We start from the raw sequence: 115343 nt of genomic DNA, 5'->3' as shown, positions 1-115343 counted from the left end.
GTAGAGATCCGTATTTTGCTTGGGACGATAGGAGAAATAAAAATAAATAATCGATCCCGGCTCAGTGGAGGGCAGGCAGAAAGATTTTTGAGCGGTCTTAAAGCGGGCAGCATTATCAAAAATGGACCTTTGGAAACAGTGCTGAATAATCTGAATGACTTGCCGGGAATCGCTGCGGCCGGTATTCTCAGTGCTGGGACAGAAGGAGGCAGCAGCGATTTAACAGTGACGCTGGCCGATAAAAAGCAGGCAGATACTATTTTATATACAGATAATCATGGCGGTAAGTATAGCGGCCGCTACCGTTATGGTTTTCAGACAACGTTCAACGATCCTGGACATATCGGTGATAAATTGTTTTTGGGCGGGATGCTGACTAACAGCGATCTGCATAACTACAACCTGGGGTATGAAATGCCTTTGGGCAGCAGCGGCAGCCGGTTAGGAATAAGCTACAGTCTGATGGATTATAGTCTGAGCGGTTTTTATAATATTCTGGACGCTGTCGGCAGGGCCAAGACCTTCAGTATCTACGGCAGTACGCCTTTTATCAATACCAGCCGTAACTATTTGGCAGCGGCTTATGGTTACGATAACCGGCAACTGCAAGATGAATTGCGGACGTTTGGCAGCAGTACTGAAAAACACAGTAACGCCCTGCACTTGGGCATTGTTGGCAACAGCAGAGGTATGGGCAGTTATACTGGTTACAGCGCGCTGTATTATACCGGCAGATTGACTTACGACGATATCAATGTTGGCAACGAAGGTACTTATCATAAATTCAATACAGATATTAATCATATCCAAAGTTTGGGACACACAGTGAACCTGCATATCAATTTGCACAGTCAGTTAGCCAGCAAAGATCTGGATGGCAGTGAACAGTTCAGTTTAGGCGGCGCTGACGGCATACGCGCCTATCCGCAGGGCGAAGCCAGCGGCAGCAGCGGTTATCAGGCAACTGCAGAGCTGCGCTACGCTACGCCTATAGCTAATCTCAGTCTGGCAACTTTTATCGACTGGGGCGAGGTAGAGTTAAATAAAAATATAGGCGATCATCGGAACTTGGCAGGCTGGGGAGTTGGCGTGCAATATGCCAGACCAAATGACTATTATTTGAGAGTTGATTATGCCCGCAAGCTTAATGGCGAAGTTTATCAAAGCGAAGAAAACGATAAAAACGGTCGGGTATGGTTTTTAGCCTATAAACTGTTCTAAAAAACAGCAGAAGGAGATAGGGAAGCATGAAGAAAAATAAATTATTATTACATAAACAGATATTGGCAGCGGTGTTGAGCGGTGGAATACTGCTGCTGCCTAATTGGGGTTATGCTTTACCGCAGGGTGGGCAGGTCGTGGCCGGAACTGGCAGTATAGGCACGCCTGGCGGTGATCAGATGAATATCACTGGCAGTGGTAATGTGGCGATCGACTGGAACAGTTTTAACGTGGCTCAGGGCGAATCGGTTAAGTTTAGTGGGATGCAGGCCGTGTTGAATTACGTTACAGGCAATACTAAAAGCGAGATTTTTGGTAACATCAGCGGCAGCGGCGTACATGTATTTTTAGTTAACCCCAACGGTATCCTGTTTGGTGCAACAGCCAGTGTCAATGTAGGCGAGCTGACGGCATCGACCCGGACGATAGATAACAGAAAAAGTTTTGACGGGACTGCTTTTAGCACATTGAGTCCTGAAGCTGCGCAAAAAGTTCGTGGCGATATTATTAATCTGGGTGAGCTGACTGCTGATAAAATCCTTCTTGAAGGAGATAATATTTCGCTGCTCAATGCCCATATGCTGAAATCAAGCGGTAATGGCAATATTACTCTGCGTGCTGATAATAAAGTGACAGTAGGCTATGAAGTTACGGATAAGACTACAATAAATGTTGGTGACGATGCGCCTGGCGGACATACGGTCAGCGATTATACGACTGGCACCGGTACTAAAGGCAGTACTGTTTTGGCTGGAGCTGCTGTGCAGGATCTGCGCGGTAACAGTAAAAATATAACCGATGCTATGCTGGTACATGATATTTATGAACTGCAGGCGATCGATAAGAATATAAACGGCGATTACATTCAGGGTGATTATATGCTTGCTGGCGACATTGATGCCGATGTGACCAAGCGCTGGAATAGCGGCAGTGGATTTAATCCAATTGGTAATTTTACAAGCATGCCATTTAATATAGGCGGCTTTAATGGCAGCCTTGATGGGGCGGGTTTTGTTATTAAAGATTTGCATATCAATATTAATACTGCCGATGGAACGCAGAGTAATGCGGGGCTATTTGATGTCTTGAATACAAATGCCTTTGTGCATAATCTGACTCTGCAGGATGGAAGCATAACTAATTATACTAATTCCAGTGGTGGGAGCGTCGGCAGCATTGCAGGGGAAAATCTTGGGTCATTGAAAAATGTTTTCAATATTGAAATGGAAATAAGCAGTCAGAATGATAGTGCCAATATTGGCGGCATTGTCGGTTATAATAAAGGAACTGTAACTGATGCACATAATAGCGGCTCAGTCAATGATAAAACTAATACAAGTGCACGTATTGGCGGTATTGCCGGCTATAATGATAACGGCGGTGTGATCAGTTATTCTGATAATGATGGTGCAGTTACAGGTAAAGGTGATTATTCTGCTGCAGGTGGAATTGTCGGATATAATAATGGTAGCATAAAGAACAGCTTTAATAATGGGAATGCTACGGGTTATGGTGATTATCTTGGCGGAATAGTAGGCGAGAATATAAAAGATATTTTTGATTCATACAATAAAGGCGAGATTAAAGGAAAGGGTTATGATACGGTAACTGGCGGAATTACTGGGATTAATGATAGCGGTAATATTAATAACGTTTATAATAGTGGAATTGTTGATAGTATGGGATATAATGTTGGTGGTATCGTAGGCCAAAATTATAGCGGGACTCTAAGTAATGCTTATAATACAGGTACTATTAATGGTAACGGTAGTGAGTATGTTGGTGGTATTGCTGCAATTAATGATGGCGAAATAAAAAACGTTTATAATATTGGTAAAGTTTCAGGTGGAGATTATAGAAATGTTATTGTTGTTGAAAATAGCGGTGCTGTTTCTAATGCCTATTATGCAGTCAGAAGCGGCGATACAATCTTAGGTTATAAAAAATTTGGTAGTGGTACGTTGCTCACTCTGGCAGAATTTGGTAAAGATTTTGAAAAAGGGTTAGATACAGCTTCCAAAGATTCCTGGAAATTCTATAACGGTTACACAGACCCGCTTTTAGAAGGGTTTTTGAAAAAAATCACTATTGACGGAGACTCTATTACAGGGGGCGATACTGTTTACAATGGTTCTGAACAAAATGCCGGTTTGAGTGGGTTGGCAGACGGTATTTTGGTGGGATCTAAAAAGAACGCCGGTGATTATGATTTGAATGATTTACTGTATTCCGGGCAGGACGGCTATGATATAGAAATCGTCAATGATGGGACTAAATTTATTATCAATAAAGCGCAGCTGACTGTAACTGCCGATGGATTTGAAATAGATGCGAATTCAGTATTGCCTGATTTTACAGGTTCTATCAGCGGTTTAGTTGGCGGTGAACGTTGGGAAGATTTGGGTGTAGAACTTGATAGTGATCTGCATTTTACTACTGACGCAGATGGTAAAACTGCGGGAAAATTTGCTATTAACGGCAGTTTGGATAAGACGCTGGCTAATTATGAAATCAAACAGGCAGACAGCAATGCTGCCGCGCTGGTAGTCAATAAAAATGATAAACCGCCGCAGCCGCCTGATCTTTCTAACTTGCCGCAGGAAGGTATCTATCAGAATGCACTGGTCAATCTTGCTGTTGCCGAGCGGGAAAACAGGCCGGAACAGCAAAGTATCAAGCGGCGTGTTACGGACAGCCGCATCAGTGACAAAGAAGAGCAGGTCAAAGTAACGATCGAAGGTGACGGTATAAAAACAGAGTGAAGACAGTTTTTTGAGCGCAGAGATTGCTTCTGCGCTTTTTTTACGGGTAAATTATAAGTTTGGTCAGAGCTTTTGCGAATGCAGATACATTTTTCATTATTGTTACTTGCGTTACACTTTGTTGTTTTAAAAACGGTAAATTCTTAAATTTCAGCTAAAATGCAGGAAAAGCCCTTGTAACCAGCGAATTGTAATAACATCAAATTTTGTAGGACAAGGGGGAGTAATCATGAAAGAGTATACTGGAGATAGGATCAGAAACGTGGCCATTGTGGGTCACGGTGGGGCTGGAACGACGTCTGTTACCGAAGCCTTACTGTATCGTTCGGGAGCAATTTCCAGAATGTGCAAGGTAGAAGACGGGGCTACCACCACTGACTATGAGCCGGAAGAAATCAAACGCGGCGTATCTGTCAATGCAACTTTGGCGCCTGTTGAATGGCGTGATACCAAAATCAATTTTATTGATACACCAGGTTTTGCCGACTTTGTAGCCGAGGTCAAAGGCGCTTTCCGTGCCGTTGACAGCGCTTTGATCGTTGTATGCGCTACTTCGGGCGTGCAGGTTGGCACTGAGCAGTGCTGGAAGCTGGCAGAAGAAGCACATTTGCCGCGTATCATTTTCGTTAATAAGATGGATCGTGAAAATGCTGATTTTGATAGTATTCTTGACAACCTGCGTGCTAAGATCGGTAAACGTGTATTGCCGTTGCAATTACCTCTCGGTAAGGAAGCCGATTTCTGCGGTGTTATCGACCTCTACAAAATGAAGGCTTATAAAGCTAACGGCAACGATTCCATCGAAATGGACATTCCTGAAGATATGCTGGAGTATGCCAAAGAAGCGCATGAAAAAATGGTCGAAGCTGCTGTTGAGGCTGATGATGACTGCATGATGCGTTATCTGGAAGGCGAAACTATCAGCGATGAGGAAATTATGGATTGCCTGATCAAAGGCATTCGTCAAGCGATTATTTTCCCTGTCCTTTGCGGAAGCGCATATAAAGATATTGGCTTGGGACGCGTTATGAACGCGATTATCGATTTTACCTATCCGGCTATTCTGAATGACTTTGTTGTTACGAATCCGGAAACTGAAGAAGAAGAGATCCGCGATGCTAACGCACCTATGGCAGCTTTGGTTTTCAAAACTACGTCTGATCCTTTTGTTGGCCGTTTGAGCTTCTTTAGAGTATTCTCGGGCACGATCAAGAGTGACAGCATGGTTTATAATGCCAGCCGTGAAAAAGAAGAACGTATTGGCGGTATTTTTACGATGCGTGGTAAAACTCAGATCCCGATGAAGGAAGTTGTTGCCGGTGATATTGGCGTTACTACTAAATTGCAGTTTACGTCTACCGGCGATACGCTCAGCGACAAGAACTCACCTGTTTTGTTTGCGCCGATCGCATTCCCGCTGCCGATGTATACTCGTGCCATTTACGCTAAAAAGAAAGGCGAGGAAGAGAAGATCGCCACTGCTTTGAACCGTTTGATGGACGAGGACCCGACTATCATTGTTACTAAGAACAGTGTGACGAAGGAAACTCTGGTCAGTGGCATGGGCGATCAGCATATCGAGATCATTATGGAGCGTATGAAACGTAAATTCGGTGTGGAAGCCGATTTGCGTGCGCCTATCGTTGAATACAGAGAAACTATCCGCGGAACGGCGGAGGTTGAAGGCAAGCATAAGAAACAATCCGGTGGACATGGCCAGTATGGTCACGTTGTGATCAAGATGGAACCCTTGCCGCCAGGAGAAGGCTTTGAGTTTGTTGACAAGATTTTCGGCGGTGCTGTGCCGCGGCAATATATTCCGGCTGTTGAAAAAGGTATGCGTGAGTCCATGGAACACGGCATTTTGGCCGGGTATCCGGTAGTCGATGTTCGCATTACGTTGCTTGACGGTTCTTATCATACTGTCGATTCTTCAGAAATGGCGTTTAAGATCGCTTCCAATATGGCGTTCAAAAAAGCTATGGAACAGGCGAAACCTGTTTTAATGGAGCCTGTTTATAATTTGGATGTTTATTGCGCCGAATCAATGATGGGCGATGTTATTGGCGATTTGAACTCTAAACGCGGACGTATTTTGGGTATGCAGAGTTTGGAAGACGGTATGGGCTGCGTAAAAGCGCAGGTTCCTTATGCCGAGATTTCCGAATATGCGGTTGACCTGCGTGCTCTGACTCAGGGCTTGGGTACTTTTGAAATGAAGTTTGACCATTATGAGGACGTACCGATGAAAATGGCCGAAAAGATCATTGCCGAAGCTAAGGAAGCTCAATAATTTATGTAGTTTCTGCAAAACTAAGCTGAAAGCGGTTTGCTAAAATGGCAAACCGCTTTTTTATGCTTGTGCGTTGCTGTTGGTGTGAGTAAATAAAAAGAGTTTATCTCAATTATTGAGATAAACTCTTTTGTTGTTACAGATTGGGTCAAAAGCTTATTAGATCAGTATACCATATGTACGAGCATATACCCGGCAAAGCAGGCACTGCCTACGCCAATAAGCCCCGGCACCAGGAAGCTGTGATTGATGATAAATTTACCGATATGTGTTGTTCCCGAACGGTCAAAGCCGATGCAGGCCAGATCGGAAGGATAAGTCGGCAGAACAAAATAACCGTAAGCTGCCGGCATAAAACCTACTATTACTAAGGGATCGACGCCAACGCTTAATGCCATCGGTACGATGACGGTCACGGCCGCTGCCTGTGAATTGATCAGCTTGGAAACCAAAAACAGAACGATCGCATACATCCAGGGATAAGTAAGTACGATGTCACTTAAGGATTTTTTCATTACGGGCAGATAGGCACCGAAATAGGTATCGGCCATCCAGGCTACGCCGTAAACTGAAACAATGGCGGTCATACCTGATTTAAAAACAGAACCGGAAGCGACTTCCGAAGTTTTAACATTGCACAGGATCATAATGACAGCGGCAATAGAAAGCATCATCAGCTGGATTGTCGGTGTCATGGAAAACGGCTTCAAAACGCCTTTGGCGTTGGGAAAGTGCGGCAATAATTGTGGGAAGCTGCCAAAGATAGCAATCACAACGATACCCAGAAGAAAAACTAATGCTGCCTGATAGGCACTTTTAGGCAGGATAATATTTAAAAGGCTTTGTTCCTGCAGGCCGCCGTAAATAAACTCTTTTTGTTCAGGATCAGCGATTTTTTCCTGGAATTCACTGTCTTTATCAAGATCTTTGCCGCGGTTGATGCTCCAAAGGCCGGCTATCACAACACCGATGAAGGTAGCAGGAATGGAAATAGAAAGAATCTGCATAACTCCGAAAGGGTGATCTGTAGCGCCGAGGATGGCAACTACCGAAACAACAGCTACCGAAGCAGGCGAAGCGCAGACACCCATTTGTGAAGCAATGGAAGCAACAGACATCGGCCGTTCCGGGCGGATATTTTGTTTGATAGCGATATCGTAAATAATAGGGAACATAGCGTAAACTACATGTCCGGTGCCGCATAAAACTGCAAGCAGCCAGGTTGTGAGCGGAGCAAGGATAGTAATATATTTGGGGTTGCTGCGCAAGAATTTTTCAGCATATTTCAGCATTACATCAAGCCCTTTGGAAGCCTGTAAAAATGCTGAACAGGTAACCACCGCCATAATTGTCAGCATAACGTCTACCGGCGGTTTACCGGGTTTCAGGCCCATAACAAAAATGAAGAAAACAAGGCCGATACCAGAAATAGTAGCCAGACCGATACCGCCGCGGCGAACGCCGATTACCAGGCAGGCTATCAAAACGATAAAACCTAAAAACATTAACATCAAGACACCTCCGAGAAATAAAATAATAATTAAAAATATATCTAACGACGTCAAGGTATACAGATTGAAATGATATACCGCAGTCGGAGATGTCCTGTTACAGGATAACTGTGATTAAGCTGCAAAGGTACAAAGCAATAGTGACACTATATAAATAAAGTGTATGATAATAGTGGCTGTAATACGGGTATTAGTATACACTATTATGGTGTTTATTGCTAGCCCTAAAAAAATTTTATTTTAACTGAAAATCACGCTTATAAAGATAAAGTGAGTTTTATAATTATAGTGAAGCGGCAGAATAAAATAAGGAATAAGCTTATAAAAGCCGCTAAAGATAAAAAACACAGGAAAATACACGATGTTTATTTCTTCAACTTATGCTATAATTAATATATTACTATGAGTTATTGGGAGGGTTCAGTAAATGCAGGCTATTGATCATGCATCTGTTAATACTTTACGCTTTTTGGCGGCTGACCAGGTAGAAAAGGCTAAATCGGGACATCCTGGTTTCCCTTTGGGCACGGCGCCGTTGATGTATACTTTGTGGGACCGTTTTATGCACTACAATCCAAAAGATCCTAACTGGTTCAATCGTGACCGTTTTGTTTTGTCGCCAGGACATGGCAGCGCTTTGTTGTATGCAATGCTGCATCTGGCCGGCTACGATGTTTCGATGGAGGAATTGAAAAACTTCCGTCAATGGGGCAGCAAAACTCCGGGGCATCCTGAATATGGTCATACAGCAGGTGTTGATGCGTCTACAGGTCCGTTGGGACATGGTTTTGCAATGGGTGTAGGTTTTGCTGTTGCCGAAGCTATGCTGGCAGCAAAATATAATAAGCCTGAATTTACTGTTATTGATCACTATACCTATGGACTCACTTCCGACGGTGACCTGATGGAAGGCGTTGCCAGCGAAGCTGCTTCTTTGGCAGGGACTTTGGGTCTGGGTAAATTGATCTACCTTTATGATGATAATAAAATTACTATTGAAGGTTCTACCGATATCGCTTTCACTGAAGATGTGGAAGCCCGCTTTAAGGCTTATGGCTGGCAGGTGCTGCGTGTAGCTGATTCAGAAGATATTGAAGCTATGGAAGCTGCCGTTAAAGAAGCTCAGGCAGATACCGAGCATCCCAGTCTGATCATTGTGCGTACTCATATCGGTTATGGCAGCCCGAAACAGGACAGTGCTTCCTGCCATGGCGAGCCTTTGGGTGCTGAAGCTTTGGCACTGACTAAAGAAAAAGCCGGCTGGCCTGTTGGTCAACCGTTCTATGTGCCTTTGACTGTCAGCCAGTATTTCAAAAATAAAATTGAAGATTGCGAAGGCGATCAAAAAGCCTGGGAAGCATTGATGGCTGATTATAAAGTTGTTTATCCTGAATTGGGAATGGAACTTGAAGAACGTATCAGCGGCAATGCTCTGGTAAATCTGCACGATTTGGAAGCGATCTTTAAAGATGTTGCTAAAACTGCTACCCGTGAAGCTTCTGGCGATATCCTGCAGAAGCTTGTTATGCAGCTGCCGAATCTGGTTGGCGGCAGTGCCGACCTGGGTCCTTCTAATAAAACTGTGATGAAAAATGTCGGTTATTTCTCGAAAACAGACCGCAGCGGCCGTAATATTCATTTCGGTGTGCGCGAACATGCTATGGGAACAGTTCTTAATGGTATTGCTTTGCACGGCGGTTTTATTCCATTCGGTGGTACGTTCCTTGTTTTTGCCGACTTTATGCGTCCGGCGATCCGTATGGCAGCTTTGATGGGATTACGTTCCATTTTTGTCTTAACGCACGATAGTATTGCTTTGGGTGAAGATGGCCCAACTCATCAACCGATCGAACAAACTATGAGTCTGCGGATGATTCCGGGACTGTCTGTATTCCGTCCGGCAGATGCTTTAGAAACTGCTACAGCCTGGCAAATGGCTTGTATGAATCTACATAAACCGACGGCATTGCTTTTGAGCCGTCAGAAATTGCCGGTATTACACGAATATGCGGCAATCGTTCACGAAAATGCTTATAAAGGCGCTTATGTGCTGAACCCGGGACAGGGAGAAACAAAAGCGGTGCTTATTGCTACCGGCAGCGAGGTGCATTTGGCTTTGGAGGCGCAGGCTGTTTTGGCTAAGGAAGGAACTGCAGTCAGTGTAGTTTCGATGCCTAGCTGGGATACTTTTGAAATGCAGAGCGCAGATTATAAAGCTTCCGTTTTGCCTGAAGGTTTGCCGAAGATTGCTGTTGAAGCCGGCGTTACTTTAGGATGGAGCCGTTATACCGGCAGTGAAGACAATGTTTTGGGTATCAATCGTTTTGGCGCGTCGGCGCCTGGCGATGTAATGATGGAAAAATATGGTTTTACTGTTGAGAATCTGGTTGCTAAAGTAAAAAGCGTTCTTTAATTTTATAATTTAAACGGGCATGGTGCTTACTCTTAGGCCCGTGCCCGTTTTGCTTGCGGTACTGAATCTGAAGATTTTAGTAAGACAGTCTGCAGATAGGAGAAGAAATGAAACATTTATTAACGATAGCAGGCAGTGATTCCAGCGGCGGAGCCGGAATACAGGCCGATTTGAAAACCTTTGCCGCACATGGCACCTTTGGTATGAGCGTTATTACTGCTGTAACAGCGCAAAACACACAGGGTGTGACGATGGTGCAGGATATAGACGCTGGGGTGATCGAGGCGCAGATCGATGCGGTATTTGACGATATACGCGTTGATGCGGTAAAAATAGGTATGGTATCAAGGCCGGAAATCATCAAAACGATTGCCGATAGATTGCGTTATTATAAACCGCAGATCGTGGTGCTGGACCCGGTAATGATTTCTAAAAGCGGTTATCCGCTGCTGGCACCGGAAGCCTGTGCGACACTGGTCCAAGAGCTGCTGCCACTGGCAACGCTGGTAACACCTAATTTGCCGGAAGCAGAAGTTATCAGCGGTATGAAGGTGACGATGAAGGAAGAAATGCGACCTGTTGCCGAACGTATTTTAGAGTTAGGTGCTAAAGCTGTTTTGGTCAAAGGCGGTCATTTGAACGGCAGCGCTGATGACCTGCTGTTTGATGGCAGTACAGAACGCTGGTTTATGGGAGATCGCATCGACACAAAAAATACACATGGTACCGGCTGCACATTATCCAGTTCGCTGGCGGCAAACCTTGCCCAGGGTCTGAGCCTGGCGGATGCCGTTGCGGCTTCGAAGGCTTATGTAACAGAAGCGATAGAATACAGTTTGCCGATCGGCGGCGGCTGTGGCCCGACACATCATTTTGTTGATTTGTACAGAAAGGCAGGCTGGTTAAAATGAGTTTGGTCATCAAAGGGCAATTTGGCTTGATCGTTGATGCTGTACGTGAAAAAAGGCCTGTTATCCATCATTTGACTAATTATGTGACGGCGGGAGACTGCGCCAATATCACTTTGTGTGCAGGTGCTTCGCCGGTAATGGCCGATGAAGCAGAGGAAGTAGCTGAAATAACTTCTAATGCTGATGCATTGGTATTGAATCTGGGAACTATTGCCAAAGCAAAAATGCAGGCAATGGAAACAGCGGCTGCAGCAGCTAAAAATAAAGGCATCGCAGTAGTTTTAGATCCTGTAGGAGTTATGGCGTCCAAGCTGCGTTTAGTTTTTGCGCTGAAGCTTTTAAACGAAGGGCTGGTAACTATCGTGCGCGGTAATTACGCTGAATGTCTGGCATTATTGGAAGAAAAAGCTGAAGGCAGAGGCGTAGATTCAAATGGCAATGTGACTGATGGGTTAAGGGTAGCGAAGGACGCTGCGGAAAAATATAACTGTGTTTTTGCTGTTACAGGCGTTACTGATTATGTCAGCAACGGGAAACAGGCTTTAGTTCTGACTGGCGGACATGAGCTGCTGACGCAGATCACAGGAGCCGGCTGTATGACAACGACGTTATGTGCCTGCTGCGCTGCAGTAACAAAAGACCCATTGCTGGCAGCCGCTTTAGGTATAGTCATAATGGGGCAGGCGGCAGAACTGGCCGCAGGGTTTATGGAAACAAAAGACGGACCGGGAATGTTTAAAACAAGGCTGTTTGACGGTGTTTATCACGTTACGACAAAATGGAACGTGCTGCATTTGGACCCGGAACGGAAGCAGTGAGATGGAGAAAATGAAGCTGAAAATAGATTACAGTGTATATTTGGTAACAGATACCGGATTTTTGCAGGGACGTGATTTCGCTGCCTGCATTGAAGCCGCACTTAAAGGCGGCGTGACCCTGCTGCAATATCGCGATAAAAATGCTGACAGTCGTGTGCTGCTTGAACGGGCGCTGCTGCTGAAAAAAATGTGTGCTGTTTATCATGTACCTCTGCTGATCAACGACAGGCTTGATATCGCGTTGGCTGTTCAGGCAGACGGTGTGCACGTGGGGCAAAGCGATTTGCCGGTTACTGTAGTGCGCAGGCTGTTAGGCGAGCAGGCAGTTATTGGCGCATCGGCTCATAACCCTGAAGAAGCCAGGCAAGCGCTTGCGGATGGTGCTGACTATTTGGGCTGCGGTGCGGTGTTTGGCACCACTACCAAAAATGATGCCGGTTATTTAGGTCTTGACGGACTGCAAAGTATCAGACAGGCTGTTACGGCACCTCTTGTCGGTATCGGAGGCGTCAACAGCACCAATTTTGAACAGGTACTGCAAACCGGTGCCAACGGCGCAGCTATTGTCAGCGGGATTTTGGCAGCAGATGATATTGAAGCAGAGGTACGTAAATTCAAAACAATAGCTGACAGGTATAAAAATATATAAGAAGACAGACAAAAAGAGCTATCGCTTTTACTGCGATAGCTCTTACTTTTTATTTATCTTCGTTTAAGATTTGGTTGACGCGGTCACGCATCGAACCTGACTGCGGAGCCTTGGCCTTATCGTCGCCAAACTCTTTTTGCAGTTCCTTCATTTCCTTTGCCAGTTCTTTCTGCTGGGCTTTGATTTTAGCTTCAGCCTGAGAACGCTCGGATTTTTTGATATCTTTCAGGAATCTGTTATCATCGAAATCCTTAAATTCATTTTCCAGGGACTGAGTATCATAAATAGCCGGGGACGCGCCTGCTTCTGTAATATGCGGCGTCAGGATCATCATAACCTCAGTTTTATTTTTAGTTGTACTGCGGTTTTTGAACAGTTCACCTAAAATAGGAATATTGGAGAGGAAGGGGATCTTCTGAATATTTTTCTGCTCTTCTTCATTGATCAGGCCGCCGATGATCAGTGTTTCACCATTGCGCATTCTTACATAAGTATCGGCAGTACGGCTGGTGATCTTATAATTTTTGATTTCAGAAACCAGTGTCGGCGTGCTGACTTCGGTATGTACGGCTGAGGTGATCATATCGTCTTCGCTGACGAGCGGAGTATAGGTGAGCTTGATACCGGCATCTACATATTCGGTAGTGTTGACGGTAATACCGTTTTCGATTTTCTCAGTCAAAACAGGAATATGGTCACCGATAAAGATACTTGCTTCTTTACCGGGAACGGTGATGATTCGCGGAGTCGCTAAAATTTTGGCCTTGCCATTAGCAAACAGTGCGTTGAGTGTCGCATTAAAACGGAATTCATAGCTGGCGCCAAAGTGAACTACGCCGCCGAAATCTTCATCATCATCGTTATTGCTGCTATTATTGCTGTCCTCACTGTTCTGTGGTATCTTATCCCAATTCCAGTTGATGCCCAGGTTTTTACTGTCTTCTTTGTTGATAGAAATGATCTTGGCTTCCAAAGTGATCTGTTTGGTAGCAACGTCCATCGCTTTGATTGCCGAGCGTACACGCTCTTCATCTGTGCTGCTGCCGCTGAACAGAATAGAATTGGTGATAGGGTCGATACTGATTTTCTTTTCACTTTCCAGAATATCATTCAAAGCATTTTTAACATCTTCTGCTTTGGCATAATTCAGCTTAAAAACATTGACACTGCCGTTGAACTTGTTCAGATTTTCCTGGGTGGAAACCAAAATAACGCCGTCGACCATGCGATATGCCAGTCCTTTGGCACTGGTGATAAGCTTGATAGCAGTGTTGAACGGCACATTATCTAAGGCAATAGTAATTTTACCTTTAACAGATTCGTCAGTAACGATACTGGCATCCGAAAGAGCGGAAATAGCAGTCAAAACATCGCGAACTTCGCCGTCGTGCACATTTAAGGTAACGTTAGGTGCGGCCAAAGCAACAGTAGTGCTGCTGAAGGCCAAAAGTGCGGCGAGAGTAGTGCTTCGCAGCGATTTTTTCCAAGAATGCATTAGTTATTCCTCCCTAGGGTCAAATGAAGCGGATTTTGCGGATGGCTCAGGTCAACAGAATCGATGCCGATAGCGGCAACAGTATAATCGCCGAAGCTTTGACCATCTTTGTAATAATTACTGGTGTTGTTAAATTCGATAATGGCCAGCTGTTTGACTCCGTTATTGATGATGCCGCGTAAAACAGGCTGAGCTGCATAAACAGGTGCACCGCCTCCGATAACTGCACCGGGATGCACAGTTGGCTTGTTGAGCATTGCTGCCGGAGCCATAAAAGGATTACGGGCTATAGTTTGTACTTTTGGTGCCGCAGCTAAAGCATCTGCGGCAGGTACAACTGCTGCAGCAGGCTGAACCTGAGCTTCTGACTGTACTTGTCCGGCCCATGCTTTTTCGAACAGGCCTTCTATATAACCACTGGCATCAAAGCGGCACATGAAATGCGAGGTGCTCAAAACCAGGAAGGCTGCCAGAATGATAAGTGACAAACGATCAGTTTTCTCTTGCTGTTTTCGCATAATAATTCCTCCAATATAAATTAAACTGATAATTATAAAATCTTAATATACTTATTATACCACAAGATGAAAAAAAGCAAATAAATATTCTTATTCTTTTTATTAAAATAAGTTTGTTTTAGAATACATAGCGTAGTATAATTAAATATAAAATAATATAGGGGTATTATTTGTTTTGAAAGCAATAAAAAAACTAAGATAACCGTGTTATTGGCAATATTTAAAATGGAGGAGAACAACGTGGCAACTCAGAAAAGACGCTTGGGCGAGATTCTTGTTACCTCGGGAGAAATAACGCAGTCCCAGCTGGATCAAGCCTTGGCTGAACAAAAAACAAATGGCAAAAGACTTGGTGAGACTCTGATCAGTCTGAATTTTTTGACTGAGCGTAAAATGCTTAAAACTTTAGAAAAACAGCTTTCCATACCATATATGTTTTTGAGTGATATCGAAATTATGCCGGAAGCTGTTGCGGCAGTACCAATCTTTCTGGCAGAGCGCTACACTTTAGTACCGCTGAAAAAAGATGGCAACCGTCTGACGATAGCGATGAATGATCCGACAAATTTCTATGCGATTGATGATGTGCGCATGGTCAGTGGCTGTGACATTTCTATCGTGTTGTCCGAACAGCAGGATATCATTAACGCCATTAATAATTTTTATGGTGTCAGCGGCCGCGTAGGCGGCAGCCTCAACAAATTGAAAGAAGATTCTTTTGCTCCTGTCATTCGCAGAGTTGAAGACAGCAGTGAGGACGCGCCGATAATAAAAATCGTCAACTCCGTCATTGAGCAGGCTGTCCGAGATAAGGCCAGTGATATCCATATCGAACCCCAGGAGGATGATACGAGGGTGCGTTTTCGTGTTGACGGCGTTTTACGTAATGCGGTAACACTTCCGAAAAACAGTCACAGCGCTATTATTTCGCGTATCAAGATCATGGCGGAAATGGATATTGCCGAAAAACGTCTGCCGCAGGATGGTCGTATAAATATTGAACAGGGTGGACGTGATATTGATCTGCGTATTTCGACTTTGCCGACTATTTTAGGTGAAAAGGTCGTTATGCGTATTCTTGATAAAACGGCGGCTTCTATTGATATCAATGATCTGGCTTTCACAGCGAAGAATATGGAGCTGTATAGCAGTCTGTTCAACTCTTCCTATGGCATCGTACTTGTCACAGGTCCTACCGGCAGCGGCAAATCGACAACTCTGTACTCTACGCTCACCAATATCAACAATCCTAATAAAAACATCATTACTGTTGAAGATCCGGTCGAATATCGTATTGAAGGCGTCAATCAGGTAGCTGTCAATAATAAAGCGGGCCTTACCTTTGCCAACGGACTACGCAGTATTTTGCGTCAAGACCCGAATATAATCATGGTCGGTGAGATTCGTGACGTTGAAACGGCTCGTATCAGCATTCACGCCGCATTGACAGGTCATTTGGTTTTCAGTACCCTGCATACCAACGATGCTGCAGGCGCGATCACGCGACTGATCGATATGGGTGTAGAACCTTTCCTTGTAGCTTCCGCTTTGCGAGGTGTCGTAGCTCAACGGCTGGTGCGCCGTATCTGTCCGCATTGCAAAGAAACCTATGCTCCTGACGCGGCAGAAAGGGCCTATATGGGTATTGCACTTGATGAAGAAGTAAAACTCTATAAAGGTGCCGGCTGCGGTAAATGTAATTTTACCGGTTATGCCGGACGTATGGCGATCCATGAAGTTCTGCCTATCATTCCTGAAATGAAGGAACTGATTTTGAAAAATGCTCCAGATACGGAAATTTTTGCTGCCGGACGTTCTTATGGCGTTACTTCTATGAAAGAAGACGGTATCCGCAAAGTATTGGATGGAGAGACAACTGCTTCAGAATTGCTGCGCGTAGCGTATGCGTAAGGAGATGACAAAGTGATCAAAGAGTTAATGCGTGACGCTTTTGATGTCAACGCTTCGGATATCCATTTAACGGTAGGCTTGCCGCCAATGTTCCGTGTCAATGGCGTGCTGCGGCAGGCGGGTGAAGAACCTCTGCGCCGTGAGGATACCTATAATATGGCCATGGAACTGATGGACGATCGGCGCCGCACGCAGTTTCTTGATAACGGCGAAGCTGATTTTTCTTATGAAATTGAAAATGTATGCCGTTTCCGTGTTAATGTTTTTAAGCAGAGTAATTGTGTGGCAGCAGCGCTGCGTTTGATTTCCAATAATATACCCAGCTTTGAGGACCTGCGCCTGCCTGACGTTATCAGCGACCTTGCCATGCTGCCGCGTGGTCTGGTATTGGTGACAGGGCCTACAGGCAGCGGTAAATCAACGACACTGGCGGCTGTTATCAATAAAATCAACAAACACCGCAAAGATCATGTCATCACTCTGGAAGATCCGATCGAATATAAGCATAACCATATCAACAGCATTATCAACCAGCGCGAAGTCGGCAGTGATACCAAAAGCTTTGCCAATGGCCTTAGGGCAGCATTACGTGAAGATCCTGACGTTATTCTGGTAGGCGAGATGCGTGATACTGAAACTATCGCCACCGCTATCACTGCTGCCGAAACCGGACATCTTGTTTTGGCAACTCTGCATACTCAGGATGCGGCATCGACAGTGAATCGTATCATCGACGTCTTTCCCGAACACCAGCAGCAGCAGATTCGCATTCAGCTGGCTGGCAACCTGCAGGGCATCGTTGCCCAGCAACTGCTGATGAATCGCGAACAAACCGGACGTCTGGCTGCTTTTGAAATATTAGTTGCCACACCGGCGCTGCGGAACTTGATCCGCGAAGGCAAAACACATCAGATACCGTCATATATCCAGACTGGTTCCAAATTCGGGATGATTTGTATGGATGCCTATCTGGCGCAGCTGGTACGTAAAAATAAGATCGACCGCAGTATAGCGGAAGAACGCTGTTATGACCCATTATCATTAGAACGCTATATGCATGGACTATAAGGCTAAAGGAGGAACCGCAGTTTGGAGCAATTTAAATATAAAGCACGTAAACGTGATGGTGCTGTAGTTTATGGCACAGTCAACGCCCCTAACGAAGCTGCCGTAGCCGCCTTTATCCGTAAACAGGACATGTATGTGGCTGGCATTGAAGCTTCTAAAAAGAAAGGGCTGTTTTCGGGAGTACTTTTTGAGGAAAGTATCAATCTTTATGACATCTCGATTTTTGCCCGCCAGTTTGCAACTCTGCTGGGAGCCGGTGTACCGCTTTTAACAGGGCTGGAGATACTAACTCAGCAATCTGCTAAAGAGCGTCTGCGTACTGTTTTAGGGCAGATAACTACCAGTGTCCGTGAAGGTAAAGCATTGTCGGCAGCTATGGCCGAGTTCCCTAAAGTCTTTCCCGAGCTGATGACTAACATGGTAGCAGCAGGCGAGGCCGGCGGTATTTTAGAAATCGTTATGGATCGTTTGGCAGCACAGTTTGAAAAAGATTATCGAATGAATGCCAAATTTAAATCAGCTATGATTTATCCGGCAATAGTTTTATCGGTAGCTGCTATTGTGGTTGCTATTATTATGATGTTCGTTATGCCGGTTTTTGTCGGCTTGTTTGAACAGCTTAAAATCGAACTTCCATTTGTCACCCGTGTCGTTATCGGCATCAGCAATTTCCTTGGCCATTACTGGTATTTGGTTATTGCCGCACTGATCGGCCTGTTCCTGCTTTATAAATGGGCCGGTACTAAAGAAAGTTTTCGCCTGTGGCGTGATGGTGTTTATTTGAAAGTACCTATTTTCGGAGACTTATATAACAAAATCATCATTACCCGTTTTGCCCGTACTTTTGCCAGCTTGTCACGCAGCGGCGTGCCGATCTTAAACGCTATGACCATTGTCAGCAAGGCTACAGGAAGTCTGCAGGCTGAAAGAGTACTTAATCAGGCCCGCGGCAGCTTAAGGCGAGGCCGTACTTTGGCAGATCCTATGGAAGCCAGCGGTATGTTTCCGCCAATCGTTATCAGCTTAGTAAATATTGGCGAAGAAACCGGCGCTCTGGATACCATGCTTGATAAGGTCGCCGACTTCTACGGCGCCGAGGTAGATGATACTATCGGAAGACTGCAGACTACCATGGACCCGATCCTGATAGTTATTTTAGGCGTCATTATCGGTACGCTGGCAGTAGCTCTTTTACTGCCGATGTTTGAAATAGTTACAAAAGTAGGGAGCTTATAAATAAAATAAAAGTTTTATGATAAAAATACTTGATAAAAGTTTAAAAAAGAGTTATTATTAAAATATAAATAAAATAGCGGCTATATTATTATGCAAATAATGGTAGCAACGCTATATTAAGAAGGGATGAAATCCAATGAAAAATTTTATTAAAAACCAAAAAGGTTTCACTTTGGTGGAACTGGTAGTAGTAATCGCCATTATCGGTATCCTTGCCGGTATCGCAGTTCCGCGTTTTCTTGATGCTACTGCATCTGCCCGCGGCGCAAAAATCGTAGCTGACATGCGTACCATCCAATCGGCAGAAATGATTTATTATGCCAAAAATGCTAAATACCCAACTGCACAAAATGATTTTGCTGATTTAGTCCAAGGTAACTGGCCTGGTGTTCCAACTGGTAAATTTATTATCGCCCAAGTATTAAAAAAAGGTGGCGGTACTACAGAAGGTGTTGCTGGTGATGGTGCGGCATATACTTATACTGCAGGAAAAGATGGTGCTTCGGGAACAATTACATTAACAGGTGCTACTGGTCTTACAGGTGTTGACGGCTCAAGTTATACGTTAACGGTTCTTTTAGGTGGAGATCAACAGGTTACTACACCTGAAAGTTAATAATAATTTTCAATGTTTAAAAACGACTGACATTTGTCAGTCGTTTTTTTGACCAATTTTATAAAATTTCAGGTATTTTTAAAATGTTATTTTTCACTTAAATAAAGATCACACTAAACAGCTTCTCTATTAATTAGCAAATTATAAGTTGTGCATTAAATTAAACTACAAGGTAAAAGATCCCTAATGACGCTAATACATAAGTATTTTTATTATAAATATATTTACTTCTGAACAAACTAACTGATTACTAAAAACAGAAAAGGTTTCACTTTGGTGGAATTGGTAGTAGTAATTGCCATTTTAGGTATTTTAGCAGGGTTGGCGATTCCACGGTTTATGGATGCTACAACTAATGCTCGTGGTTCAAGATTAGTTGCTGATTTGCGAACTATCGAAAGTGCAGAATCTATGTATTATGCAGAAAAAGGTCAATTTGCTACTATGAAAGAATTAGTAGATAATGGATATTTAGCAGTTGAACCGATTCCACCGATTGGTGCTTTTAAAGTGGCTGAAACTAATCAAGCTGGTGAAATCAAAGCTGCTGTAACATCTTATACCGTAACACCGAATAATGGTGTTACTCCTAAAACTGTTACCATTAACGCTGGCACAAATATAGATTTAAAAACTTTAATGACTAGAAAAAATAACTAATTTCAAATAGGCAGATAGGAAATTACAGCCTATCTGCCTATTTATTTTAATACTAGAAGGAGAAGTTATGTGCAAATATAATAAAGGTTTCACTTTAGTTGAACTTGTGATAGTCATTGCTGTTATTGGGATATTGGCAGGACTTGCGATTCCTCATTTTCTTGATTCGCAGGCTAAAACCAGAACCGCCAGAGCGGCGGCCGATATGCGTACTTTGCAGAGCGCTGTTGAACAATATATGGCAGCAGGTAATACCATTGATGGCCTTACGGATGATCAAAAAGCTAACGGTGCAAAAGTTTTTAAAGACATTGTTGATAAAGGTTTTTTATATGCAGTGCCAACAGCTCCTCAAGGCGATTATTACTATGCAGTTAGCGGTAATAGAATAGCACTAAATAATTGTTCATACGGCATAGAGAAAGCAAGCAGTGGTGTAGGCAGCAGTGAAAATAAGAGAAAAATAACAGTATCTTTTATTAATGGATTAGGTACTGGCACTAGCGGTGTTCCATACTCAATTTTTATCGAACAGTATATTTTAGGAAATTGGTAAATTATAAACGATTTTAAAAATACCTGAAATTTAATAAAACAAGCTTTAAAGAATAATCCCCGCTGACGCTATGCGTCAACGGGGATTATTTCATTTGGCTTCGATTTTTGCGATATTACTTTGATACAGGCCGATACTGGCAAGAGTACTTTCGATCTTAAACTCATCTTTTTCACGCTGCAGCAAAATGTTATAGACATGCTCAAAACGGGAAAACATATCGTGTTCAGCAGTACAGAGATTCAGATAACCGATGTCGTGTACTGCCTGAGAAACAAGTTCGTTTTCGTAATGAGGTTTTTTATAAGGGTTCAGCTGCCTGCAAGCTGCGTGCCATGCTTCTGCGGCAGTCAGTTCACGCTGTCCGGTTTGATGTTGCAGCAACATTCTGGCCGCCTGCACAAAAACAGCAGGCTTAGGCGGATCAAAGGCGGTGTTTTCAATAACATACATCGCCGCAGCCTGCGCCACATCTAGCGGAAACTGCGCAATAAACGGATACCAGTCGTTTACGACTTCGCTGCCGTTTCTTACCAGCATAGGGAAATAACGGCCCAAACGATCAATGATCTTGGCTGCATCCTGCAGCGTGACCTGATTATTCATGGCAGCCTCCCTGCGCTAAAGCACGGATTTGTGCTGCACCAGCAGAAAGTACGGGTTTGGCTTGTTGGGAAAAGGAAGTAAAAGAAGAGTTTTGATAAAAATTATTTTTCTTATCTTTCTCTTCTTTCTTATTCTTCTTATTAGATGCAGAGCCTTTGCAGTCGCTTTGCATTGCCTTTGTAAGGTCTTTGCAGTCAGCTGTGCACCGTTCGTCATCAAGGTACTGGTAAGCGCCCCAATTCACGACAGTCAGCAGGCGTCCGGTCTTTGTAGATTCGTTTGCCAAAAAACCAAGTTTTACAAATCGGTCTAAAGCTCCCCTAACATTACCTGCGTTGACACCTTTGCCACAACGTTCGGCAATATGCTGTAAGCTGGTAATAGTCTGTCCTAGCTGCACGCTGAACTTTTGCCCCTGCCATTCCCATTCGGCGGGAGCGAAGTTGACCATAGACAGCAAAGTAAGAAGAACAGTTTTTTGAATCGGAGTAGATTGTTTCCAGATAGGTTTATCCCAAAGTTCGCGATAAATCTTAAAGAAGCCATTGTTCATGGACAGCACCTCAATTTTTTATATTTTGGATATAAAAAACAAGGGATTCCCGGCTGGCTGAGTGTAATAATGTCTGCTTGCAGGCGCACTACCGCTTAAAAGCGTTTTTTATCTGGCTAAGGCTCACCGTTGCACAATGCTTGTTTATTGCCGTTGCATAGGATTTTATAACGTCGCCGCTTTAGTTTGCCATCAGTCGAATTATTTTACACGTTGCTCAGCGTCTTGTCCTGTTTTTTGAAGCCTTGCCGCACAAGCTGTGGTTTGAAGGCAACCTGTTAAGTATGCGCTTGTTAACGGTGTTTGTCAAATAAAACACCCCCTTATCTTTAAGACTTGTTTTTATAAGTTTAATATTTGTTTGTAAATCTGTTAATAGGCTGTGGACCCCAACCTAATTCTATAGCAACTAAAACATCAGAGGTAGATATATCAGAATGGTTAATAAATGTATAATAAGCTCCAGAAGGAACTGGTAATTCACGATAATATTCGTCTGCATTAACAAAGATAGCATTTCCGATCGGAGGAATTGGAATAAAATCTAGATAACCTTGCTCGACTAACATTGGAAGGATATCATCATAGATTTCACTGGTAGGCAATCCTGTTACTTTCTGTGCTCCACCATTTTTGACCAGATAGGCGGTGTATGCTTCTTGAATAGTAGCCATATCGGCAACTATGCGTGCGCCTCTTGCAGTTGCTGTAGCATCAGTATACATAGGAATTGCGATACCCGCTAAAATACCGATTATTGCAATAACTACGACTAATTCGACTAAAGTAAAACCTTTATTATTTTTAAACATGATTACCTCCAACGTAATTTAAAAGAGCCAGCATTAGCTGACTCTTTTAAATTTATTTATAAATTAATTGCCAGTTTCTGGAGTAGTTGTAGTTTCGGTACCACCTAAAAGCTTATTTAAAGTTAAATCACCGCTTACACCGCCAGCACTGATAGTTGCATTTGTTAAAGTTACTGTTCCTCCTTGAGCAGTATCAGGAGTATAAAGATATGCGCCTGTGTCTGATACAGTACCTTCAGTAGGAGATGTTGACTTTGATTTAAGAACCTGAGCAATAATAAATTTTCCGGTAGGAGGAACAGGCCAACTACCTTGCACCAAAGAATTTAAATCATTTTGCGCTGCTGGATATTTAGCATTTTTAGCATAATAAATCATTTCTGCGGCCTGAATAGTGCGCATGTCTGCTATGATTTTAGAGCCACGGGCAGATGCTGTAGCATCCAAAAAGCGCGGTACAGCAATGCCGGCAAGGATACCGATAATGGCGATTACTACTACCAATTCCACCAAAGTGAAACCTTTTCTGTTTTTAGTAAAATTCAAGAGGATTAATAATTTCCATTAAGTTAGTATCAGCAGTCTGAGCGTTTATTAAACGCAGGGGTTATTTATTAAATTTATAACGTTTTGTAAGACTCTGGTAAGACACAAATCAATATTTTAGTTTGTTGATTGCAGTTAAAAGCTGCCGGATATTTTTGTGAGTGTAGCTTTCGGTGACATCGGCATTGGCGTGACCAACTATGCGTTTTAAAATAACGCTGCCGGCGCTGATCCCGCAGGAGTCCATACCGCTGATAAAGGTATGGCGGCAGTCATGGGGCTTATGCTGCATTTTTAATGTTGACATTAACAGGTCAAAAAAACGTTTTTTGTAGGTATCGTAGATTATTGGCTGTCCATTTTCTGTTTCGATCAGATATTTACCGTGCATACGGGCGGCGACAAGCGGCACGATATCTTTATGCAGTGGCAGGATACGGTGTGCTGCTTTTGTTTTAGTACCGTGCAGGTCAATAATCTGCTTTTTGAGGTCGATATGTGCCGTTTGTATTTCCAGCAGCTCGCCGATGCGTATACCGCTGTAAAGCATGATCAGTACCGTATCGACCAGCCTGACGTCATTGTAATGATGGCGGCTGCCGTCAGCAAGCGGCAGTGTCAGTTCAAGATTTTTCCATAAACATTTGATTTCACTGTGAGTAAAAATACTTCGGGATGTTTGTTTGGCAGTAGCGTTCTTTTCCAGATAACGCGAATAGTCTACGTTGATAAGATCATTTTCAAGTGCGAGACGAAAAATACCGTTGAAAATAGTTTTTAAGCGCGTTTGCACACTGGGGGAAAGGTGATGATTATTATCCAGGACTGCCTGCATTTGTGCTTTTTTTACTTTTTTGATTGGTTCGTTGGCAATATCAGTACATTTTTTCCAGGCTGCCGTAAAACTGCAGCGTGAGGAACGTGAAAGGCGGACGGTATGTTTGTCATACCACTGGTTGTAAAGCTCGCCTAAAGTGATATGCTGCAGATTTAAGTCGTAAGGGCGTTTGTTGTAGTCGGCAAGTGCGATTAGGGCAGCGCGTCTGCTGGTATAGTAACCAAGTGTGTGATATTTTTGCAGTGGTTTGCCATCTGTTTGATACTGCCAGCCTGCTGTCAGTCGTACACGATAGGGTTTGCGGCGGTTGCCGGGCAGTTTGCTGATGCCGCCGTAACCGTTAGGATTTTTCATAGTATACCTCCTTTTTATTTATCTTAGCAGATTATTTTAGCTTTAAAACTGTAAGACACAAGTAAACCACAGAAAAATAATTTTGTAGATAATGAAAGCAGTATTGTAGTTTTCAAAATGTTCACAGAAGTGAATATTTTTGTATAATGAAGATAGTAAAGGACGGTGATACAGTATGACATACGGTAAATTGAGTGATCGTTGTCTCAAAGTATTCGTAGTTCTGCTGATCGCGGGCGTTTTGGGCGGGTTCTGTCTGCCCCATTTTGTGGAAGCAGTCGCCGGAGGCTATAATACCCGTGCTGTCGGCATGTCGCTTGGTGCAGAGGGCCTGGCGGCACCTGTTTTATCAGCTGATTTTAAACCGCAGGGCGGCGAGCTGGCTTTGGCTAAGCTGATAGAGGCAGGCTATTTCGATACTTTGGTCAATTGAATACATGTATACAATACAAAAGTACTTGCTTTTTTTTAACTATCTGCTATAATAACTAACATCACAAGTGAATAATGCGTGGATGAAACATATGGGAGAAGACGATGCGTCTACCGAAGGAGCTAAACTCTCAGGTGCCTGGAAATCAGGCGGAACCGTATGCGGACACAACTCTGGAGAGTCCCTTGAATGGGCGCCGAAGGTGCACGAATATCGTTGATGTTCTTATCTCTCAGGCCAATGGACAGAGCAATAGCAGTAGTTCCGCTGCCTTTTAGGCAGGGGAGTACTTATATCGTTTTTTTGCCCACCGGAGTTGTCGTTATTCCGGTGGGCTTTTAGTTTTTCATTTCACATAAGGGGAAGAGGGAGAATTTTATGTTGGAGCTTTTGAATGAGATCGACAGTTTTGTGTGGGGACCGCCGTTATTGGTATTATTGGTTGGTACCGGTATCTGGTTGACCCTGCGTTTGAATTTATTGCAGGTGCTTAAACTGCCAATGGCTTTAAAATTGATTTTTTCGGCTAAAAATGATGGTGACGGCGACGTCAACAGTTTTAAAGCATTGTGTACAGCTTTGGCAGCTACTGTCGGTACAGGTAATATAGTCGGTGTTGCTACTGCTATCAAAGCAGGTGGTCCCGGTGCCTTGTTCTGGATGTGGCTGGCGGCATTTTTTGGTATGGCTACCAAATATGCCGAAGGTCTTTTGGCGGTAAAATACCGTACAGTTGACGCTAATGGCAATATTGCCGGCGGACCTATGTATTATATTGAAAACGGTTTAGGTAAATCTTATAAACCGCTGGCTGTTTTCTTTGCCGTGTCCGGTGTGTTGTGTGCTTATTTTGGTATCGGTACTTTTGCTCAGGTCAACGCTATAGTTGAGATCACGCAGTTGTCTGTTGGCATTCCTGTTATTTATACTGCGATTGCGCTGACAGTGCTGGTTGCTGTCGTTACTATTGGCGGTCTTAAATCTATCGCCAGCGTAGCAGGTAAAATCGTTCCTTTTATGGCCTTGTTATATGTTGTTACTACCGTAGGTATTTTACTTATATTTGCAGATCAGGTGCCTGCAGCTATTTCCACAGTGCTTAGTAATGCTTTTAGTCCTACGGCTGCCGCTGGCGGCTTTTTGGGCGCAACTGTTATGATAGCAATGCGTAATGGTATTGCCCGTGGTGTTTTCTCTAACGAATCCGGTCTTGGCAGTGCCCCGATCGTTGCTGCTGCTGCTAAAACAAAATGGCCCGCCGAACAGGGGCTGATTTCTATGACCGGTACTTTTATTGATACGATCATTATTTGTACACTGACTGGGTTGACGCTGGTTGTTACTAATGTCTGGACTGGTGATTTGAATGGTGCAGCTTTGACTCAGGCTGCCTTTACGATGGGCTTCCCGGTGTGGGGCAAATATCTATTGATGGTTGGCCTGGTACTGTTTGCCTTTACTACGATCTTAGGCTGGAATTACTATGGTGAACGCTGCATCGAATATTTGCTGGGTGTTAAAGCAATTTTGCCGTACCGTATTATTTTTATTTGCCTGATTGCCTGCGGTGCATTCTTGAAACTGGAAGCAATCTGGGTTTTAGCAGATATAGTTAACGGTTTGATGGCTATTCCTAATTTGATCGCGCTTCTGGGCCTTACTGGAGTTATCGTAGCCGAAACAAAACGTTATACCGCACATCTGGCAAAACAAAAAGAAAAGGACTCTATTGCTGAAGAAGTGGCTGAAGAAGCTTAAGTTTTAGTAAATGGTTAGACCCAAAAAGGCAGTTTTTATGACTGCCTTTTTGATTGCAGAAAACTTTATTTGAAGAATCTGTCAGGTAAAATACGAAAAGACTTGACTTTAGGATCAAAAATCTATATAATATCCTTTGTATTCGGGGCGTGGCTCAGCTTGGTAGAGCACCTGCCTTGGGAGCAGGGGGTCGCAGGTTCGAATCCTGCCGCTCCGACCAAATACATAGAGCATTGCTTAGTAAATTGCGGGTGTAGTTTAGTGGTAAAACCTCAGCCTTCCAAGCTGATGTTGTGGGTTCGATTCCCATCGCCCGCTCCAATTTTTGGTCTGGTAGCTCAGTAGGATAGAGCAACGGCCTTCTAAGCCGTGGGTCGGGGGTTCGAATCCCTCCCAGATCACCAACAAAATAAGATGAATTAAAACCATTTCTGATATTTTCAGAAATGGTTTTTTGTTTTTGTTATAATGAAAGGCTTTTCGATAATTGCATCTGTAATATTTATAGTTGATTTGAGAACACTGAATTTATAGAAATAATTAAAGTTTGAATACATAATAGAAATAATAAATGAAATGGCTAGAAATTTGTTACAAATTTTACTTTTTAGGTAGAAAAATAAAATATTATTAAATGTTTACAGAAATATGTTGAATAATATTCTTTTTGAAGTTAAAATGTTGTTAAATAAACAAGAAAGTGACTAATATAATATCAAGTGAGGTGTAGCAAATGACAGTTGGCGGAAGAATTTATTTAAAAAAGGACAACAGTGGATTGGAATTAGTTAAAGCGTTTGCCAAGATACCTACAGCTAATATTGCTGATACGATGGGACGTTCTTGTGCTATGCATCCAAGAATTAAGTTGTTTTCCAGTCCGCATGGAACGGTATGGGCAGGAATTGCCCTTACTGTCAAATCTCGTGGGGGAGATAACCTTCTTATACACGCAGCTTTGGATATGGCTAGAGAAGGTGATGTGATTGTTGTTTCTAATGAGGGCGGTGTAGATAACAGGTCGTTGATGGGAGAGATTATGTTTACATATGCTGCTTATAAAAAACTTAATGGTTTAGTATTAGATGGCCCGATAAGGGATGTAAAATCCGCAAAGGAAATACCATTACCTATTTATGCGACAGGTTCTACACCAGGTGGTCCTTATAAAGAAGGACCGGGAGAAATAAATGTACCAATTTCTTGTGGTGGTATTAGCGTAAACCCAGGAGATATAGTTGTTATGGATGATGATGGTGTAATAATTATTCCATTGAAGGATGCTTCTGCGGTACTTGCAGCAGCGCAAAAACTGCAAGAAACTGATGAAGCTAAAGTGGTTGCCGCTGGGAATGGAACTGCTAAGCGTGAGTGGGTAGTTAAAGCTATCGAGACAAAAAAGATTGAAATAATTGACGATTACTATTAATAAAGCAAGTTGTTTGGGAAACGAGGGGATAGTATGAGTACGTTTTTGTTAAATAAAAAATATTTGCCGCATAGAGTAGGCGTTTGTTTTATCATAGGTATTATAGCCGGACTGTTTTTCCATGATTTTTCTATTTGGGTAAAACCTGCCGGAGATTTATTTATGAATATGATTAAAATGTTAATTGTTCCGGTTATCTTTTTTAGCGTTACAAGCGGCATTGCTGCTATTGGTGATGTGCAGCGGTTGAAAAGAATTGGCAGTAAAGTAGTCATTGTCTATTTCCTTATGACAGTTAGTGCTTGTATTGTTGGTATTGTTATGGTTAATATGACTCATCCAGGTGTGGGATTTACACTTGATAATATGCAGGCATTTGATACTTCAAAAGTGAAAACCCCATCATTTGTAAATTTTTTGTTTGATATGGTACCAGTTAATATTGTTGACAGTATGGCTAAAAATCAGATTATGCAAATGATTTTTTTTACTGTTCTTGTAGGTGTGGCACTGGTGTCTTTAGGTGAGAAGGTAGCTGGGGTTACTAAAATTTTTGATCAATGTGCAAGTATTATTTATAAAATGCTGGATATAGTTATGTTATATTCTCCTATTGGTGTATTAGCACTGATGGCGAATACTACGGCTGTATTTGGACCTAAGCTTTTTGGGGTTCTGGCTAAGTTTGTTTTTACAGATTGGGTTGGCTGTCTTTTGATTTGGTTTTTCTTTAGTGGTATCGTCTGGTTATATACTAAAGTAAATTATCTGGAAATGTGTAAATCAATGATACCGATCTGGGTAAATACTATTGCTACTAATTCCAGCGCAGGTACGATACCTATAACTCTAAATGTTACTACAGAAAGGTTAAAGGTACCGATGTCTATTGCTTCATTTTCTATACCTTTGGGAGCCACGATAAATTTGACTGGAGCCGCTTTATATAAAACGATACTGGCGTTTTTTGTAGCTGAGATCTATGGTTTGCAGCTCACTATTGATCAGATTTTAATGGTTATTATTATTTCGACTATTATGTCTATCGCGGCACCAGGTATCCCCGGTGGTGGTATTGTAACAGGTGCGATTTTTTTAAATCTTTTAGGTTTGCCAATGGATTTAATGGGGCCTATTGCTGGAATGTACAGACTTATTGATATGTCACATACTACAGTAAATGTATCGGGTGATGTTTTAGGAACGATGCTGGTTGCCAAAAATGAAAATATTTGGACTGGTGAAGATTTTAATAAAACTTTAGTTTAGGATAGGAGGAATTATAATGTTAGCAGAAAGAATGAATACTTTTTCAGGTTCGCCAACTTCTGCATTGATTGCGAAAGTAGCTGAGTTGAGAGCAGAGGGAAAAGATATTATTTCTTTAAATGTGGGTGAACCTGATTTTGGGACTCCTGATTATATTAAATGCGGAGCTATCAAGGCAATAGTTGATAACTTCAGTAAGTATACTGCTGGTAACGGTATTATAGAATTACGCCGTTTGATTTCTAAAAAATTACATGAAGATAATAATTTAGAATATACCACAGATGAAATTTGCGCGACTGTAGGAGCTAAGCAGGCAATTTTTAATTCGATCATGGCTTTAGTAGATCCTGGAGATGAAGTGCTTTTGCCAGTTCCTTGCTGGGTTAGTTATACTGAGATGATTAAGTTTGCAGGAGCGAAACCAGTTTTTGTAGATGTAGAAGCAGAAACTTTTGATTTGGATATTGAGGCTTTAGAGAAGGCTGTAACTACGAAGACAAAAGCTATTGTTATTTGTACTCCTAATAATCCAACTGGAGCTGTTTATAGCGAAGGTACTTTGCGTAAATTAGCTGATTTAGCTTGTAAATATGATTTTTATATTATTACAGATGAAATTTATGAAAAGCTTATTTATGACGATGCAAAGCACTTTTCAATAGCTTCTATTTCTAAAGATGTTTGGAACAGGACTTTAACTGTAAATGGCTTTTCTAAGGCTTATGCAATGACTGGCTGGCGTATTGGATATGTAGCTGCCAATAAAACTATTATAGATGCAATAAAGAAAATTCAAAGTCAAACAACTTCAGCTACCAGTGCTATATCTCAGAAGGCTGCTGTTGCTGCTTTGAGTGGACCGCAGCATGATTTGGAAGTAATGGTTGCAGAGTTCGATAAACGAAGAATTTATTTATTGCAGCGTTTGGCCGAAATGCCGGGGGTAAGCTGTGCGAAACCTAGAGGAGCTTTTTATCTATTGCCGGATTTCAGTTGTTATTTTGGCAAAAAATATCGTGGCCGTGAAATAAAAGATGCCGTTGATTTTGCTAATATTCTATTAGAAGCTGTTCTGGTGGCATTGGTTCCAGGGGAAGCATTTAATATTAAGGGCAAAGTAAGATTGTCTTATTCTAATTCTATGGAGAATTTAAAGGAAGCAATGGATAGAATACAGTCTTTTGTAAGAGAACTTGAATAAAATAAAAAGAAGCAGGGAAATTTATCCCTGCTTCTTTTTATTTTATGGTGTATAATATTAACATAATACTTAATATTTAAAGGAATGTTGTTATGGATAATTTGATTAGTAAGATCCAGTCTATGAATTTAACTAAAACAGAAAAAGTTATAGCAGATTATATTCTTGATAATATTAATAACATTGGTCTTAGTACAGTGACTGATATATCTTTAAAGTTAGGTGTAAGTGATACTTCTATTATTAGGTTTATTAGATTACTTGGATTTGCTGGGTTTGCTGATTTTAAAAATACTATGAAAGAACGGATGCTTGAACATTATAATTTGAATTTATCGCCAAGCCAGAAATTTACTAATACCAAAGATAAAATAAATAGTGATAACGTAGTAAACGATGTTTTTTATAAGGCTATTGATAATTTATCTTCGACGATGCTTAATTTAGATGACAAATTAGTGAATAGTATCGCTGAGTGTATTATAAAAAGTCGGAATAAATATATTATTGGTTTTAGAGGAACATCTTGTTGTGCTGATTATTTTACACGTAAAGCAGTGTTTTTTGTGCCGCATTTGATTTTGTGCAATATGGCAGAAAGCAGTGTTATAGAAAAATTGATTGATCTTAATGAAGAAGATTGTTTGGTGATGTTTTCGTTCCCGCGCTACTCTGAGATTAATTATTCTATTTTAGAGCTGGCTAAAAAGCGTGGTAGTAAAATCATTCTCATTACAGACAGAGTAACGTCACCATTAGTGCCATATGCTGATTATTTGTTAACGGTAAAAATAGACGGAGTTGGTTTTACAAATTCTTATGTAGTTCCATTATGTGTTGCAGAGTCGTTAGCAATCTTGATTGGTCAGAAAATTGGAACTGATTCTAAACAGCGGCTGGCAGATTTAGATTTTTATATTAGCAAAAATAATTTATATTAAATGTGAAAATGATAAAAGTCTGGATTTTAGTTAGCCAGACTTTTAATTTTTTATTTTATGGCTATAATATTAGATGGATTGCGTATTTGGAAAGGAAAATTTTATGTTTAGTTCGATTATGATTTTTATTTTGGCAGGTCTGGCTGAAATCGGCGGCGGTTATTTTGTATGGCAGTGGTGTGGGTCTGATGATGTGGGCTCCACGGTAGTAAAAAAGTCTAAAATACTATTTTCAGTACTTTTATTTAAGAAAATAATAATATTTTGAGAGAAAAAGTGAAAAACAGTTGAGGAATTGATTAGTATATGCTATTTTAGTATATAGTAAAATATTTTATCCAAGAAAAGAGTGACGCTAATGAAAAACATACTGGGAAGTTTGCCTGCCCGACTTTTACTGGGTGTTATTGCAGGTATTCTGGTAGGCTTATATGCCAATGAAGCTTTGATGCAGGTTATATTAACCATCAAAAATTTACTTGGTTCATTGATTATTTTCTGTGTACCGCTGATTATTATCGGGTTCATTGCCCCGTCTATCACGCGTTTGGGCCAGCATGCGTCGACAATGCTGCGTGTTGCTATTACTTTAGCTTATGTTTCTTCGGTTGGAGCAGCATTTTTTGCAATGTTTTCAGGGTATGGTATTATTCCCCATATGAATATTGTTTCTTCTGTAGATGGTTTAAAAGAACTGCCAAAGCTGTTGTTTGATCTAAAGATCGACCCGATCATGAGTGTAATGAGCGCCTTGGTCTTTTCTGTTTTGATTGGTGTGGCAGCTGCCTGGACTAAGGCTGCTGTGATTACTAAATTTTTGGAAGAATTTCAAAAAATTGTTCTGGCTATCGTTACTAATATTGTTATTCCTCTGCTGCCGATTTTTATCGCCTGCACTTTTTGCGCATTGTCGTACGAAGGTACGATTACCAAACAGCTGCCTGTGTTCCTGATTGTAGTGCTGATAGTAATGGTGGGACATTATATCTGGCTGGCATTGTTGTACGGTTTGGCAGGTCTTTATGCCGGCGCTAATCCAATGGAAGTGCTGAAGCATTACTGGCCGGCTTATATTACTGCCGTAGGTACAATGTCATCGGCGGCTACTTTAGCAGTGGCGTTGGAATGTGCACGTAAATCAAAAGTGCTGCGCAAAGACTTGGTAAATTTTGGCATTCCACTGTTTGCCAGTATTCATTTATGTGGCAGTGTTTTGACTGAAGTATTTTTTGTTATGACTGTTTCGCAGATTTTATATGGTGCTTTGCCGGAATTAGGTACGATGATTTTATTCTGTCTGTTGCTGGGTATTTTTGCTATTGGTGCCCCCGGTGTTCCAGGTGGTACAGTTATGGCTTCTTTAGGCCTTATCATCAGTGTACTGGGTTTTGATGCTACTGGTACGGCTTTGATGTTGACGATTTTTGCACTGCAGGACAGCTTTGGTACTGCCTGCAATGTAACTGGTGACGGTGCTTTGACTTTGGTCCTGACAGGCTATGCTGAAAAAAATGATATTGAAGAAGTAAATGAAGCTTCTATTTTATAAATCAAATTTATAAATCAAACTATTTTTATAATAACCCCGTTCCCAAAAAGGGAACGGGGTTATTATTTTAAGTTGATAAAAGATAAATAAAGTGATAAAATATTTAAAATAAAACTTAAAAATATATTTATGAAAATAATATTTAGTTGCTAAATAAAAAGAAATAAAGATATTGAAATTTATTGATAAGTAATTGTTCAATGTAATGCCATAGTGAAAAAAGTGATATTTAATTTTTTTATACTTCTAACGAAGCCGGATGGGATCTGTCATGAATTTTGATAAAATTTTACAAAAACCTTTTTTGATATCTGTTTTTGTATTTAACATCATTTTATTTGGTGTTATTGTTTTTTTGTTGGGATATGTTCAAAATTTACTTGACAGTGATTCCAGAAATAACCTTGAAGAAATAGTTTCGCAAAATAAGAACGTTATTACCAGTAAACTGCTTTTAGATCTTAATCGTCTGGATATTATCAGTAATAAAATATCTGACGGACTGAAAAATAAGAATATCACCAAAGAAGCGGATATCAATAAATTTTTAGAGGATTATTCTAAAAACAGCATTGATGATAGTTTATTCTTAGCGAATAAAAATGGGCTTGCCTATGTAGATGGCGACACGCATATAGATATTTCAGGACGCCGATATTTTAAATTAGCTATTGATGGTATTTCTAATATTTCTGAACGTACTATTTCAAGAATCAACGGCGAATATATTTTTGTCGGCAGCGTGCCGTTGTATTACGATAATAATATCATCGGTACGATTCAGAAAATCTATACGGATAAACAGATGAATGAGCTGTTTGCGGCTTCGTTATTTTCGTCTAAAGGGTATATGTATGTTATCAATAGTGAAGGTTATATTATCCTGCATACCAAACACATTAATTGTGCTTTAAAATCGGATAATTATTTTCGTGATGTTTACGAATACGGAAACGTTGAAGCTGTTCGTAAAATGAAAGATGACATTAAAGCCAATAAAAGCGGTTTTATGGAAAATGCGGTCAATGGTGAAAAAACCTTCTCTGCTTATACTCCTATTGAACAGGTACATGACTGGTATCTGGTAACGAGCGTTCCTACTGATGTCATTGCCGAAAACGGAAATATAGTTATGAAGATTTTTTACATGGTTATGGTTTCGCTTGTACTTATCTTTTTGGTAAGTATCTGTTATTTTGCCTGGAACAAGCGTCGACAGAAACGGGTTTTGGAAAAAATTGCTTTTGTAGATAATGTGACAGGGGGCAATACCTATAATAAATTTCTTGTTGATGTACAGGAGACGTTAAGCAACAAAATAAACAAGCAATTTTATATCCTGAGTTTTGATGTAGATAACTTTAAATATATCAACAATTTTTACGGGTTTGCCTGCGACGATAAGATTTTGCGGCAAATATACAGTTCAGTCAGCGTCTGGATGCAGCCAGGCGAAACTGCGGCACGTATTTCCGGTGACCGTTTTGTATGTTTCTTACTGGATGCAGATGAAGAAAGAATCGAAGCGTTATTTTCAGCGATCAGAAATATTACAGAAGAAAATCTGATACTGCATTTTTCGGCTGGCGTTTATGTTATCAAAGACTACGATGAAAATATTAATCTTATGGTCGACAAGGCCAGCGTTGCGGCGCAGACGATTAAAGGTGTGCTGAATCAGCACGTGGTCTATTATTCCAAGAAATTTGATGATATGACTGCTCATAATGAAGAACTGAAACGGGATTTAAAACTTGCAATTAAAAATGATGAGTTTGTAGCTTTCTACCAGCCTAAAGTTGACATCAACAGTGGGAAGCTGGTTGGTGCAGAAGCATTGATCCGTTGGCGGACCAGAGATAATAAACTGATTGCGCCGGGCGATTTTATACCCTTAAGCGAAAAAACAGGTTTAGTTACAGATTTGGATATGATTGTTTTTGAAAAAGTATTAGCTTTCTTGCGAAGTTCATTGGATGCCGGTGTTGAATGTGTGCCGATTTCTGTAAATTTCTCACGTTTGCATTTTTCAAATGAAAAATTTTTACCGACACTTTTACAGAAAATGGAAAAATATCAGGTACCAGCGCATTTGATTGAATTGGAGCTAACGGAAAGCGCTATTTTTGATAATTTCAGTATTATTTATGATTTTACAGAGAAAGTTCGTGAATATGGCGTCGCTGTGGCAATGGATGATTTCGGTTCCGGTTATTCTTCTTTGAATATGTTGAAAGATCTGGCTATCGATACTTTGAAAATAGACAGAGCATTTTTAGAAGAAGCTGCAGACAATGAAAAACGTAACATCATTTTCGTTTCAGTCGTAGAAATGGCACGTAAGCTGAATATCAGTCTGGTAGTAGAAGGTGTGGAAACGGGAGAGAATGTTAGCCTGATGCGCGAATGCGGCTGTAATATAGCACAGGGATACTATTTTGCCAGACCGATGGAAGAAAGTAAATTTGCCGAACTTTTCAGGGAGGGAAAGTTATGCTGAGAAAAATCGTATGCCTTATAAGTGCTGTGATAATCCTGATACTCGCTGTGGGATGTGGCAGTGAGCCGCATAAACCGAAGCTGGGTGTCTCTTTTGGAGTTGGCGGCGCTACCAGATGGGTGAAAGAAAAACAGTTTATGGAAGAACGGGCTAAGGAGCTTGGTGCAGATTTCATGATTCGTTTTAACACTAACGATACACCGAAGAGCTGGCGGGAAGATTGTTTTGAGCTGATTGACAGCGGTATTGACGTCCTGATTATGATTCCCAGAGATTTACGTCAGGTTGATGATATCGTAGATTATGCTAAAAAGAAAAATGTTAAGGTTATTTCTTACGGTCGGGCTATTTTAAATCCCAAGACGGAATTGTTTATTGGTTATGACACCTATAAAATAGGGCAGAATCTGGGTAAGCATTTATCGGAGCGTGTTTATAAGGGGAACTTTATTGTTTTAAAGGGTGATAAAGGCGATTTTAATACTCACTTTTTATATGATGGTGCTAATAAATACATTGAGCCAATGCTTGGCGCCGGGGTCAATGTTATCTTAAATGATTATGTTCCCGGCTGGTCTGCTGAGACGGCTAAGGAAATGGTAAAAAAGGCTGTTATCGCTAATGATATGAAATTAGACGCTGTTTTATGCCCTAACGATGGGTTGGCCGGCGGTGCAGCAGCTGCTGTGCAGGAGTTGGGATTGAAAAATCATGTGATCATCGTCGGTATGGATGCTGAACTGGCAGCGGTCAAAAGACTTGTTGCAGGAACGCAGGATGCAACAGTGTATATGGACTTAAAAAATATGGCTTCAGCTGCAGTTGATCAGGCTTATGCCCTGGCGAAAGGTGAAAAAGTAACTGCTAATTCAGAAATAACTAATGATAAAGGCGAGAAAATCCAGGTTTATTTGATTACAGGTGAAATGGTAACAAAAGAAAATATCGATAAAGTTTTAATCGAAAGCGGTTACTATACGAGAGAGCAAATTTACGGTACTAATTAAATAATAGTGTACTATTGTTGAACACATTCCTGAATTCAAGGAATGTGTTCATTTTATGCATTCAGCGATGATGTGCATAAATCTTTTGCCGCAGGTATGAATGAGCATTTGGCAAAGCCTATAGATATCGAAAATCTTTATATATTTTTGTATCAGGTATGTTTTGAAAATTAATAAGTAATATTTTATTTGTATGATATAATAAATATTAGTTAATATAGCTGAATGCGGGAGATGTTCTCGATGGATTATAAAGAACTTTGTTGCAAAATCATTGATAGTCATGACGGCCTGGTTTATGTGACTGATATGGAGACTAATGAGGTGATTTTTGCGAATAAAAAGCTTTTGCAGGTCATTGGTAAAAATAAGGCTGAAGTATTTGGGAAACCGTGTTATCAAGCTTTGCAGGATAAGGAATGTCCCTGCGAATTTTGCACTAACAGCATACTTTCAGAAAATAAATATTATGACTGGGAGATTTTTCGCGAGGATATGCAGCGGTATTTTGTTTTGCACGATAAGCTGCTGATACTGGGCGACAGAAAATTTCGTGTAGAAGTTGGCACTGATATTACAGATCAGGTTTTAGAAAAACGTGAAATTAAAAATAAATTGAATATGGAAAAAACGCTGATCAAATGTATCGATACTTTAAATCATGAAAACGATGTCAATAAAGCTATCAATGAATTGCTTAAAATAGTCGGCGAAACATATGACGGCGACAGGGCGTATATTTTTGAAAGATGCGAAGCTGATAATACGGTTTCTAATACTTATGAATGGTGTAAAAAGGAAATTGTGCAGCAGCTGGATTCATTACAGAAGGTGCCTTTCAGTTATTTTGACATGTGGATTGAAAGGTTCAGCAATCATAAATCCCGTATTATTTATTCTTTAAAAAAAGAATTGGACCACGATTCTGAAGAATATAAAATTTTAGGGCCGCAGAATATTGATTCGCTGGTAGCAGCACCATTGTTCAATAATGGCTTGCTTATTGGTTTTATAGGTGTGGATAATCCTTCGGTAGAATATTTGCACTATGGTTTACTGGAGCAGATAACTTCTTTTATCGTCAATGATTTGCAGAAAAGACTGCTGATTGAAAAGCTGCAGGTACTTAGTTATAGGGATTCATTGACCGGTGTTTGCAACAGGACCAGTTATATTAAATATTTAGATGAGCTGAAAGATAACAGTTACAGTACTCTCGGTGTTATTTTTATTGATATAAATGGATTGAAGAAAGCCAATGACAGTAGAGGTCATGCTTATGGTGATCAAATGATTGTTAGGATCAGTGGTTTACTGAAAAAAACTTTTGCGGAGAAGGTGTTTCGCATCGGCGGCGATGAATTTGTTGTAATCTGTACTGGAATGATGCGTGAAGAATTTATGCGCAGAGAACAAACTTTACGTGCTTTTGCGGAGCAGAATGCAGAAATAAACTTCTCTCTTGGAGCAGTCTGGACAGACGAGGAGATTTCTGTCGAAAAGCTTATTGCTATTGCCGATAAGGCGATGTATGACGCTAAACGTGATTATTATCAAAAATATTTACATTGTGATGAATCGTTGTAGTTTATTGATGTATAAGCATAAACTTGCAGTAGTGTCTGTTTTTGTCTTTTATGTAATATATTTTGACAGTTCTTTTTATGCTGAAATTAACTGAAAGTACTATAATTTACAGGATATTTTATGTTGGAGCGTGGTTTTGTGTATTTGTTATTTGGTTTATATTTTGTCATCGGCATAGTTATCGGCAGTTTTTTGAATGTCTGTATTTACAGACTGCCGCTTGGGAAATCTGTTATCAGCCCTCCGTCAGCCTGCGGCAGCTGCGGACACAGGTTAGGGGCTCTGGATATGATACCTGTTCTAAGTTATTTTTTGCTGCGCGGCAGGTGCCGCTACTGTAATGCTGCGTATAGCGCCCGTTATATGCTGGTAGAACTTTTGACAGGTATTTTATTTGCTTTGTGCGGCTTGTATTATTTGCCTGGCTTAAAAATAATACTGGTTTTCTTTTTTGTAGCTTGCCTGATCGTGCAGGCTTTTATTGATCTGGATCATCAAATTCTGCTGGATGAAATTTTGATGCTGATGCTGCCGACAGGTATCATTTATGCCTATTATGCTTTACCGGACATGTGGGATTCTTTATATGGGGCTTTATTTGCCGGTGGGCTGATGCTGCTGATATTTTTGCTGAGTCGCGGTGGAATGGGTGCTGGCGATGTTAAGCTCAGTTTTGTTTTAGGCGTTTGGCTTGGGTTTAAGGCGAGTATCGTCTGTCTGATGCTGGCTTTTGTTTTTGGGGGGATAATCGGGGTGCTGCTGCTGGCTTCCGGTATCAAGCAGCGTAAAGATCCGATTCCGTTTGGACCGTTTTTATGTATCGGAGCTTATATTGCGCTTTTGTTTTCTCCATATTTAATTTATTTTTACTGGAATTTGTTTGTATGAGTTTATGAATTTATGATATAATTTATAAAATATAGTATTAAAACTGATTTTATTTATACGAATCAAGGAGGTCTGCGCAAGTGAATGTGCAAGCCATCGTAAAAAGAATGTTTCACACAAAGCCGTCAAAAATAGTTGGCGTCGATATCGGCACCGGAAGTATAAAAATGGTGCAGATAGAAACAGGCAGTAAGCCTGTAGTTAGTTGTTTTGCTGTAGCAGAGCTGCCACTGGAGCTTATCAATAATGGATTTGTCCGTAACAGTGATGCGATGATAAGCTTTATTAAAGGCTTGGTGGCAAAATATGATTTTAATGCCAGGCATGCGGTTTTTACTGTAGGCGGTCGTAATGCTTTTGTACGTGAGATCGATATGCCGGAAATGCCTGACGAAGAAATGAAACAGTCTGTAGCTTGGGATTCCAGTCAGTATGTTCCTTATGAAGCTGATACTTATTATGTGGATTCGGCTAAATTTGGTGCATATACTAATGAAGGTCTGCAGCCTGTGCTTTTGGTTGCTTCACCTAAGGATGTTATTGATTCACTGCTGGAAATCAGTGATGCGCTGGCCTGGCATACTATTGGTATTGATATCGAAGTTTTGTCTGCTTATAGAACCTTGCCCAGGCAGTTGGAAAACTTCGTTTTGCTTGATATAGGGCGTTCATATTCGATGCTGACTATTTTTCAGAACGGTGCTCCTGTTGCGCAGCGCAGTATTCCCCAGGGAGGGCAGATGTTTAATGCCGCTATTGCTAACGGTGCTGGCGTTGACCTGACGGCTGCTGAAAAGATCAAACTGGAAGATGAGTTGCTTTTGAGCAGCCTGGAAACAGATAAAACTAAATTTGCAGAATTTTTCAACGAGGTTGAAAATCTGGGACGTGAAGTACGCAGAACCTGTGAATATTATTTGATCAATAAAAAGGATGCAAGATTTACGCATCTGGTTTTGGCAGGCGGCGGTGCAAATATGGCCGGATTGTCCGAATTTTTGAGCGAAGGTATGGAAATGAAGGTTGTCGTTAACGATTTGCGTCAAGCAGTTACTTTTGTAGATAAACTTGATCAGAGAGAACTGAAAAAATATCTGGGAGCGCTGACTGTTGCAATAGGCGCTGCTTTGTACGGAGGGGAAGCAGATGATTAGAATCAATCTTTTACCTGAGTACAGGCGCAAAAGTGAGTTTCCTACATGGAAACTTTATCGTATTATAGCTTATGTATTTTTAGGACTGAGCATTTTACTGTGGGGTTACCATTTGGCAATGTTCAAGTATACTGAAAGTAAGCTCAGCGATGTGAATGAAGGTATAGTTTCAATGAAAGTCTGGCAGGAACGTTTTGATAAAGCTCAGCAGCAGAATGCGGAAGTAAATAAACGCAATACTATCGTACGCAATCTTTCTAAAGACCGCATCGTCTGGAGCCGTTCCCTTGCTGAACTGGGCAATGTTACACCTTACGGCTGCTGGCTGACAAGTGTTAAACAGGGCAATAAGCCAGATCAGATGAGCATTGCCGGTAAAGCCATGAAAATGGACGATATTGTTAAATTCATCAGTCTTTTACAGGCACGGCCTGATATTGCCAATGTGCAGCTGATTTCTGCCGATGAAAGCAACAATAATAACAGCAGTACTGCTGGCGTTATTGATTTTACTTTGGAAATTCAGAGAAGTGGGGTGAAGAAGTGAAATTAGAAATGCCTGACAGCAATATGTCAGAAAACAGTAAATATTCGTTGTTATTGTTAGGTTCGGTACTGCTGCTTGTTTTTGTAGTTCTGTATATCCTGCAGCCGCTGCGTGAAGACATTCAGAAAAATGAGCAGGAATTGACACAGGCGCAGCAGCGTTTAGCCAGTTATCAGACATTTGCTGAACAGAATAAGGATTATAATGCTTTTGCAGCGAAGCAGGAAGGCTACCTTGCTGAAGCTAAGAAGCTGTTGCCTGATATAGTAACTGTGCCTGAATTAGTACAGGAATATTCTAACCTTTCAAAGGAATGCGGAATTCAGTTCAAAAGTGTTAAGCCTCCGAGTGGCAATTTAAAACAGGTAAATGGAGCTTACGAAGTACCGCTCAATATTTCTATCAGCGGCAACTATTATAAAATGGTCGAGTTTTTGCAGAAGGTAGAAAACGGTACGAGGTTTGCAAAATTGAACAAAGCCAGTGTTAATACCGTTAAAGAAAATGATGCTTCGGGAAATCTGGATATGACGGCTGAATTTACCGTTTATTCGCTGAAGGACGCCTTAGGGAAAATGAATACTGGCGCCGCTGGTGAAAAGACCGGCCTGGATCGCGTAAAAGAACGTGACGCAGCTAATATGGCGGCAATAGACGAAGCAAAAAAATAGAGTAAACGTTATATTATTAGACCCTTGTTGTTTTTCTGCAGCAGGGGTCTTTTTATGTTGCATGGCATAACCGTTGAAAAGACTGTGAAAGCGCTGCTTCAGCCTGCAATTTTCTTGCTATTCTATATGGAAAAGTTGTATAATTAAAATATCTGTTATTATAAATAAAAATACCTTTATTTCGATAAATTGAGGAGTAAAAAAATGATTTGGCAGAATACAAAAGTTCGTATTGCAATTATCGCATCCCTGGTTCTTTTAGCAATTATTGCTTATCGTATTTATGGTAATATCCAGGCTAACAACGAGCGTGCGAACCGTGTTTCGCAAGGGCAGAATATTGCGGTGGCCACATCTTTCCCGCAGCGGCAGAGTATTACTCCTGTTATGCGTTTTGCGGGCAGCCTTGATCCTGTTTGGCAGGCCGATGTGGCAGCTAAAATAGATGGCAGGGTAGAGAAGGTTTATGTTAATGAAGGTGACAAGGTCACAGCTGGCACTGTGCTGGCTCATTTAGAGCAGACAGAACAGACGGCTAATTTGTTATCGGCGAAGGGTTCTTTGATGGATGCCCAAACGACTTTGGAAAGAGCTGAACGCGAGCTGCAGCGCTATCAGGCATTATATGAAAAGGGCGCTGTTTCGGAGCAGACAGTAGATAATTACCGTTTTGCCAGAAACAATGCGCAGGGCAAGCTTTCAGAAGCTCAGGGCGTGTGGGACAATATGCAGGATAAGCTGAGCGGAGCCAGTGTAACTGCGCCGCAGGACGGTATTATTTCTAAACGTTATTATCAGGAAGGTTATTATGCTAAAGTTGGCACAGCGCTGTTTAATATTGCCGATATTTCTGAATTGACTGCTAAAATAAATATCCCGGAAGGTCAGATCAGCAATATTGCTGTTGGCGGATTGGCTGATATTACTGTGCCCGCATATCCTGATGATAAATTCAGCGGTATGATCACACGTATCTCGCCGGTAGCAGATATGCCGGCAAGGACCTTTGCTGCTGAGGTGACAGTGGACAACAGTGCCGGTAAATTACGCGGCGGTGTTTATGCCAATGTTGTCATTACAGCCGAGCCGAAAGAGAATGCACTAGTTATTCCTATGAGCGCTATTGTAATGCGTGAAGATCAGCGTACGGTTTTTGTTGTTGATGATGATGGTGTCGTCAGCCGCAGAGTTTTAACAATAGGTTTTGTCAATGATAATATGGTAGAAGTTTTAGATGGTTTGAGTGATGGCGACCGGATCGTTACCGGCGGTCAGAATAAATTGCGTGAAGGCAGTAAGATCAAATTAGAAGGACAGGGTGCTAAATAAAATGATAGGCACATTTATACGCAGACCTGTTTTTACGACGATGTTTGTACTGCTTTTAGTAGTATTCGGCATTAAGTCGTATCCTAATTTGGGTGTCGATTTGTATCCTGACGTTGAACTGCCTCTGGTAAGTGTTACTGTTACCTATACAGGCGCTTCACCTGAGGAAATGGAAACTCTGATAACCAGACCTATTGAAGATCGCGTCAGCCAGGTTGCAGGTATTAAAACCCTGTCGTCAACTGTACGCGAAGGTTATTCGCAGACGACGCTGGAATTTGAGCTGGGTGTTGACCCGCGCGAGATGGCCAGTGAGGTGCGTGAAAAGGTTGCGTCGGTACGCCGGCGTTTGCCTGACGACATCGATGAGCCGGTTGTACAGCGTTTTGATATTTCGTCACAGTCGATAGCGGCATTTACTTTTGCTTCTGATTCGCGCAGCCGTGAAGAAACCCGTAAGATAGTTGAAGACGTTGTTAAAGAAGAACTGCAGCGTGTCGAAGGCGTGTCCGAAGTATCTGTTGTCGGCGCCAGCCTGCGTGCGATCAAACTGATTGCCGATCCTGAGAAGCTGAACAGTTATAATATTTCCTTTCAGACTATCTTAGATAAGGTCAACAGTGAAAATATCAATACTCCTGGCGGTAAGGCCCGTTATAACGATATGGAAATAACAGTCCGTACGTTAGGCAAATATAAAAATATCGACGATATTAAAAACATCGTTATTGCCAATCAGGATGGTCGCCCGATCCAGCTTTCAGATGTTGTGAAGGTTGTTGACAGCTGGGAAGACGAAGACACCTATTCCCGTTCTAATAAAGTACCCAGCGTTATGGTCTTGGTAATGAAACAGTCTAAGACCAATACTGTAGATGTTGTTGACGGTGTCAACGCTTCTATGGAACAAATGATGGAAAATGATTTGCCTAAGGATATCAAGGTCGATGTCGTACGCGATCAGTCTGCTTATATCCGCGAGAATGTTGCCGATGTCTGGAATGCTATTCTTTTCGGCGGCTTTCTGGCGCTTTTGATAACTTATATGTTCCTGCGCGATTTTCGGGCTACGATCATCGGCGGCCTTTCTATACCGACCTCCGTTATTGCCACGTTCTTTTTGATGAAGTCGATGGACTTTACGCTGAATAATATGTCGCTGATGGCTTTGAGCCTGGCAGTCGGCATCCTTATCGACGATGCTATCGTTTTGATTGAAAATATTTTTCGGCATATGGAAATGGGTAAGTCGCCGATTCAGGCTGCTCAGGACGCTACAGAAGAGTTATCTCTGGCTATTCTTGCTACTTCGCTTTCTTTGATGGCGGTTTTTGTACCGATCGGTTCTATGGGTGAGGTAGTTGGTCAGTATTTTAAACAATTCGGCTTAACTGTCGCTTTTGCGCTGGCTTTTTCGACGATGGCTGCTTACACGCTTACACCAATGATATCGGCTTATTGGCTGAAGGATTATCGCGAGGAACATGCCAAACCTTATAAGCATCCGCGTCCCAAAGTTGTACAGATTTGTCTGGATAAATTTGAGGCCGGGTTTCAGGTAATTTGCCGGATGTATGATGAATTAATGGTATTTGCGTTCCAGCATCCTTGGAAAATAGTTTTGATTTCTGTTGCTTCACTTATTTTTAATCTTTTTCTGTTACCTTTTATTGGTACGGAATATCAGCCGACATACGATTCCGGTGAATTTTCCGTCAGTGTTAAAGCTCCTGCCGGTACAAGTATCGAGCGAATGAAGGAGCTGACGCTGCCGTTGGAAGAAGAAATCCTGCAAATGCCGGAGGTCAGGATTGCAGCGATGCGCTTAGGCGGTTCGCGCGTGCCTATTAACGAAGGCAATATCGATGTCAAGCTTATTCCTTCGTCTGACAGAGATCGCAGTATGATCGATATTATGGATGAGCTGCGCCGTAAATTTGGTAATGTCGAAGAATTGAAAGTCGCAGTCGTCAGTAACCAGGGCGGCGGACGCGGTGACAGCAGACCGGTGCAGGTAGGTCTGCGCGGCAGTGATCTTGAGCTGCTGACAACTTATGCTCAGAATCTGGCGGAAAGGATCAGACAGGTTCCAGGTTCTACTGATGTTGATATTTCTTCATCGGAAGAAGAACCGGAGATCATCGTTAAGGTCGATCCGCTGCGTGCGAGCGCAATGGGGCTTGATTCAACTTCCGTTGGTAAAGTTGTGGAAATGGCCTTTTTAGGCAAAAGCACAAGCAATAGTTTTACTATCGGTGATAACGACTATGATATAATTGTACAGTTGGATGCTGCGCATCGTCGTGATATCAATGACGTTGCCAATCTGCGTGTTTCCAATACGGAAGGGAAGTTTGTCCGGTTGGGCGATGTAGCTGACGTGTATTTCTCGTCCGGTCCTACACGTATTGACCGTGAGGACAGACAGCGCCAGATCGTTGTTTATGCTAATACAGTCGGTATTACTCCGGGCGATTTGATCCAGAAGATCCAGACGGAGATGATCCCGGATATGAATATGCAGGTCGGTTACCGTTATAAAATGATCGGTCAGGCTGATACAATGGCAAAAGCCTTTAGTGAGATCGCGAAGGCGGTTATTTTAGCTATTATTATGATCTATATGGTTCTGGCAGCAGAGTTTGAAAGCTTTATGCAGCCTTTGGTAATTATGATGTCATTGCCGTTTGTGATTATCGGTGCTGTTTTAGGCTTGATGGTAGCAGGGCAGACTGCAAATATGATGTCGCTGATCGGTTTTACGATGCTGCTGGGTCTGGTTACAAAAAATGCGATCCTGCTGGTCGACTATGCCAATCAGGTACGGGCTAAGGGTATGCCTTTGCGCGAGGCCTTGCGTGAAGCTTGCGCTTTGCGTATTCGTCCGATATTTATGACAACGCTTTCGACTATTTTAGGTATGCTGCCAATTGCTTTGGGTCTTGGTGCCGGTGCTGAGCTGCGCCAGTCTATGGGCGTGGTTTTAGTTGGCGGTCTGACGACGTCGACTTTGCTGACTCTGGTTGTAGTGCCGCTGTTATATTTGCTGAGCGAGGAATGGAAAGAGAAACATTTGCATAAATCATAGTTAAGGAAGTATTATAATATGACTTACGAAGAAAATTTGCTGGCGCTTTTGGAAAGTTATAAAGCAGGCACTATCGACGCTAAAACAGCTTTGGAAAAGCTGCATGCTGCGGATTATACTGACCTTGGTTTTGCGAAACTGGATCATAACCGCAGTCTGCGTCAGGGGTTTCCCGAGGTTGTTTACTGCGAGGGTAAAACAGTAGAGCAGGTTGCTGCGATCATGGAAAAGCTGGCACAGGTACACAATAATATTTTGGGAACACGTGCTGATGCCGATAAATTTGCAGCGGTGCAGAAGGTGCTGCCCGATGCGGTTTATCATAAAAATTCGCGCTTGATTTTTGTAGAGCGTAAACCTCTTCCAAAAGATGATAAGCGTTATATCGCCGTTGTGACGGCGGGTACAAGCGATCTGCCTATTTCAGAGGAGGCGGCATTGACTGCTGAGATCATGGGCAATCAGGTAGAGAGGGTTTACGACGTAGGTGTGGCTGGTATTCATCGACTGTTTGATAAACTTGATTTGATCAGAAATGCTAATGTAGTTATTGTCGTTGCCGGAATGGAAGGCGCTTTGGCAAGCGTTGTCGGCGGCTTGGTCGAACGACCTGTAATAGCGGTGCCTACCAGTGTCGGTTACGGCGCTAACTTTCAGGGGCTATCGGCACTTTTGGGCATGCTCAACAGCTGTTCGGCCGGTGTGGCTGTCGTTAATATCGATAACGGTTTTGGAGCGGGGCGTATGGCAAGTATTATCAATCATATGAGGTGATGTAATGAAAGCAATCTATATAGAAGCATTTGCGGGTATCAGCGGCAATATGCTGCTGGGAGCTTTGATCGATGCAGGTGTACCGTTCGATCATCTGGCGTCTGAGATGAAAAAGCTGCACTTGGGAGAGTATGAACTGATCAACGAACGTGTTAATAAATGTGGGATTGATGCGAACTATTTTAATGTCTTGCTGCCAGATGAACATCAACATGACGTCACAATTGGACATCGGCATGAACATCCCCACGCTGGTCACCATCATCACGAACATGGCGATACAGGGCATAACCATGAACATCATTCCGATTGCGCTCAGCATTGCCATCAGGTGAAAGTGTCTGAAGAACCTGTGCATCACCACCATGAACATCGCAATCTGCATGATATAGCCCATATTATTACACATTCTGACTTGCATGATAAAATCAAAATGCAGTCTTTACAGGTGTTTACAGCTTTAGCAGAAGCTGAAGCTAAGGTTCACGGAAAAACTGTTGATGAAGTGCATTTTCACGAAGTCGGAGCAATCGACACGATTATTGATATTGCGGGCTGCGTTTTGGCTTTGGAATATTTGGGGATCGAAAAGATTTTTGTTTCCAATATCCATACAGGCAGCGGCTTTGTAAATTGTGCACACGGACTGATGCCAGTGCCGGCTCCTGCGACGGCAGAGCTGTTACAAGGGCTGCAGCACAGCCACGGAAAGATCGAAAAAGAGCTTACTACACCGACTGGTGCTGCACTGATGAAGGTTTTAGCAGTCAGTACAAATGATATTCCACAGGGCTTTAGCGGCAGTAAAATTGCTTATGGCGCCGGGACCTGGGATCTGGAAATACCCAATGTCCTGCGCATCAGTATCGGCGAATGGGAAGCTGAAGCCGGTGGTGAATTACTTGTTGCCGAATGTAATATTGACGATATGAATGGCGAATTGTACCCTTATGTGCAGGAACGCTTACTGCAGGCGGGTGCTTTGGATTGCTGGCTGACTCCGATCATTATGAAAAAAGGACGGCCTGCTCAAACTTTATCGGTGCTGCTCGATCCTCAGAACCTGGATCAGATGACTGATATTTTGCTGACTGAAACAACGTCGCTGGGAGTACGTTATTATGCGGTGCATCGCCATATCAATTACAGGAAGGTTACTATTGTGTCGTTGCCTGAAGGTGAAGTGAGAATTAAATATGCACAGATGGATGGGAAAATTGTGAATATTGCTCCTGAATTTGAGGATTGTAAAGTTTTGGCTTTAAAAAGCGGACACAGCCTGAAAACTATTATGCAGGCAGCAGCTGCTGCTGCGGAGGCACAACTTGAACAGTGATTTTGCTGCTTATATCGACAATTTAAAAAAGCAGATCAAAAGTTTTGACGCCAATCTTACAATTACTGAAAAAAAGCTGCAGTATGGTATACAGTTGACAGTAACAAACAGTGATAGTAAAGTAGTATTATCAGTATATAATGGTAAAAAGGGGATTAAGTTTGTTTGGGGCGGTACGGCTTCAGAATTGAGGTCCCAGCTGGAAGCAGTTTTGACAGGAAAAGATACTGCCGATAAAGGGGATATCGTACAGGCTATTGGAAATGACTATACACTTTTACGAAATTGTGCCGATTTTAAAGGTATTTGGGCAGGCAGTGACGAATCAGGTAAAGGAGATTTTTTCGGACCCTTAGTCGTTGCAGCAGTATTAGTAGATATTACGACGGCTGAAAAACTAGTCCGTTTGGGAGTCAGAGATTGCAAACTGATCAATGATAAAGAAGTTCTGCGGCTGGCAGAGCTGATTGTCGAAGCTGCTCCGATCAACACGGTTTTAGCTTTGAAGCCGGAAATGTATAATTTTCGTTATCAGCAAATGCGTGCAGATGGAAAAAATCTCAACCATTTGTTAAGCAATGGTCACATAGCTGTACTGCGAAATGTTCTGCGGCAATGCCCGCAATGTAATTATGCGCTGGTTGATCAATTTACAGCGTCTAACGACATCCGCGCCAGCTTACAGCAGGAATTTCCTGATGTTAATATAGTACAGCAGCACAGGGCCGAGGCAGATATTGCTGTGGCGGCTGCTTCAGTATTGGCGCGGGCTAAATTTTTGGAAATAATGCAGGAGCTGGCCGAGCAGGTTGGGCGAAATGAATTGCCTAAAGGTGGCAGTGACGCTGCGACAAACTGTGCGCGCGAGCTGCTGAAAGAATTGGGACGCGGTGCCCTGGAACGGCTTGTAAAAGTCCATTTTGCAAATTATAAAAAAATCTAGAGCCTTTCAGGAGGCTGAAATATATGAAAAAATTAATTGTTAATGCTGATGATTTCGGACTGCATCCGGCAATCAATGCTGGTATTATAAAAGGCTGCAGGGACGGTTTTATTACCAGTACGTCTTTAATGTGTAGCGGCGCTGCTTTTGATGACGCAGTACTTCAGGCGAAAGCAATACCTGCTTTAGGAGTAGGTATCCATCTTACTTTAGTAGGAGGAGGTAAACCGCTTTTACAAGCACGGCAGCTGCGAACACTTGTTGATGAAGATGGGCTTTTGCCTGCTGATTATACAGTTTTTGCCAAACGGTGGTATGCTGGCAGAATAAAAAAAGCAGAAGTTGTCAGCGAACTGCAAGCACAACTAGAACGCGGCTTAAGCTGTGGTCTGGAAATAACTCACGTCGACAGCCATCAGCATCTGCATGTGCTGCCGGGAATCGCCGACATCGTATTGGATTTGTGCAGTGCATTTGGTATTAAAAAAATTAGGATGCCGCAGGAAGGCTGGTTTTGGCGCGGTGGATTTAACAGCACTGCTGGCCGCCTGATCGGCCGTGAAGGCTTAAGCTTTTGCAGTGCTTTGGCGAAAATGAAAGCCAGACAGGCCCGTTTTGTCTATCCACAGCATTTTTTTGGAATGCTGGCCGGAGGTAATTTAAACGAATTCTTAGTAGGTGAAATCATTAGGAATCTGCCTGATGGCGTAAGTGAGATCATGACTCATCCGGGGATGGATGCAGAGTCTTTGGAAAAAACTTTTTCCTGGCAGTATCATTGGGAAGATGAGCTTCAGGCTTTTCTTTCTGAAAAAAATAAATGTTTATTGGAGCAGAAGAAAGTAACTTTGATAAACTTTGGTGGGCTTTGATATGCACAGAAAATTGATCCGCAGGTTGCTATGGATGTTTGTTTTTGTTATTGCTATTTCTGCGGCAGTTATTTATTTTACATTTGATATAAGAGCGTTAGAATATCTGACGATGTTTGAACCGTGGTGTATTGCTGCGGCCTTTGGCATTTTGGGATTGGGATTGGTTTTTGATGGTTTGCGGCTGATGACTTTGGCTGCTGTGACTGATGAAAAGCTAACTACCAGACAAGTGGTGAACGTTGTTCTAAGCAATTATTTTTTGGCGCTTGTTACCCCCGGAGCCAGCGGCGGTGCTGTAGCTCAGATCATGTTCATGCGCAAGGCGGGCGTGCCGGTAGCAAAGGCCACGGTCGTTGTTTTTGTGCGTACGATTATGTCGATCACTTTTTTGATTTTGCTGGTGCCGTTTGTTCTGCATAGTGATCATGCTTTGGTTGACTGGATGCCGACCAGTGTCATTACTATTGTATCTGTTTTATTTGTTTCGCTGCCGATTGCAGCAGTGCTGCTTATGAGGACCAGATATCCGGAGTTTTGGATCATTGGGTTAACGAACAATTTCTCACGCGATTTCAGGAGGAATTGTTTTATTTGGTATAAAGAATTTAAACAGGCATCTTTTATCATGGGCAAAAATCCTTTGAAAGTAATGCGGGCCTTTATTGAATCGGGGCTCAGTCTGTTATGTATTTATGCTACTGTACCAATGTTTTTTCTGGGTATGAATATCAAATTTGACTGGCTGCAGGTTATGGGGCGAATGGTTTTGCTGAACCTAGTACTGTATTTTTCACCAACTCCTGGCGGTTCAGGTGTCGCAGAGGCGGGCTTCGTTGTATTATTTTCTGAGCTGCTGCCTGGTGGTCTTGTTGGTATTATGGCAGTTTTATGGCGTTTTACAGCTGAGTACCTGCCGTTTTTATTAGGGGCAGTAGTTTCAATACGCGCCTTTGGCTCTAATGTTTTATCTATGAAAAATCTCAGGAAGGGCGAAGATCAACAATGAAGATTTTAGTTACCGGCGGTGCTGGATTTATCGGTTCGCATTTATTAGAGCTGTTAAATAGTGATAAAAATTATGAAGTCGTAGTTTTAGATAACCTTTCAAGCGGGTTCAGAGAAAATGTACCTCAAGGAATGAGACTTGTCGTAGCGGATATACGTTCGCAGGAAATAGAAGCGTTATTTCAAAAAGAAAATTTTGATGCAGTTGTGCATTTGGCTGCCCAGACAATGGTACCTTATTCAATCGAACATCCTGATGAAGATTGCGAAATCAATTTAGCAGGCTTGATCAATGTGTTGGAAAATTGCCGCAAGTATAAGGTGAAAACAGTTTTATTTGCCTCCAGTGCGGCAGTATATGGCAATAATGAAAATGTTCCTTTACATGAAGACCTTGCATTGATGCCAATGTCGTTTTATGGTATTACAAAAATGACATCAGAGCATTATTTACGTGTTTACCACGAGCTTTATGGTATCAATACAGTTGTTTTCCGTTTTGCGAATGTTTATGGCGAACGTCAGGGGGAAGGCGGCGAAGGTGGTGTCGTCAGTATTTTCTGTAAACTTTTGGCAGCAGGAAAAGCTGTGACCGTTTATGGTAATGGGGAACAAACGCGTGACTTTGTCTATGCAGGCGATGTTGCAGCAGCTATTAAAGCGGGATTGGCAGTTAAGGGATACCAGACTATCAATGTATCTACAGAGCATGAAACTTCGGTAAATAAACTTTTGGGCGCCTTTGCCGAAGTTGCTGCTGATAAACTTGAAGTTCGTTATGCGGAAACGCGACAGGGTGATATCTTCCGTTCTGCGCTGTCTAATGCACGTTTAAAGGAAATACTTGCTGTAACTCCGCAGATGCAGTTAAAAGAAGGTATCCAAAAAACTTACCATGATTATGTAAAACGGGGAAAGTAGGAAAATAATGAATAGGATCGAGAAGGGAAGCTTGCTCGTTTTAGCAATTATAGTTGCCTTCAATATCTTTTTTGGATTAGGCAGTATACCGCTGCTTGACCCGGATGAGCCGGTATATGCTGAAACTGCGCGTGAGATGATCCAGTTTAATGATTATCTTTCGCCGCGTATTTATAATGAATATTGGTTTGACAAACCGCCAATGTATTACTGGCTTGTAGCTGGTGCAATGCATGTGTTTGGGGATGGAGAGTTTGCAGCGCGTTTTCCTGCAGCATTAATGGCCTTTTTGACTGTAATAATGCTTTATTGTTCTATTACCAGGCTGTTTAACGAAAGAACTGGTTTTTGGTCGGCGCTCGTTTTAGCGACATCTGTACAGTTCTTTTATCTTGGCAAGGCGGCGGTAACAGATACGACGCTGTTGTTTTTCCTGACCGGATCTTTATTATGCTACTTGCATAAGCAGTATTGGCTGATGTATGTGTGTATGGCGCTGGCCACGGTAACAAAAGGGCCGATCGGGATCGTTTTTCCAGGCGCGATAATATTTCTGCATATTCTTTGTACCGGGCAGTGGCAGAGGCTTTTTAAAATGCACTGTTTACGCGGATTACTGCTGTATTTTTTTATTGCGGCACCGTGGTATTATTTGATGTATCAAGTGCATGGAATGGAATTTATTAATACATTTTTAGGGTTTCATAATCTTACCCGCTTTACAACGCCTGAGCATCCGACCCGAGTTTTGTGGTGGTATTATTTTCCTGTTATAATCCTGGGTTTGTTTCCCTGGACAGGGCTGTTACTGCAATCTATTAAAGCATCAATTACAGATAGCAGATCTGATGATCTGGAAAAAATGCTTTTCGTGAATATCTGGTGGCTTTTCGTACTGATATTTTTTACTATCTCTCAAACGAAGCTCGTTTCTTATATCTTACCTATGTTTCCAGCGCTGGCGATTGTGATTGGCTGGAATATTGCCAGAATGCAAAAAGAAAATTATGGTATCCGTTGGTCCTGGATTTTTGGCAGCGGAATAATGTTTTTATTGCTTACAGCCGGATGGGTTATTGGCGGGCAGCAATTGCCTGAAGTTGCTTTCGGAGGAATTGTGCTGGGCAGCGTAACTTTTATTTTGGGCGTAAGTATAGTTTGGGCGTTGTGGCGTTATCGCGATATTAATTTTTCAGCTTGGCTGCATGTGGTTACCGGTGTTTTGACAATGGTAATTGCATTTTCCTTTTTGTTGCCAATGGTTGCCAATCGTTTCAGTGTTAAAGAAATCGTCAGAGTTTATCATACGAAATGTGATCAGCAGAAACCGGTTTATGTTGATAAATTTTTGAGGCCTGGTTTTATGTATTATACTGGTGCACCGGGTGAGGAAGTAAAACCTAAAAGTGGTGATTTAGCCAGAGTTTTAAATGATCCTGGTCAAAAATATGTTTTGGTACGAGGATTGGAACTGCGCCGTTTAAAAGATAAGGATAAACTCCAAAATCTAAATGAGATCAAAGAAATCGGTGACATTTATTTGCTGGAAAAATATTAAAAGAATATATGGATTAGTTAGAAAAATGTAGATTAAAACAACGTCGCTGAAAGCGACGTTGTTTTTTTATGTCCTGCGGGTTTTTACAAACATGTATCGCGTTAGCTAAGCATCGCGATCGCGTAGAGAGCGATGCAAAAGTAATAGCAAGACCAGAATAAGTTTGATTCATTTATTTGTAAATGTCTTGCGGGGGGGGACTCGTGTGGTATAATTTTAACTGAATTATTTGAAACAAAAAAGTATTTTAAGTATAAAATGTAAAAATGAACCAAATGAAATTTAAAATACCTAAATACGATAAACATACAAATTATTTTTTTTCTGCAGTTCTGTTTTAGGTGAAGATAATGGAATTTGTTTGATGAAAAAATTATTTCTGATTAGAAGTGTGAAAGATTGCTATATACTGGTAAGTTTAATGTAAGTGATATGGGGATGAGAAAATTTGCGATATTTGTTATTGCCACTTTTAGTTGTAGTTTTAGATACCATCTGTATTATAAGTGCTGCATTTTTTAGTATTTATATACGCTTTGAAGATACTGCAATCGCCCAAAAATATCTTGAAATGCTTATCTCACAATTACCTATAGCAGTGGCTGTGCATTTGGTAGTATATTTTGTTTTTAAACTATATGGTAGAGTATGGCGTTATGCTGGTAGCATAGAACTTGTTGCCATCGTTGCTGCAAATATTGTTGCAGCTTTGTCTTGGTATGGGATTTCTATTTATATAGATTTGGCGTTACCACGCTCTTTATATATTTTTACTGCTTCTATTCTTGTTTTATTTGTTGGCGGCAGTAGATTGTTCTTTAGAATCTACAGTTGTTTTATTAATAAATCCAAACATAAATTTATATCAAGTAAAAAAGACAAAGTATTGATAGTTGGCGCAGGTGATGCCGGTGCACTGCTTCTCAGGGAATTAAATCAGTACCATATAGGAAAAAGACAAGTTATTGGTTTTATTGATGACGATAAAACCAAAATAGGAAAATATATGGTTGGTACAAAAGTATTAGGAAGTAGAGACGATATAGCAGTGCTTGCCGATAACTATGAAATTGATGAAATTATTATTGCCATGCCTTCAGTAAAAGGAAAAAATATCAAAGAAATTATCAACATTTGTAAAAAAACAAGCTGCAAATTAACTATTTTACCTGGGGTATATGAAATTATAGAAGGCAGTGTGAGTGTAAGTCAATTACGCCCTGTTGATGTTGAAGACTTACTAGGCAGAGATCCGGTGGAACTGGATAACGTAGCTGTTGCGAAGTACTTGTCAGGGAAAACAGTGCTTATTACTGGTGCTGGTGGCAGCATTGGCAGCGAGATTGTGCGTCAAGTTGCTAAAATGTATCCTAATAAATTGCTTCTCGTTGGTAAAGGAGAAAACAGTATTTATGAAATAATGCAGGATATGAATTTAGAATATCCCCAACTAAAAAAAGTGCCCATTATAGCAGATGTTAGAGATGAAGAACGAATTAACGCTATAATGGACTATTTTAAACCTCAAGTAGTGTTTCACGCCGCAGCCCACAAACATGTGCCTTTAATGGAATACCAACCATCTGAAGCAGTGCGAAACAATATTTTAGGAACTAAAGTAATAGCAGAAACAGCTGCCAAACATAAAGTTGAAACCTTTGTAATGATATCTACAGATAAAGCAGTGAATCCAACTAGTGTTATGGGTTGTACCAAAAGAATTGCTGAAATGTTTGTGCAAAGTATGAATAAAGAAAGCAGTACAAGATTTGTGGCAGTACGTTTTGGTAATGTACTTGGCAGCAGGGGCAGTGTAATACCACTGTTTAAAAAACAAATAGCCAAAGGAGGACCGGTAACTGTTACAGATGCAGAGATGAAACGTTATTTTATGACTATTCCTGAAGCAAGTCAATTGGTACTTCAAGCCGGAGCAATGGCGAAAGGTGGAGAGGTATTCGTACTTGATATGGGAAAACCTGTAAGAATTTATGATCTTGCCAAAGATTTGATAAAATTATCGGGTTTTATACCCGATAAAGATATAGAAATAAAAATAACCGGATTAAGACCCGGTGAAAAGCTGTTTGAAGAACTTTTGAGCGCCGAAGATGGTACCGAAAAAACCACGCACAGTAAAATATTTATAGCCAAGATAAAAGACGTTGATAAAGCAGAATTACAAAGGCAGATAGTCGATATTTTACAGATCACCGAAGGTGATGCAGTTGTAAGAAAATTGCAGGAGATAGTGCCTACTTATACGCCTAACAGAGATGCGTTAAAAAAGTAAGGGCAGATTACAAACAGATTAGAAGGTGCTTTTTGTTGAAAGAAAATGTTCTAAAGAAGTTTTCTCCGCTGATAAAGAAAGTATGGCTCAGTTCGCCTACCATGCACGGAGAAGAACTTAAATATATGCAGGAAGCTTATGAAACCAACTGGATGTCTACTGTTGGTGAAAATATCAACGCAGTGGAACAGATGCTATGCGAAAAAATTGGCTGCAAATATGCCGTTGCTCTTGCCTCTGGTACTGCGGCTTTGCATATGGCAGTCAAATTGGCCGGGGTGCAAAACGGTGATAAGGTTTTTTGCTCCGATATGACTTTTGCCGCCACAGTTAACCCTGTCGTGTATGAAGGCGGAGTACCTGTTTTTATAGATGCCGAATATGCTACCTGGAATATAGACCCTGCAGCATTGTCAAAGGCTTTTGAACTTTATCCAGAGGTAAAGGTTGTCGTTTTGGCCCATCTTTACGGTAGTCCCGGAAAGATGGATGAACTCAAAGCCGTTTGTGATAAACATGGCGCAGTTATCATCGAAGACGCTGCCGAATCACTGGGCGCGACTTATAAAGGTGTGCAGACGGGAAATTTTGGTAACTATAACGCTATTTCTTTTAACGGCAACAAAATTATCACCGGTTCGTCTGGTGGAATGTTTTTAACAGATGACGCAGCAGCAGCCGATAAAGTGCGCAAGTGGTCGACTCAAGCCCGTGAAAATGTACCATGGTACCAGCATGAAGAACTTGGTTATAACTATCGCATGAGCAACGTTATCGCAGGCGTCGTACGGGGTCAGCTGCCTTATTTAGAAGAACATATTTCCCAAAAAAAGGCAATCTACATGCGTTATAAAAAGGGCTTTAAAAATTTGCCTGTCAAAATGAATCCATTTGATGCTGTCAACAGCCAGCCAAACTATTGGTTAAGCTGTCTGCTTATTGACTCCGAAGCCATGTGCAAACAAGTATGTAGTGAAAAGGAAACATTTTATCTAAGCGAAAAAGGAAAAACCTGTCCTACAGAAATTTTGGAAGCTTTAGCGGCGATGAACGCTGAAGGGCGTCCTATCTGGAAACCGATGCACATGCAACCCCTATATCGAATGAATGCTTTTGTTACCCGGGCAGGCAGCGATAGGGCAAAAGCTACGTACTGTATTAATGGCGCCGAAGCAGTTCCAAACGGAAATTCTGCCGATGTGGCCATGGATATTTTTGAGCGGGGCGTGTGCCTGCCCAGTGATATCAAAATGACGACGCAGGAGCAGGACAGGATTATTGAGATCATAAAAAGCTGTTTTGAATGAAGAGGAAGCCATGTATAAAAATTTTATAAAAAGAATATTAGATATCATTTTATCGTTTCTGGCTTTGGTCATTTTATCGCCATTGCTGATTTTAACAGCTTTTTTGATACGCATAAAACTGGGGGCACCGGTATTTTTTAAACAGCTACGGCCGGGAAAAAATGAGAAGATCTTTGGTATTTTAAAATTCCGCACCATGACGGATGCAAAAGATGAAAATGGAAATCTATTACCTGACGAGATCAGGCTGACCAGATTCGGCCAATTCTTACGTTCTACGTCTATTGACGAGCTTCCTGAACTGTTGAATATTTTAAATGGCGATATGTCTATAGTGGGGCCAAGGCCCTTATTAGTGCAATATCTGGAGCGGTATAACGAGGAGCAGAAGCATCGCCATGATGTAAAACCGGGATTAACTGGCCTGGCACAAGTCAATGGCCGTAATGGTATCACCTGGGAAGAAAAATTTCACTACGACTTGGAATATGTAAAAAACATCACCTTTTATGGTGACTGCAAGATCATCTTCCAGACGGTAATGAAAGTTTTCGGCAGGGAAGGCATATCATCGGCAACCTCGGTCACTATGGAAGAATTTAAGGGGAATAAGTAATGTTTAGAAGATATTTACAGTTATTAAGGTTGTTCCTTCTGAGGGATGGGGGCAAGCGTGCGGCATATTGTAAAAAAACAGGTTATTTTCATGCTCAGGGCGAAGGATGTTATTTTCAAATCTACAATTTCGGTGTAGAACCGCATTTGCTCTCTTTCGGCAGCAATGTAAAAGTAGCTTCCGGCGTAAGATTTATTACCCACGATATTTTTGGCGATGTTATCTTGTACAAAAATAACATGGATCAGCATATCAGGCGAGTAGGTAAAATAACTATCGGCAACAATGTCTTGATTGGCAGTAACAGCATGATCATGTACGATGTCACTATTGGCGATAATGTTATCATCGCTGCTGGTAGCTGTGTTACTAAAGATGTTCCTGCAAATTCCATTGTGGGCGGCGTTCCTGCAAAAGTGATAGGTTCTTTTGATGATTATGAGAAAAAATTTATGGAAAAGACCAAAGCTTACCCTTGGCTGAGGCAAGGGTACTCGATTTATGACAAAAAACTGGCGAAGCTGCAGGAACAATATTTCTGGTCTGAGCAGAAGCCTTGAATTTGACCTAACCAGTTTGCAGGTATTTAGGTGATATCACTCATAGGAGAATTTTTTATTGTGCATATAGTAGACAGTGCTAAAAGATTAGTTAAATATAGTTGGTTATTACAGGTATTAGTCGAGCGTGATCTAAAAATCAGGTATCGGCGCAGCTTCTTAGGATATTTATGGAGTGTTTTAAATCCGCTTCTGATGATGATTATTTTAACGATCGTTTTTTCCAATATGTTTCGCTTCGATATACCCCAGTACCCTGTATATCTGTTGGCAGGACAGCTTATTTTCGGCTTTTATTCCGAAGCTACCAGCATGGCGATGGGTTCTATTTTAGGCGGCGCGGCCCTTATAAAAAAAGTGTATCTGCCTAAATACATCTTTCCCCTGTCCAGAGTGATATCAAGTTTTACAAGCATGCTGCTTTCTATGATTGCCCTTTTTATAGTGATCATTGCTACCGATGTCACCTTTTCAATAACTATAATACTGCTGCCATTTATATTAGTGCAGGTTTTAGTCTTCTGCATAGGCATGGGGCTTTTATTATCTGTATTGGTAGTGTTTTTTAGAGATGTCCAGTATTTGTACAGTATTTTTTTAACGGCTTTTAACTATCTGACGCCTATTTTTTACCCGGAAAGTTTATTGCCCGAGTGGCTCAGAGAACTGCTGGTCTTTAATCCGCTTTATAATTATATAAAATTTTTCCGCAAGATAACTGTTTATGGTCAGTGGCCAACCATGACAGAGCACTTGATCTGTCTGGCCTTCACTTTCTGTATGCTCGTCATAGGCTTATATGTGTTCAAGCGCAAACAGAATGATTTTATTTTATATATATAGGTGGTAAAAGTGCAAAAAATTATTGTTGCAGATAATGTTTCCATGTGTTTCAATTTGGCGTCTGAACGTGTGGATAGTTTAAAAGATTTACTTATAAAAAAAATAAAGTTTCAAAGTTGCAGCTTTGATGAATTTTGGGCCTTGAATAACATCAGCTTTTCTGTGGATAAAGGCGAATCCTGTGCTTTGATTGGCGCTAATGGCAGCGGCAAAAGCACCATGCTCAAAATCATCAGCGGTATTTTGACTCCAACCAAAGGCAGCGTTGAAGTAAATGGTTCTATCGCGCCGTTGATCGAATTAGGGGCAGGCTTTGATTACGAATTGACAGGCCGTGAAAATATTTTCTTAAATGGCGCGATCCTTGGTTACAGCAAAAAGCTGATGCTGGAAAAATATGATGAAATAATAGACTTCAGTGAACTACGTGATTTTATAGATGTCCCCGTAAAAAACTATTCCAGCGGCATGATTGCCCGTTTGGGTTTTTCTATCGCTACCATGGTCAAGCCTGAAATATTAGTAGTTGACGAGATATTAGCCGTAGGCGACCAGGCTTTTCAGGACAAGTGCCATAAGAGGTTGGAAGATATGATGAATAGCGGCACTACTGTGCTTTTGGTATCGCATTCTGCGGCGGATATCAAAAGGATCTGCCAAAAAGCAGTCTGGATAGACAAAAGCAATTTGCGCTTTGTGGGTAATGTAGACGAGGCATTGCAGCTTTACGATAAACCAGGATAAATCAAATGGGGATATTGTTTAAATCTTATTTCGGCAGGTGAGTAAATGAAAAACTTGTATATCGTCGGTGCAAGTGGCTGCGGGCGGGAAGTGCTGAATATTATCAAAGACATTCACGCCATACGAGGTGTCCAGTGGAATATAGTAGGATTTTTAGATGACGACTTGCAGGCACTGGATAGCATCGATTGTGACTATCAGGTCGTTGGTACCATCAAAGATTATCTTCCGCAGGCAAATGATGTTTTGGCGCTGGGGATCGCCAGTCCACAAGTCAAAGAAAAAATAGTTGCGATGCTGAAAGCAAAAGGGGCGGTTTTTCAAAGTATCATTCATCCCTATGTGGCCTTGGGCCGATTCAATACCATCGGTGAAGGAGCCGTTATCTATTCCGGCTTCGGCATGACGGTAAATATTAAGATAGGCGATTTTTGTACTTTACTTGCCTGTGGACTGGGGCACGATGTTGAAGTAGGAGACTTTTCTACTATCTCTTCCTGGTGCAACATCATGGGTCATGTAAAAATAGGTAACCGTGTATTTATGGGCGGAAATTGTTCCGCCGCACCAAACGCGGTTATTGAAGATGATGCCTATGTCGGTGTCGGCAGTGTTGTTTTGCGCAAAGTAAAGGCTGGAAAGCGGGCTTTTGGCAACCCTGCTCGAGAAATGGAATTTTGAAGAAGAAAATTAGGAGGAAATGATGAATTTTTTTGAATTTAAGGGTATAAAAATTGCTGGTATGGCAACTGCTGTTCCCGACCGTCACCAGAAAATGTCGGATTATGATTACCTGTTTGCAGAAGGAGAAGTAGAAAAATTTTGCGCAGCAACAGGCATTTACGAAAAGTATAATGCCTATGGCGTAGGAACTACTACTTCGGACCTGTGCGTCGTAGCGGCCAATAAGCTTTTTGAAAAATTAAATATTAATAAAGATACAATAGACGGTCTGATCATGATTACTCAGACGCCAGATTATTTTGTGCCACCAACTTCCTGTATCGTGCAGCATCGTTTGGGACTGGATAACTGCGGCCTGGTTTATGATTCCAATATCGGTTGTACGGCCTTCCCCTTCGGACTGCAAATGGCATGTGCTAATATTATGGCTGGATGTAAAAGAATATTGCTTTTAGTGGGAGATGCCAATCCTAATAGAGGTGAAACAAGTAATAAGGATGGGCTGCTTTTTGGCGATGCAGGTGTGGCCATAATAGTGGAGAAAACAGACGAAGATATTTCACCTATTAATATTGCTATTGAAACTATAGGTTCCGGATATAAGTCGTTGATTACTCCTTATGGGATGGAAAGACACCCATTACCCGTTGTTGCACAAACAAGAGGTTTTGAATTTGCTGCTTATTATAATAATGCAACATATATGTCAGGTACTGATGTATTTACTTTTAGTATTAAGGATGCTCCTCGGACGACAAAAACATTTTTAGCAAATTTGGGTAATGATATAAGTGATTTTGATTTGGTTTCTATTCATCAGGCGAATAAAATGATTATAGATAATGTTGCCAAGAGAATAAAAGCACCTCAGGAAAAGGTTATAAATTCTATTGAAAGATTTGGGAACACAAGAGGGGCAAGTACGGCAGTAAATATATGTGATTATGCTGAGAATAATAATATATATGAGGGGGATAAGAAAATATTAGCGCTGGCATTTGGTATTGGGCTTAATGTGACAGTAGCTTCTTTTACTATTGATATGTCTGTATGTTTACCAATTATTAAAACAAGTGAAGTTTATGATGACGGTATCGACAGCGAGACATATTTTAAATAGGAGGCAGAAGTTAGATGACATATTTTAATTTGCAAAACGCAAAAATCAAAGCAGTAGCTGCCAGTGTCCCGGATGATGTTGAGTATACCACTGATTATAACGACCTTTTTGGGGAAGAACATGTCAGGAAATTTATCATCTCTACCGGTGTTCAGCGGCGCTTCACATCACACAGATTGGGCGTTACTGCGTCAGATTTGTGTTGTGCCACTGCTGAAAAAATATTAACGGAATTAAACTATGACAGAAATAAGGTTGATGCGTTGATTTTTGCATCATCCAGCCGTGATTATTTGGAACCTGTCACCGCAACAATTCTGCAGGATAGATTAGGGTTATCTGATGATTGCATGTGTTATGATATTCCGCTTGGGTGTTCGGCCTATGTGTATGGTTTATATTTGGCTGCTATGCACATCAATTCAGGCTGCCGCAGCGTATTATTATTGTCAGGGTCTACAGGCGAACAGTTGCCAGATGGCTATGTACCTTCGGAAATCCCCATGCTTTTTGGCAATGGTGGGTCTGCTACTTTATTGGAATATGATGAAAATGCAGAACCAACATACGGATTATTACGATCCATTGGTCGTGATTTTAAGATGCTGGTTTCACCTTTTAGTGGTCAAAGACATGCTTTTTGGCCTATGGTGCAAAAGTTTGGCTATGAAAAGGCGTGTGCCTACAGAGATTTATTTCATATGGAAGGCATGGACGTAATGCGTTTTTCTTTAAAAGAAGTAGTTACCATGATCAATGATTTTAAAGAGCGTTTTGTCTGTGATTATGATGAATATGAAATATTGGCCTGTCATCAGGCTAATAAACTTATTATCAGCAACTTGGCCAGAAAAATTAAATTTCCGCTTTCTAAAATACCACTATCTATAGTTGATTATGGTAATACTGGTTGTGCTTCTATACCTTTGGCTATATGCGAGCATTATTCTAATAAAAATACTAGTCAAGATAGCGGGAAAATTTTAACTTGTGGATTTGGCATTGGTTTATCTTTAGGTATTGTTGGTATTACAGTTGAGCCGCAGAATTGTTTCCCTGTGTTTAGAGTAAAAGAAAGATACGACGACGGCCTGAGTTTTGAAGACTATAAGTGAGGATAGCAATGGATAAATTTGATTTTAATGGTAAAAAAGTTTTAGTTACGGGTGCCTCCTCCGGCGTAGGCCGAGAAGTGGCCATCCTACTCAGCGCCATGGGTGCTAAAGTAGTTATTGTTGCCAGAAGGGAATCCGAATTGCAGAAAACGCTCTCCTTAATGGAAGGCAGTGGTCATAGTTATCGAGTGCTGGACTTGACAGATTTTGACGGAATCGTTGAGACCGTCAAAGATATAATCGCTAAAGACGGCGAAAAATTAGACTATATTGCTCATTGCGCAGGCTTAGCCGTACCGATACCATTAAGAAGTATGTCACTAGCTAATATCTCGCAGATCTTCAGTAGCAATACTTATTCTTTCATGGCTTTATTAAAATGCGTGGCGCAGAAAAGGCTGTTCAATGATGGCGGCGCTGTCGTTGGCATATCCTCCTGCGTAGGCGTTTATGGGCAGGCGGCAAACGCTGTCTATGGCGCGTCTAAAGGAGCTATGGACGCTTTTATGAAAAGCGCTGCCAAAGAGCTGCGGCCGAGGAAAATCAGGGTCAATACTATTTGCCCTTGCGGTATAAAAACAGAAATGCTGGCTAATCAGGCCATAAAAGCCATAGAAGGCGATGCTATTAACGAGCTGCCCGATTATTTGATGCTGCCGGATAAGATAGCTTCTATTGTAGTGGCCCTGCTCAGCGATTCCATGCAATATATTTCAGGTGTAGCGATCGACGTAGATGAGGCCAAAACCTGGGAGGACTAAAATGGAGTATTTAAACTTTAATGGGAAAAAGTATCTGATTTTTGGTGCTTCTTCTGGTATTGGCAAACAGGTAGCGCTTCAGTTAAGCCAGCTTGGAGCAAGATTGGTATTAGTTGGCAGGAATGAAGAAAAACTTCAGGAAACTCTGGAGATGCTTGACGGTGATGGGCATAATATATTAATTTGTGATGTTTCCGATTTTTCAGCAGCACAAAATGCAGTTAAAACTGCGGTCAGCATGGATAATATCAAGCTGGATGGGTGTGTATTTTCTGCTGGTATTTATGCTATGCTGCCTTTGGGCGCGGTCACAGAAGAAAAAATAAATAAAATATTTGCCACTAATATAGTGTCGATGATGGCGATAGCAAAAGCTTTTTCATCGAAGCGCATCAGTAATAATGGGGCTTCTTTTGTAAGCGTTTCATCAAGAGCTGCGCTTTTACCTGATAAATCGCAGGGCGTTTATGGGGCTTCCAAAGCAGCAATAAATTCGTATACTGTTGCAGCAGCAAAGGAAATGTCTAACAGGTTAATCAGGTTTAATGCAGTTTGCCCTGAAGCCGTCGATACGGAAATGGGCGCCGGGTTTAAAGACAATACTACTCAAGAAGCCATGCAGAAGATCTATCCTCTTGGTATGTTAGAGGCAGAAGATGTAGCTGATACTATCATATTTTTATTAAGCGATATGAGCAAAAAAATTACAGGCCAATCTATATGGCTATCAGCCGGTAATGATGGTGGAAGTATAGATGGTCACATATTATAGATAATAAGGAGAAAAGAAAATGAACTTACAAGAAAAACTGGCATTGATTGAAGAAGTACTGGATGTAGAGACAGGCAGTTTAACACCGGAAACATTGCTGGCAGAAGTAGGTGAATGGGATTCTATAGCAGCGTTATCGTTGGTAGTTATGCTGGATGAAAAATTTGAAAAAACGGTAAGCGGAGTGCAGATCAAAGCACTGGCAAGCGTAAATGATATTTTAGATTACATGGATTAATAATATAAAATTAAAAATATAAAAAAGATGAGGCGAAAAGAAAATGAATTTACAAGAAAAATTAACACTGATTGAAGAAGTATTGGATGTAGTAGAAGGCAGTTTAACACCGGAAACATTGCTGGCAGAAGTAGATGAATGGGATTCTATAGCAGCGTTATCGTTGGTAGTTATGCTGGATGAAAAATTTGAAAAAACAGTAAGCGGAGCGCAGATCAAAGCGCTGGAAAGTGTAAATGATATTTTAGCTTATATGAATTAGGGAGAAGTTAACAATGGAAAAACTATATACACTTTTAGAAGAAATTAGACCAGATGTGGATTTTCGTAATATTACGACTTTAGTTACTGATGGTTTTATTGATTCATTTGATATTGTAAGTATTATTGCAAGTATAGAAGATGAGTTCGCTGTAGAAATTCCGGTAGACAGTATGGTTGCGGAAAATTTTGAAAGTGCTGCTGCGATTATGAATCTTGTAAATGGAGTTAAAAAGTAACATTATGTTTAGTTTTATTCATAAAATAAAACAATGGTATAAACATCAGAAGCTGATAAAACAAAGTGTTTTAATACCCATTACATCTTATGATCAATATGCGGCTCTGGTCAAAGAAGCAAAGGATAATTCTAAAAATAAGGTTTTTAGTAATTGCTATATGCTGCCTGCAGAAATCAAAAGATTGATTCACCTCAAAAAGTTTTATAAGGTCAAAACAGAACAAGGATTAGCTTTTGCTGATGATGAAGGTGATTATTATTATCTATTTTTATATGTAAATATGTCGGTATCTTTCACATTTCCTTCCTTAGAAAAAGATATTTTGATAGAAAATGTATATTATGAAGGCCGTAAAAATAAAAAACAGGAAATCTTTGAAAGTTTTTTATTGGATTCAGGGTGCGAATTTTTGAATACATATCGTTCTATAGAAGATAGGCCCTCTCTTTCGCCGGACAAATTTTTTAAGAAATTAGAAGTGTTAGAAAAAACTCTTGCTTTAGAAGGTAAGAAAATAGCGATACCTTCCTATAAGCAGCTTGATGAGTTTGAAAAGGTTTATAGAAGTATTATAGATAAGTTTGTTCAAAAAAAATATACACGAAAAGAACGCAAAGCACAGGCAGACGCTGGCTATCTTTATTGTATAACTGATGAAAGCGCTTCGATCTATGCTATTGCAATAAAGGCTTGTGTCCATGGTGGTGCTTATGGTTCTAGAAGTGATTGCCAAAATAATATTTATGCACCTATATTAGTATTATATTTATTTAAGGATTTTTATGATAATATGCCAAATAATCCTGTGAAAGAAAAAGAGTATATGCAAAGTAAGGGTATTGGTGGCTGGATTGCAGTTGATAATATACCATCTTGGAGAGTATATAAAATGGTCGGTATTAAAGCTGCTGCAAAATCTATGAATCAATTTATTATTAGAACAACCATGTAATTTTTATAAGTAAACTTAAAGCAACCGGGGGAGAAAATGATTACAGTTTTAGATTGTTTGGAAAGCACAGCTGCAAAATTTGCGGCTAATATCATCTGCTCAGATGCGAAAAAACAAATAACCTATACCGATTTTGTAAAAAATGCCCGGGCTATCGGCAGTTTCTTGTGTAAATACGAAAAAATGCGCCAACCTGTGGCTGTCTTTATGGATAACTCTGTAGAAGCTTGGGAAGCCATGATGGGGGTAGTGTATAGCGGCAATTTTTACGTGGTTATTGATGCGCTGATGCCCATCGAACGCATAAAAAATATCTTTACTACCCTGAGGCCCGTAGCCGTTATAGTTGATGAAAAGTGTCAAAAGCAGACGGCAAAGCTGGGGATGGGTCAAGACGTTTATGATTATGAACAAATCGTTCAAACAAGCCCGGATGCAGATAAATTGCAGGCTGTGCGCGAAAAAATGATCGATGCTGATCCCGTATACGCGTTGTTCACGTCCGGCTCTACCGGCGTGCCCAAGGGAACGGTACTTACCCATTTAAGCGTTATGAAATATACACAGTGGTATGCAGAAACTTTTCATATCGATGAAAATACTGTTTTCGGCAGCCAGACGCCGTTTTACTTTAGCATGTCTGTATCCACTATGTTTTCAACGATTTATACGGGAGCTAAACTTGTAGTGATTCCCAAACAGCTTTTTTCTTTCCCTGTCAAACTGATAGAGTTTATGAATGAAGCCAGGATCAATACCATCTACTGGGTACCTTCGGCTATGAATATGATCGCCAATTTTAAAGCTTTGGATGAGCACCGTCTGCCGTTCTTGAAAACCGTCCTTTTTGCCGGAGAAGCAATGCCTACCAAACAGCTTAATTACTGGCGTCGGCATCTGTCTGCTGATACTTTGTATGCCAATTTATTTGGCCCTACTGAAACTACCGATATAGCGGCTTATTACATCATCGACAGGGACTTTAGAGATGATGAACCTATCCCCATTGGCCATGCATGCAGAAATTGCGACGTGTTTGTTCTAAAAGAGGACGATACCTTAGCCGGCGCTGATGAAGAAGGCGAACTGTGCGTGCGGGGGTCTTTTTTGGCATCCGGTTACTACGATAATCCCGAAAAAACCGGCGAAGTCTTTGTACAGAATCCGCTAAATACCCATTATCGGGATATGATCTATAAAACCGGCGACCTGGTCAAATACAACGACAGAGGCGAACTGGTATATATCACCAGAAAAGATTTTCAAATCAAACATCAGGGCTACAGGATAGAATTGGGCGAGATCGAAACAGCGGTAAGCGCAGTTTCGAGAGTGCATGAATGTGCCTGCATCTACGATTTAGAAAGGAAGCTGATCATCATTTATTGCTCGGGTCAAAATCTTACGTCCAAAGATATCCTTTTAGGAGTTAGGGATAGGTTGCCCAAATATATGCTGCCCAATAAAATGTTTTTCCTGGAAAATATGCCGCATAATGCTAACGGTAAGATAGATAAAAAAATGTTGCAAAAAATTTATGAGAACGAGATGCAAAAATGAAAATAATAACCTGTACTACCCCTCTTTTAGAACAAAATATGTATATCGTAGAAGAGGGAAAGCATTGTATAGTGATTGATCCATATTATGATGAAAAAACAGCAGTATTATTAGAAGGCAAGATCGTTGATCTGTTGCTTGTTACCCATGAACATTACGACCACATCAGCGGCGTAAACAAATTTAAAGAGCTGTATGGCTGCAAACTGTTGTCAAACTCAAAATGTGATAATAATCTGCAAAGGCCTGCCAAAAATTTCTCCAAATATTTTGAGGCCTATTATGAATTTCAGGCCGACCTGCAAAAGCCGGATTTTGCTTTTGACAGCAATTATTCATGCAGCGCAGATGAGCTTTTTAATGACAGCATTACCTTTAGATGGCAGCATAATACTGTGTTTATCAAGATGGTTCCCGGGCACAGCGAAGGCGGTAATTTCATCTTCTTAAACGAAAACATACTTTTTTCAGGCGATATACTTTTAGATGAAAGTGTGCCTGCGGCTAAATTTCCTGGTGGCAGTCCCAAAGAATTTACAGATGTCGCGCTTCCATATATCAATACTCTGCCGCCGGAGCTAGTGGTGTATCCAGGTCATGGCGAGTCTTTTTCTTTACATGAATATTACGGCTATATCAATAAGAAGGAAAAATAAGTGCTGAAAACGATCAAATCTTTATCGGAATACGAACAACTTTATAATGAGTATGTAACGGAAGGACATGTGAGGGGATATCTCAATTACTTCATTAGTAAAAAGAATATATCTGCTTATATTAATGAAGAAAAAATAAAATATGCTGTTGTTGATGGAACTTTATTCTTGTTTGCTGATCAGGGCAATTATTATAAAATGTATTTTTGGAGGCTTACCGCCAAAACAAAAAGTCTGCCCGACGCCGATAAAGAAATTTGCTGTGATATATATGAACAACAAAATAATAATTTCACTGTAAATGTTTTGCACCAGTTGTTTATCGAAAATAATTATGAATGTAAACAAAAGTATGAGCAAGTGCGATTATCTTACGGAAATTTGCATACTATATCTTTTAAATATTTAGAAGAGAATAAGTGGAAACTTTACGAAAATAATATGCGTATTGGTACAGTAAGTTTAAATGACAAAAGTGAAGTGGAACAATTGATAGTTGACTACATGGGTAAATACAACAAATTATCTATAGAAGACGAGGACTGGCAGGAACAAATCAGGAATAATAATGTTGTAGGCATTTATGTTGCCGATAATCTAATTGCTGTATATTACTTTACTGAAAAAGCAAGCAGGATAGTTGTCGGGAAAAATTATCGCGGTCAAAATTTGAGCGTTTACTTACGTATGTATTTTGCATCGCAAATCCGGTGGGCAATTTCTTCAAAAAATCAGTATGATTGGGCGGAAGCAAATAACATTTCTACAAAAATAACTTTTGCAAAGTTGTTTGCTATTTATACCGGAAAAATCAAGTATCGATATGTTAAAACAATCTAAATAGGTTATTACAAACATTCAAGATAAAACTTTAGGTAACTTGAGTTTTAAAGGAAGTAAAATACGATGTATATCAAACGTCATTTAGAAACGACAATAGAAAAGCTGAACAGCTGTTTTAAGGTGCTGCTTGTTACGGGGCCGCGACAGGTGGGTAAAACTACTTTATTGCGCAGGCTTGCTGCGTCAGATCGTACTTATGTGACGATGGACGATATCAGTGTACGCAGTTTGGCGATGACTGAGCCGGCGTTATTTCTGCAGCGTTACAAACCGCCGCTTTTGATTGATGAGATTCAGCTGGCTCCTAAGCTGTTGCCGTATCTTAAAATGTATGTGGACGAACAGGGGCAAAACGGTGATTTCTGGCTGACCGGGTCACAGGCTTTTGAGTTGATGCATGGTGTCAGTGAGAGTTTGACCGGCAGGATCGGTATCGTTAATTTATTGGGTTTGAGTTATGGTGAATTGATTGATCGTCCTGCCGGGCCTTTTGTGCCGGAAAATGAATTTTTGCTGAGACGTGTGAAGGAGTCGCCTTTGTTACCGATGAGTGATCTATTTGATCAGATTTGGCAAGGCAGTATGCCAGCGTTGAATAGTGCTTCTGAACAGGATTGGAACTGCTATTATTCATCTTATGTACAGACTTTTCTACAGCGTGATGTAAAAGAATTGGCACAGGTGAATGATGAATTGCAATTTTACAGGTTCTTATGTGCTGCCGCCAGCTATACTGGCAGTATGCTTAATTACGCAGCTTTGGCTAAAGAGGTAGAGATAACTCCACCGACAGCTAAACAGTGGCTAAAGGTTTTGGCAGCAGCGGGTCTGGTATATTTTTTGGAACCGTTTGCGCATCCTAACTTAAAATATGCAGTCAAAGCACCAAAGCTTTATTTTACTGATACTGGACTTGCTGCATATTTGCTGCGTTGGAGCAGTGCAGCAACGTTGGAAGCCGGGGCAATGGCGTCTAATTTTTTTGAAACATGGGTTGTTAATGAGATTTATAAAAGCTTTATTAACTGCGGTCAGATCCCGCCTCTTAGTTATTTTCGTGATTTCAATACCAAAGAAGTCGAACTTTTGATTGAGACAGATGGATGTGTATATCCTTTAGCAATTCGTAAAAGTGCACAGCCAGTAAAAGAAATTAAGAAGTTTGAAATTTTGAAACCGATTGCAGAAGGTGAAAAAGCCTTGAGAATTGGCTCCGGCGGTGTTGTTTGCCTGGCAAACGATTTATTGCCTGTTGATGCTAAGAACTGGTATATACCTGTGGGCTTATTATAAAAAACAGACTGCCATTTAACGGCAGTCTGTTTTTTATAATAAGTGTTTATTTTGTATATTTTCGGATAAATCTGTCAAGACGTGTTAATGCTTCCCGCAGATTATCTTCGCTGTAAGCATAAGAACAGCGGATAAAGCCTTCACCGCTGGCTCCGAAGCTGCTGCCGGGGATAACCAGCACTTCTTCTTCTGTAAGCAGTTTTTCAACAAATTCCATACTCGTGAGCCCTGTTTGTTTAATACAGGGGAATACATAAAAGGCACCTTCTGGTTCATAAAGGGGCAGCCCGATTTTCTTAAAGCCGTCGATCATGATCTGACGGCGCTTTTCATATTCGGCAACCATTGCCAGCATGTCGTTTTCACAATATTTTAAAGCAGCTATAGCACCGTATTGAGCTGTGATATTTGCACAGAGTACTACATTTTGATGGAGCAGGTTTGCCGCCTGGACGAATGTTGCAGGAGCGGTAAAATAACCTAACCGCAGGCCGGTCATGGCATAAGCTTTCGAAAAGCCGTTTAAAACTACTGTGCGGTCTTTGAACTCGGGGAAAGCTGTGAACATAGTATGTTTTTTGCCGCCATAAGTCAGGTGAGCATAAAGTTCATCAGAAATGATCATAATATCATGTTTAACAGCCCAGTCGCCAATAGCCTTGATTTGCTCTTTGCTCATAATAGCACCTGTAGGATTGTTGGGATAACCAAGGAGGATAGCGCGAGTTTTATCAGTCACTGCTTTTTCCAGATCTGTGACCGTGGGAACAAAGCCGTTTTCCAGTTTGGTTTCTACCGGTACCGGCTTTCCGCCTGCTAAAATGATGCAGGCTTTATTAGCAACATAACAGGGCTCGGGAATAATGATTTCGCCATCAGGGACCATAATGGTGCGGATAACGACGTCTAATGCTTCGCTGACACCTACAGTCACCATAATTTCAGTTTTGGGGTCGTATTGAACGCCATAGTTTTTGTAAGTGTCAGCAGCTATTGCTTCGCGCAGTTCCAGCATTCCCAGTGTAGAGGTATAGTTGCTTTTCCCTGCATTCAGACTGTCGATACAGGCTGCACGTACTTTTGCTGGAATATCAAAATCAGGTTCACCTACGCTGAGTGGTACAATGTTAGGATTGTTGGCTGTTATTTCTAAAAATTTTGCCAATCCGGAGGGCGGAAGGGCTTTAATAAAGGGAGAGATCATTTTATCGATGTTGAAGCTCATGGAAGTCATTCCACCTTTCATAATAAATATAGAAACAATAAACAAATAAAATCTAACACATCTGTATATAGCTGGCAAGTTTAATTATTAAAATATTTTGTATACATGTTAAGTGTAAAGTATTAAACAAATTTTGCTGATTATTATGAATAAAAGCTTGTGCAGAGGCCGTAACTATGGTATAATATCACACGGTGTAAAAATACACACGCAGAATGATCACCCGCTGTCCGCTTGCGGTAAGGGTTAGAGACGATTTCTGCGGAGGAAAAAACAGGAGGCAAATAAAAATGGCTATTATTTCCATGAAACAATTACTTGAAGCTGGTGTTCATTTCGGTCACCAAACCCGTCGCTGGAACCCTAAGATGGCTCCGTACATCTTCACTGAAAGAAACGGCATCTACATCATCGACCTGCAGAAAACCGTTAAAAAAGTTGAAGAATGTTACAACTTCCTGCGCGATGTTGCTGCCCGCGGCGAAAATATTTTGTTCGTTGGTACTAAAAAACAAGCTCAAGAAGCTATGCGCGAAGAAGCTTTACGCTGCAACATGTTCTATGTAAACGAACGTTGGTTGGGTGGTATGCTGACTAACTTCAAAACTATCCAAACCCGTATCAACCGTTTACGTAAGCTGGAAGCTATGGAAGCTGACGGAACTTTTGACGTACTGCCGAAAAAAGAAGTTATCGGTCTTCGTCTTGAGATGGAAAAACTTACTAAATATCTTGGCGGTATCAAAGATATGAAAAAATTGCCGGGTGCTCTCTTCATTGTTGATCCCCGCAAAGAAAATATTGCTGTGCTTGAAGCACGCAAACTGAATATTCCTATTGTTGCTACTGTTGACACTAACTGCGATCCTGACGTTATCGATCATGTGATTCCCGCTAACGACGACGCTATTCGTGCAGTAAAACTTTTAACTGCAAAAATGGCTGACGCTGTTTTGGAAGGTCGTCAAGGTATGCAAATGGAAGAAGCTGCTGAAGCTGAAGAAGTTGCAGCTGAAGACGCTGAATAATAATCAAATACTGGAGGACGAATAAATGGCTGAAATTACTGCTGCATTAGTAAAAGAACTGCGTGAACGTACTGGCGCAGGTATGATGGACTGCAAAAAAGCTTTGAGCGCAACCGATGGCGATCTTGAAAAAGCAATCGACTTCCTGCGTGAAAAAGGTTTGGCTGCTGCTGCTAAAAAAGCGGGCCGTGTAGCGGCTGAAGGTTTAGTTGAAGCTTATATCCATGGCGGCGGACGTATCGGCGTTTTGGTAGAAGTTAACTGCGAAACTGACTTTGTTGCTAAAACTGATGCTTTCAAAGAATTGGTAAAAGACATTGCTATGCATATTGCTGCAACGAATCCGTCTTACCTCAAACGCGAAGAAGTTCCTACTGCTGAACTTGAGCATGAACAAGCTGTTTTGGCTGAACAGGCGCGCAACGAAGGCAAACCTGAAAAAATCATTGAAAAAATGGTTGCAGGACGTATCGAGAAATACTATAAAGAAGTATGCTTGATGGAACAACCTTTCGTTAAAGATCCCGACAAAACTATTTCTGATTTGATTACCGAATCAATTGCTAAAATCGGTGAGAATATTTCTATTCGCCGTTTCACCCGTTATCAACTGGGCGAAGGCATTGAGAAAAAAGAAGAAAACTTTGCAGAAGAAGTTATGTCTTTCGTAAAATAATGAGAAACCGCATAAGAGAACACTTCGGTGTTCTCTTATTTTTTGCCCGAATGGCTGTAGTTCACAAAAAACTCAAGGTAAAAAAGAGGAAATATTGGTAAAATGTAGAATATGAAATAGGATATAGAGTTGCAGAAAATAGGAGGTCGTGGAAGTGGCGGAGAAATCGAAGTATAAGCGTGTCATTTTAAAATTGAGCGGTGAAGCTTTAGCTGGTGATAAAGGGTTCGGTATTGATCCGGAAACGGTTGAGTCCATAGCTTCACAAATCAAAGATGTTACGGAATGTGGTTTAGAAGTCGCTATTGTCAACGGCGGTGGCAACATCTGGCGTGGTTTATCGGGAAGTTCGAAAGGTATGGACCGCGCTACTGCAGATTATATGGGAATGCTTGCCACAGTTATCAATTCTCTGGCGCTGCAGGATGCTTTGGAGACTTTGGGAGTCCCAACACGTGTGCAAACAGCGATCGAAATGCGTCAGATTGCAGAAACGTATATTCGCAGACGTGCCATACGTCATATGGAAAAAGAGCGTGTAGTTATTTTTGCCGCTGGTACTGGTAATCCTTACTTTTCAACAGATACCACTGCTGCTTTAAGGGCGGCCGAGGTAGAAGCCGATGCGATTTTGATGGCTAAAAAGGGTGTTGACGGTGTTTATGATTGCGATCCGGCTAAAAATAAAGATGCGGTAATGTTTGAAAAACTTGATTATATCGAAGTTATTCAAAGAAAATTGAGTGTAATGGATTCTACGGCAATCAGTCTTTGCATGGATAATAAAATTCCTATCGTAGTATTTAATATTGATAAACCGGGTAACATTTTGCGTGCTGCCTTAGGCGAAGAGATCGGTACCCTGGTGGGAGGAAAATAATCATGGCAACAGTAAAAGAAATCATTGAATTAACAGAAAGTAAAATGCACAAAACTACTGACGTACTGCGCGTAGATCTTGCTTCTGTTCGTGCAGGACGTGCTACTCCGGCTCTGCTGGAAAAGGTTATGGTAGATTATTACGGCACACCGACACCTGTTAACCAGGTAGCAAGCGTTACTGTACCTGAACCGAGAATGATCATTATCCAGCCTTGGGAGAAGAATCTTCTGAAGGATATTGAAAGAGCTATTATGAAATCTGATTTGGGATTAAACCCTAACAGTGATGGTGCTGTAATTCGGTTGAATCTGCCGCAGCTGACAGAAGAACGCCGTAAAGAGATTGTAAAAACTGTTCATAAAAAATCTGAAGATGCACGTGTGATTGTGCGTAATCTGCGCCGTGACGCTAACGATGCTGTTAAGAAAGCAGAGAAGGCTAAAGAAATCACTGAAGATGAAGCTAAAAAGGGTACTGATGATATTCAGAAAATGACTGATAAAATTATCAAGGAAATCGATAATATCATGGCTAATAAAGAAAAGGAAGTTATGGAGATCTGATGCTGATACCTGATGTGTTGGCACTGCCTTTGGCAGAAGCTATTGCCAGACTGGAAGCTGCCGAGATCGGATATACGGTTGCTGATACGCAGCCGCCGCGCCGGCAAAACGAAGTTGTGGCGGAGAAGATAGCTGTTGAATATGTGGTTAGGCAGAGTTTGCTGTCTGACAATAAAGTAGCTCTTGTAACAGTAAAAAAATATAGAAAGGAGGTGCTGGAGAATGGCATTAGTAATCAATAAAGACGAATGTATCGGTTGCGGTTCCTGCGCTTCTACCTGCCCCGTAGGTGCTATTAAAGAAGCTGACGGTAAATATGAAATCGGTGATGAATGTGTTGAATGCGGCGCTTGCGCTGGTGTTTGCCCTGTAGGTGCTATTAAACAACCTTGATTTTAAGTTTTTAGGACTGCAAGGCCCCCTCTTAGAGGGGGTCTGTCAGTTTTATTTATTCCAGGGAAGGGTTGGTGTGCTTGTGTTTAACAGCTTGTTCAAAATCAAGAAGAATACAAACCCCGACGTAAATATCGATATCGATGGTATTAATTTGGCTAATGTGCCGCAGCATATAGCAATTATTATGGACGGTAATGGCCGTTGGGCTAAAGCGCAGGGAAAAGTGCGAACATTTGGGCATCAGGCCGGAGCTGAAACTTTAAAAACTATTGTTAAAATTGCTGATAAAATTGGTGTTAAAGTTATCAGCGCGTATGCTTTTTCAACAGAAAATTGGAAACGGCCTGTTACTGAGGTCAGTTTTATTATGGAGCTTTTAAGCCGTTATCTGACCAGTGAGATTGAAGAATTTAATCGAAATAATGTTCAGGTTCGTTTTATGGGCTCACGTGAAGGTTTGCCGGAAGTTGTAAAACAGAAAATGGACCACGCTGTGGAAGCAACTAAAAACAATACCGGTATTATTTTAAACTTGGCAATAAACTACGGTGGGCAGGCCGAAATTTTACAGGCAATACAGCGTATTGCGGCAGATACCGAAAAAGGCTTGCTGAAAGTAGAAGATATACAGGCAGAAACTTTTGAAAATTATCTTTATACGGCTGGCTTGCCTGCGCCTGATCTTTTGATCAGACCAGGAGGAGATAATCGTATCAGTAATTTTATGCTGTGGCAAATCGCATATGCGGAAATTTGGACTACAGATGCATATTGGCCTGCTTTTACCCCTGAAATGTTCTTGCAGGCAATCAAAGAATATCAGGGACGCGAACGGCGCTTTGGCGGGTTAGTGACAAAATAAATTAAGCAGGTGTAAAAGATATGTTGACTCGTATTTTGACAGGTTTGGTAGGCGTTCCGATAGTAGTATGGCTGCTTCATAGCGGCGGTATGCTTTTTAATGCTGCAATATTTGTACTGGCAGCTATCGGCTGGCTGGAATTTTATAATATGGCCAAAAATAAAGGCTATAATGTTTTTTATTTTTCGTCCGGTATTATGACCTTGGTGCTGGTAGGAAGTTTGATGTATTTGGATGATTCTATTTATACATTATATTCACTGCCGCTTTTTCTGGTCGTAACTATTATTGCTATTTTACTGGAAGGCCTGCATAAGCACTGTAAAGGTCATTTGGTTGAGAATGTTGGTTTGTCGGTTATGGCGGTTTTATATATCGGCATTCTGTTTTTTCACTTTGGTCTTTTAAGGCAGTTACCATTTGAACCGGTGGTTATTGGTTCATTTGTTTTAGAAGGCGGCGAATGTTTTTTCTGGCTGATTATGCTTGGAACATGGGCCAGTGATACTTTTGCTTATTTTGTCGGTTGTGCGATCGGTAAACGCAAGTTGTGTCCAAATGTCAGTCCTAATAAATCTGTAGAAGGAGCTGCAGCCGGATTTATCGGCTGTCTGGCTGTAATGGTTTATTTGGGAGTAAAGGTGTTAGATATGGAGATAGTACAGGCAGCTGCATTAGGTTTATGCGTAGCTGTTTTTGCGCCGCTGGGAGATTTGGTAGAGTCGATTTTGAAACGTTCCTTTGGCGTTAAAGACTCTGGTAAGATTTTTCCAGGCCATGGTGGAGTTTTAGATCGTTGTGACAGCTTGTTGTTTGCCATACCGCTTGGCTATTATGTTTTAGTGTTTTCGGTTTTGTTGACTAAAACACACTGATTATATTATTCGGAGGCTTCAAAATGAAAAATGTTTCCGTGCTTGGCAGTACCGGGTCCATTGGTAAACAGACATTAGAGGTTGCTGCAGCTAATCCTGATAAGATAAAAATCAGAGCGTTGGCGGCACATACAAGTGACGTTTTATTGGAAGAACAGATTAATATTTTTCAGCCTGATATTGCGGCGCTTTCTGATGAGGCCGCTGCAGAGCGGTTGAAAAAACGTTATACCGGCAAGACGAAAATCCTTGCAGGAGAAGAGGGTATTTTGGAAGTGGCTACGTTCAGCGAAGTTGACACAGTTTTAGCTTCAATGGTCGGTTATGCCGGTCTGAGACCTACTCTGGCTGCGATTGAGCATGGTAAAGACATCGCTTTGGCTAATAAAGAAACGCTGGTTGCTGCAGGAAGTATTGTTATGAGTGCGGTAGCAGAGCACAATGTTACTTTATTGCCGGTCGACAGTGAACACAGTGCCATTTTTCAAGCTTTGGCAGGTGGCAAACATCAGGAAGTTAAGCGGTTGCTGATAACTGCTTCTGGCGGTCCTTTTCGTGGTAAAAGTAAAGCTGAGCTTGAAAATGTGACTTTAGAACAGTGTTTGAAGCATCCAAATTGGAGTATGGGCAGAAAAATAACTGTTGATTCTTCTACTTTGGCTAATAAAGGGTTGGAAGTTATTGAGGCGCATTGGCTTTTTGACATGCCTTATGAAAAAATCGATGTAGTTGTACATCCGCAGAGCGTAATTCATTCTTTGGTTGAATATCAGGATGGTTCTGTTTTGGCTCAGTTGGGACTGCCCGATATGCGTTTGCCGATACAGTACGCTTTTTCATATCCAGAGCGATTTGATAATGCTTTCGGACAGCTGGATTTAGTAAAAGCAGGTCAATTGACGTTTGAAGCTCCTGATTTGGAAGCATTTCCGGCACTGAAACTTGCTGTCGAATGTGGTAAAGCAGGAGGTACCTTACCTTGTGCATTTAATGCGGCTAATGAAGAATCTGTTTACGCATTTTTGGACAATAAGATTAAATACCTTAATATTCCGATGACTATAGAAAAGATTATTGTCAGACATCAGAATATATTGCAGCCTGTTATTGAGGATATAGAGCAGACAGATGCTGAAACTCGCAGGCTGACCAGAGAAATTTTAAAAAACTTGTAATGAGAGGGGGAACTCGGACATGACAACTATTTTAGCGGCTATTTTTGTTTTTGGTGTTTTGATCACCGTACATGAATTCGGCCACTTTATTACGGCAAAAATGACAGGCATGCGCGTGGACGAGTTTGCCATTGGTTTCGGACCCAACATTTTTCAGAAAAAAGTTGGTGAGACCCTATATAGCTTAAGAATTATTCCTTTAGGCGGGTATAATAAAATAGCCGGTATGGATCCGGAAGAGCCTGACAGCGATGATTCTTTTAAGTCAAAATCTATTCCTGCCAGAATGTTGGTTATTTTAGCAGGTTCGTTAATGAACTTTCTGCTGCCGATAATTTTGTTTTTCAGTATTTTTATGATCAATGGTATTCAAAAGCCAGTCGATCAGCCTATTTTGGGCACGATTATGGAAGAAAAGGCGGCCGCGCAGGCAGGCTTGCAGGTAGGCGATCGTATCCTTGCCATTAATGGTGAAAAGATTGCCACATGGAATGATTTGGTAGTTACCTTGCAGAAGTATCCTGATAAGGAGATTACTGTTACGGCAGAGCATCAGGGCGCAGTAAAAAATTATCAAATGACGCCAGCCTATGATGCGCAGTACGGCAGGCCCTTGATAGGTATTTCTCCTACATATGAACAATATCAGCCAGGCGTTGTTGAAGCGGCTACCATGGGCGCTGGCTATACTAAGTATATTATATTTGCGATGATTGACGGTCTGCAGAAAATAATTACCGGGGCGGCGCCGGCAGATGTTTCAGGTCCTATCGGCGTAGCTAAAATGGCAGGGGAGATGGCAAATCAGGGCATGCTTCCGCTACTGAACTTTATTGCTTTTCTCAGTATTAATTTAGGCGTTATCAATTTATTGCCATTGCCGGCTTTGGATGGCGGGCATTTTGTTCTGTTAGTTTTGGAAGCAGTACGTGGCAAGCCTTTAGGAGCGCGTGCGACCAATGCTATTCAAATGGTTGGCGTAGCGATCATTCTAAGTATTACTGTTTTGGCGGTGTTTAACGACATCAGCCGATAAAATAAAGAGGTGTCTTTATGAAGCGCAGAATAACCAGACAATTACAGTTGGGATCTGTATTTATTGGCGGTGATGCTCCTGTTTCAGTACAGTCGATGACTAATACGAGGACCGACGATGCTGCAGCGACTTTGAAACAAATTAAGGAACTGGCGGCAGTTGGCTGCGATGTCATTCGTTGTGCTGTACCTGATATGCCTGCAGCGCAGGCCTTACGGGAAATAGTTGCGCAGAGCCCGATTCCTGTAATAGCTGATATTCATTTTGATTACAAGCTTGCTTTGGCGGCTATAGATGCCGGTGTCAACGGACTTCGGTTAAATCCTGGTAATATTGGCGGACGTGAAAAGGTAGAAGCGGTAGTTGCAGCGGCCAGAATAAAAAATATACCTATTCGTATCGGTGTTAATGCCGGTTCACTGCCGAAGGATTTATTGGAAAAATATGGGCATCCGACAGCAGAAGCATTAGTAGAAGCTGCTTGGCGTCATATTCATATTTTAGAAGAACTTGATTATCGCAATATCAAAATTTCTTTGAAAGCACATGACGTACCATTAACGATTGCGGCTTACAGGCTTTTAGCTGCTCAATGTGATTATCCGCTGCATGTGGGGATTACTGAAGCTGGTACCGTTAATTCCGGGATTATAAAATCGGCAGTTGGTATAGGTACGTTATTGGCGGAAGGTATTGGCGATACGATTCGTGTTTCGCTTACCGGGGATCCGGTTAATGAAGTAAAGGTTGCTTATAATATTTTGAAAGCTTTGGGGCTTAGAGAATATGGGCCGACTTTGATTTCCTGTCCAACCTGCGGCAGGACCAGAATCAATCTGGAAAAGCTTGCTTTAGAGGTCGAACGCCGTTTAGACGAAATAGCAGAACCAATTACGGTTGCAGTTATGGGCTGCGTAGTTAATGGACCTGGTGAAGCCAGGGAGGCCGATATAGGCATTGCCGGCGGTATTGGCGAGGGCCTGCTGTTCCGCAAAGGCGAGATCATAAAAAAAGTCAGCGAAGATAAAATAGTTGACGAGCTGTTTGATGAAATTAAGAAAATTTTGGTTGAGAGGAAGATGAAATAATGCGAGTTTCCAAACTGTATGCTCCTACTTTGCGTGAGGTACCTGCAGAGGCGGAGGTTGTTAGTCACCAATTAATGCTGCGTGCCGGATTTATGCGTAAAGCTGCCGGTGGTATTTATACTTATCTGCCGCTTGCCTGGCGTGTATTGAAAAAAATAGAAAGAATAGTACGTGAGGAAATGGATGCCAAAGGTTCACAGGAGCTTTTGATGCCTATTGTACAGCCGGCTGAGATTTGGCAGGAAAGCGGACGTTGGGATGTATATGGTGCGGAAATGTTCAGGTTGCAGGATCGTCATAATCGCTGTTTCTGCCTTGGGCCTACACATGAAGAAATGGTAACGACTTTGATCCGCGGTGATGTTCGTTCTTATCGCCAGCTGCCGCTTAGTGTTTACCAAATCCAAAATAAATATCGTGATGAACGTCGCCCGCGTTTCGGTTTGATGCGCGGCCGTGAATTCATTATGAAAGATGCGTATTCCTTTGATCGTGACGAAGCTGGTCTTGATAAATCTTATCAGGATATGTACGATGCTTACACCAATATCTTTACGCGCTGCGGCCTGAACTTCCGCCCTGTTGAAGCTGATTCCGGGGCTATCGGCGGCAGTGGTTCCCATGAATTTATGGTAATTGCCGACAGTGGTGAAGCAGAGATTGTTTTCTGCACCAGCTGCGATTATGCGGCCAATGTTGAAAAAGCAGAGCTATTTCCTTTGGAAGCTCAAGAAGAAGCAATGCTGACTAAAGAAGAGGTAGTAACACCAGACTGTAAAACTATTGCTGATGTGTGCGCTTATTTAAAACTTCCTGTTGACCATTCTGTTAAAGCTGTTGCTTATAACAGTGAAAAAGGTTTGATTCTTTGTTTTGTACGTGGCGATCACGAAGTCAATGAAATCAAAGTTATCAATACCTGCGGCGTTATTGACCTGGAAATGGCGACAGAGGAACAATTAGCTGCTGCTGGTACTGTCGGCGGTTATATGGGCCCTGTTGGCATCGATAATAAAAAAGTCATAGTAGTTGTTGACGCTACTGTTATGAAAATGCATAATGTTTGCTGCGGCGCTAATAAAGAAGGGTACCATTTCATCAATGTTAACCCGGGCCGTGATTTTACACCAACATATGTAGCAGATATCCGTCTTATTCAGGAAGGGGATCCGTGCCCGCATTGCGGCGGCGAAGTGAGCAAAGCCCGCGGCATCGAGGTAGGGCAGGTCTTTAAGCTGTTTACTAAATACAGCTCTGCTTTAAAAGCTACCTATCTTGATGAAAACGGTAAAGAGCAGCCTATGGTAATGGGGTGCTATGGTGTCGGTGTCAGCAGAACGATGGCGGCTGCTATTGAGCAGAATTATGATGACAATGGTATCATCTGGCCAATCGAAATAGCACCCTATCATGTGCTGGTTGTGCCTGTTAATACAAAAGATGAAGCATCTGCAGCGAAAGCTGAAGAAATTTATATGCAGTTGAAAAAAGTAGGTCTGGAAACAGTTATCGATGATCGCAAAGAACGCCCCGGTGTTAAATTTAAAGATGCTGATCTGATCGGCTATCCGCTGCGCGTTGTAGTTGGGCCGAAAACATTGACTGAAGGTAAGCTGGAAGTTAAAATTCGTAAAACAGGCGAGATCAGATATTTGCCTTTAGATGGCGATTACGTACAAGATATCAAAAATATTATCGCAGAACTTGCTTTTTCAAAATAAAAGATTAAACTGACAGTAAGGAGGTGCCGATAATGAGTTCTCATGATTGGGAGATGCTTATTCGTCTATTATTGGCCGCTTTTTTAGGCGGAATAGTCGGCATCGAACGCGGCAGCGGCGATAGACCGGCTGGCTTTAGAACACATATTTTAGTTTGTGCCGGTGCGGCGTTATTTATGCTGGTTTCTATGTACGGTTATGATGATTACCCTATGCATGGGGAAGAATTCCCGCGCAATCGTGATTCTTCCCGTATTGCTGCACAGGTAGTTAGCGGTATTGGTTTTCTTGGTGCCGGTACGATAATGCATGAGGGAGTTACCGTACGTGGTTTAACAACAGCTGCCAGCTTGTGGATGATTTCGGCCATTGGGTTGGCTGCCGGTGCTGGGATGTATGTTTTAAGTATTGGTTCTACGGCGGTAATGATGGTTACTTTGGTAACTTTTCACAGCTGGGAAAAACGTTTTGCCGGCAGCAGTAGAAATGCCCGCCGCTTTATTCGGATTGTTGCCGAAAATGAACCCGGTATTATAACGAATATTACTGCGTATTTGACTGAAAATGGCGTGAAGGTACGCACTTTAAACGTAAAAAACAACTCCAGAAAAAATGAGGTAGTTTTAGAGCTGTATCTCAAAATAAGTAAAGATAGAGATGATATTGATATTATTCGCGGTTTACAAAGTATTGAAGGCATCATTACTTTAGAGAACGTTGGTTGATTGGTAAGAAAGGACGCAAGCATGAAGGCGAAATATTGTATTGTTCCTGATAAAAATAAATTTTTTGCTTTTTTAGCCGAGCAGTCCTTAACGGAAGCAGAATTATTGCGTGCTCGTTTAATCCAGCCGGAGAAAATCTTTATGGATATCGAGGCTGCCGTGTGGCAGATAGAGTATAAAGCAGTTGCTCCCGTGACAGAAACTTTACTTGCAGCGGTGGCAAATAAGCTTACCGCTGCTTTTAATTTAAAAAAAGTGGAGCTGCAGCAGACAAATCTGCTGGAAACTTCCGTTGTGGCTGAATCGGTTAAAACAGAAAATAAGCTTGAAACAGAAAATAAGTCTGTGCAGGTAGAGCCGGAGCGTGAAGAAATTCCTTTGCCGCCGGAAGAACCTGAAGCAGTTGAAATAGGAGAAGCTGCCGCATTTGAAGCAGTACCTTCGTGTGAGGCAGAGCGTAAAGACGATGCTTATGAAAAGGCTTATAACCTTCTCTATGGAGGGAATAAAAAAGCAGACGGCCTTATTTTTGGTAAAGCATTTAAAGGTAAGCCCAGGCCGATGATCGACGTTATCGAAGAAGAAAATCGAGTCGTAGTAGAAGGTGCTTTTGTAAAAAGCATTGATAAGGACGGTAAGCTGACTGCTTTTATTGAGCGAGTCCTGCGTACCGGCAATGTGATGCTCACTTTTAATTTGAGTGATGAAACTAGTGGACTTTATGTTAGAATGCGTTTTGAAAATCTGGAAGAATGTCTGCAGTTTAAAAAGAAGATCAAACCGGGGATGCAGCTGCGTATTATGGGTAATGTTGCTCCTGACAGATTTTTGTTTGATGAAATGGTCATCAGTCCTCAGGGTATTATAGCTGTTCCTAAAAAAGAACGTATGGATAACGCTGAAGTTAAACGTGTCGAGCTGCATTGTCATACAAAAATGAGTAAGATGGATGGCGTAACACCAATGGAAGATTTGGTGGAGACAGCGATAAAATGGGGGCATAAAGCTCTTGCCATCACAGATCATGGCGTTGTACAGGCTTTTCCGTTCTGCTTTGATGTAGCTGAAAAAGCGGATATCAAGCTGATTTTCGGTATGGAAGGTTATTTGATGAACGACGACGGCCATGATATCGATCTGGAGCCGACGGATACGATCAAGAAAAGCCGTATCAAGAAGGTCAAAAATAACCACATTATCATTTTAGCAAAGAACGAAACAGGTCTGCGTAATCTGTATAAACTTGTAACAATCAGTCATTTGCGTTATCTGCATAAACGGCCGATGCTGCCGCGTGAGGTTATCGAAGAATATCGCGAGGGTTTGATCCTGGGTTCTGCCTGTGAAGCTGGTGAACTGTACAGGGCTATTTTGGCAGGTCGTCCCGATGAAGAATTAGAGAAAATAGCTTCTTTTTATGATTATCTGGAAATTCAGCCAACCGGAAATAATATGTTTTTAGTCAGACAGGAGCGCTGCACAGTCAAACAGCTGCAAGAGCATAATAGGAAAATTTATGAACTTGGTAAAAAGCTGGGTAAGTTGACTGTCGCTACCTGTGACGTGCATTTTTTGCATCCGGAGGACGCGCAGCTGCGGGCTATCCTGCAGGCTGGGCAAAATTATTCTGATGCTGATCAGCAAGCACCTCTTTATTTCAGGACAACAGAAGAAATGCTCAAGGAATTTGAGTATTTTGGTAAAGAAATTGCTTATGAGTTGTGTGTAACCAATCCGAATAAGATTGCGGAGATGGTAGAAAAAATCAAACCTGTTCCTGATCGTGATCAGCTGTATTCACCATTTATACCTGGGGCAGAAAAAGCTATCAAGGAAATGTCTTATCAGCGTGCGCACGAATGGTATGGTGAAAATCTGCCTCAGGTAGTCAGCGACAGACTGAAAATGGAGCTCGATTCCATTATCAATCATGGGTTCTCAGTTCTGTATTATATTGCACATAAGCTCGTAAGAAAATCTTTGGACGATGGTTATCTGGTTGGGTCCCGTGGTTCTGTCGGTTCTTCTTTTGTAGCGACTATGATCGATATTACAGAGGTCAATCCGCTGAAACCGCATTACCGCTGTCCACAATGTAAACACAGCGAGTTCTTCATGAAAGAAGAAGTTGCGTCAGGTTTTGACTTGCCTGCTAAAGCATGTCCTGAGTGCGGTACAGAGATGATCCGTGATGGGCACGATATTCCGTTTGCAGTGTTTATGGGTTTCCATGGTGATAAAGTACCTGATATTGATTTGAACTTTTCCGGAGATTATCAGCCGACAGCACATAAATATACAGAAGAACTTTTCGGACGCGATAATGTTTGTCGCGCCGGTACGATTTCAACGATTGCTATCAAAACGGCTTTTGGTTATGTCAAAAAATATTATGAGGCAAAAAATCTGCATGTGCATTCGGCACATGTTGCAGGTCTTGTAGAAGGCTTTGCCGGTATTAAACGAACTACTGGCCAGCATCCAGGCGGTATCATGGTTGTACCGCGCAATATGGATATTCATTATATTTCGCCGATGAACAGACCGGCCGATGAAAAAGATTCGGAAACAGTAACTACTCACTTTGATTATCACTCGATCAACGACCGTCTGGTTAAGCTTGATATACTTGGTCACGACGATCCGACGGTTATCAAAATGCTGGAGGAATTGACAAATATTCCACCGCAGCAGATACCCGTCGGCGATGAAAAAACTATGTCTATCTTCCGTTCGACTGAGGCTTTCGGCGTAACACCTGAGCAGATCGGCAGTGCCGTTGGCACTTATGGTATTCCTGAATGTGGTACACAGTTTGTACGGCAGATGATTCAGGATGTTCAGCCTAAAAATTTCAGTCAGGTTGTAAGGGTATCAGGCTATTCGCATGGTACTGATGTATGGCTGAACAATGCGCAGGATCTGATTCGCGAGGGTAAACCCAGTGAGGAAACGATTTCGACGCGTGATGATATTATGACTAATCTGATCGCGAAAGGCGTAGATCCCAGTATGTCCTTTAAAATTATGGAATATGTTCGTAAAGGCAAGGCAGCTAAAGGCGGTCTGGAAGCACCCATGCTTGAAGCGATGCGTGCCGCAAAGGTGCCGGAATGGTATATTGAATCCTGTAATAAGGTCCAGTATCTTTTTCCGAAGGCGCATGCAGTGGCATATGTTATGATGGCTTATCGTATAGCATACTGTAAAGTGCATTATCCACGTGAATTCTATGCGGCATACTTTACTGTGCGTGCACCGGACTTTGATATGGATCATGTTGTCAAAGGCGTTGATTATATGAAACGTTATATTAAAGATGTTTATGCACAGGGCTATAAAGCAAGTAACAGAGATAAAGATACGGTGACGTATCTGGAGTTGGTGATTGAAATGCTGGCTCGTGGTTTTGAAATGGAACGTATCGATTTGTATAAATCCCATCCGACGCGTTTTACCGTCACTGAAAAGGGATTGAGGCCGCCGCTTGCTGCTTTGGGAGGAATTGGTGTTACTGCCGCTCAAAGTATCAGCGAAGCCAGAGAAATCGGTCATCCTTTTATTTCCCAGGAAGATCTGCGGGTAAGAGCCAAGGTTGGTAAAGCTGTAGTTGAAAAATTGGCAGAACACGGAGCCTTAGGGGATTTGCCTGAAACAGATCAGATAGATTTATTCTGACATTAGGAGGCGATTAGTATGTTAGAAGCAGGAGTAAAAGCACCGGAATTTTCGTTGCAGGACAAAGATGGTAATATTGTGAGCCTGAAGGATTTTTTAGGGAAAAAAGTAGTTGTCTATTTTTATCCTAAGGATTCTACACCGGGGTGTACACGTCAGGCCTGTTCTTTTCGCAATAATTACGGTGAGTATAAAAAAATGGGCATTGAGGTTATCGGCATCAGTAAAGACAGCGTAAAATCTCATGCTAATTTTGCCGCGAAACAGGAGCTGCCTTTTATTCTTTTAGCTGATCCTGAACGTCAGGCCATCGAAGCTTATGATGTATGGCAGGAAAAGAAATTGTATGGCAAGGTATCAATGGGAGTAGTGAGAACGACTTATATCGTTGATGAAAAAGGTATGATCGAAAAAGCATATCCCAATGCTAATCCTGATACTAATGCTGAAGAAATTTTAGCCTATTTGAAAGGTTAAGAATCAAAAGCGCGTTCTTGTATAAGGAACGCGCTTTTTGATAAATACTTGCAGGAGGATACGATGCAGATAATTATTTCCCCAGCAAAAAAAATGCGTATTGATAATGATGACCTTGTTTCTGCGGCAGAACCGCGCTTTTTAAAAGATACAGAAATTTTACTGGCAGAGCTGAGAAAGATGCAGTATGATGATCTAAAAAAGTTGTGGCAATGTAACGATGAGATTGCGGCATTAAACTATAAACGTTTACAGACTATGCGTCTGCGTGCTAATCTTACCCCGGCAGTATTGGCTTATGACGGTATCCAGTATCAATATATGGCACCGCGTGTTTTTGAAAATGCACAGCTTGATTATGTGGCAGAACATTTAAATATTTTATCAGGGTTTTATGGTATTTTAAAAGCAATGGACGGTGTTGTTCCTTATCGTTTGGAGATGCAGGCAAAGTTGCCGGCTGCCGGGTGTAAAAATCTGTATGACTTTTGGGGAAGCAGGCTTTATTTTGAGCTGACGCAAAACGATAAAAGCATTCTTAACCTGGCATCAAAAGAATACAGTAAAGTTATAGAAAAATATTTGACGCCGGAAGTGGAATATGTCAGCTGTATTTTTGGCATTTGGCAGGACGGTAAAGTAAAGGTTAAAGCTACTGAAGCGAAGATGGCCCGTGGTGAAATGGTGCGCTGGTGTGCCGAGCATAATATTTTACACATTGAAGACACAAAAAAATTTGACCGGTTAGGATATAAATATCAGAAGGAGCAGTCCACCGCAAAGGAATTTGTTTTTCTGAAAAACTGAAATTTGTGACTGGGCTTGATAAAAGTTTGAATTTTGCCATATATATTGTAGGGAAGTTAACAAAAAACTTGTAATTAATCTTACAGGGTGGTATAATATAAGCAGAAAATTTATGACTTCTTTTGAGAGAGTGGGTGCTATGCCCGCTCTTTCCGCTTATTTAAGATAAATTACAGACCGGAGGTGAGTATTGTGCAGAAGGAAGCTCTGGAAGCTTTGATTGCTGATTTGGTAACGCCGCTCTTAGATGGTACCGATCTGACTTTGGTAGATGTAGAATATGTGCGTGAAAAAGATTGGTATCTGCGTATCTACATTGATAAACCGGGTGGAGTTGAAATCGACGATTGCCAATTAGTAAGTGAAAAACTGACTACAGTTTTAGATGAAAAAGACCCGATTAAAGAGAAATATTACCTGGAAGTTTCATCACCCGGCATTGACCGCCCGTTGAAAAAAGATAAAGATTTTACAGCAGCTTATGGAAGTAAAGTTGATATTTCCTTTTTTGCTCCGTGGGAAGGCTTAAAAGACCTGGTTGGAATTTTAATAAGTCACAGCGATGAGACAATAGAAATAAAAACGATTATCAAGGGAAAAGAAGCCAAAAATCCGGTCAGCATTGACCGAAAACTTATCGCAATGATCAGACCGCATATTGATTTTTAAAGATTATAAAGTATAGGAGGATTAAGAAACGTGAACGCAGATTTTATTCTGGCAATAGGGGAATTGGGAAAAGAGAAGGGGATTGATCCGGAACTCCTGTTCCAGGCGGTCGAAGAAGCTCTTGTAACAGCTTATAAAAAGAATTTTGGTTCTAACCAGAATGTCCGTGTTGATATGAACAAAGTAACAGGTGAACTTCACATATATGCACAGCGTCATATTGTGGCAGAGGTAGGCGACGATCCTAATGAGATTTCTCTGGAGGAAGCCCGTAAAATAGATCCTCGCTATGAAGTCGATGATATTGTAGAAACTGAGGTGACTCCACGTAACTTTGGTCGTATTGCAGCACAAAATGCCAAACAGGTTGTTGTACAGCGTATCCGTGAAGCAGAACGCGGCATGGTTTTCGAGAAATTTTCCAGCAGAGAGAATGATATCGTAACCGGTATCATTCAACGTATGGAAAATAAAAATGTTTATATTGATTTAGGTAAGGCCGAGGCTATTTTGACTCCTAACGAGCAGATCCCCGGAGAAATTTATCAATATCATGATAGGATGAAAACCTATATCGTGGAAGTAAAAAAGACCAGCAAAGGCCCACAGATCATGGTTTCCCGAACACATCCGGGATTGCTGAAAAGACTGTTCGAGCTGGAAGTTCCTGAAATTCACGACGGATTGGTCGAGATCAAGTCAGTAGCTCGTGAACCTGGTATGCGTTCTAAGATATCCGTTTATACTAAGGATGAGAATATTGATCCGGTCGGCGCCTGTGTTGGACATAAAGGTATGCGTGTTCAGACTATTGTTAATGAGCTGCGCGGTGAAAAAATCGATATCGTCAAATACAGTTCCGAGCCTGACCAATATGTGGCTAATGCCTTATCGCCAGCTAAGGTTGTCAGTACTGAAGTTCTGGAAGAAGAAAAAATCTGCCGCGTTATAGTGCCTGACTATCAGTTGTCTCTGGCAATTGGTAAGGAAGGACAAAACGCACGTCTGGCAGCGAAGCTGACAGGCTGGAAGATAGATATCAAAAGTGAATCTCAGGCTGCCGAAGAAGCAGAACAGGGAGCACAAGAAGTTGGTGTAGCCTATGAAGCAGACGAAGATTAAAAAGATCCCTCAACGTAAATGTGTGGGCTGTAATGAAATGAAAGAGAAAAAAGCTCTGCTGAGAATAGTACGTTCTCCGGAAGGTGAGATAAGCCTTGATTTGACTGGGAAAAAGGCAGGTCGTGGAGCTTATGTTTGCCAATCTAAAGAATGTATCACCAAAGCAGTGAAGGAAAAACGTTTGGAACGGGCCTTGGAAAAGCCGGTCAGCGAAGAAGTTTATGCCAAATTGCTGGAGGATTTGCCTGATGGCGAATAATGGTGTGACTTTTGCCTTAGGATTGGCACAGAAAGCAGGTAAACTGGCATCAGGCGACTATGCTGTAAGATCTGCTCTGAAAAACGGTAAAGCTAAGCTATTGCTTGTGGCCGCAGATGCTGCTGAAAATTCTAAAAAAGATATGTATTTTATGGCAGAGATGTCTGATACACCCGTGGTTGAATGCCTGACCAGAGATGAACTGGGCTGGGCGATTGGCAAGGCTAAAAGAACCGCAGTAGTTGTTTTGGATAACAGCTTTGCGAATATGATAAATAAAAATATATGACATAAATACGCTTGGAGGTGGATGAATGGGTAAGCATAGAGTATATGAGATAGCAAAAGAACTTGGTAAAACAAACCAGGAAGTAATCGATATTTTAGCTAAAAATAACATTCAGGTAAAAAGTACGTTAAGCACTGTAGACGATACGGTTAGAGATTTGGTAGTGAAAAACTCGGCCAGGAAGCCTGTACAGGAGAAGAAGGCTGCTCCTGCACCGCAACATATAGTGAAAAAAGAGCCGGTTAAGCAGGCTGAAGCTGCTCCGAAGCAGGTGCAAACTCAACCGAATTCCGCTGCGAATACACAGCGTCCGCAGCAACAACAGGGTCAGCGTCCCAACAATCAGGGGCAACGTCCTATTAATCAGGGTCCGCGTCCTGCTGCCGTTAATCATCAGCAGGGGCAGAACGCAGGTCAAAACCGTCCTAATCAGGGCATCAGCCAGCAGAATCGTCCTAACAACCAACAAGGTCAGCGCCCACAGCAACAGCAGGGGCAACGTCCTAATACCCAAAATCAAGGTCAGAGGTTTAATCAAAACCGTCCTAACCAGGGCGTTAATACGCAAAATCGTCCCAATAATCAACAGGGACAACGCCCGCAGCAGGGAAACAGACCGCAGCAGCGTCCTCAGGGGGGCATTTATATAGGCCCGCGTGGGCAGCAGCCTGGTCAGCATAATGCTAACGCAGCGCGCCCGCAGCAGCAGGGTAATGCGCGCCCGCAACAGGGAAATATGAATAACAATAATAATGCACGTCCGCAGCAAGGCGGTACCGGTGCACAGCGTCCGCAGGCCAATACTGCTCGTCCTGCTGGTGCCAATAATAAACCTTTTAATAAAAATGCCCGTAAAGATAAACCGCAGATCAAAGGTTCTTATGCAACTAAAGACAGCCGTCCTAACCGCAGTAATAATCATATGGGACGCAGTAATAAACGCCAGGGCGGCAATAATAATGTTCCGCGCGTGCAGCAGCCTGTAGTAGAGGTTCAGAAACCTACTTATGTAGAGATCGGCGAAACTATCAATGTCAAAGATTTTGCCAACCTGCTGAAACGTGAAGTCAGCGAAGTTATCAAATCTTTGTTCATGTTGGGCGTGATTGTTACTATCAATCAGGATATCGACTTTGATACGGCATTGTTGGTCGGCAGTGAATTTGATGTCGAAGTTGCCGCGTTACCGCCTGAAGAGGATCCGACTGAAATTCCGGAAGTGGAAGATGATCCGGCTAAACGTTTGCCGAGACCGCCGGTAATAACTGTTATGGGTCACGTTGACCATGGTAAAACTTCTCTGCTTGACGCTATTCGCAAGGCTAATGTTACAGCAAGAGAAGCTGGCGGTATTACGCAGCATATCGGTGCTTATCAGGTTAATTATCAGGGCAAAAAGATTGTTTTCCTTGATACTCCCGGTCACGAAGCTTTTACAGCTATGCGTGCGCGTGGAGCACAGGTAACAGATGTTGCTATTTTGGTAGTTGCTGCAGATGACGGTGTTATGCCGCAGACGCTCGAAGCTATTAACCATGCAAAAGCAGCAAAGGTACCTATTATCGTTGCCATTAATAAAATGGATCGTCCCGGAGCTAATCCGGATCATGTAAAACAGCAGCTTGCTGAGCATGAGCTGATCCCGGAAGACTGGGGCGGCGATACTATCATGGTTCCGGTTTCCGCACATCAGAAAACAGGTATTTCCGAACTGTTGGAAATGATTCTGCTGGTTGCAGAAATGCAGGATCTGAAAGCTAATCCAAGTCTGCCTGCTCATGGTACGATTATTGAAGCGCAGCTTGATAAAGGCCGCGGTCCTGTCGCTACTGTTTTAGTTCAGCGCGGCACTTTGCAGATCGGTGATACTATTATTGCCGGTACTGCTTATGGCAAGGTGCGTGCAATGGTCAATGACCGTGGTGAAAAAGTCAAAAAAGCACTGCCTTCTACGCCTGTAGAGGTTTTAGGCTTGAACGATGTGCCGCTGGCCGGTGATATTCTTGATTCTACTGATGAAAAGATTGCCCGCAGTGTTGCTGAAAAGCGTGTTGCGAAAAAACGTATTGAAGAAATTCAGCAGAATTCCAAAGTTTCGCTGGATGATTTGTTCCAACGTATTCAAGAGGGCGAGATTAAAGACCTGAATATCGTCGTTAAAGCCGACGTTCAAGGTACTATCGAAGCTTTGCGTTCTTCTTTGCAGAATATAAAAAATGACGAAGTTAAAGTCGTTGTTGTACATGCTGGTGTAGGTGCTATTACCGAGTCCGATGTTATGCTGGCCTCGGCCGCCAATGCCCTCATTATCGGCTTTAATGTTCGTCCTGATGCTAACGCCCGTAAAGCAGCGGAAGCAGAGAAGGTAGATGTTCGTACTTACCGCGTTATTTATGACGCTTTGAATGACGTTGAAGCTGCTATTAAAGGTATGCTGGCACCGAAATTCCAGGAGACTATCCAGGGCCGTGTAGAGGTTCGTCAGATGATCACTATTTCGAAAATGCTGATTGCTGGCTGCTATGTGCTGGAAGGTAAGATCACCAATACTTCTAAAGTGCGCGTAGTTAGAGACGGTATCGTCATCAACGAAGACGAAATCGACACTTTACGACGTTTCAAAGACGATGTGAAGGAAGTCGCTGCAGGCTATGAATGCGGTGTTACTTTGGAAAAATTCCGCGATTTGAAAGAAGGCGACGTGTTCGAAGTCTTCACTATGGAAGAAGTCGCCGTCGAATAGGTGAACTATGGCTAGATTAAGAGTAGAAAAAGTACAGGAAGCAATCAAACAGGAGCTTAGTAAAATGCTGCTGATGGATATCAAAGATCCACGGATCCAGTTTGTTACCATTACCGGTGTTGAGCTTACTGACGATATGAGCATTGCTAAAGTATATGTCAGCCTTTATGGTCCGGAAAAGGATCATGAAGCCGCCTGGCAGGGATTGAATAAAGCACTTGGCTTTATGCGTACGGAAATAGCAAAGCGGATTCGCCTCCGCTTTGCTCCTAATTTGATTTTAGTAAAAGATACTTCGATGGAGTATAGTGCACATATCGAGGGATTGCTGAAGAAAATCAAAGAAGAGGAAGGTCCCTCGCATGAGTAAGCATTGTTCCCTGCAGGAAACAGCCGCTTTACTGCAGGCTGCCAATAAAATAGTATTATGTTCTCATGTGAGCCCAGACGGTGATACGCTGGGCTCTGCTTTGAGTTTGATGAAAGCTTTGCAGAAGCTTGGGAAAGATGTCATTGTGACTGTTGATGATGAAATCTCAAAGGTCTATAAATTTTTACCCGGTATCGAAAGCTTTGTCCGTTTTCAAAATGATGAGCGGATAGCTGCGGATCTGTTAGTCGTGATCGACGCCAGTTCTTTAGATAGAGCCGGTAACGTGTCACAGTGTGTCAATGCTCCTAAAACACTCAATATCGACCATCATATTTCTAATACCGAATATGCCGATTATTTGTATCTTGATACAGCTGCGGCTGCTACTGGTGAAATTATGTATGAGTTGATTGATACATTAGGAGTTGAAGTGGATCTGGAGATGGCAACGTGTATCTATACGGCGCTGTATACGGACTGCGGTTCTTTCAAATATTCTAATACGATGCCGAAAACGATGCGGATAGCTGCAGCTTTATTGGAAATAGGGGTAAAACCCAATGAAATTTCTGACAGTATGGAGATTAAGCCGCGCTCTAATATCGAGATGCTGACAAAGGTTCTGGAAACATTGACATTTGATGCTGATGGTAAAATTGCATATATTTCTATTAATAACGAAATGTATGACAAAGATGTTGATACAGATACCTTCATTTCTTATCCAAGGTATATTGAAGGCGTCGAAGTTGCTATTATGTTTAAAGCTGTGGAAAAAGCTGTTACCCGTGTCAGTATGCGGTCTCGTAACCTTGATGTTTCTGAAATCGCTATTACCTTCGGCGGCGGCGGTCATCTGCGCGCGGCAGGCTGTACTATCGAAGCTGCTTTACCTGAAGCGCAGCAGCAGCTTTTGAAAGCCTTAAAGGAAAAATTAGTATGACATCAGGCATTTTGAATGTACTCAAGCCCTGTGGAATGACGTCTCACGATGTGGTCGGCTTTCTGCGCAGGACTTTGCAAACTAAGAAAATCGGACACGGCGGCACACTTGATCCTGATGCCGCGGGAGTACTGCCTGTTTTTATCGGTACGGCAACAAGGCTGTTGGAATATGCAGTCGAAGGCCGTAAAAATTACCGGGCTGAACTGAAATTCGGTATCAAGACAGACACAGGAGACGACAGTGGTACGATCATTGCCAGTTCAGAGGTTCGTGTTGTTACTGAAGCCGAAATTCAAGAAACTCTGCAAAAATTTATCGGTGAACAAAAACAGATTCCGCCCATGTACTCTGCTATAAAAAAAGATGGTCAGAAGCTTTATCAGCTGGCACGGCAGGGGATTGAAGTTGAACGGGAAGCACGGAGCATTACTATTGATGCTTTAGAGCTGCTTCATAAAACTGGTACTTCTTTAACACTTGATATTGTATGTTCAAAAGGAACTTATGTAAGGACTTTGCTGGAAGATATTGCGGCAGAACTTGGTATGTGCGGCACAATGAGCTTTTTATTACGCAAACAGGTAGGAGATTTTTACCTGTCAGAGGCCAAAACTCTGGAAGAAATTGCCGCTGCACCGTATGCTTATCTGCTTCCTGCCGAAGCAGCAGTGCAGGATTTACAGGAACTGGTTTTGACAGATAAGCAGGCGCTGCGGATTACTCAGGGGGTAAAGACCACTGTGCGAGGCATTTCAAACGGTACATACCGCTTGAAAACGATTACAGGTGATTTTCTTGGCATTGGCAGTGCAGAGTCCGAGCTCGTTAAAGCTGAAAAAATATTGAAACAATTTCAAGCAGATGCGGAAATGATTTAGATTGAGGCAGATATGGAAATCATTACTTCATTAGAAGCTGTGAAAACTGAATATAGTCCCAGTGTTATTGCTTTGGGAACTTTTGATGGGCTGCATTTAGGTCATCAGGATATTATAAAAACAGCACGTGATTATGCCCAAAAGCATGATTTGAAGCTGATTGTTTTTACATTCAGCAATCATCCCTTATCCTTGATCAAGCCTGATTTAGTGCCAGTGCGAATTATTACGCAGCAGCAAAAAATAAAATACCTGGAAAAATTAGGCGTTGATATTTTGGTGAACGTACCTTTTGATCATGATTTAGCTGGATTATCGCCGGATGAGTTTTTGAAAAAACTGGCTGTATTTAATTATCGATGCTTAGTAGTAGGTGAAAATTTCAGCTATGGTTTTTTAGGCAGCGGTAAAACAGATACTTTGCAGCGTACCGGATTGCACGATCACTTTACCGTGATTATCAGGCAACTGGTCAAATGCGGTAAAAACGTTATCAGCAGTACTGGCATCAGAAGTCTGATTCAGGCAGGGCATGTGGAGCATGCTAATCAGATGCTGGGGCGTGCTTATGCGCTCACCGGTATAGTTACGCATGGGGCGCAGCGCGGCAGGACAATTGGTTTTCCAACTGCGAATATCGAACTGCAGCGCAGTGAAACTGCTGTGCCGGCAACTGGTGGTTATGCGGTCAAGGTCAAGGTAGGCGATAAGCTGTATTTCGGTATGGCCAATATCGGCAATAACCCTACTTTTGGCGATGTGGAGCATGCACGTCTGGAGGTAAATCTGTTTGATTTTAAAGGCGATCTGTATGGCAGGGAGATCACTGTTTACTTTTATAAATATATACGTGGTGAAGAAAAGTTTGCCAGTATTGATGAGCTGAAAGCACGTATTACTGAAGACCGCGAAAATATTAAAAATTATTTCCAATGTTACAAAAAATAGTTGTCTTTAAAAGTCAAGTGTGGTATACTACATAAGTACTTTAACCAAGGCTTGGATGCTCGCTTCTCCAACGACCTCTATGCTTTGGGGATTATAAAAAAATGGAGGAATTACAATGTTAACAGCTGAAAGAAAACAACAACTCATTCTTGAAAATGCACGTCATGAAGGCGACACCGGATCTCCGGAAGTACAAATCGCTGTTTTGAGCGAACGCATCAAATATTTGACCGAGCATCTGAAAGAACACAAAAAAGATCATCATTCCCGTCGCGGCCTGCTGAAAATGGTTGGTCAACGTCGTGGTCTGCTGAACTATCTGATGGCTAAAGATATCGAACGTTATCGCGCTATCATTGCTAAACTTGGTATCCGTAAATAATTTTGAGTATCAGAGCCTGCCTTTTCGGCAGGCTTTTTTATTTTCCTGTTAAGGTGACAGAGTTTTGTAAAATATTGTTTTGTTTTAGTAATAATGCTGTTAGTAACAATGATTTTGCTATATAATAGGGAATAGATAATATGCTAATAAAACTACGCCGGGAGGTTAAATGATGAGTAATTATTCCTTGCCGTTGTTTATGCAGGTCAAAGAAAACGCAGTTCAGGACCTCAATAAAAATCTAAGTTTATATATGCCTAAACTTATTCATACCAAAACTTTGATTTTAACGACAGACGGACTTTTACAGACTTTAGAGAAAAAAGTCGTTGTTCTATTGAAACAGTTACTGGATTTTGAAATCATTACCGTTCAGGAGAGTTCCTTTGATTTTGCTGTTGATGTTGCTAAAAAGGTAGCAATGAACAATATCAGCCTGATCATTGGTTTGGGCGGTGGTACAGCACTGGATACGGCCAAGTATGCTGCTTTTGTTGCCAACGTAGCTTATATAGCGATACCGACTACACTTAGCAATGACGGCGTTGCTTCTCCTGTTTCCGTATTGTTTGCAGAAAACGGCCGCAAACATTCTTTTACTTCTAAAATTCCTGACGGATTATTGATCGATACTGATATTGTTTTTGACGCGCCGAGGCTTTTGATGAAAGCCGGTGTCGGTGATACGATCAGTAATTATACGGCACTGTATGATTGGAAGCTGGGTTGTGAAGAAAACAGCGATCGTCCTAACGATTTTGCCTATATGCTTTCTGAAACGGCGTTTACTTCGCTTTTATATTCTGAGGCTAAATCACTGACGACAGTTCCCGGGATTCAAATGCTGGCCCAGTCACTGGTCTTGAGCGGGCTGGCGATGCAGATAGCTGGTAATTCACGTCCTTGCAGCGGGTCGGAACATTTATTCTGTCACGCTATGGATGAGCTGTTTGAGCATAATATCCCACATGGTATTTTGGTAGCTCTTGGCAGTGTCGTAGCCTGCCGTCTTCAGGGACGTGACCATCATATTCTGCTGGATTTTCTGGAAGCTTACGATATTTCCGTTAGCCCAAAAACTTTGAATATTACTGAAGAAGAATTTATCAAAGCCTGGATGTTTGCCAAAGAAGTCCGTAAGCGTTATACGATTTTAAATAAGATCAATTTACAGCCGGAGATTTTCAGACAGATGTATGAGATGCTGGTGAAGGAATGTAAGTAATATGCTGTATGTACATAAGTTTATTTCGGGCTGGCTGCTGCCGCCCGGCGGTATTATTGTAATGCTGTTTTTACTGTGCGGTTATTGTTTTAAGAAACGCAGCAGACTTCGTTATCCTTTAACAGCAGTAACGGTCACTTTATATCTGTTTTCGATTCTTCCTGTTGCCGGAATGCTGATGCAGGGACTGGAAAAGCAGTATGTTCCTCCGGCGTTGGAAAAAATAATCGGTAAAACTGATGCTGTAGTTGTTCTTGGTGGCGGAGCGGTCAGGGATGTGCCTGATATCAGTGGTAGAGAGGCCTTGTCGGCGGTCTCTATGAATAGACTGATCACCGGGGTGCGTTTGCAGAAACGATTAGATATCCCGATCATTATCAGCGGTGGGCAGGTTTTTGCCGACAGTGGTACAGAAGCTACAGTGGCAGAAAAAGTGCTGCTAGAGCTGAGTGTACCGCCACAACAGATTTTTACTGATACCGAAGCAAGAAATACAACTGAAAATGCTGTTAATGTTGCTGCGTTGTGCCGTGAACAGCAGTGGCAGAAAATCGTATTGGTGACCTCTGCTTTTCATATGCCGCGCAGTGTACTGAATTTTGCGGATAAAGGTTTGGACATAGTGCCTTTTCCCTGTGATTATCAGCTGAGCGGAAAAATGCAGCTAAGTATTTTTCGCTTTATGCCGCAGGGGTTTGCGCTGGAGCTTTCTGCAATGGCGTTAAAGGAATATTTAGGGCTGCTGGCTTTAAAGATATTGTAAAAATAATCATGGTAAAATAAAAACACCTGGTCGGTAAACCAGGTGTTTTTATTATTTGCTTAAAAGTTTTTGAGCCTCTGCTTCATCAGGCGTAGCATAGTAGGTTGTTTGATCGGTATAGATCACAAACCCAGGTTTAGCGCCATTGGGTTTCTTGACAAAACGCCGCTCGGTACAGTCTACAGGTACCTTGCTGCCGCTGCGGCTTTTGCTGAAATACGCGGCCAGTAGAACTGCTGCTGCAATATCACTTGCCGTTGCCTGGGGCAGCGTTGTTTTTAAGATGACATGTGATCCGGGAATGTTTTTAGTATGGAACCACAGATCCTTACCGCGTGCTAATGTAAAAGTCACGTAGTCGTTTTGTTTATTATTTTTACCGATATATAAGGTCGTTTCTTTGGAAAGCTTTATGAGCAGCGGCTCCGATTTTGGTTCCTGACCTTTATGTTTTTTGCCCTGATTCTGCAGCAGTCCTGCGGTGATAAGCTCCTGTTTTATTTCAGCAATTTCGTTCTTGGTTGTTGCCGTAGTCAGTGAAGCGTCAATGGAAGCCAGGTAATTGAGCATCTCCCTGGTCGTTTCAATTTGGTTTTGGACTTCGCTTTGTGCACGTTTATATTTATTGTACCGTTTATAATAAGCCTGTGCGTTTTCAGTAGGTGAAAGTAAGGGGGATAATTGGATTTCAAGCGGCTCGTTGTCATAAATATTAAGCAGTTGGCAGGAACTTTGTCCCTTGCTGATCTGATAAATATTAGCCATGATGGTATCGGCGATCATCCGCTGTGCTTCAGCTTTATCAGCGGTAAGCAGATCTTTTTCCAAAACCGGCAGCTTCTTTTCCAGACGCTGACTTTCGCCGATGACTAATTTTTGCAGTGTTTCCTGTTCAGGTAGTTGAATTGGCGTCAGGGTGACTGCATAATTAAGCGCACTGTTGATATCTGGCAGTTGTTTAGTATTACAGCCTGGTTCCAAAATCGTGGGCGCAAAAGGCAGAATAGTCTTGACCTGATTAGTGCGGCTGATGACAGCATATACCGGCGCTGATGTTTGCTGATTAGCTGATTGCTGTAATGAATAGATTGCATTGGCGAGACGTTGTTCTTCCTCTGCAGTCAAAGCAGTTGTGTTGCTATCTATACCAGCCGCAGCTAAAAGCTCGGATGCAGTTATTTTGCCAATGCCTGTAGTGGCAGCGATCAAAGCAGCTAAGCTGTTTTTAGTTTTAAATTCGTGCATTGCCTCAATGATTGCATTAGCTGGAGCTGTTAAAATAGAAAGGCCGGTCTGCTGAGGCGGCGCAAGATAAGGCAGATTAGGCATGATCTGCCGGAAAGAACTCATTGCTTTATTAACATGCTTCAAGCTGTCGAAAATCAGACCGTTTTCGGCAAAAATGATATTGCTGTTTTTGCCGGTCAGTTCAAAAATCAGTTGTTTAGTAACTATTTGTCTAGCGGTACCGATTGTATCAATATCTATGGTAATGATACGATCCAGACCGCTTTGCTCGATTCTGGTTATACGGCCTTCTTCCAGATGCTTGCGCAGCAGCATACAAAAAGCCGGAGGACTTTCGGGACGTTCGGGTAAATTATTCGGCAGGTACAGCATCGGTGAACCGCAGCTGAAATCAGCAAGCAATGCCGCAGTATCGCGTTCGCGTTTTACAAGCAGCAGCAGCGACTCGTATGAGGGCATAAAAACCTTGTAGATCTTGCCGCCTAAAAGCTCTTCTTTTAGTTTATTTGTTAAAATATGCAAGGTCAAACCTTCTAAATTCATTGATTTGCTCCTTTTTACTTCGTTTTTTAGTGATTTTGATTTGCACGTGAAAGCAGAATAAGATATAATAATAGTTCAAGAATAAGTATACAACAGATTTCGCGATTAGCAAATAATCGGAAGGGGATACGATTATGAAAAATCTGCTTTTGGTGCTGTGCCTGGTTGTCTTTTGCCTGCAGGCAGAAGCGGCGCTTTCAGCTACTGATCAGAATTTAGAAGCGGCTATTGCCTATGGTAAAAGCTATCAGGGTGAAAAAAATGACGCAGTTATGCTGCAGCCGTGGGTAATTGCTGAAAGTTTTGAAACCAATCCTTATCGTGATGAGGAAAGGATCATAGTTTATACTCCTTATCTGCTGACGGCTCTGGATACCGCAGGAAAAACGCAGGAGGCTGCCGGTATCAGTGTGGAGAATGCTAAAGAACTGGTAGCGCGTTACGATGGCGTGCTAGTTATACGTGCGGTGATCAACGCACCGATAATTCTGAATGAAAAAGATTTGGAAGTGCAGCTTGTGCAAAATGGGAATTTTGTCACACCATACCACAGCGACTATTTAGACGGCAGATATCTTGACAAGGCGGTCAATAAGCCTATCGTTGATGTGGAGGTACAGAAAAAGCTGGATCGGATGGAAACGATCCAGGAAAAAGCGGCAGCACTGCAAAAACAGCTGGATGCCTTGAAGGAAAATAAAATCAAGCCTGCAGACATCGATTTGGAGCAGAAAACGAAATCGGATGTCAAATCTGAGTCTGTGGAAGTAAAGCAGAAGATCTGCCAGCTGCAGTATAATTTTTATTTTGATCAGGCAGAATTCAATGTTGACAAACCTTATTTACTGGTCATTAAGGACGCTTATTGCGGCGGACGAGAATTTGCCGTGGATCCTGCGTTATTAAAATAAAATGAATCATCATAAAATTTAGGAGGTTTTAGCTTGCTGAAAAGTATGACTGGCTTCGGCCGGGGTGAATATGAAGACGAGCAGTTTTCAGTAACGATTGAAATGAAAACGGTCAATCACCGTTATAACGAGGTAGCTATTCGCTTACCGCGTTTTTTGAATCCGGTAGAAGACAGAATCCGTAAGACTATTTTAAAATCTGTTAATCGTGGACGCATCGATGTTTTTATCAATGCTTCTTATACCAATACAGAAAACGTTTCGATTAAAGTAGATAAAGCTTTGGTACTGGCGTATCATAACGCTTTGCGTGATGTTGGTTCCGCTATCGGCTGTGAAGACTATAAGCTTAACGAGCAGTCGGAAATTTTATATTTGTCACGCTGCCCGGATGTGATCAATGCACAAGAAGGTTTTTTTGACGTTGAGAGTGTTTGGCCGAAGCTGGAACAGGCTTTGCGTCAGGCTATCAGTAATCTTGTCGCTATGCGTGAGACCGAGGGCAGTAATATCTATGGTGATTTCATTAAACGTGCCGATCTGATTGCCGAAAAACTGGCAGTAATCGAAGAACGTTCGCCGCAGGTAGTTGAAGAATACCAGATTCGCCTGAGCGACAGGATCAACGAACTGCTTGCGAAACATAACCAGGTCATTGAACCGGAACGATTGCTGCAGGAAGTCGCTATTTTTGCTGACCGTACCAGTATTACTGAGGAGATCGTCAGACTGAAAAGCCATATTAAACAATTCAGGCTGATCATTGATGCAGATCAGCCTGTCGGTCGCAAGCTCGATTTTCTTATCCAGGAATTCAACCGCGAGGCAAATACCATTGCTTCCAAAGCCAACGATTATACTTTGGCGCAAGTTGTTGTGGAGATCAAAGCTGAGATAGAAAAAATCAGGGAACAGATCCAGAATATCGAGTAATGGGGAAAGGGTGAAAGTATGGATATCAAATTGATCAATATTGGCTTTGGCAATATTGTAGCTGCCAACAGGATCATTTCTATCATCAGTCCTGAATCTGCTCCTATCAAAAGGATTATTCAGGAAGCGCGCGACAGAGGTATGCTGATTGATGCCACTTATGGCCGCAGAACCAGAGCGGTTATCGTGACTGACAGCGGTCATATTATTTTATCGGCTGTGCAGCCGGAAACAGTCGCCAACCGTTTAGTGCAGACTGACGACGAAGACGAAGAATAAATAAAACGGAAGGTGGGCTAATCGTGAAGCCGCAGGGGTTATTATTAGTTTTGTCCGGGCCTTCAGGAGCCGGCAAGGGAACGATTTGTCAGATGCTTAGGGAAAAGCTTCCCGACTTGGCTTATTCCGTTTCAGTTACTACCAGACAGGCGCGTAACGGCGAAGTTGACGGCGTGAATTACTTTTTTAAATCTGTGGAAGAAGTAAAGCAGATGATCGCAGAGGGAGAACTGCTGGAATATGCCGAGGTTTATGGAAATTATTACGGTACGCCCCGTTCTTATGTTATGGAACTGCTGAATCAGGGTAAGGATGTTATTTTGGAGATTGATATCCAGGGCGCGATGCAGATTAAAAAACGCTTTCCTGATGGAGTATTTGTGTTTATCGTACCACCGTCACTTGATGAATTATGCTCGCGCATTTATAAACGCGGCACGGACAGCGAAGACGTTATTAAACGCCGTTTAGCTTCGGCAACAGGTGAACTGGCTTATGCCAACGAATATGATTATATAGTCGTCAATGATGTGGCGCAGAAAGCTACCAGCAAAGTTTTGACGATCATGGAAGCAGAACGTTACCGTGCTGCCAGAACTTATTTTATTATCAATGAAATTTGCCATGCGGCACATAAGGAGAGAGAAATATGAGTATGGTTGACCCTTCTATCGATTATTTAGCAGAGAAAGTTGACAGTAAATACACCCTGGTGATTTTAGCTGCCAAACGTGCCCGTGAACTGACGGTAGGCAATCAGAATATGCCTCAGAAAGAAGTAAGCACCGCTTTACGCGAGATCGCTGACGATGTTATTACTTACGAGCGTAAAGTACGCTGAGATAAGGGGGCTTAGTGCCTTGTTGCTAAAAGGAAAGAAAATCGTTTTAGGCGTTACTGGCGGTATCGCCGTTTATAAAGCTGTCGATCTGGTAAGCCGTCTGCGCAAGCAGGGGGCCGAGGTGCGTGTCGTTATGACAGAGCATGCCCGGCAGTTTGTTACGCCGCTGACATTTAAGGAAATCAGCGGCAACGCTGTTGCGACTTCTATGTGGAACAGTAACCAGGAATTTAATGTTGAGCATATCGCTCTGGCAAACTGGGCTGATGTTTTTGTAGTAGCTCCGGCTACTGCCAATATCATTGCGAAAATGGCGCACGGTCTTGCCGACGATCTGCTTTCTACAACTTTACTGGCCGCTCAGGCACCGATCATCGTCTGTCCGGCGATGAATACAGGTATGTATGAAAATGCTTTGACGCAGGAAAATATTACCTGCCTGAAAGAGCATGGCGTAACTGTGATGGCCCCGGCGACAGGCTTTTTGGCCTGTGGTACTTCTGGTGCGGGACGTCTGCCTGAGCCTTGTGAGATCGTGGAATTTGTCAAAGCTTTCTTTGCCAGAAGTTGTGGCGATATGAAAAATCTGCGTGTTTTGGTAACTGCTGCCGGTACCCGCGAGCCGATCGACCCGGTACGGTATGTCGGCAACCGCTCCAGCGGTAAGATGGGTTATGCTATCGCGCAGGCCGCTGCTGACCGCGGTGCCGAGGTGACGCTGGTTTCGGGGCCGTCGGTGCTGAATCCGCCTGCTAATGTCAAAACGGTGCAGGTTGAAACTACGCAGCAGATGATGGACGCCTGTCTGGCAGCTTACAACGACATGGATATAGTGATCAAAGCTGCTGCTGTGGCTGATTACAGACCCCATGATGTTGCCGAACAGAAAATCAAAAAGAAAACTGACGACGCTTTAACTGTCGTAATGGATAAAAACCCTGATATTCTAAAAGCTCTGGGCGAACGTAAAGAAAAACAGTTTTTGGTAGGCTTTGCTGCCGAAACTCAAAATCTGATTGCTAATGCAAAAGAAAAAATCTGCAAAAAGAATTTGGATATGATCGTTGCTAACGATGTCACTTTGCAGGGGGCAGGATTTAACTCTGATACCAATATCGTTAAATTCCTGTTTCCGGACGGCGAAGTGCGCGAGCTGGAGCAAATGACCAAAGCAGAAGTTGCAGAAGAGCTTTTGAATACTGTTCTGCGTTTGCTCAAATCGTAAATAGTATAACTCGTTCAAAAGGCGTAGAAATAAGCTTTTGTAGGCCTCGGGATGTAAAAATGAAAGATTTTTGTAAAATCTGTTGCAATTTGAAAGTTGTTCCGCTATAATAAGCATTGTAATTGAATATTACTCATCAAGAGCTGGTGGAGGGAATGGCCCTGTGAAACCGCAGCAACCATTGTAAGGTGAAAGTCTTGCAAAACGGTGCTAAGTCCTGCGATAATTCGTGAGATGAGAATGCTGAACAATAATACGCAGCGCTCTCATTATGAGAGCGCTTTTTTAGTAAGCAGGCAGATTGATGATGTGTACTTTATCTAAAGGAGGCTAATTATGAGAAAATTATTTACTTCTGAGTCTGTAACAGAAGGACATCCGGATAAGATCGCCGATCAGATTTCTGATGCGGTTTTAGACGCTATCTTAGAACAGGACCCGATGGGACGTGTTGCGTGTGAAACTTTGGTGGCAACCGGTCAGATTCATGTTGTCGGTGAGATTTCCACAAACTGTTATGTGGATATTCCGAAAATCGCCCGTGAAACTGTAGTCAATATTGGCTATGACCGTGCTAAATATGGTTTTGACGGTAATACCTGCGGCGTGCTGATCTCTATCGACGAGCAGTCTGCCGATATCGCTTTAGGTGTTGATAAAGCACTGGAAGCTAAAGAAGGCAAAGCAGAGGAAACTGAGGTAGGCGCCGGCGACCAGGGTATGATGTTTGGTTACGCTACTAACGAAACCGAAGAATATATGCCGCTGCCTATCTGTCTGGCTCATAAGCTGGCCCGTCGGTTGTCGGAAGTTCGTAAAAACGGTACCTTACCGTATCTGCGTCCTGATGGCAAAACTCAGGTTACAGTTGAATACGACGACGGTAAGCCCGTACGTATCGACGCTATAGTAGTTTCTTCTCAGCATGCGCCTGAAATTCCGATGGAGCAGATCCGCGCTGATATTATGGAGCATGTTATTAAACCGATCGTACCTGCAGAAATGCTGGACGCTGATACCAAATACTATATCAATCCTACCGGCCGTTTTGTTATCGGCGGCCCGCAGGGTGACTCCGGTCTGACCGGACGTAAGATCATTGTCGATACCTACGGCGGTATGGCACGTCATGGCGGCGGAGCTTTCTCGGGTAAAGACCCCACAAAGGTAGACCGCAGCGCTGCTTACGCCGCACGTTACGTTGCTAAAAATATCGTTGCCGCCGGACTGGCTGGTAAATGTGAGATTCAGCTGGCTTATGCTATCGGCGTGGCACAGCCTGTATCTGTTTTGGTAGATACCTTTGGTACCGGTAAGATCGACGATGATAAGATCGCTGACCTGGTGCGCAAAAACTTCTCGCTGAGTCCGGCTGCGATCATCAAAGCTTTGGACCTGCGCCGTCCGATCTATAAACAAACGGCTGCTTACGGCCATATGGGACGTACTGATATTGATCTGCCGTGGGAGCGTACGGATAAAGCCGCTTCCTTGAAAGAACAGGCAGGCTTGTAATTTAAAATGTTGGTAAAGTCACAGCTTCTGCAGGAGCTGTGACTTTCTTTATCTTAGTATAAAAACTGTTGTCCGTAGGAAAAATAAAGGAATTTTCATTTAAATAGTAGAAGTATAATAAGTTAAAGTTTACAGTAATGGAGCATTACATGAAATATATAAATGTGGCAATCAACCTGCCTGTAAAAAACTTGTTCAAACAATTTACCTATGCCGTACCGCCGCAGCTGGACCACGTTGATGTGGGCTGGCGTGTTGTGGTGCCATTTGGGTATCAGACAGTGGAGGGGTTTGTGACATCGTTGGCCGCGGCTGCTCCGGCAGAATACGAATGTAAAGAAATTTTGGCGACACTGGATACGCGCCCCTGGTTTGATGCGGAAATGCTGGCAACGGCAAATTGGCTGTCCGAATATTATCTGTGTTCGCCGGCTGAGGCGATGCGGCTGTTTATTCCAGGTAAAACCAGCATCAAGCGGCAGGCTGTTTATAACGATGAAGGTAAGCTGATCGCTTATGATTACGAAAATAAACTGAAAATCAAGACCCGTATCTGCTTTGTTGTGACTAAGGCAGGACGTGAGGCTCTGGTAGCATATAATAAACGTCTGCGTGCACAGATGCATGCCTTGGAAGTGCTGGCAGAAGCCGAACGCCCTCTAAGCGGGGAGGAACTGGCGTCAGTGCAGGTGAGTGCTGCGACACTGCGTATCTTATGTGAGAAAGGCTGGAGCGAACGTAGTGAGCAACGTGTTTTGCGCAACAGCTATGCCAACAGGACGGAGCTGAAGGAAAGTCTGCATTTGACAGACGAGCAGCGTCAGGCTGTTGAGGCTATCGGCAGTGCTATTACAGAGCCGCATCAGGAAACTTTTTTGTTGCAGGGCATAACCGGCAGCGGTAAGACAGAGGTTTATCTGCGGGCGGCAGCTCAGGCAATGGAAGCAGGCAAGCAGGTTCTGCTGCTGGTACCAGAGATAGCATTGACGGCACAGATCGTTAAACGTTTTCAGGCCTGGTTCGGCGATGAAGTTGCGGTTGCCCACAGCAAACTGTCACAGAATGAACGTGCCGATGTGTGGTATAAAATGCGTACTAACAGTGCCAAGCTGCTGATCGGTGTACGCTCAGCTGTTTTTGCTCCCTTCAGCGATCTGGGCCTGATAATTATTGATGAAGAACATGAGAGCAGTTACAAGCAGGACGAGCGGCCCAATTATCATGCGCGGACAGTAGCCCTGAAAAGGGCGCAGCTGAGCGGTATTCCGGTAGTTTTGGGAAGTGCGACACCTGATTTGGAAAGTTTTTATAAAGCGCGCCAGGGAACATATACACATCTGCGTTTGCTGCAGCGTGCCAACGGCAGTATGCTGCCGCATGTTGAAATTGCCGATATGAGGCTGGAATTGCAGCGGGGGAATAAATCTGTGCTCTCGGCGGCGCTGAACGATGCATTGCTGCAGACGGCGGTACAGGGAGAGCAGGCTATAGTACTGCTGAACAGGCGTGGTTTTTCAACCTTTGTGATGTGTCGTGACTGCGGTGAAAGTATTGTATGCCCGCATTGTGCTGTTGCGCTGGTTTATCATAGTGCCGGTGAAGCAATGCGCTGCCATTACTGCGGGAATACCGCCCCGATCCCGGACGAATGTCCTAACTGTCATAGTCGCAGAATCAGATTTTTTGGTACTGGCACCCAGAAAGCAGAAGCAGAAATTGCCGAACTGCCGGAAATCAGGATTTTGCGGATGGATCAGGATTCGACTGTCAAAAAATTCGCGCATGAGGATATTCTTAAATCTTTCAGCAGCGGTGAATATAATGTGCTTTTAGGTACGCAGATGGTAGCAAAAGGACATGATATACCTAACGTAACACTGGTGGGTATCCTTTCGGCAGATTCGACGCTGAATCTGCCCGATTTCAGAGCTTCGGAACGAACCTTTGCTCTGCTGACACAGGCTGCAGGCAGAGCCGGGCGCGGTGACAGGGCCGGCCATGTGGTCCTGCAGACTTATGACCCGGATAATCCAGTTATCAAGCTGGCGGCGACGCAGGATTACGACACTTTTGCCGCCAGCGAACTGGAAATCAGGCAGGAGCTTGGATATCCGCCTTATACCGAAATTTTGAAAATTACGGTATTGGATAAGGAAGAAGTGCGCGGCAGCAGTCTGGCCCAGCGGATCGTTAATTTTCTGCAGACGCTGCAGCTGGAACATCCTGAACAGGAACTGTTGGTATTGGGGCCGTTCCCTGCTATCGTTGCCAAGGTACGTGACCTGTACCGCATGAACATTCTTGTAAAATGTCCGCAGATGGAGCCGGTCAAGCGTGCTTTGTGGAATTCTGAATTTAAAGAATGCCGAAATGTCTTTTTTGACGTCGACCCTGTCAGCGTAGTTTAGAAATTGCCTGCAGTTTGAATTTTATGGTATAATATAAGGTACGAAAAATTAAGGAGGTCCGACCGTGGCTAAATTAGATATCATTGTTGCCGGTAACCCAGTGCTGCGGTTAAAGGCAAAAGAAGTAGAACGTATAGATAAAAAAACAGTCCGTTTGCTGAACGATATGGCGGAAACCATGTACGCGGCAGACGGCGTAGGCCTGGCAGCGCCTCAGGTAGGTGTTTCCAGACGAATAGTAGTTATCGACGTTGGCGAAGGCCTGATCGAGCTTATCAATCCGGTTATCACCAAAAGGGAAGGTTCCGTTGTCGGCGGCGAAGGCTGTCTGTCGGTGCCTAATTTTGAAGGCGAAGTAGAACGCGCCGAATATATTGAATGTGAGTTTTTTGACCGTAAAGGCAAACGTATGAAGCTTGCCAGCGACGGCATTCTGGCGATCGCTGTACAGCACGAGCTGGATCATTTGGACGGTATCCTGTTTATTGATAAAGCTACCGTATTGACACCTAAAGAAACAGTGCCTGTCGGCATAGAATAGGCGGCAAGCTAAAGGAGATCAAAATGAGAATTGTATTTATGGGTACACCAGATTTTGCCGTAGGAACTTTACAGGCTTTGGTGGAATCAGGTAAGCACGAAATCGCTGCCGTTGTTACGCAGCCCGACCGTCCTAAAGGGCGCGGGCAGAAAATGCTGATGACGCCTGTTAAAGAATACGCTTTATCGCAGGGTTTACCTGTGTATCAGCCGGCGAAGGTCAAAACACCTGAGGTTATTGCCCAGCTGCGTGAGTTGCGGCCAGAGATCATCGTCGTTGCCGCTTTTGGGCAGCTGCTCAATCAGGAGCTTTTGGCATTGCCGCCTTTAGGATGCGTCAATGTACACGCTTCGCTGCTGCCGAAATATCGCGGTGCGGCACCGATCCATTATGCGATTTTGCAGGGCGAAAAAGAATCCGGCGTAACGATCATGCAGATGGATATCGGCATGGATACTGGCGATATTCTCAGTAAAGTTATCGTTCCTATAGGCAGTGAAATGACGATGGGAGAGCTGCATGACGAATTGAAGGTCAAAGGGGCTGAGCTTCTGGTGCGAACGTTAGACGAGCTTGCCTCAGGTGCGGCAAAGCCTGAAAAACAAAATGAGACTGAAGCAACCTATGCCAAGCTGCTGGACCGGGCAATGGAAAAAATCGACTGGAATAATCCGGCCGCTAAAATACACGATTTGGTGCGGGGATTTAATCCGGCTCCCGGCGCATTTACCAGATTGCCGGACGGCAAAAACCTGAAAATATGGAAAACAGTTCCGGCAGAGGGGCAGACGGCACCAGCAGGGACAGTTACGGCTGTAACGAAAAAAGGTTTTATAGTTGCCTGCGGCAGCGGTGCCTTGGAAGTGCTGGAAGTGCAGCCGGAATCGAAAAAACGTATGGAAGCCAAAGTTTTCTGCAATGGCCGCGGTGTAGAGCCCGGCACTGTATTAGGTAATATCGAGGGGTAAGTAATGATTGAACTTGAAAATGTTTTTAAGCCTAAAAAGAGGGTCTTTGTTTCACTGACTCTGGCCAGCGCCGTTATTGGCGCGATGGTCATTTATATGGCCTGGCGCGTAGCTCTGCCTGGTTTGGAACAAATCAACGCCAAGCTGCCTGTGGTGTTCGGCGGCATCGGTATCGCTATTGCTTTAGCATTGCTGGCCGGTGTTGCCGGTATCGTACTGGCTATCTTAGGTGTGCCCATCATGAAGATCTTTTACTTCTGGGCCTGGAAGGCTGTGAATATCTTATTCCCCTTCGCCGTTGTTTTAGGCAGAATTTTTGATATCCCGCGCAGTAAGATAGAGCAGTCTTTTATCGAAGTCAGTAATCATTTGGTCAAGCAGCATCGCGTCAAAGTTCCTGCCGACCGCATTATGATCCTGACCCCGCACTGTATCCAGCTGGATACCTGCGTACATAAGATCACCCGTAATATCGAAAACTGCCGTCAATGCGGTGGCTGCAGCGTTGGCGATATGCTGGGGCTGGCCCATAAATACGGTATCCACATGGCAGTAGCCACAGGCGGAACTTTGGCCCGGCAAATGGTCAAACAGATCAGACCGAAAGCTATTGTGGCTGTGGCCTGTGAACGTGATCTGACCAGCGGTATCCAGGACGTGTTCCCGCTGCCGGTAGTCGGCGTGCTCAATGAACGTCCCTTCGGGCCCTGCTTCAATACCCGCGTCGATATCAAACGTGTGGAGGCCGCAGTATTAGACTTTTTAGAAGTTGAGGAAAAGCATGGCGAACATTAAAGAACAAGCCGCTGCTGTGAACATGCTGCCAAATGCCCGCTTAACAGCGGCTCAGGTGATCAACAGCGTTTTCAAAGATGGGGCTTACGCCAATATAGCGCTCGGCAAGGCGCTAAGCAAACAAAATCATAGCGAACAGGACAGAAGGTTCGTTACCGAGCTGGTTTACGGCACGGTGAAGGCCAAAGGCACTATAGACTGGCTGCTGCAGCAGCTGGTATCACGTCCTCTTGGCAAAATCGAACCGATGATTTTAAATATATTACGGCTGGGTGTTTTCCAAATTTATTTTTTGGAACGCATACCGGCCTCTGCTGCTTGTAACGAGTCCGTTAATTTGGCGAAGAAGTTCGGGCATGAAGGCATCGTAAAATTTGTGAACGGCGTGCTGCGCGGAGCGGTGCGCAGTAAGGAAAGTATCGTTTATCCGGATGCAGGAAAAGATCCCAGGCAGTATTTAGCACTTAAAGAATTTCATCCGGACTGGCTGGTAAAACGTTGGCTCAAACAATTCGGTTTTGAAGGGGCGCAGGCTTTGTGCCGCTTTGATAACGAGCCACCGCCTCTGACACTGCGTGTAAACACTTTGGTGATTGACCGCAAAACACTTCTGGCGAGTCTGCAGGAGGATGGCTTTGAGGCCGAACCTTCCAAATGGTGCGAAGATGGTATCGTCTGTACCAAGATCCCGGCGCTCAGTGTTTTGTTCAGTAAATACAACGATATGTTTTATGTGCAGGACGAAAGCTCGATGCTGGTAGCGCCGGTTTTAGCACCTCAGCCCGGGCAGACAGTTATCGACGTTTGCAGTGCGCCGGGCGGTAAAACGACCCATTTAGTGCAGCTGATGCAAAACAAAGGCGTTATCTACGCTACTGATATCCACGAGCATAAAATCAAGCTGATCGAAGAAAACAGCAGGCGGCTGGGCATTACAATCATTGAGCCGTCGCTGCAGGATGCGGCAGAGTTTAAGCCTGAGTGGGCGTCAATGGCAGACTGCGTGCTGGTAGACGCTCCATGTTCGGGGCTGGGCGTACTGCGCCGTCGTGCCGAAGCACGCTGGAAGAAAAATAAGCTTGATCTGAAAACTTTCCCGCCGCTGCAGCGCGATATTCTGCGCAATGCTGCCCGTTATGTCAAACCTGGCGGCAGGCTGGTCTATAGTACCTGCACTTTAGAGCAGGCCGAAAATCATTACATTCCCGCTGAATTTTTAGAAAATAATCCCAACTGGCAGTATGCCGGTTTTCAGCACCCGCTGACAGGTGAAACAGTGGACGAATTGCAGCTGCTGCCGCAGCACGATGGTACCGATGGTTTCTATATCTGCGCTTTGGTGCGTAAGGAGTAGGCTGTGAAAAAAGAGCTTTTTGGCTTATCTTTAATTGAATTACAGGAACTTTTGGTGGCTGCCGGATTGAAGAAATTCCGCGCGGCTCAGGTTTATCAATGGTTATACCAAAAATCCGTAACTGCTTTTGATCAGATGCGCAATCTTTCCAAAGCGGATATCGCTATCTTAGAAGCAAACTTTACGCTCCTGCCGCAGCAGCTTAAAATCCTGCGCGAGCAGGTATCGCAGGACGATCTGACCCGCAAGGTGCTGCTCGAATTTCCGGACGGCAATTCGGTCGAGACCGTACTGATGCGCCATGATTATGGTTACAGCGTCTGCGTATCCAGCCAGGTCGGCTGCGATATGGGGTGTGCTTTCTGTGCCAGCGGCCTCAGCGGCTGCATTCGTAATCTGACCGCCGCTGAAATTTTAGCACAGGTTTATATTTTTAACAGTATGCTGGTCGGAGAAGGTAAGCAGGTCAGTCGTATTGTCGTTATGGGCAGCGGCGAACCGATGCTTAATTTTGACGCCGTTATCGGCGCACTGCAGTTCCTGCATCGGGAAAATACGCTGTATATGAGTTACCGGAACATGACGATTTCTACCTGCGGTATTATCCCAGGTATCGAAAAGCTGACGCAGCTGGGACTGCCGATCAATCTGGCAATTTCGCTGCACGCAGCCGAGCCTGAGCTCAGAACCGAGCTGATGCCGGTCAACAAAGGTTTTCCTTTTCAGGACGTCATCCAGGCTGCCGAAGCTTATGTCGGTTATACCGGCAGGCAGGTGACTTATGAATATATTCTGATTGCCGGCAAAAATGACAGCCCTGTAGCAGCCGAGCTGCTGGCTAATCATTTGCGGTTCAAACATGCCAGCGTCAATTTGATTCCGGCCAATCCAGTGCCAGAAAAAGGCTTTGAACGCCCATCAAAAAAAGTGGTTGAAGCATTTTTAAAGGTACTGCAGAAACATAAAATCAATGCCACCGTCCGCAGGGAAATGGGCAAAGACATCGATGCCGCCTGTGGACAGCTGCGCGCCAGGTTTGCCCAAGAGCAGCAGGACTGAAAGCAGCGGCGTTATCAGTGACAAAAACAGACATAAGCTATAAAGTTAGGAGGTTCGTCAATGTTCGTTATCAGTAAAACCCATGTGGGCATGGTAAGAACTGTCAACGAAGACGCTTTGTTGACAACAGGACCTGAGCTTTTTGCGCTGGCTGACGGTATGGGCGGCTATGCAGCCGGAGAAACCGCCAGCAGGGAAGCCTTACAGGTTTTGCAGCAGGAAGCGGAAAAATTTAAGGAGCTTACTGGCACCGAGTTATGCACCGCCATGCGTGAAACAGTGCAGCAGGCTAATAAGCATATCAGGCAGATGGCTCAAAGTGAAGTACAGTATCATGATATGGGCACGACGCTCGTGGCAGTATATCTGGCGGCAGACGGTAAAGCTTATGCGGTCAACGTAGGTGACAGCAGACTTTATACATGGAGTGCCGGCACTTTACAGCAGGTCACCCGCGATCATTCTTACGTCGCAGAGTTATTGGCCAACGGCGAAATCACTGCACAGGAGGCTTTTAAGCATCCACAGAAAAATATCATTCTGCGCGCTGTTGGAGCCGAAGACGAGCTGGAAGTAGATTGCTTTACTCTGGAGCTGACAGCAGATACCAAGCTGCTTTTATGCAGTGACGGTTTAAGTGATATGGTGGATGACAGACAGATCAGCGAGATTCTGCAGGCACATCAGACGGCCGAAGCTGCTGAAGTGCTGCTGGAAGCTGCCTTAGACAACGGTGGCAGAGATAATATTTCGCTGATCCTGATAGACTTGACCCCGACCGAGGAGGATAACAGATCATGACAGATATGGTAGGAAAAATTTTACATAACCGTTATAAGATCCTGCGTCCTGTCGGCGTCGGTGGTATGGCGGAGGTTTACCTGGCACAGGATATGCTGCTGGACCGGGAAGTCGCCGTAAAAATACTGCGCGCTCAGTTCAATAACGATAAAAGCCTGCTCGAACAGTTCCGCCGCGAGGCTCAGTCCGCCGCAAGGCTGATCCACCCTTCAATTGTCAATATTTTTGACGTTTGCGAAGAAAACAGTTTGTATTTTATCGTTATGGAATACGTAGATGGTAGAACATTGAAAAGTATTTTAGAGGAGCAGGGCCCGCTCAAACCTTTCTGGGCCGTGCATATTGCCTGTGAGCTGGCTGCCGCTTTGCAGCATGCCCATAACCGCAATATTATTCACTGCGACATCAAACCGCATAATGTCCTTATCAATAAAAGCATGACACCTAAAATCGCCGATTTCGGTATCGCGCGTATGGTCACCAGTCAGACGATGGTCTATACATCGTCTGTGATAGGTTCGGTGCATTATCTGTCGCCAGAACAGGCTGGAGGCTGTCCCGTAACGGCTCAGTCCGACATCTATTCACTGGGCATCGTTTTGTATGAAATGCTGACGGGACACGTGCCTTTTGACGGCAAAACTGCCGTTGCTGTGGCGATGATGCACCTCGAAAAAACGCCGCCGCCGCTGAAAAGCTATGATCCAGACCTGCCTGATTCGCTGCAGGAAGTAATTGACAAAGCGCTTGCCAAAGACCCGGCCGACCGCTATGCGACCGCCGAAGAAATGTGGCAAGACCTTTATAATATCAAAACTAAAATGCTGCAGGAAAGCGTTGAAGAAGATTATGCCGAAATGCTGGGTATTACGGCGATCTCGAAAAACGAGCTGGCCGAGCCTACCGGAAAAATTTACGACTGGGCCAATGATAATGAGGAAGGCGCTCCTGAAGAAACCATTATCATGAAGCCGGCCTTCAACAAAAGTACTGACGAGATAGTGCAGGAAGCTGCCGCTATCAACAGGCGGGAACGCCGGAACAAATACATCAAGCTGTTTGCACTGGTCGCTATCTTATCCGCTGTCTTTTTAATGGTCGGTAACGTGTTCAGCCGCAAAACAGTTGATGTGCCTAACGTAGTTGGTAAATCGGTAGTGGAAGCGCAGAAAACCCTGGAAAAATCGGGCTTTACTGTAAAACTGGACGAAGAATATGACGAGAAGGTGACTCCGGGCTACGTTATCAAACAAGAACCGGAAGGCATCAGTAAGCGTAAGGAAGGCAGCGAGATCACTTTGGTAGTAAGCAAAGGCCTGGAAATGCTGGAAATGCCTGATTTGATTGGAAGAAAGCTGGACAATGCCAAAAAGTTTTTAAGTGACCTGGGTTACGAAACTGGTGTTGTAACTTATAAATTTGTGGCAGGCAAACCGGCCGATTCTGTTTTGGAACAGGCCCCAAAGGCTAAAAACAAGACACCGAAGGGATCGAAGGTAGATCTGGTTGTATGCCGCGATCCCAAAGACCTGTCGATGCCGGACGTAATGGGCAGCAGCTTGAATGATGCTAAAAAAGCCCTGACCGAGTTAGGTATCATGGATATTACCGTACGTTATGTTGAAAGCGGCAGCAGTGAGGGCAGCATAGTAGGTATGGAACCGCCTGCAGGCTCTAAGTTTGCCGCCGACGGTAAAGTTGTATTGCAGGTATCATCCGGCAGTCATCCGCAAAGCGTCAATAAATATGCCGAATTCGTCGTGCCCCAGGGCAGCGGTACCCAGGATGTGCAGATCATCCTGATCGATGCCAACGGACAGAGAACTGTTTATCAGGGCGCGCAGAAAGCCGGCGTACGTATACGCCAAAAAGTGGAAGTTACCGGCAGCGGCAAAGTGCAGTTCTTCTGTAACAATAAAATGGTCGAGGAGAAAAATCTGTGAGTATCGGCCAGGGAAGAATCATCAAAACCTATAACGGTTATTACTATGTCGACAGCGGTACCGACGAGCTTGTCACCTGCAAGGTCAAAGGCAAGCTTAAGCAGATCAGGTTTTCACTCTGCACTGGCGACATAGTTGAATTTGAAACCAATCATAACGGCGAAAGTATGATTACCAGGATTCTGCCGCGGCGT

Annotated in this window: 110 protein-coding genes, 3 tRNA genes and 2 riboswitches (2 of these 115 running past the window's edge); of the genes, 103 read left to right on the top strand and 10 right to left on the bottom strand. The window is 42.6% G+C overall.

Annotation, left to right across the window (positions count from 1 at the left end):
• From C8D73_RS01350 to fusA, 3 genes are all read left to right on the top strand, one after another.
• Nucleotides 1-1221: the 3' portion of a ShlB/FhaC/HecB family hemolysin secretion/activation protein gene (locus C8D73_RS01350; RefSeq protein WP_146739212.1), read on the top strand. It extends 372 nt beyond the left edge of the window; the window shows 1221 of its 1593 coding nt (coding positions 373-1593); its start codon lies off the left edge, out of view; the stop codon is at nucleotides 1219-1221.
• A 26-nt stretch (nucleotides 1222-1247) separates the two neighbouring features.
• Nucleotides 1248-3983 carry a two-partner secretion domain-containing protein gene (locus C8D73_RS01345; protein ID WP_113077079.1) on the top strand — a complete coding sequence of 912 codons (2736 nt, stop codon included), beginning with the start codon at nucleotides 1248-1250 and terminating at the stop codon, nucleotides 3981-3983.
• 229 nt (nucleotides 3984-4212) lie between these two features.
• Nucleotides 4213-6276: an elongation factor G gene (gene fusA, locus C8D73_RS01340; RefSeq protein ID WP_113077078.1), complete on the top strand. Its 2064-nt coding sequence runs from the start codon at nucleotides 4213-4215 to the stop codon at nucleotides 6274-6276.
• Between the two features lie 164 nt (nucleotides 6277-6440).
• On the opposite strand, the gene C8D73_RS01335 is transcribed toward fusA, so the two are convergent.
• Complete coding sequence (locus C8D73_RS01335; RefSeq protein ID WP_021718318.1) at nucleotides 6441-7787, bottom strand: anaerobic C4-dicarboxylate transporter; 1347 nt, start codon at nucleotides 7785-7787, stop codon at nucleotides 6441-6443.
• A gap of 427 nt (nucleotides 7788-8214) precedes the next feature.
• Here C8D73_RS01335 and tkt point away from each other — a divergent pair, with 427 nt between their 5' ends.
• From tkt to thiE, 4 genes are all read left to right on the top strand, one after another.
• On the top strand, nucleotides 8215-10200 hold the full coding sequence (tkt, locus tag C8D73_RS01330; RefSeq protein ID WP_021718319.1) for a transketolase: 1986 nt from the start codon (nucleotides 8215-8217) through the stop codon (nucleotides 10198-10200).
• A gap of 107 nt (nucleotides 10201-10307) precedes the next feature.
• Nucleotides 10308-11111, top strand: a complete 804-nt coding sequence (gene thiD, locus C8D73_RS01325; RefSeq protein ID WP_046431616.1) for a bifunctional hydroxymethylpyrimidine kinase/phosphomethylpyrimidine kinase — start codon at nucleotides 10308-10310, stop codon at nucleotides 11109-11111.
• Nucleotides 11108-11929 carry a hydroxyethylthiazole kinase gene (thiM, locus tag C8D73_RS01320; protein WP_113077077.1) on the top strand — a complete coding sequence of 274 codons (822 nt, stop codon included), beginning with the start codon at nucleotides 11108-11110 and terminating at the stop codon, nucleotides 11927-11929. The genes thiD and thiM overlap by 4 nt, the downstream gene beginning before the upstream one ends.
• 10 nt (nucleotides 11930-11939) lie before the next feature.
• Nucleotides 11940-12578 (top strand): thiamine phosphate synthase, encoded by a 639-nt coding sequence (thiE, locus tag C8D73_RS01315; RefSeq protein ID WP_113077358.1) that lies wholly within the window; start codon nucleotides 11940-11942, stop codon nucleotides 12576-12578.
• 49 nt (nucleotides 12579-12627) lie between these two features.
• On the opposite strand, the gene C8D73_RS01310 is transcribed toward thiE, so the two are convergent.
• Nucleotides 12628-14073: a secretin N-terminal domain-containing protein gene (locus C8D73_RS01310; protein WP_113077076.1), complete on the bottom strand. Its 1446-nt coding sequence runs from the start codon at nucleotides 14071-14073 to the stop codon at nucleotides 12628-12630.
• Nucleotides 14073-14591: a hypothetical protein gene (locus C8D73_RS01305; protein WP_113077075.1), complete on the bottom strand. Its 519-nt coding sequence runs from the start codon at nucleotides 14589-14591 to the stop codon at nucleotides 14073-14075. The genes C8D73_RS01310 and C8D73_RS01305 overlap by 1 nt, the downstream gene beginning before the upstream one ends.
• 240 nt (nucleotides 14592-14831) lie before the next feature.
• Between C8D73_RS01305 and gspE the strand changes: the two genes are divergently transcribed.
• From gspE to C8D73_RS01275, 6 genes are all read left to right on the top strand, one after another.
• Complete coding sequence (gspE, locus tag C8D73_RS01300) at nucleotides 14832-16502, top strand: type II secretion system ATPase GspE (protein WP_021718325.1); 1671 nt, start codon at nucleotides 14832-14834, stop codon at nucleotides 16500-16502.
• A gap of 12 nt (nucleotides 16503-16514) precedes the next feature.
• Nucleotides 16515-17570: a type IV pilus twitching motility protein PilT gene (locus tag C8D73_RS01295; protein ID WP_231997876.1), complete on the top strand. Its 1056-nt coding sequence runs from the start codon at nucleotides 16515-16517 to the stop codon at nucleotides 17568-17570.
• 21 nt (nucleotides 17571-17591) lie between these two features.
• Entirely contained in the window at nucleotides 17592-18806 is a 1215-nt protein-coding gene (locus C8D73_RS01290; RefSeq protein ID WP_113077074.1) for a type II secretion system F family protein, read from the top strand.
• Nucleotides 18807-18942: 136 nt separating this feature from the next.
• Nucleotides 18943-19422 (top strand): prepilin-type N-terminal cleavage/methylation domain-containing protein, encoded by a 480-nt coding sequence (locus tag C8D73_RS01285; protein WP_113077073.1) that lies wholly within the window; start codon nucleotides 18943-18945, stop codon nucleotides 19420-19422.
• A 276-nt stretch (nucleotides 19423-19698) separates the two neighbouring features.
• Nucleotides 19699-20082 carry a type IV pilin protein gene (locus C8D73_RS01280; protein ID WP_211305758.1) on the top strand — a complete coding sequence of 128 codons (384 nt, stop codon included), beginning with the start codon at nucleotides 19699-19701 and terminating at the stop codon, nucleotides 20080-20082.
• A 67-nt stretch (nucleotides 20083-20149) separates the two neighbouring features.
• Nucleotides 20150-20638 carry a type IV pilin protein gene (locus C8D73_RS01275; RefSeq protein ID WP_113077071.1) on the top strand — a complete coding sequence of 163 codons (489 nt, stop codon included), beginning with the start codon at nucleotides 20150-20152 and terminating at the stop codon, nucleotides 20636-20638.
• Nucleotides 20639-20728: 90 nt separating this feature from the next.
• Here C8D73_RS01275 and C8D73_RS01270 read toward each other — a convergent pair whose 3' ends face one another.
• The 5 genes from C8D73_RS01270 to C8D73_RS01250 form a co-directional block, all read right to left on the bottom strand.
• The gene (locus C8D73_RS01270) at nucleotides 20729-21244 is read right to left on the bottom strand and encodes a hypothetical protein (protein WP_113077070.1); all 516 of its coding nucleotides are present in this window, start codon (nucleotides 21242-21244) and stop codon (nucleotides 20729-20731) included.
• Complete coding sequence (locus C8D73_RS01265) at nucleotides 21237-21797, bottom strand: hypothetical protein (RefSeq protein ID WP_113077069.1); 561 nt, start codon at nucleotides 21795-21797, stop codon at nucleotides 21237-21239. The genes C8D73_RS01270 and C8D73_RS01265 overlap by 8 nt, the downstream gene beginning before the upstream one ends.
• 350 nt (nucleotides 21798-22147) lie before the next feature.
• Entirely contained in the window at nucleotides 22148-22609 is a 462-nt protein-coding gene (locus C8D73_RS11400) for a type II secretion system protein (protein WP_113077068.1), read from the bottom strand.
• A gap of 63 nt (nucleotides 22610-22672) precedes the next feature.
• Entirely contained in the window at nucleotides 22673-23119 is a 447-nt protein-coding gene (locus C8D73_RS01255) for a hypothetical protein (RefSeq protein ID WP_211305757.1), read from the bottom strand.
• 145 nt (nucleotides 23120-23264) lie between these two features.
• Nucleotides 23265-24347 (bottom strand): tyrosine-type recombinase/integrase, encoded by a 1083-nt coding sequence (locus C8D73_RS01250; protein WP_113077066.1) that lies wholly within the window; start codon nucleotides 24345-24347, stop codon nucleotides 23265-23267.
• Nucleotides 24348-24522: 175 nt separating this feature from the next.
• On the opposite strand from C8D73_RS01250, the gene C8D73_RS01245 reads away from it, so the two are divergent.
• The 46 genes from C8D73_RS01245 to C8D73_RS01020 all read left to right on the top strand — a co-directional run bounded on the left by C8D73_RS01245 (nucleotide 24523) and on the right by C8D73_RS01020 (nucleotide 69973).
• On the top strand, nucleotides 24523-24780 hold the full coding sequence (locus C8D73_RS01245) for a hypothetical protein (RefSeq protein ID WP_021718334.1): 258 nt from the start codon (nucleotides 24523-24525) through the stop codon (nucleotides 24778-24780).
• 163 nt (nucleotides 24781-24943) lie between these two features.
• Nucleotides 24944-25038: riboswitch (glycine riboswitch) on the top strand.
• A gap of 120 nt (nucleotides 25039-25158) precedes the next feature.
• Nucleotides 25159-26538, top strand: coding sequence for an alanine/glycine:cation symporter family protein (locus C8D73_RS01240; protein WP_113077065.1), 1380 nt, complete (start codon nucleotides 25159-25161; stop codon nucleotides 26536-26538).
• 143 nt (nucleotides 26539-26681) lie between these two features.
• Nucleotides 26682-26758 (top strand) — tRNA-Pro (locus tag C8D73_RS01235).
• A 27-nt stretch (nucleotides 26759-26785) separates the two neighbouring features.
• Nucleotides 26786-26859, top strand: a tRNA-Gly gene (locus C8D73_RS01230).
• A 6-nt stretch (nucleotides 26860-26865) separates the two neighbouring features.
• Nucleotides 26866-26942: transfer RNA gene (locus C8D73_RS01225), tRNA-Arg, on the top strand.
• Nucleotides 26943-27271: 329 nt separating this feature from the next.
• Nucleotides 27272-27967 (top strand): RraA family protein, encoded by a 696-nt coding sequence (locus C8D73_RS01220; protein ID WP_113077064.1) that lies wholly within the window; start codon nucleotides 27272-27274, stop codon nucleotides 27965-27967.
• A gap of 33 nt (nucleotides 27968-28000) precedes the next feature.
• The gene (locus C8D73_RS01215; protein ID WP_113077063.1) at nucleotides 28001-29236 is read left to right on the top strand and encodes a dicarboxylate/amino acid:cation symporter; all 1236 of its coding nucleotides are present in this window, start codon (nucleotides 28001-28003) and stop codon (nucleotides 29234-29236) included.
• Between the two features lie 16 nt (nucleotides 29237-29252).
• The gene (locus tag C8D73_RS01210; protein WP_113077062.1) at nucleotides 29253-30440 is read left to right on the top strand and encodes a pyridoxal phosphate-dependent aminotransferase; all 1188 of its coding nucleotides are present in this window, start codon (nucleotides 29253-29255) and stop codon (nucleotides 30438-30440) included.
• 92 nt (nucleotides 30441-30532) lie between these two features.
• On the top strand, nucleotides 30533-31381 hold the full coding sequence (locus tag C8D73_RS01205; protein ID WP_046429980.1) for a MurR/RpiR family transcriptional regulator: 849 nt from the start codon (nucleotides 30533-30535) through the stop codon (nucleotides 31379-31381).
• 103 nt (nucleotides 31382-31484) lie between these two features.
• Complete coding sequence (locus C8D73_RS01200) at nucleotides 31485-31649, top strand: YnfA family protein (protein WP_021718341.1); 165 nt, start codon at nucleotides 31485-31487, stop codon at nucleotides 31647-31649.
• Between the two features lie 90 nt (nucleotides 31650-31739).
• On the top strand, nucleotides 31740-32930 hold the full coding sequence (locus C8D73_RS01195) for a dicarboxylate/amino acid:cation symporter (protein ID WP_113077060.1): 1191 nt from the start codon (nucleotides 31740-31742) through the stop codon (nucleotides 32928-32930).
• 271 nt (nucleotides 32931-33201) lie between these two features.
• Nucleotides 33202-35430: a bifunctional diguanylate cyclase/phosphodiesterase gene (locus C8D73_RS01190; RefSeq protein WP_113077059.1), complete on the top strand. Its 2229-nt coding sequence runs from the start codon at nucleotides 33202-33204 to the stop codon at nucleotides 35428-35430.
• On the top strand, nucleotides 35424-36437 hold the full coding sequence (locus tag C8D73_RS01185) for a sugar ABC transporter substrate-binding protein (protein WP_113077058.1): 1014 nt from the start codon (nucleotides 35424-35426) through the stop codon (nucleotides 36435-36437). Before C8D73_RS01190 ends, C8D73_RS01185 begins: the two co-directional genes overlap by 7 nt.
• A 243-nt stretch (nucleotides 36438-36680) precedes the next feature.
• Entirely contained in the window at nucleotides 36681-38024 is a 1344-nt protein-coding gene (locus tag C8D73_RS01180) for a sensor domain-containing diguanylate cyclase (RefSeq protein WP_170123146.1), read from the top strand.
• Between the two features lie 120 nt (nucleotides 38025-38144).
• Nucleotides 38145-38912, top strand: coding sequence for a prepilin peptidase (locus C8D73_RS01175; RefSeq protein ID WP_113077056.1), 768 nt, complete (start codon nucleotides 38145-38147; stop codon nucleotides 38910-38912).
• Between the two features lie 80 nt (nucleotides 38913-38992).
• Nucleotides 38993-40066 (top strand): type IV pilus assembly protein PilM, encoded by a 1074-nt coding sequence (gene pilM / locus C8D73_RS01170; protein WP_113077055.1) that lies wholly within the window; start codon nucleotides 38993-38995, stop codon nucleotides 40064-40066.
• Nucleotides 40059-40613, top strand: a complete 555-nt coding sequence (locus tag C8D73_RS01165) for a PilN domain-containing protein (protein ID WP_021718347.1) — start codon at nucleotides 40059-40061, stop codon at nucleotides 40611-40613. The genes pilM and C8D73_RS01165 overlap by 8 nt, the downstream gene beginning before the upstream one ends.
• Nucleotides 40610-41284, top strand: a complete 675-nt coding sequence (locus tag C8D73_RS01160) for a type IV pilus inner membrane component PilO (RefSeq protein ID WP_113077054.1) — start codon at nucleotides 40610-40612, stop codon at nucleotides 41282-41284. Before C8D73_RS01165 ends, C8D73_RS01160 begins: the two co-directional genes overlap by 4 nt.
• Nucleotides 41285-41488: 204 nt before the next feature.
• Complete coding sequence (locus C8D73_RS01155; protein ID WP_021718350.1) at nucleotides 41489-42613, top strand: efflux RND transporter periplasmic adaptor subunit; 1125 nt, start codon at nucleotides 41489-41491, stop codon at nucleotides 42611-42613.
• A gap of 1 nt (nucleotide 42614) precedes the next feature.
• Nucleotides 42615-45701, top strand: a complete 3087-nt coding sequence (locus C8D73_RS01150; RefSeq protein WP_113077053.1) for an efflux RND transporter permease subunit — start codon at nucleotides 42615-42617, stop codon at nucleotides 45699-45701.
• 18 nt (nucleotides 45702-45719) lie between these two features.
• Nucleotides 45720-46475, top strand: coding sequence for a nickel pincer cofactor biosynthesis protein LarB (larB, locus tag C8D73_RS01145; protein WP_021718352.1), 756 nt, complete (start codon nucleotides 45720-45722; stop codon nucleotides 46473-46475).
• 4 nt (nucleotides 46476-46479) lie between these two features.
• Nucleotides 46480-47811 carry a nickel pincer cofactor biosynthesis protein LarC gene (gene larC, locus C8D73_RS01140; RefSeq protein WP_113077052.1) on the top strand — a complete coding sequence of 444 codons (1332 nt, stop codon included), beginning with the start codon at nucleotides 46480-46482 and terminating at the stop codon, nucleotides 47809-47811.
• Nucleotides 47801-48754 carry a ribonuclease HIII gene (gene rnhC / locus C8D73_RS01135; protein ID WP_021718354.1) on the top strand — a complete coding sequence of 318 codons (954 nt, stop codon included), beginning with the start codon at nucleotides 47801-47803 and terminating at the stop codon, nucleotides 48752-48754. The genes larC and rnhC overlap by 11 nt, the downstream gene beginning before the upstream one ends.
• Before the next feature lie 23 nt (nucleotides 48755-48777).
• A complete protein-coding gene (locus C8D73_RS01130) occupies nucleotides 48778-49626 on the top strand; it encodes a ChbG/HpnK family deacetylase (protein ID WP_113077050.1) in 849 nt (282 codons plus the stop codon).
• 1 nt (nucleotide 49627) lies between these two features.
• Nucleotides 49628-50635 (top strand): lysylphosphatidylglycerol synthase transmembrane domain-containing protein, encoded by a 1008-nt coding sequence (locus tag C8D73_RS01125; protein WP_021718356.1) that lies wholly within the window; start codon nucleotides 49628-49630, stop codon nucleotides 50633-50635.
• Nucleotides 50632-51555, top strand: coding sequence for an NAD-dependent epimerase/dehydratase family protein (locus C8D73_RS01120; RefSeq protein ID WP_113077049.1), 924 nt, complete (start codon nucleotides 50632-50634; stop codon nucleotides 51553-51555). Before C8D73_RS01125 ends, C8D73_RS01120 begins: the two co-directional genes overlap by 4 nt.
• 7 nt (nucleotides 51556-51562) lie before the next feature.
• Complete coding sequence (locus C8D73_RS01115; RefSeq protein ID WP_113077048.1) at nucleotides 51563-53113, top strand: ArnT family glycosyltransferase; 1551 nt, start codon at nucleotides 51563-51565, stop codon at nucleotides 53111-53113.
• A 448-nt stretch (nucleotides 53114-53561) separates the two neighbouring features.
• A complete protein-coding gene (locus C8D73_RS01110; RefSeq protein WP_113077047.1) occupies nucleotides 53562-55406 on the top strand; it encodes a polysaccharide biosynthesis protein in 1845 nt (614 codons plus the stop codon).
• Nucleotides 55407-55507: 101 nt separating this feature from the next.
• Nucleotides 55508-56713 carry a DegT/DnrJ/EryC1/StrS family aminotransferase gene (locus tag C8D73_RS01105; protein ID WP_113077356.1) on the top strand — a complete coding sequence of 402 codons (1206 nt, stop codon included), beginning with the start codon at nucleotides 55508-55510 and terminating at the stop codon, nucleotides 56711-56713.
• A 10-nt stretch (nucleotides 56714-56723) separates the two neighbouring features.
• Nucleotides 56724-57329 (top strand): sugar transferase, encoded by a 606-nt coding sequence (locus tag C8D73_RS01100; RefSeq protein WP_113077046.1) that lies wholly within the window; start codon nucleotides 56724-56726, stop codon nucleotides 57327-57329.
• Complete coding sequence (locus C8D73_RS11395; RefSeq protein ID WP_113077045.1) at nucleotides 57329-57889, top strand: acyltransferase; 561 nt, start codon at nucleotides 57329-57331, stop codon at nucleotides 57887-57889. The genes C8D73_RS01100 and C8D73_RS11395 overlap by 1 nt, the downstream gene beginning before the upstream one ends.
• Before the next feature lie 60 nt (nucleotides 57890-57949).
• Nucleotides 57950-58732 carry an ABC transporter permease gene (locus C8D73_RS01090; protein WP_211305755.1) on the top strand — a complete coding sequence of 261 codons (783 nt, stop codon included), beginning with the start codon at nucleotides 57950-57952 and terminating at the stop codon, nucleotides 58730-58732.
• Nucleotides 58733-58774: 42 nt separating this feature from the next.
• On the top strand, nucleotides 58775-59476 hold the full coding sequence (locus C8D73_RS01085; RefSeq protein ID WP_113077354.1) for an ABC transporter ATP-binding protein: 702 nt from the start codon (nucleotides 58775-58777) through the stop codon (nucleotides 59474-59476).
• Between the two features lie 45 nt (nucleotides 59477-59521).
• On the top strand, nucleotides 59522-60157 hold the full coding sequence (locus C8D73_RS01080) for a PglD-related sugar-binding protein (RefSeq protein WP_113077044.1): 636 nt from the start codon (nucleotides 59522-59524) through the stop codon (nucleotides 60155-60157).
• Nucleotides 60158-60176: 19 nt separating this feature from the next.
• Nucleotides 60177-61280 carry a 3-oxoacyl-ACP synthase III family protein gene (locus C8D73_RS01075; RefSeq protein WP_113077043.1) on the top strand — a complete coding sequence of 368 codons (1104 nt, stop codon included), beginning with the start codon at nucleotides 60177-60179 and terminating at the stop codon, nucleotides 61278-61280.
• A 14-nt stretch (nucleotides 61281-61294) separates the two neighbouring features.
• Nucleotides 61295-62395 (top strand): 3-oxoacyl-ACP synthase III family protein, encoded by a 1101-nt coding sequence (locus tag C8D73_RS01070; RefSeq protein ID WP_113077042.1) that lies wholly within the window; start codon nucleotides 61295-61297, stop codon nucleotides 62393-62395.
• An 8-nt stretch (nucleotides 62396-62403) separates the two neighbouring features.
• A complete protein-coding gene (locus tag C8D73_RS01065) occupies nucleotides 62404-63156 on the top strand; it encodes an SDR family oxidoreductase (RefSeq protein ID WP_113077041.1) in 753 nt (250 codons plus the stop codon).
• 1 nt (nucleotide 63157) lies between these two features.
• A complete protein-coding gene (locus C8D73_RS01060; RefSeq protein WP_170123145.1) occupies nucleotides 63158-63928 on the top strand; it encodes an SDR family NAD(P)-dependent oxidoreductase in 771 nt (256 codons plus the stop codon).
• 19 nt (nucleotides 63929-63947) lie between these two features.
• Complete coding sequence (locus C8D73_RS01055; protein ID WP_113077039.1) at nucleotides 63948-64166, top strand: acyl carrier protein; 219 nt, start codon at nucleotides 63948-63950, stop codon at nucleotides 64164-64166.
• A 43-nt stretch (nucleotides 64167-64209) separates the two neighbouring features.
• The gene (locus tag C8D73_RS01050) at nucleotides 64210-64428 is read left to right on the top strand and encodes an acyl carrier protein (protein ID WP_113077038.1); all 219 of its coding nucleotides are present in this window, start codon (nucleotides 64210-64212) and stop codon (nucleotides 64426-64428) included.
• Between the two features lie 13 nt (nucleotides 64429-64441).
• Nucleotides 64442-64666 carry an acyl carrier protein gene (locus C8D73_RS01045; protein WP_113077037.1) on the top strand — a complete coding sequence of 75 codons (225 nt, stop codon included), beginning with the start codon at nucleotides 64442-64444 and terminating at the stop codon, nucleotides 64664-64666.
• Nucleotides 64650-65621, top strand: coding sequence for a hypothetical protein (locus tag C8D73_RS01040; RefSeq protein ID WP_170123144.1), 972 nt, complete (start codon nucleotides 64650-64652; stop codon nucleotides 65619-65621). The genes C8D73_RS01045 and C8D73_RS01040 overlap by 17 nt, the downstream gene beginning before the upstream one ends.
• 36 nt (nucleotides 65622-65657) lie before the next feature.
• Nucleotides 65658-67181 (top strand): amino acid adenylation domain-containing protein, encoded by a 1524-nt coding sequence (locus tag C8D73_RS01035; RefSeq protein WP_113077035.1) that lies wholly within the window; start codon nucleotides 65658-65660, stop codon nucleotides 67179-67181.
• A complete protein-coding gene (locus C8D73_RS01030; protein ID WP_021718375.1) occupies nucleotides 67178-67837 on the top strand; it encodes an MBL fold metallo-hydrolase in 660 nt (219 codons plus the stop codon). Before C8D73_RS01035 ends, C8D73_RS01030 begins: the two co-directional genes overlap by 4 nt.
• Complete coding sequence (locus C8D73_RS01025; protein WP_021718376.1) at nucleotides 67838-68677, top strand: hypothetical protein; 840 nt, start codon at nucleotides 67838-67840, stop codon at nucleotides 68675-68677.
• A gap of 66 nt (nucleotides 68678-68743) precedes the next feature.
• Nucleotides 68744-69973, top strand: coding sequence for an ATP-binding protein (locus C8D73_RS01020; RefSeq protein ID WP_113077034.1), 1230 nt, complete (start codon nucleotides 68744-68746; stop codon nucleotides 69971-69973).
• 46 nt (nucleotides 69974-70019) lie between these two features.
• On the opposite strand, the gene C8D73_RS01015 is transcribed toward C8D73_RS01020, so the two are convergent.
• The gene (locus tag C8D73_RS01015; RefSeq protein ID WP_113077033.1) at nucleotides 70020-71198 is read right to left on the bottom strand and encodes a pyridoxal phosphate-dependent aminotransferase; all 1179 of its coding nucleotides are present in this window, start codon (nucleotides 71196-71198) and stop codon (nucleotides 70020-70022) included.
• Nucleotides 71199-71488: 290 nt separating this feature from the next.
• Here C8D73_RS01015 and rpsB point away from each other — a divergent pair, with 290 nt between their 5' ends.
• The 28 genes from rpsB (at nucleotide 71489) to C8D73_RS00875 (ending at nucleotide 97785) form a co-directional block, all read left to right on the top strand.
• Entirely contained in the window at nucleotides 71489-72226 is a 738-nt protein-coding gene (gene rpsB / locus C8D73_RS01010; protein WP_113077032.1) for a 30S ribosomal protein S2, read from the top strand.
• 25 nt (nucleotides 72227-72251) lie between these two features.
• Nucleotides 72252-72902 carry a translation elongation factor Ts gene (gene tsf, locus C8D73_RS01005; RefSeq protein WP_021718380.1) on the top strand — a complete coding sequence of 217 codons (651 nt, stop codon included), beginning with the start codon at nucleotides 72252-72254 and terminating at the stop codon, nucleotides 72900-72902.
• 154 nt (nucleotides 72903-73056) lie between these two features.
• Entirely contained in the window at nucleotides 73057-73782 is a 726-nt protein-coding gene (gene pyrH / locus C8D73_RS01000) for a UMP kinase (protein ID WP_021718381.1), read from the top strand.
• A gap of 2 nt (nucleotides 73783-73784) precedes the next feature.
• Nucleotides 73785-74348 carry a ribosome recycling factor gene (gene frr / locus C8D73_RS00995; RefSeq protein WP_113077031.1) on the top strand — a complete coding sequence of 188 codons (564 nt, stop codon included), beginning with the start codon at nucleotides 73785-73787 and terminating at the stop codon, nucleotides 74346-74348.
• Nucleotides 74348-74590 (top strand): hypothetical protein, encoded by a 243-nt coding sequence (locus C8D73_RS00990; RefSeq protein WP_021718383.1) that lies wholly within the window; start codon nucleotides 74348-74350, stop codon nucleotides 74588-74590. Before frr ends, C8D73_RS00990 begins: the two co-directional genes overlap by 1 nt.
• The gene (locus C8D73_RS00985; protein WP_021718384.1) at nucleotides 74571-74741 is read left to right on the top strand and encodes a ferredoxin family protein; all 171 of its coding nucleotides are present in this window, start codon (nucleotides 74571-74573) and stop codon (nucleotides 74739-74741) included. The genes C8D73_RS00990 and C8D73_RS00985 overlap by 20 nt, the downstream gene beginning before the upstream one ends.
• A gap of 82 nt (nucleotides 74742-74823) precedes the next feature.
• Nucleotides 74824-75606, top strand: coding sequence for an undecaprenyl pyrophosphate synthase (gene uppS, locus C8D73_RS00980; protein ID WP_049896941.1), 783 nt, complete (start codon nucleotides 74824-74826; stop codon nucleotides 75604-75606).
• Nucleotides 75607-75626: 20 nt separating this feature from the next.
• The gene (locus tag C8D73_RS00975) at nucleotides 75627-76481 is read left to right on the top strand and encodes a phosphatidate cytidylyltransferase (protein WP_021718386.1); all 855 of its coding nucleotides are present in this window, start codon (nucleotides 75627-75629) and stop codon (nucleotides 76479-76481) included.
• Between the two features lie 23 nt (nucleotides 76482-76504).
• Nucleotides 76505-77656 carry a 1-deoxy-D-xylulose-5-phosphate reductoisomerase gene (locus C8D73_RS00970; protein WP_113077030.1) on the top strand — a complete coding sequence of 384 codons (1152 nt, stop codon included), beginning with the start codon at nucleotides 76505-76507 and terminating at the stop codon, nucleotides 77654-77656.
• A gap of 19 nt (nucleotides 77657-77675) precedes the next feature.
• Complete coding sequence (gene rseP, locus C8D73_RS00965; RefSeq protein WP_113077029.1) at nucleotides 77676-78692, top strand: RIP metalloprotease RseP; 1017 nt, start codon at nucleotides 77676-77678, stop codon at nucleotides 78690-78692.
• 17 nt (nucleotides 78693-78709) lie between these two features.
• Entirely contained in the window at nucleotides 78710-79780 is a 1071-nt protein-coding gene (gene ispG / locus C8D73_RS00960) for a flavodoxin-dependent (E)-4-hydroxy-3-methylbut-2-enyl-diphosphate synthase (RefSeq protein ID WP_113077028.1), read from the top strand.
• Entirely contained in the window at nucleotides 79780-81501 is a 1722-nt protein-coding gene (locus C8D73_RS00955) for a proline--tRNA ligase (RefSeq protein WP_113077027.1), read from the top strand. Before ispG ends, C8D73_RS00955 begins: the two co-directional genes overlap by 1 nt.
• Before the next feature lie 32 nt (nucleotides 81502-81533).
• Complete coding sequence (locus C8D73_RS00950) at nucleotides 81534-82226, top strand: MgtC/SapB family protein (protein WP_021718391.1); 693 nt, start codon at nucleotides 81534-81536, stop codon at nucleotides 82224-82226.
• A 21-nt stretch (nucleotides 82227-82247) separates the two neighbouring features.
• On the top strand, nucleotides 82248-85904 hold the full coding sequence (locus C8D73_RS00945; RefSeq protein ID WP_113077026.1) for a PolC-type DNA polymerase III: 3657 nt from the start codon (nucleotides 82248-82250) through the stop codon (nucleotides 85902-85904).
• 18 nt (nucleotides 85905-85922) lie between these two features.
• Entirely contained in the window at nucleotides 85923-86381 is a 459-nt protein-coding gene (bcp, locus tag C8D73_RS00940) for a thioredoxin-dependent thiol peroxidase (protein ID WP_021718393.1), read from the top strand.
• 63 nt (nucleotides 86382-86444) lie between these two features.
• Nucleotides 86445-87188 carry a peroxide stress protein YaaA gene (yaaA, locus tag C8D73_RS00935; protein WP_113077025.1) on the top strand — a complete coding sequence of 248 codons (744 nt, stop codon included), beginning with the start codon at nucleotides 86445-86447 and terminating at the stop codon, nucleotides 87186-87188.
• Between the two features lie 192 nt (nucleotides 87189-87380).
• Nucleotides 87381-87857 carry a ribosome maturation factor RimP gene (locus C8D73_RS00930; protein ID WP_021718395.1) on the top strand — a complete coding sequence of 159 codons (477 nt, stop codon included), beginning with the start codon at nucleotides 87381-87383 and terminating at the stop codon, nucleotides 87855-87857.
• A 30-nt stretch (nucleotides 87858-87887) separates the two neighbouring features.
• Nucleotides 87888-88979, top strand: a complete 1092-nt coding sequence (gene nusA / locus C8D73_RS00925; protein WP_021718396.1) for a transcription termination factor NusA — start codon at nucleotides 87888-87890, stop codon at nucleotides 88977-88979.
• Nucleotides 88960-89238, top strand: coding sequence for an RNase P modulator RnpM (gene rnpM, locus C8D73_RS00920; RefSeq protein WP_021718397.1), 279 nt, complete (start codon nucleotides 88960-88962; stop codon nucleotides 89236-89238). Before nusA ends, rnpM begins: the two co-directional genes overlap by 20 nt.
• On the top strand, nucleotides 89228-89527 hold the full coding sequence (locus C8D73_RS00915; protein ID WP_021718398.1) for a L7Ae/L30e/S12e/Gadd45 family ribosomal protein: 300 nt from the start codon (nucleotides 89228-89230) through the stop codon (nucleotides 89525-89527). The genes rnpM and C8D73_RS00915 overlap by 11 nt, the downstream gene beginning before the upstream one ends.
• Nucleotides 89528-89552: 25 nt before the next feature.
• A complete protein-coding gene (gene infB, locus C8D73_RS11390; protein ID WP_113077024.1) occupies nucleotides 89553-92270 on the top strand; it encodes a translation initiation factor IF-2 in 2718 nt (905 codons plus the stop codon).
• Between the two features lie 7 nt (nucleotides 92271-92277).
• Nucleotides 92278-92640, top strand: coding sequence for a 30S ribosome-binding factor RbfA (rbfA, locus tag C8D73_RS00905; protein WP_021718400.1), 363 nt, complete (start codon nucleotides 92278-92280; stop codon nucleotides 92638-92640).
• On the top strand, nucleotides 92633-93586 hold the full coding sequence (locus C8D73_RS00900) for a DHH family phosphoesterase (RefSeq protein WP_113077023.1): 954 nt from the start codon (nucleotides 92633-92635) through the stop codon (nucleotides 93584-93586). Before rbfA ends, C8D73_RS00900 begins: the two co-directional genes overlap by 8 nt.
• Entirely contained in the window at nucleotides 93583-94467 is an 885-nt protein-coding gene (gene truB, locus C8D73_RS00895; RefSeq protein WP_046430007.1) for a tRNA pseudouridine(55) synthase TruB, read from the top strand. Before C8D73_RS00900 ends, truB begins: the two co-directional genes overlap by 4 nt.
• A 12-nt stretch (nucleotides 94468-94479) precedes the next feature.
• A complete protein-coding gene (locus tag C8D73_RS00890; RefSeq protein WP_113077022.1) occupies nucleotides 94480-95415 on the top strand; it encodes a bifunctional riboflavin kinase/FAD synthetase in 936 nt (311 codons plus the stop codon).
• A gap of 115 nt (nucleotides 95416-95530) precedes the next feature.
• A complete protein-coding gene (rpsO, locus tag C8D73_RS00885; protein ID WP_021718404.1) occupies nucleotides 95531-95797 on the top strand; it encodes a 30S ribosomal protein S15 in 267 nt (88 codons plus the stop codon).
• Nucleotides 95798-95966: 169 nt separating this feature from the next.
• Nucleotides 95967-97022, top strand: a complete 1056-nt coding sequence (locus C8D73_RS00880; protein ID WP_113077021.1) for an iron-containing alcohol dehydrogenase family protein — start codon at nucleotides 95967-95969, stop codon at nucleotides 97020-97022.
• Nucleotide 97023: 1 nt separating this feature from the next.
• Nucleotides 97024-97785, top strand: a complete 762-nt coding sequence (locus C8D73_RS00875) for a YdcF family protein (RefSeq protein ID WP_113077020.1) — start codon at nucleotides 97024-97026, stop codon at nucleotides 97783-97785.
• A 51-nt stretch (nucleotides 97786-97836) separates the two neighbouring features.
• Here the strand turns inward: C8D73_RS00875 and C8D73_RS00870 are convergent, their stop codons facing one another.
• Complete coding sequence (locus C8D73_RS00870) at nucleotides 97837-99576, bottom strand: Rqc2 family fibronectin-binding protein (protein WP_021718407.1); 1740 nt, start codon at nucleotides 99574-99576, stop codon at nucleotides 97837-97839.
• 134 nt (nucleotides 99577-99710) lie between these two features.
• Between C8D73_RS00870 and C8D73_RS00865 the strand changes: the two genes are divergently transcribed.
• The 16 genes from C8D73_RS00865 to rsgA form a co-directional block, all read left to right on the top strand.
• Nucleotides 99711-100487, top strand: a complete 777-nt coding sequence (locus C8D73_RS00865; protein WP_113077019.1) for a hypothetical protein — start codon at nucleotides 99711-99713, stop codon at nucleotides 100485-100487.
• Between the two features lie 33 nt (nucleotides 100488-100520).
• The gene (locus tag C8D73_RS00860) at nucleotides 100521-101420 is read left to right on the top strand and encodes a YicC/YloC family endoribonuclease (protein WP_170123143.1); all 900 of its coding nucleotides are present in this window, start codon (nucleotides 100521-100523) and stop codon (nucleotides 101418-101420) included.
• An 18-nt stretch (nucleotides 101421-101438) separates the two neighbouring features.
• A complete protein-coding gene (gene remA / locus C8D73_RS00855) occupies nucleotides 101439-101699 on the top strand; it encodes an extracellular matrix/biofilm regulator RemA (RefSeq protein ID WP_021718410.1) in 261 nt (86 codons plus the stop codon).
• Nucleotides 101700-101722: 23 nt separating this feature from the next.
• Nucleotides 101723-102352, top strand: coding sequence for a guanylate kinase (gene gmk, locus C8D73_RS00850; RefSeq protein ID WP_021718411.1), 630 nt, complete (start codon nucleotides 101723-101725; stop codon nucleotides 102350-102352).
• 2 nt (nucleotides 102353-102354) lie between these two features.
• A complete protein-coding gene (gene rpoZ, locus C8D73_RS00845) occupies nucleotides 102355-102540 on the top strand; it encodes a DNA-directed RNA polymerase subunit omega (protein ID WP_113077352.1) in 186 nt (61 codons plus the stop codon).
• 22 nt (nucleotides 102541-102562) lie between these two features.
• The gene (coaBC, locus tag C8D73_RS00840; RefSeq protein WP_113077351.1) at nucleotides 102563-103765 is read left to right on the top strand and encodes a bifunctional phosphopantothenoylcysteine decarboxylase/phosphopantothenate--cysteine ligase CoaBC; all 1203 of its coding nucleotides are present in this window, start codon (nucleotides 102563-102565) and stop codon (nucleotides 103763-103765) included.
• Between the two features lie 130 nt (nucleotides 103766-103895).
• Nucleotides 103896-104006: riboswitch (SAM riboswitch) on the top strand.
• A gap of 95 nt (nucleotides 104007-104101) precedes the next feature.
• Nucleotides 104102-105280 carry a methionine adenosyltransferase gene (gene metK, locus C8D73_RS00835; protein ID WP_113077018.1) on the top strand — a complete coding sequence of 393 codons (1179 nt, stop codon included), beginning with the start codon at nucleotides 104102-104104 and terminating at the stop codon, nucleotides 105278-105280.
• Nucleotides 105281-105429: 149 nt separating this feature from the next.
• Nucleotides 105430-107688: a replication restart helicase PriA gene (gene priA, locus C8D73_RS00830; protein WP_113077017.1), complete on the top strand. Its 2259-nt coding sequence runs from the start codon at nucleotides 105430-105432 to the stop codon at nucleotides 107686-107688.
• 64 nt (nucleotides 107689-107752) lie between these two features.
• Nucleotides 107753-108229: a peptide deformylase gene (gene def, locus C8D73_RS00825; RefSeq protein ID WP_021718416.1), complete on the top strand. Its 477-nt coding sequence runs from the start codon at nucleotides 107753-107755 to the stop codon at nucleotides 108227-108229.
• Between the two features lie 23 nt (nucleotides 108230-108252).
• Nucleotides 108253-109197 (top strand): methionyl-tRNA formyltransferase, encoded by a 945-nt coding sequence (gene fmt / locus C8D73_RS00820; RefSeq protein WP_113077016.1) that lies wholly within the window; start codon nucleotides 108253-108255, stop codon nucleotides 109195-109197.
• Between the two features lie 3 nt (nucleotides 109198-109200).
• A complete protein-coding gene (locus C8D73_RS00815) occupies nucleotides 109201-109992 on the top strand; it encodes a DUF116 domain-containing protein (RefSeq protein ID WP_021718418.1) in 792 nt (263 codons plus the stop codon).
• A complete protein-coding gene (rsmB, locus tag C8D73_RS00810) occupies nucleotides 109979-111346 on the top strand; it encodes a 16S rRNA (cytosine(967)-C(5))-methyltransferase RsmB (protein ID WP_249033567.1) in 1368 nt (455 codons plus the stop codon). The genes C8D73_RS00815 and rsmB overlap by 14 nt, the downstream gene beginning before the upstream one ends.
• Nucleotides 111347-111349: 3 nt before the next feature.
• Nucleotides 111350-112405: a dual-specificity RNA methyltransferase RlmN gene (gene rlmN / locus C8D73_RS00805; RefSeq protein ID WP_113077015.1), complete on the top strand. Its 1056-nt coding sequence runs from the start codon at nucleotides 111350-111352 to the stop codon at nucleotides 112403-112405.
• 60 nt (nucleotides 112406-112465) lie between these two features.
• Nucleotides 112466-113206, top strand: coding sequence for a Stp1/IreP family PP2C-type Ser/Thr phosphatase (locus tag C8D73_RS00800; RefSeq protein WP_021718421.1), 741 nt, complete (start codon nucleotides 112466-112468; stop codon nucleotides 113204-113206).
• Nucleotides 113203-115149, top strand: coding sequence for a Stk1 family PASTA domain-containing Ser/Thr kinase (gene pknB, locus C8D73_RS00795; RefSeq protein ID WP_113077014.1), 1947 nt, complete (start codon nucleotides 113203-113205; stop codon nucleotides 115147-115149). The genes C8D73_RS00800 and pknB overlap by 4 nt, the downstream gene beginning before the upstream one ends.
• A protein-coding gene (gene rsgA, locus C8D73_RS00790) for a ribosome small subunit-dependent GTPase A (RefSeq protein WP_113077013.1) crosses the window boundary here: on the top strand, nucleotides 115146-115343 show its start. The gene runs 693 nt beyond the window's last position; the window shows 198 of its 891 coding nt (coding positions 1-198); it begins with the start codon at nucleotides 115146-115148; the stop codon falls past the right edge of the window. Before pknB ends, rsgA begins: the two co-directional genes overlap by 4 nt.

Source organism: Phascolarctobacterium faecium DSM 14760 (genome assembly GCF_003269275.1).
In the GTDB taxonomy this organism is placed as follows: Bacteria; Bacillota; Negativicutes; order Acidaminococcales; family Acidaminococcaceae; genus Phascolarctobacterium; species Phascolarctobacterium faecium.
Note: the sequence above shows the minus strand (reverse complement) of the source record. Positions and strands in the feature narration are given on the sequence as shown.

Bases quoted from the DNA above. Each gene is read 5' to 3' on its own strand.
- C8D73_RS01345 (WP_113077079.1), top strand. From the start codon at position 1,248: ATGAAGAAAAATAAATTATTATTACATAAACAGATATTGGCAGCGGTG.
- fusA (WP_113077078.1), top strand. From the start codon at position 4,213: ATGAAAGAGTATACTGGAGATAGGATCAGAAACGTGGCCATTGTGGGT.
- C8D73_RS01335 (WP_021718318.1), bottom strand. From the start codon at position 7,787: ATGTTAATGTTTTTAGGTTTTATCGTTTTGATAGCCTGCCTGGTAATC.
- tkt (WP_021718319.1), top strand. From the start codon at position 8,215: ATGCAGGCTATTGATCATGCATCTGTTAATACTTTACGCTTTTTGGCG.
- thiD (WP_046431616.1), top strand. From the start codon at position 10,308: ATGAAACATTTATTAACGATAGCAGGCAGTGATTCCAGCGGCGGAGCC.
- thiM (WP_113077077.1), top strand. From the start codon at position 11,108: ATGAGTTTGGTCATCAAAGGGCAATTTGGCTTGATCGTTGATGCTGTA.
- thiE (WP_113077358.1), top strand. From the start codon at position 11,940: ATGAAGCTGAAAATAGATTACAGTGTATATTTGGTAACAGATACCGGA.
- C8D73_RS01310 (WP_113077076.1), bottom strand. From the start codon at position 14,073: ATGCATTCTTGGAAAAAATCGCTGCGAAGCACTACTCTCGCCGCACTT.
- C8D73_RS01305 (WP_113077075.1), bottom strand. From the start codon at position 14,591: ATGCGAAAACAGCAAGAGAAAACTGATCGTTTGTCACTTATCATTCTG.
- C8D73_RS01285 (WP_113077073.1), top strand. From the start codon at position 18,943: ATGAAAAATTTTATTAAAAACCAAAAAGGTTTCACTTTGGTGGAACTG.
- C8D73_RS01275 (WP_113077071.1), top strand. From the start codon at position 20,150: ATGTGCAAATATAATAAAGGTTTCACTTTAGTTGAACTTGTGATAGTC.
- C8D73_RS01270 (WP_113077070.1), bottom strand. From the start codon at position 21,244: ATGAATAATCAGGTCACGCTGCAGGATGCAGCCAAGATCATTGATCGT.
- C8D73_RS01265 (WP_113077069.1), bottom strand. From the start codon at position 21,797: ATGAACAATGGCTTCTTTAAGATTTATCGCGAACTTTGGGATAAACCT.
- C8D73_RS11400 (WP_113077068.1), bottom strand. From the start codon at position 22,609: ATGTTTAAAAATAATAAAGGTTTTACTTTAGTCGAATTAGTCGTAGTT.
- C8D73_RS01250 (WP_113077066.1), bottom strand. From the start codon at position 24,347: ATGAAAAATCCTAACGGTTACGGCGGCATCAGCAAACTGCCCGGCAAC.
- C8D73_RS01245 (WP_021718334.1), top strand. From the start codon at position 24,523: ATGACATACGGTAAATTGAGTGATCGTTGTCTCAAAGTATTCGTAGTT.
- C8D73_RS01240 (WP_113077065.1), top strand. From the start codon at position 25,159: ATGTTGGAGCTTTTGAATGAGATCGACAGTTTTGTGTGGGGACCGCCG.
- C8D73_RS01220 (WP_113077064.1), top strand. From the start codon at position 27,272: ATGACAGTTGGCGGAAGAATTTATTTAAAAAAGGACAACAGTGGATTG.
- C8D73_RS01215 (WP_113077063.1), top strand. From the start codon at position 28,001: ATGAGTACGTTTTTGTTAAATAAAAAATATTTGCCGCATAGAGTAGGC.
- C8D73_RS01210 (WP_113077062.1), top strand. From the start codon at position 29,253: ATGTTAGCAGAAAGAATGAATACTTTTTCAGGTTCGCCAACTTCTGCA.
- C8D73_RS01205 (WP_046429980.1), top strand. From the start codon at position 30,533: ATGGATAATTTGATTAGTAAGATCCAGTCTATGAATTTAACTAAAACA.
- C8D73_RS01200 (WP_021718341.1), top strand. From the start codon at position 31,485: ATGTTTAGTTCGATTATGATTTTTATTTTGGCAGGTCTGGCTGAAATC.
- C8D73_RS01195 (WP_113077060.1), top strand. From the start codon at position 31,740: ATGAAAAACATACTGGGAAGTTTGCCTGCCCGACTTTTACTGGGTGTT.
- C8D73_RS01190 (WP_113077059.1), top strand. From the start codon at position 33,202: ATGAATTTTGATAAAATTTTACAAAAACCTTTTTTGATATCTGTTTTT.
- C8D73_RS01185 (WP_113077058.1), top strand. From the start codon at position 35,424: ATGCTGAGAAAAATCGTATGCCTTATAAGTGCTGTGATAATCCTGATA.
- C8D73_RS01180 (WP_170123146.1), top strand. From the start codon at position 36,681: ATGGATTATAAAGAACTTTGTTGCAAAATCATTGATAGTCATGACGGC.
- C8D73_RS01175 (WP_113077056.1), top strand. From the start codon at position 38,145: ATGTTGGAGCGTGGTTTTGTGTATTTGTTATTTGGTTTATATTTTGTC.
- C8D73_RS01165 (WP_021718347.1), top strand. From the start codon at position 40,059: ATGATTAGAATCAATCTTTTACCTGAGTACAGGCGCAAAAGTGAGTTT.
- C8D73_RS01155 (WP_021718350.1), top strand. From the start codon at position 41,489: ATGATTTGGCAGAATACAAAAGTTCGTATTGCAATTATCGCATCCCTG.
- C8D73_RS01150 (WP_113077053.1), top strand. From the start codon at position 42,615: ATGATAGGCACATTTATACGCAGACCTGTTTTTACGACGATGTTTGTA.
- larB (WP_021718352.1), top strand. From the start codon at position 45,720: ATGACTTACGAAGAAAATTTGCTGGCGCTTTTGGAAAGTTATAAAGCA.
- larC (WP_113077052.1), top strand. From the start codon at position 46,480: ATGAAAGCAATCTATATAGAAGCATTTGCGGGTATCAGCGGCAATATG.
- C8D73_RS01130 (WP_113077050.1), top strand. From the start codon at position 48,778: ATGAAAAAATTAATTGTTAATGCTGATGATTTCGGACTGCATCCGGCA.
- C8D73_RS01125 (WP_021718356.1), top strand. From the start codon at position 49,628: ATGCACAGAAAATTGATCCGCAGGTTGCTATGGATGTTTGTTTTTGTT.
- C8D73_RS01120 (WP_113077049.1), top strand. From the start codon at position 50,632: ATGAAGATTTTAGTTACCGGCGGTGCTGGATTTATCGGTTCGCATTTA.
- C8D73_RS01115 (WP_113077048.1), top strand. From the start codon at position 51,563: ATGAATAGGATCGAGAAGGGAAGCTTGCTCGTTTTAGCAATTATAGTT.
- C8D73_RS01105 (WP_113077356.1), top strand. From the start codon at position 55,508: ATGCACGGAGAAGAACTTAAATATATGCAGGAAGCTTATGAAACCAAC.
- C8D73_RS01100 (WP_113077046.1), top strand. From the start codon at position 56,724: ATGTATAAAAATTTTATAAAAAGAATATTAGATATCATTTTATCGTTT.
- C8D73_RS11395 (WP_113077045.1), top strand. From the start codon at position 57,329: ATGTTTAGAAGATATTTACAGTTATTAAGGTTGTTCCTTCTGAGGGAT.
- C8D73_RS01085 (WP_113077354.1), top strand. From the start codon at position 58,775: ATGTGTTTCAATTTGGCGTCTGAACGTGTGGATAGTTTAAAAGATTTA.
- C8D73_RS01080 (WP_113077044.1), top strand. From the start codon at position 59,522: ATGAAAAACTTGTATATCGTCGGTGCAAGTGGCTGCGGGCGGGAAGTG.
- C8D73_RS01075 (WP_113077043.1), top strand. From the start codon at position 60,177: ATGATGAATTTTTTTGAATTTAAGGGTATAAAAATTGCTGGTATGGCA.
- C8D73_RS01070 (WP_113077042.1), top strand. From the start codon at position 61,295: ATGACATATTTTAATTTGCAAAACGCAAAAATCAAAGCAGTAGCTGCC.
- C8D73_RS01065 (WP_113077041.1), top strand. From the start codon at position 62,404: ATGGATAAATTTGATTTTAATGGTAAAAAAGTTTTAGTTACGGGTGCC.
- C8D73_RS01060 (WP_170123145.1), top strand. From the start codon at position 63,158: ATGGAGTATTTAAACTTTAATGGGAAAAAGTATCTGATTTTTGGTGCT.
- C8D73_RS01055 (WP_113077039.1), top strand. From the start codon at position 63,948: ATGAACTTACAAGAAAAACTGGCATTGATTGAAGAAGTACTGGATGTA.
- C8D73_RS01050 (WP_113077038.1), top strand. From the start codon at position 64,210: ATGAATTTACAAGAAAAATTAACACTGATTGAAGAAGTATTGGATGTA.
- C8D73_RS01045 (WP_113077037.1), top strand. From the start codon at position 64,442: ATGGAAAAACTATATACACTTTTAGAAGAAATTAGACCAGATGTGGAT.
- C8D73_RS01040 (WP_170123144.1), top strand. From the start codon at position 64,650: ATGGAGTTAAAAAGTAACATTATGTTTAGTTTTATTCATAAAATAAAA.
- C8D73_RS01035 (WP_113077035.1), top strand. From the start codon at position 65,658: ATGATTACAGTTTTAGATTGTTTGGAAAGCACAGCTGCAAAATTTGCG.
- C8D73_RS01030 (WP_021718375.1), top strand. From the start codon at position 67,178: ATGAAAATAATAACCTGTACTACCCCTCTTTTAGAACAAAATATGTAT.
- C8D73_RS01020 (WP_113077034.1), top strand. From the start codon at position 68,744: ATGTATATCAAACGTCATTTAGAAACGACAATAGAAAAGCTGAACAGC.
- C8D73_RS01015 (WP_113077033.1), bottom strand. From the start codon at position 71,198: ATGAGCTTCAACATCGATAAAATGATCTCTCCCTTTATTAAAGCCCTT.
- rpsB (WP_113077032.1), top strand. From the start codon at position 71,489: ATGGCTATTATTTCCATGAAACAATTACTTGAAGCTGGTGTTCATTTC.
- tsf (WP_021718380.1), top strand. From the start codon at position 72,252: ATGGCTGAAATTACTGCTGCATTAGTAAAAGAACTGCGTGAACGTACT.
- frr (WP_113077031.1), top strand. From the start codon at position 73,785: ATGGCAACAGTAAAAGAAATCATTGAATTAACAGAAAGTAAAATGCAC.
- C8D73_RS00990 (WP_021718383.1), top strand. From the start codon at position 74,348: ATGCTGATACCTGATGTGTTGGCACTGCCTTTGGCAGAAGCTATTGCC.
- C8D73_RS00985 (WP_021718384.1), top strand. From the start codon at position 74,571: ATGGCATTAGTAATCAATAAAGACGAATGTATCGGTTGCGGTTCCTGC.
- C8D73_RS00975 (WP_021718386.1), top strand. From the start codon at position 75,627: ATGTTGACTCGTATTTTGACAGGTTTGGTAGGCGTTCCGATAGTAGTA.
- C8D73_RS00970 (WP_113077030.1), top strand. From the start codon at position 76,505: ATGAAAAATGTTTCCGTGCTTGGCAGTACCGGGTCCATTGGTAAACAG.
- rseP (WP_113077029.1), top strand. From the start codon at position 77,676: ATGACAACTATTTTAGCGGCTATTTTTGTTTTTGGTGTTTTGATCACC.
- ispG (WP_113077028.1), top strand. From the start codon at position 78,710: ATGAAGCGCAGAATAACCAGACAATTACAGTTGGGATCTGTATTTATT.
- C8D73_RS00955 (WP_113077027.1), top strand. From the start codon at position 79,780: ATGCGAGTTTCCAAACTGTATGCTCCTACTTTGCGTGAGGTACCTGCA.
- C8D73_RS00950 (WP_021718391.1), top strand. From the start codon at position 81,534: ATGAGTTCTCATGATTGGGAGATGCTTATTCGTCTATTATTGGCCGCT.
- C8D73_RS00945 (WP_113077026.1), top strand. From the start codon at position 82,248: ATGAAGGCGAAATATTGTATTGTTCCTGATAAAAATAAATTTTTTGCT.
- bcp (WP_021718393.1), top strand. From the start codon at position 85,923: ATGTTAGAAGCAGGAGTAAAAGCACCGGAATTTTCGTTGCAGGACAAA.
- yaaA (WP_113077025.1), top strand. From the start codon at position 86,445: ATGCAGATAATTATTTCCCCAGCAAAAAAAATGCGTATTGATAATGAT.
- rnpM (WP_021718397.1), top strand. From the start codon at position 88,960: ATGAAGCAGACGAAGATTAAAAAGATCCCTCAACGTAAATGTGTGGGC.
- C8D73_RS00915 (WP_021718398.1), top strand. From the start codon at position 89,228: ATGGCGAATAATGGTGTGACTTTTGCCTTAGGATTGGCACAGAAAGCA.
- infB (WP_113077024.1), top strand. From the start codon at position 89,553: ATGGGTAAGCATAGAGTATATGAGATAGCAAAAGAACTTGGTAAAACA.
- rbfA (WP_021718400.1), top strand. From the start codon at position 92,278: ATGGCTAGATTAAGAGTAGAAAAAGTACAGGAAGCAATCAAACAGGAG.
- C8D73_RS00900 (WP_113077023.1), top strand. From the start codon at position 92,633: ATGAGTAAGCATTGTTCCCTGCAGGAAACAGCCGCTTTACTGCAGGCT.
- truB (WP_046430007.1), top strand. From the start codon at position 93,583: ATGACATCAGGCATTTTGAATGTACTCAAGCCCTGTGGAATGACGTCT.
- C8D73_RS00890 (WP_113077022.1), top strand. From the start codon at position 94,480: ATGGAAATCATTACTTCATTAGAAGCTGTGAAAACTGAATATAGTCCC.
- rpsO (WP_021718404.1), top strand. From the start codon at position 95,531: ATGTTAACAGCTGAAAGAAAACAACAACTCATTCTTGAAAATGCACGT.
- C8D73_RS00880 (WP_113077021.1), top strand. From the start codon at position 95,967: ATGATGAGTAATTATTCCTTGCCGTTGTTTATGCAGGTCAAAGAAAAC.
- C8D73_RS00875 (WP_113077020.1), top strand. From the start codon at position 97,024: ATGCTGTATGTACATAAGTTTATTTCGGGCTGGCTGCTGCCGCCCGGC.
- C8D73_RS00870 (WP_021718407.1), bottom strand. From the start codon at position 99,576: ATGAATTTAGAAGGTTTGACCTTGCATATTTTAACAAATAAACTAAAA.
- C8D73_RS00865 (WP_113077019.1), top strand. From the start codon at position 99,711: ATGAAAAATCTGCTTTTGGTGCTGTGCCTGGTTGTCTTTTGCCTGCAG.
- remA (WP_021718410.1), top strand. From the start codon at position 101,439: ATGGATATCAAATTGATCAATATTGGCTTTGGCAATATTGTAGCTGCC.
- rpoZ (WP_113077352.1), top strand. From the start codon at position 102,355: ATGGTTGACCCTTCTATCGATTATTTAGCAGAGAAAGTTGACAGTAAA.
- metK (WP_113077018.1), top strand. From the start codon at position 104,102: ATGAGAAAATTATTTACTTCTGAGTCTGTAACAGAAGGACATCCGGAT.
- priA (WP_113077017.1), top strand. From the start codon at position 105,430: ATGAAATATATAAATGTGGCAATCAACCTGCCTGTAAAAAACTTGTTC.
- fmt (WP_113077016.1), top strand. From the start codon at position 108,253: ATGAGAATTGTATTTATGGGTACACCAGATTTTGCCGTAGGAACTTTA.
- C8D73_RS00815 (WP_021718418.1), top strand. From the start codon at position 109,201: ATGATTGAACTTGAAAATGTTTTTAAGCCTAAAAAGAGGGTCTTTGTT.
- rsmB (WP_249033567.1), top strand. From the start codon at position 109,979: ATGGCGAACATTAAAGAACAAGCCGCTGCTGTGAACATGCTGCCAAAT.
- C8D73_RS00800 (WP_021718421.1), top strand. From the start codon at position 112,466: ATGTTCGTTATCAGTAAAACCCATGTGGGCATGGTAAGAACTGTCAAC.
- pknB (WP_113077014.1), top strand. From the start codon at position 113,203: ATGACAGATATGGTAGGAAAAATTTTACATAACCGTTATAAGATCCTG.